The organism is Moraxella sp. CTOTU48717 (assembly GCF_032057165.1).
GTDB lineage: Bacteria > Pseudomonadota > Gammaproteobacteria > Pseudomonadales > Moraxellaceae > Faucicola > Faucicola tetraodonis.
Window position 1 is genome coordinate 57672 of record NZ_DAMBBC010000004.1, and the last position, 88377, is coordinate 146048.

Consider the following 88377-nt stretch of genomic DNA (forward strand, 5'->3'; position numbering starts at 1 on the left):
ATGCCAAAATTGCTTTTGCGTAATTCGTGTTCACCTAGTGCCTCCGCTCGTATCCTGTGTTCTACCCATGTGTGCGACGGTAAATTATGCCCAGTCAATGCACATACCGTAAAAAGTATCGCCCACAAAAAAGCGAGAAGACATTGATTTTAAAGAAAATAGCTAACTGGTTTTAATGCGTTACCAGTCTGTGCCATTAACTTTATCATGCCAACTCGCTAAGGTTTGATTTTGCCTATTTTAACAGAACCTCACAAAAAAAGGTAGCCAAAATTTTTGTCGAAGTCAGTCTAAAAAGTACGTAAACTTGGTTGAAACAAACCGACCACAAACCAAATCGTTTCAACAATCCAAATGATCAGTACATACAAGCGGATTTGCTCAGCGGTCCAATCTAGCGAAAACCAGCCAATTAGCCACCAAGATAGCCAGCCTTCTAGCCATTTTGCGCCATTTCCCAGCAGCACCCAACTATAAAATATACTGCTAAGCAAAAACAGCAATAACCACTGTAATAGCGACATTTTGCTTAGTCCTTTAACATTTGCTTTATGGATTTTACCCAATTGCCGCCACAAAGCGCGTAAGGATTTGTGCTAAACTGGTAAAAAATTCTGATAAGGTGCGCTTTAACCGCCCTTTAAAAAAGAGAACAATCATGAATATTCTTACCCCCCAAACTGTGGTGATTATCGGTGGCGGCAATGTTGGTTTATCCTTTGCTTTACTGCTTGCCGACAAAGGCATCTCAAGTACGTTACTAGAAAAAGCCAACTATCCGACCATCAGCCCTGATGATGACTTAGACCGCGCGCAATTTGACAGCCGTAACATCGCGCTGTCACGCCGTACGGTACAAATTTATCGTGGTATCACCTTTAATGGCAAAGCGCTATGGGATGATTTACAAAGCCATGCCTGCCGCATCGATGAAGTTAACATCAGTGAAGAAGGTAGTTTTGGTAAAGCCACCCTCAATAAACACGCTGAAGGGGTGGAAAGTTTTGGACAAGTGATGGAAAACGCATGGCTTGGCAAAAAATTACTGCTCGCCGTGCAAAACAATCCGCTGATAACCCTGCTAGACGGTGCCACCTTGACCGATATAGAGCAGACGGCAACCGATGTCACTATTCGCTTTGACCAAGCCCACCAAGCTCGCCAAACCTTAACGGCTGATTTATTGGTCGCGTGCGATGGTCAGCACTCGCCAAGCCGGCAACTACTGGGCATTGGCGCAACTGCACACGATTATCACCAAGTAGGTGTCGTGGGCGTGGTCATGACGGACAAACCGCACCAGCATCAAGCGATTGAACGCTTTAATAAAATGGGCGCAGTTGCTGTGTTGCCTTTGGTTGATGCGTTTGATATCAGTCAAGGGGATGGACGACAAGCCCAGCAAGGCTACCGCCGCTCTGTGGTGTGGGTGTGCCCAAAAGGCGAAGAACAGCGCTATCTGGACGACGACCAATACTTTCTTGACACCATTCAACAAGCCTTTGGCAGCCTAGCAGGCAAGTTTGTCAAAGCGGGTAAACGCGGTGCGTATCCACTGGTGAAAATATTGGCAGATAGTCAAGTCAAAGGACGCTGCGTCATCATGGGCAATGCTGCCCACACCTTGCACCCTGTGGCAGGACAAGGCTTTAACCTATGTATGCGCGATGCTGATACGCTCGCCAAGATGCTGGCACAGCAAGTGATGCGCGGCAAAGATATCGGCGATAGTCGCATGCTACAAACTTACGCCAAACGCCGTAAAGCTGACCAAAAACGGGTAGAAATTTTCTGCGATACGGTGGTGTATGGTTTTATGCACCAAAATCCCTTGCTCAAAATCGCGCGTAACGTCGGACTCATTGCTTTTGATAAAGTGCCATTTGTGAAACCAGCTGTGGCTACCTTTGCGATGGGGCTGAAATCATGAAAAACACTACATTAATCATCGGCGGTGGTGTTGTTGGCGCGACATTGGCGTTAAAGCTTGCCCAATCGCGCCATCCTGTCACCTTAATCGATGCTCGCCCACACCTCACTCAAGCCGACTGGGAGCAAAAACTCAACCAGCGTGATGCTCGTGTCTATGCGCTAAGCGTCGCCAGTATCAACCTACTCAAAGAGGTCGGTGCATGGCAGCGTATTGAACAAAGCAAACGCAAAGCCGACTATACCCAAATGCAGGTATGGCAGACCAATGGCGTGGGCGAGCTAAATTTTGGTGATGCTCAAACACCGCAATTATTGGGTAGTATGGTTGAGCCCTTTATCATCGAAAAAGCGCTGTATGACGGTTTTGACGATGAGCGTCTTGTCCATCAGGGTCAATCTTATTTGCGCCATATTGCAGGGCATAAGGTCACTGATATTGCGTGGCAAGGTGAAGATTTGGGGTATCAAGTTAGCTTAGATAATGGCACCACGCATCAAGGTAAGCTATTAATCGGTGCTGATGGACGCGGCTCTATGGTACGCCAAGCGGCAGGGATTGGGTTAGATACTTTGGTGTACCAGCAAACGGCAATCTGCTGCGCCATCAAAACCGAGCAGCCACACAAGGCGACAGCCAGACAAGTGTTTTTGCCGACAGGGCCTTTGGCACTTTTACCGTTGGCAGATGTGACGGCTGACGATCAGGCGAACCCGCAACATTGGCAATCGGTGGTATGGACATTGCCGACCAATGCTGCCCTTGATTTACTCACACTCACGCCAAAAGAGCTTGCCAAAGAACTCGCCTTTGCCAGTGGCTACGCATTAGGGGATATCACTGAGATTGAGTCAATCGCCAGTTTCCCACTGGGTGCCCAACATGCCAAAAATTATGTCAAAGCCAACTTGGCATTGCTTGGCGATGCTGCGCATGGGGTGCATCCTTTGGCGGGACAAGGTTTAAACTTGGGTATGCTCGATATCATTGCCTTGAGCGATATTTTGCAAAAAGATTACCAGCGTTCAGGCAACAAGCTATGGGCAAGTTTTGCCACCTTACAGCGGTATGAGCGTCAACGCTACGCTAATAACGCGATGATGATGCATAGTTTTTCAGGGATTAATTGGATTTTTGGTACACAGTTGCGTCCGATTCAGCAGCTACGCAGTGAAGGCGTGAGTATGGTTAGCAAAATCAAACCCTTAATGAAATTTTTTACCCAAAAAGCCAGTGGCATCTAAAAGTTTTTAACAGCAAAAAAAATCCTCGATAACTTATCGAGGATTTTTAACGATGAATCAACTGCGCAAGGTGGTTTAATTCGCTGGGCTTGCAACAGTTGTAACGGTTGTGGTACCGGTTGCAGGAATTGCATTGTCATCAACAATGTATGCATCGACACGGCGGCCTTCTTGGTCTTTACCTGCAGCACCTGTCGTGTCTTGTGGTTTGATCAATTCAAGTTGTGATTGTGGCACACCATTAGCTACTAAGAATGATCTAACCGCTTGGGCACGCTCTTTTGCTAACTTCTCATTGGCAGCGGCATTACCCGTGCTGTCGGTATAACCACTGATACCGATTTTTTTACCTTGTTTAGCGGCTTCAAGGATATCATTGGCTTTTTCTTTAGCATTACCAGCAACTTGTGCTTTACCTGTAGCAAAGTAGAAGCTTAGGCGACCATTTTCAAATACCACTGAAGGCTCAGTGCTAGAGATAGTTGTTGCCGTTGTCTCAGTGGTGGTCATCGTAGTGCCAGAAGCCATTGGCATACTAGCAACAGCGGTATCAGTAGCGGACGCCACAGCTAGGGCTGAGGTATCTGTTGCACTTGCCGCAGAGACTTCAGTCGTGGTAGTCGTTGTCGTTGTTGAAGCAGTGGTAGAAGCCACAACTGGCGTCGCGACTGGCTCAGTTTTGTTACATGATTTTAATAAAGCCCAAGCGAGTGCACCTAAAATCAACAGGCCAATAATTGGCAGTAACATTTTCATCAAGCCGCCTTCTTCAGCTTTCGGCGTAGCAACCAAATGCTCCTCTCTACGAGTGGTCGCTTGGACAGTAGGCGTGGTGGCTGCATGCGCAGGCGACAAATTCAACATAGTCAAAATGCCCGCTGGGATAAATGCATATGCCCAAGCAGGAATCACAGAAGCCACAGACGCAATATTGTTCGATAAGAAAGTATTAAGTGGTGTTGTACCCGCAAGTGAGCGTAGTTCACGCAGTACTAGGGGAGCGGCACGGCTTACCAACGAAGTAGTCTCTTGCTCTGGTACACTGTAATGACGTGAGAGCTGTTGCACTAGCTCTGTACGATGGTTCGTGTCTGGCAGTACACGGTCAAAAAAGCCGTGGTCATCATCAGCGATGGTTGCATTAGCAAAGCTGTTAGAGATGTTACCGTCAGCAAGACGGGCAACCATAATAGCGTATAATTTTTCTAATAAAGATGAGCGGTTTTCGTCATTTGCATTATTTAAAAGAACGGGTGTTACTGTACGGGTTAAATGTTCAATGATATTCATAATTCAATCCTCAAGAAAATGAAGGGTTATCAACCACCATAAAACCAATGTATTATTTTTATATCCAGCACACTAGCCAATAATTCTATTATATATTTTCAAAAATTATTATTTATGGTTGTTGGGTTTATTATTGCATTGCTATTTAATTTACGCTTAACAATACTGAGAAAAACTGCTGCAACTCAACAGATTTTGTTAAGTCTTTTGCAGTATTACTCAAATATAGCTAATAAATTAAAGCAAAATCGGCACGCCTTCAGTTATGTTAAGGTAACTATTGCGTAAATATTGTGTTAAAAATTCCAATCGTCCCCATTTTGGGTAAACTTGGGTAAAGGTGTGTTGCTAAAATTTGAAGGCTTTGTCATTAGTTTCATGCTACAAGGTGAAAGTAATACTACAAGGTAGCTTTAGGTATCACCTATATTAATAAATTCACATTTGGCTTATTGAGATAATACGCTATCTTTATCATAATCGTACTTACCATTATTTATTGCCATTTTGAGGTGCTATGTCACTTTTTTCTAACCATACTTTATTTATCATTATCATTACAGTGGTTGTCAGTTTATTAGCTTGGCAATCACCCCAACTGATGCAAAGGTTGATTTTTTATCCGCCTGCGGTGCAGCGTGGACAAGTTGATCGCTTTGTCACCCATGGTTTTATCCATGCCGATGGGATGCATTTGTTTTTTAATATGTTTACTTTGTATTCGTTTGGGCAAGCGGTACAGGGTTTGTTCATGTCCAAACTCGGCAGTCTAGGGTTTGTGCTGTTTTATTTTGCCGCTTTGGTGGTGGCAATTATGCCAACCTATCTAAAACAAAAAAACAATCCTCGTTATAGCAGTCTAGGCGCATCGGGCGCTGTTTCAGCAGTAATTTTTAGCTATATCTTGATGAATCCTTGGTCGACATTATTGCTGTTTGTGATTCCTGTACCTGCGATTGTGTTCGCGGTGGCGTATGTGGCGTATAGTGTGTGGGCGGATGGGCAAGGTCGCGGCAGTATCAATCATTCGGCACATTTGGTGGGTGGTATTTTTGGTATGTTAGCTACCATTGCCATTGAGCCCGGTATTGTGGCGCATTTTTTTAACCAATTAATGCACCCTAGATTTTTAGGCTTTGGTGGCTAACATTTGGGGGCAAAAAATTGCGTGGCGCCGCTTGCCTGATTACAGCTTGCCCATTCATAGGTTGTACAGCCACAGGTTGCCTAGTTAACAGTCGCTTGGCTGGTTAACGGTAAAGTCGTAAAAAGCAGTAAAAGGTAAAAAATATGATTTATGATGTGATTGGTGATGTGCATGGTCAGGCAGATAAACTCATTGGGTTACTGACGCAGTTGGGCTATCAACATGATGGTCAGTGTTTTCAAGCGCCTCCTAATCACCAAGCGATTTTTATAGGCGACTTGATTGATAGGGGCAGTCAACAGCTGCAAACCTTATCTATCGTATTTGCGATGATTGACCACGGGCAAGCGCTCGCGGTCATGGGTAATCACGAGTATAATGCGTTAGCTTACGCAACACCCGATGCCCGCGATGCAAGCCAATATTTACGACAACATAATGATAAAAATACCTCGCAGCATCAAGCGTTCCTTGATGAAGTAGGGTTTGGTAGTGAGTTGCACCAGTTTTGGCTCAAGCGGTTTTATGAATTACCGCTGTGGCTAGCGCTGGATGATGCGTGTTTTGTGCATGCTTGTTGGGACAGTGATGCGATGGCGATTTTAAAACCGCTGTTAACAACCGACAATCGCTTGACGCCCGTTGCGCTACAAAAAACCAGTGAGGAAGGCACGCCACCTTTTGAGGCACTGGAAAGAGTGCTTAAAGGTGTGGAAGCACCGCTACCTGAAGGCATTCATTTGGTCGATAAAGAAGGTCATCAACGTAAAAATGTACGGATACAGTGGTGGCAACCGAGTTTGTCGTTTCAGCCGATTCACCAGATTGCGCGCGCCAGTCAAGAAGATTTGATTCATATTCCTAAAGACACGTTGACCGCTGAGATTTTGTTTGGTCTTGACCATGACAAACCTATTTTTGTCGGGCATTATTGGCTCAATGGCACGCCTGAGCTACTTAGTCATCAAGTGGTCTGTGTGGATTATTCTGCTGCCAAAGATGGTTTTTTGACGGCTTATCAATTTGACACCGATCATCCGGCTTTGACCTCAGCGAATTTTATTCAATATCAGCATTAACCCAAAGCTAAACTGGGTGTAACATAAATTAAAATATTTATTTAAAGCTTACGGCTAAAAATGATAGCCAGTGAGCAAACGATTAAGATGAGTTAGGTATGATTCGACGTCCGATTGAGCCGCTAAAGATGCTGTTTGTGATGCAAGGCTCGTATTTTAAACGGCTGATTGTGCCACAAGTTTTGTTGTTTATTTTCTCCTTTTTCATCTATTTTTATCAAACCCATATCGCCACCGAGCCTGTACCGCTCAATCCTTCGGTGTTTGCGATACTCGGTATCTCTCTTGCGATTTTCCACGGGTTTTGTAATAACGCAGCGTATGACAGGTTTTGGGAAGGGCGTAAACTGTGGGGCACGCTGGTTTGGCTAAGTCGAAACATCGCCCGTCAAGTGATGACACTGCCCAATGTCAGTATGGCGGAAAAACAAGCCTTTATCCGCCATCAAATCGCTTTTGTCCACAGTCTACGCCAACAGCTGCGGAGTGAGGATAATACAGCAAACCTGCAGCGGCTATTAACAGTTGAAGAACAGCAAGCCGTGGTTGGGCAAAACTTTATTGCGTTACGCTTGACCCAAATCATGGGGCAGATGCTCGCCAACTGGCAAGCCGAGCAAAAAATCGATGTTTGGCAATGGCAAAGCTTGGATAACACCTTGGGTGAAATTGCCCATATCCAAGCGGGCTGTGAACGCATTAATAACACACCGATTCCGTATGCCTATTTTGTGCTGCTGCATCGCACTGTGTATCTGTATTGCTTTATGCTGCCATTTGGACTGGGCAATGCGATTGGCTGGGTAACGCCATTTGTAGTCAGTTTTGTCGGCTACACCTTTATGGCGCTCAATGAAATCGTCGATGAAATCAGCGAGCCGTTTGGTACGGGGGAAAACGAATTGCCCTTAGGGATGATGTGCGATACGATTGAGACGCAGCTGGCCATGCTTAGTCATCAAAAATTTGCCCCTGAACAAAAGCCGCGAGTACCCGCCAATGTGGTGATATAGTTGCCTCATAGATTTTGATTTTCAAGGGTAAAAAATCATGCTATATTAAGTTTTAACCGTGCATTTCATGCACGTTTTTTTATTTTTAGTCCGTCAATTTTTTGGCAAAAGGAATTTTCCATGTCAGCAAGCCAGCCAAACGCCCAGACACACCAGCTACCACCACCCATCCCATCGCCACAAGGTCAAGCCAAAGTCGGTATCATCATGGGTAGTCAATCTGACTGGGAAACCATGCAAAACGCCGCGCAAGTGCTAGCGGATTTTGGGGTACCATTTGAGTGTGAAGTAATATCGGCACATCGCACCCCTGATAGATTGTTTGACTATGCCAAAACTGCCAAAGCTCGCGGACTGTCTGTGATTATCGCAGGGGCAGGCGGCGCGGCGCATCTGCCCGGGATGTGTGCGTCTCAGACGGATTTGCCTGTGCTTGGTGTACCTGTCAAGTCCTCCATCCTAAGCGGTTGGGACAGTTTGCTATCCATCGTGCAAATGCCCAAAGGGGTGGCGGTGGGTACGCTTGCCATCGGGGCAGCGGGCGCGGCAAATGCAGGGCTACTGGCAGCGCAAATTTTGGCGATTGGTGATAGCACCCTCGCGCAAAAAATCAGTGATTTTCGCGCCAAACAAACCCAAACAATTTTGGATAATCCTGTGCCTGGTAAAATGGATTGATTTTAATAAAAACCGCCCTTTAAAATGGCGGTTTTTTGCTTTATCCAAATGTGGTAATAAGCCAGTTTTTAAAATTTTGGTAGGTAGCGGTGTTTGGGTCAGCTAGTGCCAAGGCTTTTGATAAATCTTGGGTGGGTTTTGATTGGGTGGCAAGCCATGTATAAATCCGTGCTTTATCCAGTGATGTGGTAGGATTTTTAAAATGGCTTGTTCCAAGGCTATGGATAAAGTTTTCGATTTGTCCAAAATGATTTTGTTCATTCGTTGGCATCGTCATTTTTATCCAAGTTTCGAGATAGCCTTCATCTTGATTATTTGGCATTAGCCAAACGCCAATTGGGTTATCGTAATCTAAATTTTCAAAATAAATACCTAATTCATCATTTTGTTGTGGGAATTGATAAAATCCTAATGGGTTTAATCGCTCGCTAATTTGCCGTAGATTTTGGGTTTTAATATCGGTTTTATCAGTAAAATCCATGTCAACCAAAATACCAATATGGCTTACTTGTCCTGTTTCTAAAAGTTTTACTAACCTTGGCAGCTGTTGCAATACTGCTTGTTTTGTCGTGTAGGCGGTTGGCTCAAGGTCTTGGGGTGTTGCTACGTCAATGTTTAATTGAAGGTTTAGATTTTCATGACGCAAAAAAGTTTGGATAAATAATTTATCTGATTCTGCTTCAACAATAAGGTGCTTTATCATTATCTAACCTCAATATTCATTTTGGTTAGATTGTATAAGTCATCTTCATCAAATACGGTGGCGATAAGTTTGCCTTTATCAGATTTGCGGACGCTGTGACCCATGCGAAATAGTACGCCTTCCATGTCGGTGCGGTCTTTGGCGACTTGGGAAAAACTTTCGATACAGTCCCAACTGTGGGTAGTGGCAAATACTTGGATGTTAAAGCGGTGGGCGAGTTCAAAGATAAGTTCCCAAACTTTGGGCTGAACGCTGTAATGTAGTCCGTTTTCAAATTCATCTATTAAAAGGATACTATTTTTTGACTTTGGAATTTCTAAAATAATCTGTAATAGTCTGAAAATTCCATCACCCATTTGATGTAATGGTATTCTTCTTTCAATATTTTTAAGTCTAACAAATGGTATTCTTGTTTCAGAATCCACCAAACTTAGAAAAGCCAAGTTAGTTATATCGCTATCAATCAACTTAAGCATTTCCAAAACTAAATTTTCATCATCTGTTAATGCAATTTTATCCCATGAAGAAGCAAACAAATTTAAGTCAATGTTATTAGTAGTGATATAACCAAAATTAAAAGCTTTCTTTTTCATATGATGTGAATTTTCGGACATATCCATAAATAAAGCTCTATTACTCATAGCTTTGACTTCAAAGTTCATAAAATTTCTATCATCAATAAAATAGGTAAATGAATATCCTTTTTCTCTATCTATGTCCAAATTATTATTTTTACCATTCTTAACATAACCAAAAGTTAAATAATGGCTTTGATTTCCAATATAAGTCCAATTCAAAAAAGGGTTCTCATTAGATTTACTTATGATATTTTCAATTGAAAATACCTTAGATTCTGTGTCTTTTGTATTTAGATGACGATATACATTTCTATTATTTGAAATAAATAGCATTACTTCAGGATTAAACCCACTTGCTAACAAAGCTAAGGCTTCAAGAACGGTACTTTTCCCCGAATTGTTTTTCCCCACAATCAAATTCACATGACCCAATTTCTCAATTGTCACATCTTCCAAAATCCGAAAGTTCTTAATCTTTAGAGATTCTAAGTGCATAACGCAAACCTTACGAGTTATTAACCCATTTATTATTTTATCAACCGCTATCTTACCCACAAAATACTCTACAATCTAGGCAATTTACGGTAAAATCCGTTAATTACCTTTTTGACATTCCTTTCTTTTTTATTGCAAAAGTTGACCATCTATGAGCACGCAACATCAAATCGCCCAAGCCTTAACGTCTTTAGAAAACGCTTACAACCCAAGCGACGTCGAAAACGGCATGTACCAAGTGTGGGAAGACAAAGGCTATTTTCAGCCAAGCTATGATAAACAACAATCGTTTTCTATTGCCCTGCCACCGCCGAATGTCACAGGCTCACTGCACATGGGGCACGGCTTTAACAATGCCATCATGGACACGCTCACCCGCTATCACCGAATGCTGGGCGAAAACACCCTCTGGCAACCAGGCACTGACCACGCAGGGATTGCCACGCAAATGGTCGTTGAGCGTCAATTGAACGCCCAAGGCATCAAACGCCATGATTTGGGGCGCGAAAAGTTCCTTGAAAAGATTTGGGAGTGGAAAGCCGAGAGCGGTGGCAACATCACCCGCCAAATCCGCCGTCTAGGTAGCTCGGTGGACTGGAGCCGTGAGCGTTTTACCATGGATGATGGGTTGTCCAATGCCGTCAAAGAAGTGTTCGTGCGTCTGTACGAAGATGGACTGATTTATCGCGGTAAACGTCTAGTCAACTGGGATACTAAGCTACAAACCGCCTTGTCGGATTTGGAAGTAGAAAATCATGACGAGAAAGGCTCACTCTGGCATTTTCGCTATTATTTGACCGACAAAAATGCCAAAACCCAAGATGGTAAAAATTACCTTGTCGTTGCCACCACCCGCCCAGAAACCTTGCTCGGTGATACTGCCGTTGCCGTGAACCCAGAAGACGCACGCTACCAGCACCTTATCGGGCAAACCGTGACGCTACCGATTACAGGTCGCATTGTGCCGATTGTGGGCGATGACAAAGCGGTGGACATGGAATTTGGCACAGGCTGTGTCAAAATCACCCCTGCCCATGACTTTAATGACTATGAAACAGGCAAACGCCACAATTTGCCGATGATTAATATCTTTGATAATTCAGCGAATATCTTGCCAGAGATGCAGATTTTTACTGATTTACAAACCAAAGAGCCACAGCTTGAGACCACGCCAAGCGAGTATGCAGGACTTGAGCGGTTTGCCGCGCGTAAAAAAATGGTTGAGCAAAGCGAGGCTGAAGGCTGGCTTGAAGAAATCAAACCGCATGATTTAAAAGTGCCCAAAGGCGACCGCAGTAACACCATCGTTGAGCCGTGGCTCACTGACCAATGGTATGTATCCATCGAAAAACTGGCAAAACCTGCCATCGAGGCGGTGGAAGACGGGCGCACCGAGTTTGTCCCTGCCCAGTACAAAAATATGTATATGGCGTGGATGCGCGATATCCAAGACTGGTGTATCAGCCGTCAGCTTTGGTGGGGACACCGTATCCCTGCGTGGTACGATGACGAGGGCAATATCTATGTCGGGCGTGATGAAGCGGAAGTCCGCCAAAAATACCACCTTGCTGATAGCCTAGCGCTGCGCCAAGATAGTGACGTACTAGACACTTGGTTTAGCTCGGCATTGTGGACGTTTAGCACCCTTGATTGGACAGGCGAGCTAAACTTTGACGACTATAGCCAAGCACTCAAAACCTTCCACCCAACCAGCGTATTGGTCACTGGTTTTGACATCATTTTCTTCTGGGTTGCCCGTATGATGATGATGACCCTATACTTTATCAAAGACAAAGACGGCAACCCGCAAGTGCCATTTAAGACGGTGTATGTGCATGGCTTGGTGCGTGATGGACAAGGGCAAAAAATGTCCAAATCCAAAGGCAACGTACTTGACCCGATTGACCTGATTGACGGCATTGATTTAGAAACCCTAGTCGCCAAACGCACCACAGGTCTTATGAACCCCAAAGACGCGCAAAAAATCGAAAAAGCCACGCGCAAAGAATTTGCCGACGGTATCCCTGCGTTTGGCACGGACGCACTGCGCTTCACTTTCACGTCGCTTGCCAGTACGGGACGTGATATCAATTTTGACCTCAAGCGCATTGAAGGCAATCGCAATTTTTGTAATAAGATTTGGAATGCCACCCGTTTTGTGCTGATGAACTGTGTCGATAAAGATGGCAATGCGCTAAACATCGACAAAACCGCCAATACTGAGTTGTGGGAATTGCCAGAGCAGTGGATTATGAGCCGTCTAAACTCCACGGTGAAAGCCATCCATGAGCACATGAGCCAGTACCGTTTTGACTTGGTGAGCCAAGATATCTATGAGTTTATCTGGAATGAATACTGCGACTGGTATGTCGAGCTTGCCAAATCGAGCTTAAACGATGAGTCGGTGAGTGCCGAGCGTAAAGCCCAAATCCGCTATGTGCTGCTCAACTGCCTTGAAGTCGCCATGCGCTTTACCCACCCGATTATGCCGTATATCACCGAGAGCATTTGGCAGACCATTGCCCCTATCATCGATAAAAAAGCGACTGACAGTATCATGACTGCTGCTTTCCCAACAGCGGATGATAGCCTAATCAGCCTACAGACTGAGCATGACATGACGTGGCTACAAGCGCTGATTGGGGCGATTCGTAACATCCGCGGTGAAATGAAGCTTGGCAATGCGGTGCGTCTGCCTGTGCTACTTGATAACATCAGCGATGAGGAAACCGCCCGTCTTAGCCGTATTGAAAATCAGTTCAAATCGCTTGCCAAAGTCGATACGCTGACTATTGTGAATGCGGGTGACGGCTCTGATAAAGAGTTACCGTTGTCGTCATCGAGTATGGTCGGGCAGTTAAAAGTGCTCGTGCCGATGAAAGGCTTGATTGACCCAACGGCGGAGCTTAATCGCCTTGCCAAAGCGCAAGAAAAGCTTACTAAACAAGCAGAAAGTCTGCGTAGTAAGCTTTCTAATGAAAGTTTTGTGAGCAAAGCGCCTGCCAATGTGGTGGAAAGCGAGAAAGCGAAACTAGCTGAGATGGATAGCCAACTTGCCGAAATGCATAAACAAATTGAGCAGTTAAGAAGTTTGTAATTTAAGTCTATTTGAAAAAATTAGGCATAATTGAGTCTTGTTATGCCTTTTTTTGCAATTAAGGTAAAGTTATGAATGTCTATCTACCACTATTTAATATTTTTGAAGAAAACCTTGTTTTACAAAAATATAGGAATGCCACACAAGATGAAATAAGGCAATCAAATTACGATTTAAACTTAGTTACTCGTGGTATTCCAATTTATCAAATTATTTTAGAAAACCATTTGCAATCTGCTATGTATATGGCGAATAAAGGTGAAGATAATCAATTGGAATTTGCCATTGATGACATAATTGAAAAAAGTAAAGTTTTCAAGGTATGGCGAAGTTATATGCCATCTAAAATACCCCAATTTTTATGGAATTATCAAAATCGGTATGCTCGTTGTAATGTTTTTAATGTTGATAAAGAAATTAATAACATTGGTATTAAATTAAGTGTAGGGCAGACTCTAATTCATGGTGGTTATTGGTATAATCATTCAACTGACACAATAATTACTGATAGACCTTTATCTACAACTTTTTGTCCGCAAGTAGCCTTACGTAATGCTGAGTGGTGTGGTAAAGCTTATGATAATGAAAGAATAGATATAATGGTTTTAAGAGTTTTAAGCCCAAGAACGAATGTTTATGTATTTAAACAGAAAGGAACTGATAAAGGACATGAAAAAGAAGTAGTTTTTGCTTCTGGTGCCAAATTGACCAAAGTAAAGGAGCATTACATTACCCATAGAACAGCTTACAAATCTGATAATAACAGCCAGCAACTGTTAGAAAAGTTAGTACCAATTTATGTTTTGGAAGTTAATATTTCTTAAAACGCAAAGTAGGATAAATAAATCTTTACCTTTGAAATTAGAAGCGAGAATTTAATTCGATTTATTTAAACATAGTATTTTATGAAAGAGATATAAAAATTGCTCATACTAAAAGGCATTCACGCTACAACCGCATACCATGCGAAAAATATCAATAAAAATGGATTTATTGTGCCACAAGAAAATTCTGGTAAAGCGGGCAGTGGATTATATTTTTGGAACTATGAAAGTAATCGAAAAAACGCTTTAGAATTATCAAAACAATGGTGGGATTTTGCTTTAAATAAAGCCAATATATACGACAGAAAGCAAGATTGTTCATTAGTACAATTTGATTGCGAAATACATATTCCTGAAGAAGAATTACTAGATTTTGTGGGAGATATCGCGTTATATGAAGCGTTTTTAGACGCTTATCCAATCGGTTTATATGATGAAGCCACTTATGGTGCAAAGTTGGACGATTTTATTAACATATTAGAACGAGTATCGAATCAACAATTCACTGTTTGTCGCATGAATTTATCAGTACCAAATTTAAGAAAAGTACCGTTTGCAAATGCCTTTCCTGCGTTCATTATCAAAAAGCCTATTGATATTTTTATCAAAGAATGTCTTAATAGTTAAATCAATTGGCATAAATTACAGGATATCATGATGATTAATCAAGAAATCTTAAATGCCGTTGTTCAAGAGATTAAATCGACACCAGCAGATGAGTTAGAAAGACGACTTCAACAGTCAGAACAATCTGCTTTTGCTCAATCAATTAATGAACTTTCGGCATTTTCAAGCTCAACTCCAACCGCCAAAAAGCCAAAACGTTTAGCTTTGCGTACCTTTTCGGTATATCGAGCAGAAGCGTTAAATCGTCGAAATAGAGTAAAGCACCGTTTAAGTTTTAGTAGATAATTTGTAACGTAATAAAAAACCCACAAAATCTGTGGGTTTTCATATGAACTTTAAAAAACTTATTTAAAAAGGCGAATGTCTTCCAAAGTTGGAAAATCCTGCCACGCTCCTGCTAGTTCTTGCACGTCAGACGACCAGTGAGAATTGACTTTATTAGGCTGATTAAACATACCAACACGTTGTTTGATTAGCTTATCAAGCCAACTAGTAGACGACAAGTTTTCCGCTTTGGCTTGGTGCAAAACTTGCTCAAGTACCTCATCATCAAGGGTTAAAACAATTTGCGCCATGTCTCTCTCCTTATTCGCTTTTCTCAAAGTATAACTGACAAATTCGGATTGAGCCAATCGGTTTACTCAACTACTAATAAAGCTTAATGCGCCTCATCCCAATTATCACCAATGCCCACTTCAACCACAAGCGGCACCGCAAAATCCACATCCCAGCCTTTATCTTTGGCTGTCTTAGATAGCACCTCTTGCATGGCGTTTTTTATCAACTCGGCAATCGCCTCGGCTTTATCCTCATCCGCTTCAAACACCAGCTCATCATGCACCTGTAATAGCATTTTGGCATGGTCTTGGGGCAATACCTCATTCACCGCAATCATGGCAAGTTTGATGATATCGGCAGCACTGCCCTGTAGTGGCGCATTAATCGCCGCGCGTTCTGCCGCTTGGCGCACGCCGCGGTTGGGGTGCTGCATATCGGGGGTAAATAGCTTACGCCCCAAAATCGTGGTGATATAGCCTTGATTTTGGGCAGCCGTGCGGGTGGCTTGCATATAGGCACGTACCGTAGGGTAGCGGGCAAAGTACAGCTTGATATAGTCTTGCGCTTGCTGGCGAGTAAAGCCCAACTGCTTGGCAAGCCCAAATTCACTCATGCCATAGAGTAGCCCAAAGTTGACCGCTTTGGCTTGGCGACGTTCTTCACTGGTGACATCATCAAACGCCTTGCCCAAAATCTCAGCGGCGGTGGCGCGGTGAATGTCATGCCCCTCCTGAAACGCGCGGATGAGCACAGGGTCATTGGCAAAGTGTGCCATCAGCCGAAGCTCGATTTGCGAATAGTCGGCTGATAGCACTTTGCGACCTTTGGGGGCAATGAACGCGCCACGAATGAGCCGCCCAGTATCAGTGCGAATAGGGATGTTTTGCAAATTTGGCTCAGTCGATGACAACCGTCCTGTGGTCGTCAACGCTTGATGATAACTGGTATGCACACGGTCGTTGCTGTCTGCCACATTTGCCAACGCGTCTGTGTAGGTGCTTTTAAGCTTAGACAGACTGCGATGCTCAAGCACGGTTTCAATTAGCGGATGGTCGATGGTGGCAAGCACCGCTTCACTGGTGGAGTATTGCCCGGTTTTGGTTTTTTTACCGCCTGTGATGCCTAAGCGGTCAAACAGCACTTCACCCAACTGCTTTGGACTGGCAAGGTTAAAGGTTTCGCCCGCTTGCGCAAAGGCGACTGTTTCAAGTGCTTGGATTTTTTCATCAAAGCGCGCGGATAGTTCCCCCAAAAACGCTTTATTGAGCAAAATCCCATCATGCTCCATTTGGCACAGGATTTGGGCAACGGGGATTTCTAGTTCATGCAGCAGCTTGGCGTTGTTCGGTTCGGCGTTGAGTTTTTCGCTAAACAGTTCAAATAGCTGATAGGTGATATCGGCGTCTTCACAGGCGTAGTCACTTGCCACGGTTAAAGGGACTTTGTCAAAGGTGATTTGCTTGGCGCCTTTACCTGCCACATCTTCAAAGGTGATGGTTTGGGTGTGTAGATAGTGGCGTGCCAAGTCGTCCATACCGTGGCGGGTAGCAACAGCGTTAATCACATAGCTGGCAAGCATGGTATCCATTGCCCAGTTGCTCGGCTCGTTGATTAAGTCGATATGGTAATTTGCCAAAATATGCGCGTCATATTTTAAGTGCTGACCGATTTTGCCGATTTGTGGATTTTGCAAAATCGGTTTTAACTGGGCTAAAACATCCTCACGGGCAAGTTGTTCAATCCGATTGCCCATCTCATCAACGTGGGCAACAGGTACATAATAGGCTTCATGAGACTGCAGCGCAAACGATAAGCCGACAAGCTCGGCATGTTGCCAATTTACATCGGTGGTTTCGGTATCAATGACAAAATGCTTTGATGCGCCAAGGCGTTGGATTAACGTATCAAAATCGGCTTGGCTGGTGACAGTATGCCACTGTTTGTTGGCAGTATTTTTGCTATCTTGGCTAGTTTTAATCGCTTCCACCACAGCATTTTGAGCAGGCTCAGCGGCTTTAAAATTGCCGTTATTGGACGGGTGAAACGGATGATTGAGCGACGCTATTTCACTTTTAAATTCCAGTTCGGTAAAAATTGCGCGTTTTTCTGCTATGTTAAAACTTGGGTCACTCGGTAGTCGCAACGTCTCCCAGTCAGGCACGATATCAAGGTCGGTGATGATGGTCGCCAAGCGTTTATCCAGCGCAATGCTGTCGGTGCTTTGCAAAAAGGTTTGTTGTTGCTTGCCTTTTAACTGGTCGACATTGGCAAGGATATTGTCAATGCTGTCGTATTGCTCAAGCAGTTTTTGCGCGGTTTTTGCGCCGATGCCTGCGACACCCTTGATACCATCCGACGCGTCGCCCATGAGGGTGAGATAGTCGATGATTTGACGGGGCTCAACGCCAAATTTTTCTTTGACCCCTGCGATGTCGTAACGCTTGTCATCAAAGCTGTTTTCCACGATGACGCAAGGATTGACCAGTTGGCACATATCTTTGTCGCCTGTGGAGATGATGACATGATGACCTTCTAGGCAAGCACGGTGGGCGAGTGTACCGATGATGTCGTCAGCCTCTACGCCTTCAATGGCGAGGAGGGGTATGCCCATCGCTTGTATCATCTTGTGAATGTAAGGGATTTGCTCGGCAAGTTCGGCGGGCATTTCTGGGCGGTCGCCTTTATAAATGGGGGAAAGCTTGTGGCGAAAGGTGGGCGCTTTGGTATCGAATGCCACCGCCATGTGTGTCGGGCGGTATTTTTCCATCAGTTTTTTGAGGGCGTTGAGCGTGCCGCGGATGGAGTTGGTGTGCAAGCCTTGGGTGGTTTGCATGGTGACAGGCAAGGCGTGAAAATTGCGGAACATATAATATGAGCCGTCCACCAAGATAAACGGCGGCTTTTCGGTGTTGATGTGATCGGTATCAAGTAGGGCAGTTGCAGTCATAGGATTACTTATCTTTATGTTGTTAAAATAGGGTGTCAAAATACAGGCGAATATCAAAATATAAGACAGTGTCAAAATATAGGAAAAAATTTTATATTATCCGCGTATTATACTGGCTTTTTGCGGCTAATCGTTAAGCATTTCAAACTCATTTATTGGCAGAAGGTGGATAGATGTTGGCGGATGCAAATCGGGTGTATGCTAAGCAAGTGCGAAGTTTGGCGGGTTGTCATGGCGGCAACTTTGCAAAAATTCCACCAATAGCCGATAGCCAATGTGCTACAATTTTTTAGCAATTTTAGGCACAACCAATTTTTAGGCACAACCAATTTCTATTTATAACCAATTTCTAGGCACAACCAATTTTTAAGCAAAAAAGGGAACTTTATGGGCAATACCTATTACACACTGCTTGACCGCACCATGACCGATGATATCACCACATCAAACTACCGCTGCAATATCCACTGCCAAGGCGCATGGAATGATAACGAACAACACATGGCGGCAGCGACAGGACTGTTAGCTTACGAGCTTGAACAATTCAAACCGCGCAGTGACATGCGTATCGGGCGCATCAGTCTAGATATTTTTGGGCTGATTCATTTTGGCGATGTTAGCGTGACCACCCACATCATCCGTCCGGGTCGCACTATCGAACTGATCGAAACCACCATGGCAGCCAATGGCAAAACCTGTATCGTTGCCCGCGCGTGGCGTATGCAAACCAGTGATACATCAGAGATTGCAGGGCTTGAAGATGAGCGAATCGGTCATCCAGAAAGCTACCCGAACTGGGACGGTATGAAGCATTGGGGTGGTGGCTATATTGACAGTATTTATCTTAAAGCTGACCCCGACAACCGCCAAGGCGACGGCATCGTGTGGATCAATACCGATATCGACATGGTCGAAGAAAACGGCGAAGTACAGCCCACATCCGACTTTGTGCATTTGATGGGGATGGTCGATACCGCCAATGGCGTGGTACCGCGTATTCACCAACCCAATACCATTGAATGGTTTTTCCCCAATTTAGATTTGCAAATCCATCTGCACCGTATGCCTGTTGGGCGTTGGCTGGGACTTGAGACTGTGCAACAATTTGGGAGCGATGGCGTGGGTCTGACCAGTAGCGTGCTACATGACGCACACGGCGCATTTGGTCGTAGCGAGCAAATTTTAACCATTCGAAAAGCCTAAAAAACTATCAGGAGCAGCAATCATAGAAGATAACAACACGCTAACTGAACACTCGGTCAACGACGCCGAATTTTGGCAAAAACGCTATGATAATGGCTATACTGGGTGGGACATCGGTAAAATTTCGCCACCCCTGCAAGCCTATATCGAGCATTTACTCGACAACGGCGTGAGTAAATCGGTGCAGATTTTAATCCCTGGGGCGGGCAACGCCTACGAAGCAGGCTATCTTCACGAACAAGGTTTTAGCCATGTTTATGTGGTGGATTTTGCCAATCTCCCTTTGGATAATTTTGCCAAGCGCTATCCCAGTTTTCCCAAAACGCACTTGCTACAAGCGGATTTTTTTGGCTTAGACCCTGCGCAGTATCAGTTTGATTATATTATTGAGCAGACGTTTTTTTGCGCGATTGACCCCAGTAGACGCAGCGATTATGCCAAGCAAATGCAAAAGCTCCTCAAACCCACGGGTAAATTGGTGGGCTTGTTGCTAGATAAGCATTTTGAAAGCAATCCACCGTTTGGTGGCGACAAGCAAGAATATGAAACATTGTTTCAGCAGTTTTTCACCATTGATACACTGGCGCCTTGCTATAATTCAATTAAGCCCAGACAGGGTAGCGAATTATTTTTTATCCTAAGCCAAAAGAAGGTAGAGAACGCACGTATTTTTTAAGGGTTATACTACTAATCGTTAAACCACTAATTTTTCAACTGCTAATCGTTACCCTAGCATTTTTTTGGCGATACATACTGATACACATTGAGGCAATCAAAATGATGTTTCTTGAACTTCATGAAGGCACGATTGGTTTGAAGGATATGAAGCGTATCGTCCACAAGTTACTTGAGAACAAGGCGGTGTTTAGACAGTTAAGCCCCGAGCTTTACAGCGATTTGGCTTATATCATCACCCCGACGCTTGCAAGCGACCACAATGAAGCCAATATCCGTGCCAAATTTCGCGAAGTTGTACAAAATTTTGTGATTCAAGGCGACAATGGTCAGCCCATGCGGTTTTATCGTGATGAACAATTTAATCGCTTGTACTTTGGTGATGAAGCAGGCTGGAGAGAAGCGCAGGGTTTTGAAGCGCGGGAAATGGATGCAAGCCTGCTTCAAAAACAATTACCTAAGCTTTAAAATCAGCTTTAAAAAAAGCTGTTAACAAGAGGTTAGCAAAAGGACGGGCAAAGTGCACAAACACTTAACATCCGTCCTTCTGTTTGCTACGGTCAACTAAGTACGCTCTCGCACAATGAAGGGACGAGTCAGCAAGTCTTCATACGTGCCTTTGATGAGAATATCTTTGCTCACCTGTTGGATATTGGTATAGCCACCAAATGCCATACTGATGTCCATCTCGTTGTAGATAATTTCAAGCGCGCGGCGCACACCGTCCTCGCCATACGCCCCCAAGCCATACAAAAATGCCCGACCAATCATGGCGGCTTTTGCGCCAAGGGCAATGGCTTTGAGCGCATCTTGACCTGAGCGTACGCCACTGTCTAAGAAAATCTCGCAGCTAGTGGCATGGGTGCCACTTTCTGCTTGTACGGCTTGTACGATATCTGACAGCATTGAAATACTCGATGCCGCGCCATCAAGCTGACGTCCGCCGTGATTTGACACTACTATCGCATCGGCGCCACTGCGTACCGCCATCACAGCATCATCAGGGTCAAGGATGCCTTTGATAATAAGCTTGCCACCCCATAAGTCTTTGATCCATGCCACATCATCCCAGCTTAACGTCGGGTCAAACTGCTGCGACGTCCAAGCACCCAGCGATGACATGTTTTCCACGCCTTTGACATGTCCGACGATGTTGCCAAAGGTATGACGTCTGGTGCCGAGCATATGCAAGCACCATTCAGGCTTGGTCATGAGGTTTAGTAGGTTAGTGATAGTAGGCTTGGGTGGGGCAGACAAGCCATTTTTAATGTCTTTGTGTCGTTGTCCTAGCACTTGTAAATCTGCGGTCAAAATCAATGCCGAGCAATGGGCTGCTTTGGCACGGGCGATGAGATTTTTCATAAATTCACGGTCGCGCATCACATACAACTGAAACCAAAAAGGCGCCGTGGTATGGGTGGCGACATCTTCAATCGAGCAGATACTCATGGTGGATAGCGAAAAGGGGATACCAAATTTTTCTGCTGCCCGCGCCGCATGCATCTCGCCATCTGCCCACATCATCCCAGTAAATCCCGTGGGTGCAATGGCCACCGGCATGGTGACAGGTTGACCAATCATAGTGGTGGCTAGGCTACGTCCATCCATGTTGCGGAGCACTTTTTGGCGTAATTTGATACGGTCAAAATCGGTTTCATTATTGTAATAGGTCGTCTGCGTCCACGACCCAGAGTCTACATAATCATAAAACATACGCGGCACTTTACGCTCGGCCACGCGGCGTAAGTCTTCGATATGCGTCATTTTGGATAAGTCTTTCATGGTGTGTCCTTTGCAAAGGGGCTAGCTATGCTTTTAAAATAATACGCATAAGGATTATTAGGTTGCGATTTATCAGATTGCGATGCGAACAATGGGCAATAAGCGTTAAGGAGTTGATTATAAAAAAAATCTGCCAAGACATAATGAATTAAATTTTTAATATTATGCCAATAATCTATATTGGCTTTTCAGCTTAACGCCATAATATCCATGATGGAAAAAGGATAATATAAGGTCTTGGTAGCGGTGACTAGCACAGGTATTTTATCAGCAAATTCCAGCATCTCTTGTTCTGGTAACTCGGCAATATCAATCGACTGCCAGCGTATATCGGCAACGGCTTGTGCTTGACGCAATAAGCTTTCAGCGATTTCACACAGATGACAGCCCACTGTGCCATATAATCGCCAAGTAGTCGGCTCACCCATCATGTGATTGTGCGGATTTGTCATGTTTTGGGCGTCGAAGTCGGACATATTCTGCCTTAGCATATAGCCAAAAATGCCATAATACGTTATATTTTTAGCTTAAGCCATCGCTGCTTTTTGCCCCCGCCGTTAGGAATACACCGTGACCAAACCCGCTACCAAAAAAACTGCTACCAAAATGTCGATAAAGCCCAAACCTGTCAACACAGCTTTACCACCCACCAACCGTGGTATTGGGTTTGGCGGCTGGGTCAAGCGTATTTTGCTCATAGTCATTGCCTGTTTTGTTGCGTTTCATGTAATAGTTGCAGCCTTATTGGTTGTCTGGAAAACCCAGCCTATCAACAACAGCATGTTCATGATACTGTATCGCTTGGGCAATTTTGCCCCTGTCAGTCAGACCTGGGTGGATGATAATCAAATTTCGGTGAATGTAAAACGGGCGGCGATTGCCAGCGAAGATGCCAACTTTGTCAATCACGCTGGCTTTGATGTGCAGGGCATTGAGAATGCGATTAAGAAAAATGAAAAAGCGGGGGCTATCAGCGCGGGCGGCTCAACCATTAGCCAACAGCTTGCCAAGAATTTATTTTTATACCCCAATCGCTCGTATTTTCGCAAAGGCGAAGAAGCGTTAATTACCTTGATGATTGAAAATATGTGGACCAAAGAGCGGATTTTGCTTGCTTATCTCAATGTCGCAGAGTTTGGCAAAGGCGTCTATGGCATTGAAGCAGCCGCTCAGCACTACTATCATAAGTCGGCAGCGCATTTGACAAAGCGACAAGCCGCATCTTTGATTGCTATGCTACCTAATCCCAAATATTTTGAAGACAACCGTAATGACCGACGTCTGCTTAACAAAACCCAAATTATTCTACGGCGCATGGGTGCGGCAGATTTGCCCGACACGGAATAGTGAAGAAACTCATGTATCATTACACGCTTATCATTACATTGTTAACTTTACACTGTTAAAAATGCTTGACCATAAAAGGACTGTGCTATGCCAAACACTGCCAAACAAGACCAAACTAGCGAAGAGCATGTATCAGAAATTAATCCGATACTAGGATTTAACAGCATTTGCTACCCAAACGTGTTTGAATATCAACAAGACGATAGCGAGCTGTATTTTAATCGTGAATTGTCACTGTTACAGTTCCATCAGCGGGTACTCGCCCAAGCTACCAATCCTCGCCACCCACTGCTTGAACGACTGTTTTTCTTGATCATTTTTTCATCCAATTTAGATGAATTCTTTGAAATCCGTGTCGCGGGCTTGATGCAAAAAGTACAAATGGGCGATGTGGTGAGCAGCATCGATGGTATGCGTCCCAGTAAGGTTTTGTCATATATTTCTGAAATCGCCCATCATGCCGTGGATAAGCAATACCGTATTTTAAATGATGAAATTCTGCCTGCACTGGCGGAGCAAGACATTCGCTACCTAAAACGTGATGAATTGACCCCAGAGCAAGCCGCCTGGGTAAAAAAATACTTTGCTGAGCAAGTCGCGCCCGTGCTGACGCCGATTAGTATTGACCCTGCACATCCTTTTCCTAGATTGGTGAATAAAAGCTTGAATTTTATGGTGGGCTTAGAGGGCAAAGATGGCTTTGGTCGCGATATTAACATGGCGATTGTCCCTGCACCCCGAAGCTTACCGCGGGTTATTCGCTTACCCAATGAACTGACAGGCGGTAAAGAACATCACATCATGCTCACCGCAGTGATTCACGGGCATATCGAAGACTTATTCCCTGGCATGACGGTCACAGGCTGCCACCAATTTCGTTTGACGCGTAACGCCGATTTAGATTTATCGGATGATGTCGAAGACTTGGCGAAAGCGTTGGAAGGTGAGTTAGAGAACCGTCGATTTGGTGCCAAAGTGCGCTTAGAAGTGACCACCTATTGCCCACAGCCGATGGTGGATTATCTACTTGATGAGTTTGGTTTAAGCCAAGAGCAACTATACCGTGTCAATGGTCCTGTCAATCTGACGCGTTTGTTGTTTGATTTTAAAATCCCAAATTTGCGTTATCAGTCGTTTAATCATGCCATTCCCAAAGCGTTTCGCCGTGATAGCTTGGATAAAAATGAAAACGTATTTCATGCCATTCGTAAGCAAGATGTATTGGTGCATCATCCGTTTCATTCGTTTTCACCTGTGGTCAACATTTTGCGCCAAGCCGCCAATGACCCCCATGTATTAGCCATCAAACAGACCCTTTATCGCTCAGGGACAAATTCTGAAATTGTCCAAGCGTTGGCTGAAGCTGCGCGTAAAGGCAAAGAAGTCACCGCGGTGATTGAGCTGCGTGCGCGCTTTGATGAAAAATCCAACATTGAAGTAGCAAACTTTCTGCAGCAGGCTGGGGCAGTGGTGGTGTATGGCATCGTAGGCTACAAGACCCACGCCAAGCTGATGATGATTGTGCGCCGTGAGGAAGATAAAATCCGCCGCTATGTGCATTTGGGCACAGGCAACTACCATGCGGGCAATGCCAAAGCTTATACCGACTATGGTTTATTCACCGCCAATGAAGCAATCACCGAAGATGTGCATAAAATCTTTAACGAACTCACAGGCATGGGCAAGCCAGCCAAAGTGCAAAAACTACTGCATGCCCCCTTCACCTTACATGACAGACTCATGGGCTTTATTGACAACGAAATTGCCCATGCCAAAGCAGGCAAAGAGGCGCACATTATCATCAAGGTCAATGCGATGACCGAAAAATTACTGATTGACAAGCTATATGAAGCATCGCAAGCAGGCGTTAAAATCAATCTGATTATACGGTCTATGTGTTGTATTCGTCCGCAATTACCCGGCGTATCCGACAATATCACCGTGCGCTCTATCGTCGGGCGTTTTTTGGAGCATACCCGCGTGTATTATTTTGCCAATGGGCATCAAAATCCCAATGCTAATGGCAAACGCACCCACCGTTTATATTGCGCCAGTGCAGACTGGATGGATCGCAATTTATTTAGCCGTGTTGAAGTGGCTTTCCCCATTGAAGACCCCATCGTCTTTAAACGCATTATGGAAGATTTGCACAATTATCTCAAAGACAATGTCAATGCATGGGAGCTTGATGCCAAAGGTACATGGCGAGCGATTACCCCTGGTGAAGGTGAAACAGCATTCTCGGCACAAGATTATTTATTAACCAAAATCACCAGAAAAAGCTAATTTTGCTAGTCACGAGTTTTGAGTTAATTGCACCGCTATCTATAGAAGATGGCGGTTTTTTTGTTGATGACCGCGTTGATTTACACCCAACGTCCAAAATTTACCGAATGGTAATAAATCTGCCAAAATTTCACACAGCTAAACACTTATCACATAGTGATAACAGCTTGTTACGCGAATACTTATCACTAACCGCCTTTATTTGCTACTATCAAATCATGAAATTATAAGTATAAAAGCGATTGAATTGGCTATTTTTTTTACATAAATTTAATCGCGTTCTATTTAAAAGTCTTTGATTAAAATCTTTGACTTGAATTGGTACTAATAAAAAACATAAGGAAAATTACCATGTCACAGAATCAAGCACAAAACCAATCACAGAATCAACCAAGCAACCAAACCGAGATTCAAAAAGCGACAGAAAATGTGGATCCCAGTCAATTATCAGAAAATTTGGACAAGCAAAATAGCGTGAAAGGTGAACCACAAGACTTAGATCAAAATGAAAACACCCCGTTTATTGACGACTCATTGCGTACTGACAACCACTAGGATTTTAATTGTTAAGCTTTTGAATACTAAGCTTTTAATCATTCAGTTTTGATTGACTAATTTATACAGCTCAACTTATAAAAATAATAACTTATTGAGCGATAACAATTAATTAAAGGAATAAAAAATGCAAAATAATCTAGAGAATAACGTAGAAATTGTAGATCCAAAAACAGGTGTCGCTGTGACCCCGCAAGCCGTCATAGTAGAAGACAGTGTCACCCACCAATCGGGTGATGGATTAACCACAGGCATGTCACCGTCAATGGAAACGCCCGATATTTTTGATAATACCCCACAAGCGGCGGTGAAAGTCCAATCCGCAGAAGACGTGGTGAAGGGCGAATTATCGGATGAAAATGTGGCACGTATTTCTGAGGAAGAGGCGCAGAAATTACAGCAAACTGCCCAAGCCAATCTCAATGCAGAAAATTCACTTCATACGTTATCAGATGGTAGTGTAGATATCGACCGAGATCACTAATTTTCGATATCATTAAGTTAGGTTTAAGCATTTTATTGCGTTGATACCCAAAAAGGAATGACCATGAATTCACCAGAAGCACAAACCAAACACGTTAACTTAGGCGATAAGTCTGCCGAGTTCGTCGATCGTCGTAACCAACCGGGACAAGCGTTTGACGATAATGTCAATGAACATACCCTTGGTAGGGACGCGGTTGGTAATGACCAGCTAAAAAGCGATACCATTAACGAGCGCAATCTTTATACTACCCCAGAAAATGCCCAAAAACGCACTATAAATCCTGATGGCTCTATTCCAAGCGTTGGTAGTGAGTGAGAGTAAGTGGCAGTGAGTCAGTTTAAGGATTAAATTGTAATAGCTAACCATCCACCCCATTTGATGGTTAGCTTTTTTTATCGTTACAGTCTACAAAAACCTCACGCAATCCAACCTCACGCAATCCAACTGGGTACCCCACTATGAAAGCGTAATTCATCATCGGTTTCATTGATAAGCTGCGCTTCTACTTGACGAAAAAACGCCACCCGCGCATCAATGGGCTCGTCACTGATACTTTGCGCCAATGCCAAATAATCTTCAAAATGACGACTTTCTGATTTTAGCAAATAGCGATAATATTTTGCCAAACGCTCATCCTCAATCACTTGTGACAGTGCCCAAAAACGTTCACACGATCGGGCTTCGATGAAAGCACCAATAATTAAAGTGTCTATCATCGCTTGCGGCTCGTAAGTGCGTTTATGTTTGAGCATACCTGCGGCGTAGCGACCTGCAGCAATATGTTGCCACGCTTGTCCACGCTCTGCCATCAATCCCATCACTTGCTCATAATGGAGCATTTCTTCTCGAATCAGCTGAGCAAGCTTTAACTGCAGCTCGGTATGCGACATATAGCGAAAAATCAAATTCATCGCGGTGCCTGCGGCTTTTTTTTCACAATTGGCATGATCTTGGATGATGGTCGGCAAATCTGCCATGGCGGCTTTGAGCCATTTATCCGACGTCGTACAACCCAAAAACGCCAAAACAGGGGTGATATCAATGGGTTTTGGCTGATAGACAGAGTTATCGTTATCCAAGTCAATGACGGCTAAGTCATCAAAACTGCCGTCCGTTTGTACTGGGTTGTTGATAAGAGCGGAATTTGACAAGGGGTTACTCACTTATTGGCACGTTAATAAAATGATATTTTACCAAAAATCAGCGATAAAACCCTTAGCACAAAAATTTATATATAACGATTATTTAAAAAATAAATAGTTTTTATTTCTTTATTTTTATAAATGATATTCGTATAATCAAATGTGAATTTTTTGCTATTTTAGGTCAAAACATAAGGAAAAATGCCATGTCAGAACGCGTTCAAAAGGGTAGTCTAGCGATTGATACACAGCTTTATAACTTCATTGCCAATGAAGTTACGCCAGTCGTGGGCATCGATAACGAAAAATATTGGCAAGAATTTGAAAAAATTGTCCAAACATTCCAACCCCGTAATAAAGCATTGTTGGCAAAACGTGACGAGATTCAAACCCAAATCGATGACTGGCATGACAAAAACCCCGCTAACAACGGTCAAATCGACAAAGCCGCTTATACCCAATTTTTAAAAGACATCAACTACATCGTGCCAGAAGGCGATGACTTTTTGGTTGAGACCCAAAACGTGGATGACGAAATCGCCCATATCGCAGGCCCACAGTTGGTGGTACCTGTACGCAATGCCCGTTATGCGCTAAACGCAGCAAATGCGCGTTGGGGCAGCTTGTATGATGCGCTATATGGTACCGATGTCATCGATGAAACCAATGGCGCAGAAAAAGGCAAAGGCTACAACCCTGTTCGTGGCGGCGAAGTTGTAAAATACGCCAAAAACTTCTTGGATAGCAATTTTGCCTTAGCTGAGGGTCAATATGCTGACGTCACTGGTTTTAAAGTTGAAGACGGTAAATTAGTGATACGCCAAGGCGATAAAACCACCTCACTAGCCCAGCCAGAAAAATTCGCAGGTTTCCTAGGCGACGCGGCCAATCCAACGGGTATTTTACTGAAAAATAACGGCTTACATGCCGAAATCCAAATCGACCCATCAAGCCATGTGGGTAAAGATGACCCTGCAGGCATCAAAGATGTCTTGATGGAAGCCGCGGTTACCACCATTCAAGACTGTGAAGACTCAGTCGCTGCCGTTGACGCTGAAGAGAAAGTAGAAGTATATCGCAACTGGTTTGGGTTGATGAAAGGCGACCTGAAAGACAGCTTTGAAAAAAATGGCAAACAAACCACTCGTACCATGAACCCCGACCGTGAATACACCGCGCCAGATGGTGGCAAAGTTACCCTGCACGGCCGTTCAGTGATGCTAATTCGCAACGTCGGTCACTTGATGACCAACCCCGCGATTTTAGTCGATTTTGAAGGTCAGCAAGAAGAAATTTATGAAGGTATTATGGATGCGCTAATCACACCACTGTGTAGCCTGCCAGATATCTTGGGTAAAAACAGCTTAAGCAATTCACGTACAGGTTCAATGTATATCGTAAAACCAAAAATGCATGGCCCTGAAGAAGTACAATTTACAGTTGACTTGTTTGCCGCGGTTGAAAAAGCGTTAGACCTACCCGAGAATACCTTAAAAGTCGGTATCATGGATGAAGAGCGCCGCACGACCGTTAACTTAAAAGAATGTATCCGCGTTGCCAAAGACCGCGTTATCTTTATTAACACAGGCTTTATGGATCGTACCGGTGATGAGATGCACACCAGTATGAAAGCCGGTCCCTTTGTCCGTAAAAACGACATGAAAAATACCGATTGGCTCAATGCTTATGAGCGTTGGAACGTAGACATAGGCGTCAAATTAGGTCTACCTGGTAAAGCGCAAATCGGTAAAGGTATGTGGGCAAAACCTGACAACATGAAAGAAATGGTTGCCACCAAATCCAACCATCCAAAATCAGGCGCGACTTGTGCGTGGGTACCATCACCCACAGGTGCTACGCTTCACGCCATGCACTACCATGAAACCAACGTCATGGACGTGTTAGATAATATCAAAGACCGCGAGCCTGCCAAGCTAGATGACATTTTGACCGTGCCACTTGCTACGGATACCAACTGGACAGATGAGCAAAAAACTGCCGAGCTTGAAAACAACATTCAAGGTATTTTAGGATATGTAGCGCGCTGGGTTGACCAAGGCGTTGGCTGTTCTAAAGTACTGGATATTGACGACGTTGCCTTGATGGAAGACCGCGCTACCTTGCGTATTTCTAGCCAGCACGTTGCCAACTGGTTAGCGCATGGGGTCGTGACACCACAACAAGTGGATGACGTGCTCAAACGTATGGCAAAAATGGTCGATGAACAAAGCAAAGACGATCCGGCTTATATCCCAATGGCAAATGACTATAACACTTGGGCATACAATGCAGCTCGCGATCTTATCTTTAAAGGTACAGTACAACCCAGCGGATATACTGAACCATTACTACATCAAGCACGACTAAACTTAAAAGCAAAATAAGTTTTTTATTTAGCAAAGATATTAACATCATAAAAACCATCAGATTTGTAACTGGTGGTTTTTTTATGGCATAAAAATATTGCAAAATGTTTCAGAATGAATTACTCTAATTTCACAATTAAATTTAGATTCTGTTAACTGTTTCATTGTTTTGTAACAAATTGTTGGCAAAATCTATCTATACAAAAGAATTGCTACGCATCTGTGTAGTTTTACCTAGGATATTGTGGAGAAATCCTTATGAAAAAAATCGCAATCGCTTCAGCCATCGCTTTAGCTTCAATCACTGCTGCCCATGCTGCGCCAACTGTATATGGTAAAGTCTTATTAACTGGCGAATATACAGATGTTGATGATAAAACTGCTAAAAATGATGATACTTCTAGTACAAAATTAGTCTCTAACTCTTCACGTATTGGTTTTAAAGGTGAAGATGATCTTACTGATACGACTAAATTAGTCTATCAATTGGAATACGGTATTGATGTTGATGCTGATACAAATGGTAAAAATCAATTTTACTCACGTAATACTTTTATTGGCTTAGCCCACAATACAATGGGTACTTTACTTGCCGGTCGTCATGACACACCATTTAAACTAACTAAAGGTAGTGTTGATGTATTCAATGATTATGACAATGTAGCGCTAGGCAAGCTAATGGCAGGTGAACAACGTGCTAACAATGTGATTGCTTATAAATCACCAACATTGGTAGGTACGCCAGTTACTTTTTTAGGCGCGGTGAGCCTCGATGAATGCTCTAAAAATGATGATGATAAATGTGTAGCTACGCCAGCTGTTGCAGCCGTTGCACCACAAGCGATTTATGATGTGACTGGTAAAGATATTATTGGTTACACTAAAGGTACACCAGCTAAAGCTGCCGTCTATCGTGACAAGAAAAATGCTTACTCTGCAATGGTAAACTATGACCAAAATGGTGTATATATCGGTTTAGGTTATGACAATTCAGTATATGGTAAAGATACAAGTGGATGGCGTTTAGCGGGCTCAGTAGACATGGGCAAAATGAACATGGTTGATGGTCTAACACTGGGTGCGCTATATCAAAATTATGACTTTAACACTGATGATAATGAGAAATCATGGCTGTTAAGCGGTAAATACAAAATTGGGGCAACGCCATGGGCGGTTAAAGCACAATATATTGACACTTCAAACCAAAGTGGCGTGAAAGACCGTGATGCTACTGAAGTTGCGTTAGGTGCTGAATATAGCTTTAACAAAGCTACCAAAGGTCACTTGTACGCTGCACAAATCGATACTGATAATGTTTCAGATAGAACAATCGTGGGTGGTGGCTTAGAATATAAGTTCTAATATATCTAACTTTTAGATTGCTGTAAAAGCTAACTAATTTTTTAGTTAGCTTTTTTATTTTCATTAACGCTAAAAAATTAATTAAAAAAAATATGATTTAATACTAGAAAGAATATTATGTCACTAAGATTAAAAATAAACTTACAATCACGTAAAAATTAAAAAAACTATTGCAAAATATTTCAAAATTGTTATCCTAGTAGTTAGAAGTATGTTTTTAGTAATTAGTACGAATAAAATGTAAATATATTCATACTTTATTGCTAGACTTATACAGTTAATAGTTGACGCTATTAATAATAATCAAAGTAAAGATTTTCTTGCTTTGGTCGTTCGGAGAGGTAGTGGTGCTGACAAGTCACCAGTTATCTAAAATTTGTTTTTCCTGATAGAGATGTCCTATGAAAAAATTACTTTTAGCCACAGCCGTCGCTGCACTTTCAGTTTCTGCTGCCCATGCTGCTCCAACTGTTTATGGTAAAGCGTTAGTTACAGTTGATTATTCTGATTTTGACGATGAATCAACCACTAAGTTGAATTCTACTGCCTCGCGTATTGGTTTTAAAGGTGCCGAAGCACTAACAGCTAATACTGACTTGGTATACCAATTAGAGTATGGTGTTGAAATTGATAGTGACAACGGTGGCACTGTGAAAGGCAAATCACAAAATCAATTTCATTCACGTGACACTTATTTAGGTCTATCTAACAAACAATATGGTACTTTGGTTGCTGGTCGTTTGTCTGCAATCGATGACAACATCAATTACGTTAGCCAAACTGTAGGTCAATACGACGGTTTCAATGCGGCCTCTTGGGATGGTGACCGTGTAAACAATGCGATGGCTTACTTTTCACCAGCCTACAACGGTCTTCAATTCATGGGTATGTATGCATTTAAAGAGGATAACGCATCTGATTTACCCACAGATGCAGAAGCGTTTGGTGTAGGTGTGAAGTATGAACCAGCAAATCAACCATTCCGTGCTGGTGCAACCTACATCAAATCAGGTGATTTCAATACTACTCGCTTAAGCGGTGCCTATGACTTAAATAACCAAATTGGTCTTGGCGCATTGTATCAAATCACTGATTTAGACACTAGTGACAAAGAAAACTTGGCTGCAATAAGTGCAACCTACAAAACTGCAACGCCTTGGACAGCCTACGCGCAAGCTGAAATGACCTCAAATGTTGGCGGTGTTGATGGTAAGGACGCACAGCGTTTAGTATTAGGTGGTAAGTATGCATTCAATGCCAATGCAACGGGTCATGTATACGCTGGCTACTCAAATCTAGAGCAAGAAGGTCAAGATGACCGAGACGGTTTTGGTATCGGTACTGGTATCGAATACAAATTCTAATCTTTACTAGAATTTGCTATCAAAAAATCCACTCAGCGATGAGTGGATTTTTTTATGCCAATCAATGAATTGATAAAAATAATTTTTTGCTAAACCTAGGCATTTTCGAGTAAAATTCTTTTTTACCAACGAGCGAAATAGATAACATGACAAAATTCATCTTTGTAACTGGCGGTGTCGTTTCTTCACTTGGCAAAGGTATCACCGCTGCATCGGTAGCTGCGATTCTTGAGGCGCGTGGTCTGAAAGTCACCATGACCAAAATGGACCCTTATATCAATATTGATCCAGGTACAATGAGCCCGTTTCAGCATGGTGAAGTGTTTGTTACCGAAGATGGCGCAGAGACTGACCTTGATTTGGGCTATTACGAGCGTTTTTTACGCCACTCAAAAATGACGCAGCGCAACAACTTTACCAGCGGGCGTATTTATTCGGCAGTGATTGAGAAAGAACGTCGCGGTGATTATTTGGGTGGCACGGTACAGGTCATTCCGCATATTACCGATGAAATCAAAGCGCGTATCCGTGCCAGTGGCGAAGGCTACGATATTGCGATGATTGAAATCGGTGGTACTGTCGGTGATATTGAAAGCTTGCCATTCATGGAAGCGGTGCGTCAAATGCAAGTTGAACTTGGCCGCAACAATGCGATGCTGATGCATTTAACCCTCGTGCCTTATATCGCGAGTGCAGGCGAGAGCAAAACCAAACCAACCCAGCACTCAGTCAAAGAATTACGCAGCATTGGCTTGCAGCCTGATGTGTTAATCTGTCGTAGTGAACACGCCATTAGCGATGATAATCGCCTAAAAATTGCATCGTTTACCAATGTTGAGCAACGTGCCGTTATTCTTTGCCCAGATGCCAAATCTATTTATCAAATTCCAAGTATCCTGCACGCGCAGCATTTAGATGATTTGATTTGTGAGCGCTTTGGGTTAGATACGCCAGAGGCGGACTTGAGTGATTGGCACCAGTTTACCCAAGCGTTGTTAAATACCCAAGAAACCGTCACTGTGGCGATGGTGGGTAAATACGTCGAACTGCCTGATGCCTATAAGTCAATCAATGAAGCCTTGCTACATGCGGGCGTGGCAAACAATGTCAAAGTCAATATTGACTATGTCGATGCCGAAAAACTTGAAAACGATGACAGCCTGTTTGAGCATATTAAATCCGCCGATGCTGTGCTTGTCCCTGGTGGATTCGGTGAGCGCGGCACCTTGGGTAAAATGAAAGCAATTCGCTATGCCCGCGAAAACAATGTGCCTTATTTGGGAATTTGTTTGGGAATGCAATTAGCCGTCATTGAGTTTGCGCGCAATGTATTAGGTCTTGACGCCAACTCAACAGAGTTTGATAAAAAAACCAAAGCGCCATTGATTGGTTTGATTACAGAATGGTTTGATGAAAAAGGTGAACTACAAGTACGTAGTGACGCCTCGGACTTAGGCGGTACCATGCGTTTGGGTGCCCAAAAAGCCGAGCTTGTGGAAGACAGCAAACTGCGCCAAATCTATGGCAGTCCTGTGATTACTGAGCGCCATCGTCACCGCTATGAAATGAATGGTCGCTATATCGAACAGCTGGAAAATGCCGGTATGAAAATTTCTGGTTATTCAGCCAAACAGCATTTGGTTGAGTCAGTAGAGATTGCCAATCACCCTTGGTATGTGGCGGTACAATTCCATCCAGAATTTACCAGCCAGCCACGCGGTGGTCATCCATTGTTCAATAGCTTTGTTGCGGCGGCGAAACAAACCAAAAAATAGTATTTATGACGCACAAAAAACCATCTGTTACAGGTGGTTTTTTGTTTTTAGCCAGCTTCGTATCTAGCCAATTATGCTATAGTGACAATCAATAACAACTTTAACAACATACTGAGAGCCCTATGACCACTAACTTACCGACACCGCAATCCCATATTCAGCTCAACGATATCACCATCGGCAATGATCAACCGTTTGTGCTGTTTGGCGGCATGAATGTACTAGAAAGCAAAGATTTGGCATTTGAAATTGCTGAAAGCTATATTGAAATCTGTAAACGCTTAAATATCGGCTATGTGTTTAAGGCAAGTTTTGATAAAGCCAATCGCTCAAGCTTGTACTCGTTTCGTGGTCCAGGTCTAGAAAAAGGCATTGAATGGCTAAGCGACATCAAAAAAGCGTTCAATGTGCCCATTATCACTGACGTACACGAGCCGTACCAAGCTGAGCCTGTGGCAGCGGTGGCGGATATTATCCAGTTGCCCGCGTTTTTGAGTCGCCAAACCGACTTGGTAGCAGCGATGGCAAAAACCGGTGCGATTATTAACGTCAAAAAAGCACAGTTTTTGGCACCCCATGAGATGAAACATATCATCAATAAATGCCTTGAAGCCGGTAATGATAAAATCATCTTGTGCGAGCGTGGCAGTGCGTTTGGTTATAACAATCTCGTTGTTGATATGCTTGGCTTTGACATTATGAAAAAAATGCAGGTTCCCGTGTTTTTTGATGTGACCCATAGCTTGCAGCAGCCGGGTGCGCGTGAAGATAGTGCAGGCGGTCGCCGAGAGCAAATTACCACGTTAGCACTCGCTGGCATGGCAACAGGATTGGCAGGGTTATTTTTGGAAGCGCATCCAAATCCTGATATCGCCAAATGCGATGGCCCTTGTGCGCTGCGGCTGAGTCAGCTTGAGCCGTTTTTAGCGCAGTTAAAACAGCTTGATACCTTAGTCAAAGGGTTTGAGGTGTTAGATACTCATTAATTTTTACGCAAGTTTTAACACAAATTTGCAACGCCTTGTTATTAAAATGTTATCAATCGATAACGAGGCTTTTTTTTGGCTATGTTATAGTGCTAGGTTATAGGACTAGAACAATATTTTATAACCCACAGCATAAATACAGGAATGACTATGGCAATTCAAACAGTCGCGTACGATTTAAAAGGCATTAATGACCCTGCAGGCTATGAGGAAGTCATGAAAGCTTTAACCACCATCGGCGGGGTTCAGGCAGTGCATCTTGAACCTGAAAATCATCGCGTGATTGTAAGCTTTGATGATACCGAGACGTCAGTTTTTGCCTTCAAAGCTGCGCTGACCAATGTTGACTATATCACCGAGCCGTTCCCGATTGAGGCACCTGCCAACCCTGCCAACAATCGTACTTTAGCGGGTGATTTGGCAAAAGATGGTAGACTTTTTTAAATTGTTTGTTCAGTGGCTACGCTCGGTGCGGCAAGGGTGGTTGGTCACTGAACCATTTTGTACGCCATCTTGCAAGCCCTCTAAAATGCTACAGGTAGGCGAGCCATCTCCCAAACAACTATCGTGCCATCCTTGCAGGGTGGCTTTCATTGATTGTAACCGCTGTATTTTATCGCTTAGTTCATCGATGTGATTGCGGGTTAACGCTTTGACTTGGGCATTGCTACGCTGCTTGTTATCTTGTAGAGCCAATAACGCTTCAATTTGCGCTAACGAAAATCCCACATCACGGGCATGTTTGATAAATTTTAGACGCTGTAATTGGGTATCGCTAAAAATACGGTAACCACTGTCCGTGCGCTGAATGGTCTGTAATAAACCGAGTTTCTCATACTCACGAATTTGCCTAGGTGATAATTCAGTCAATTTAGCGACTTCATTAATATTCATTTTTTGCTTGACCTTGACCTAATGTTAAGGTTTATAGTAATACCACAGTGTGATAAATCAATCTTTTTTTTCAAAGAACATAAAAAAAGCAACCTGAAGGATATGAATATGAATAACATCGTGGGTTTGCCATGGGTGGTGGCATTGGCGCTAGGTATGACAGCTTGTACAAAAAATGACACCACCCAAACTGCAACAACGGCATCAAGTACCGATTCAATGAGTATCGATGCGAGAAGTGCCGATGCGAGCATGACCCAAGCACAGTCAATGCATCATATGGCTTCGGCAGCGGATACACAGTCACAATCGCAGCCGCCGCATATCATGGCTTATATGGATATCATGAATAAAATGCACCAAGCCATGTCAGCAGGGGTGCAAGCTAAGAATGCCGATGTCGGGTTTGCCAAAGGCATGATACCGCATCATGAAGGCGCAATTGCGATGGCAAAAGTGGAGCTGCAATATGGCAAAGATGCCGAGATGAAAGCCCTTGCACAAAAAATCGTCGATGCCCAGCAAAGTGAAATCAGCGTGATGCAAAACTGGTTGGACAAAAACGAATCAAGTCAGGTAGCGGCGAGCAATGCCAAAGAAATAACGCAAGCCTATCAGCAAAAAGACATGAGCAACCACGATGCCATGATGCAAGGAACTATGGACGCCAATCCTGATATCGCCTTTGCTAAGGGTATGATACCGCATCATCAAGGCGCGATTGATATGTCAACGATAGAGCAAACCTATGGTAAAAATCCAGCGATGCTAACACTCGCCAAGCAGATTAAACAAGCGCAAACGCCAGAAATCAAACAAATGCAAGACTGGCTTAGCAAACAAGCTTATTAATTAAAAGAATAGCCACGTAAACGTAAAAAAGGAGCGTAGTATGACAACCCAAACCATCACCTTAAATATCCAAGGCATGACTTGTGGCGGCTGCGTCAAAAGCGTAACCAATGCCCTCAATCAAGTGGCAGGGGTGAAATCTGTCGATGTCAGCCTAGACCATAACAGCGCAACCATCAGCTTTGATGACAGCCAAGCACAACAAAACACGCTTAAAGAAGCGATTGAAGACGCTGGCTTTGACGTAGTATAACGACGCCATACAAAGACACCATACAAGGACTCCATACAAGACAGACACTATCATGACTACCCAATCGATCACCCACGCGTCAGACAACGCCCATACCGAGCAAGTCATTCTTGATATCGATGGCATGACTTGTCAAGCCTGTGCCAGCCGCATCGAAAAAGTGCTCAATAAAAAGCCTGCGATAGTGCAAGCCGATGTCAATTATGCCAATGAAGTGGCGCAGGTGCAGTTTGATGCATCACAAACCAACGCCGAGCAGATTGTAGAATGGGTGAAAAAGACAGGCTATGAGGCAAAATTGCAGCCGAAGAACGCGCTATTTGCGCATGAAGCCTATGAGCAAAAAGCGCCCTACACCTTGATTGCGGTTTGGATTTGCTTGCTGCCTTTTTTGATTGGCATGGCGGGCATGATGATAGGCAGTCACGCACTGATGCCGCCGCTGTGGCTACAATTTGTGTTGGCAACTATCGTACAGTTTGGCTTGGCGATACCGTTTTACAAAAGTGCGTGGGCGAGTATCAAAGGCGGTCTTGCCAATATGGACGTGTTGGTGGTGCTGGGCACACTGACAATTTGGGCGTATTCGACCTATAGTTGGTTGAGCTATCTGCAAACCACAGCCCAAATGGGGCATGATGGGATGGCGCATAGCATGGCCCATGTGTATTTTGAAGCCAGTGTGATGGTAATTGCCTTTGTCAAAATGGGGAAATACCTAGAAGCCCGTACCAAAAAACATAGCCTAAATAGCATCAATTTGCTATTAGCGCTCACCCCTGAGCAAGTGGAAGTTAAAAGCCCCAATCCACAAAGCCAAGATGCACAGTGGCAAACCCTGCCCCTTGATCAAGTCACGGCTGGTCAAATTTTACGTGCTAAAGCAGGTACTCGCATTGCCACTGATGGCATCGTCACCGCTGGCGAAGGCTGGTGTGATGAGAGCCATTTGACGGGTGAGTCGGTGCCCCTATCTAAACATATTGGCAGCACGGTGCTGGCAGGTGCCATGGTAGAAAACGGCAGCTTTGAATACCAAATCACCGCCAAAGGTAGCCAAACACGGCTTGGCGATATGATACAAGCGCTCAACGACGCGCAAGGCAGTAAAGCCCACATTGCCCGTATTGCAGATAAAGTTGCAGGTATCTTTGTGCCGGTGGTGGTTGCCATCGCTTTGTTGACTTTTTTTGCCAATTATTGGTTCTTAGGCGCGTTTGACACGGCACTCATGCGCGCGGTATCGGTGTTAGTGATTGCTTGCCCCTGTGCATTGGGACTTGCGACGCCGGCAGCCATCATGGCGGGCATGGGCGTGGCAGCACGCTCAGGGGTTTGGTTTAAAGATGCGCAAGCCTTAGAAGCGGCAGGCGCAATTGATACGGTAGTACTCGATAAGACAGGCACCATCACCCAAGGCAAACCCCAATTATCTGCAGCGTACCTGATAGATGACAATCTAAAGCTGTTTAACTTAGATAAAGCAGCGCTGCTGCAGCTCGTTGCCAGTGTCGAGCGTCATGCGAACCACCCGCTTGCGACCACGCTAGTGAACTATGCTGAATTTTACAATAAACAGACTGATACGCCTCAAAGTCCAGCGGCATTTACCATAAGCCATGTGGAGACAGTGCTCGGGCAGGGGATACAGGCACAGGTAGCAACTATTGGGCGGGTGAAAATCGGCACGCCAAGTTTTGCCAATCTTCAGTTGCCTGCAGCGACTACCCAAGCCAATCCCATTTGGCAAATTGCCAGTCAAGTGGCAGTAAGTATCGATGACACCCCTGTGGCAGCCTTTGCGCTAGCCGATGAGCTTAAACAAGACAGTGTTAAGGTGATTGCGTCGCTGCAAGCCCATCATCTAGATGTGGTAGTGATGAGTGGTGACAAGCAATCGGTGGTGGATTATATAGCCCAGCAGATTAACGCCAGCAAGGCGCTTGGCGAGCTGTCGCCACGTGACAAAGCACAGCGCATTGATGAATGGCAACAACAAGGCAAAAAAGTAGCAATGGTCGGGGATGGTGTGAATGATGCTCCGGCAATGGCAACGGCGACCGCAAGTTTTGCGGTAGAAGGCGCAACCGATATTGCCAAGCATAGCGCCACGGCCAGGCTGATGGGCGAGTCGCTCAAACATGTCGATTATGCGGTCACAATTGCCCGCGCAACCCTGCGTAATATTAAGCAAAACCTATTTTTTGCGTTTATCTATAATTGCCTTGGTATACCGTTAGCGGCGTTTGGGCTACTCAATCCGATGATTGCGGCCGCGGCGATGGCGCTGAGCTCGATTTCTGTACTACTCAATGCGCTGCGATTGACTCGATTTAAAGTGTCACATTAGCCATACTTTTTCGACTTTGCAATTGATTTTAGGTTGTGGCTGTAGAGCTGCATAAGAATATTCACCCCCACCAACGGACATAGTATCGCCTAAACGGTATTTGGTTTTTCTTATAGTTAGAATTTGGTTTTGCGCATCCCAGCTCGTGGTTTCAGCTGGAAAAACAACCGCTTGATCACCTATCATCAAGCAATTATCTTTTAGATTAAGTGGACCCGTCAGTTTTGCCATCGGTGCAATACGATAACCCTCTTTAGTAAGAACGCTAGGCATAACAACTAAAGGGCTAGAAAGATTAGGCTTATTTATATCAAGTGATTTTTTGACTTCAGGATGAGTAATGACCATTGGTGGTGGGTTTGATAAAATTTTTGATTGACAACCCAACAAAGTCAGCGTCAAAAAAGTGCATAGGGTTGTGATGGATAAAGAGGTTTTAATCATTACGATTTTCGCTTATATGAGTAGATATTTATTACGATGAGTCTAACAAAATATGGTTTTCTATCCTACTAAAAAAACTTACCAAAATATGCTATTATGGCGAAAATTTTACTTTTACTGAATAAAAACAGGAAACGCCATGTACGCTGAAGAAACCACCACCAATAACCAAATCAAAGATATCATTGCCCGCGAAATTTTGGACTCACGCGGCAACCCAACCATTGAAGCCGATGTGATTTTAGCGGATGGTACTATCGGTCGTGCAGCCGCGCCATCGGGTGCATCGACAGGCTCACGTGAAGCGCTTGAGCTGCGTGATGGTGACGCATCACGCTATCTAGGTAAAGGGGTCAAAAAAGCCGTTGCCAACGTCAATAGTGAAATTCGTTCATCACTGGTTGATATGGATGTATCAAAACAACAAGACATTGACAACAAATTATTAGCGCTTGATGGCACAGAAAACAAAGAAAAATTGGGCGCCAATGCGACCTTAGCAGTATCTTTAGCAGCAGCCCGTGCCGCCGCACAATCACAAAAACTGCCACTTCACCAGTACATTGCTAACCTACGTGGGCAAACATCACTATCGATGCCGGTGCCGATGATGAACATCCTAAATGGCGGTGCCCACGCGGACAACACTGTTGATATCCAAGAGTTTATGATTGAGCCTGTTAATTTCACCAGCTTCGGTGAAGCGTTGCGTGCGGGTACAGAAGTGTTTCATAGCCTAAAATCTGTGCTAAAAAAACAAGGCTTGAACACCGCCGTCGGTGATGAAGGTGGCTTTGCACCAAACTTACGCTCAAACGAAGAAGCGATTACTGTCATCATGCAAGCGATTGAGCAAGCAGGATATACCGCAGGTAAAGACATTTACTTAGCGCTTGATTGTGCCTCATCAGAGTTCTACCATAAAAATGAGCAAGGGAACGGTCAATACGTACTTGAAGGCGAAGGCAATAAAGCCTTTAGTTCAGAAGGTTTTGCGGATTATTTAGCAGGTCTTGTGAGCCAATACCCAATTATCTCGATTGAAGATGGTCTAGATGAAAGCGATTGGGATGGATGGGCGTACTTAACGCAAAAATTGGGCGACAAAGTACAGCTCGTGGGTGACGATTTGTTTGTCACCAACCCAAAAATTCTACAAGAAGGTATCGATAAACACATTGCCAATGCGATTTTGATTAAATTTAACCAAATCGGTACTTTATCAGAAACCTTAGACGCCATTTATCTAGCGAAGAAAAATGGCTATGCCACCGTCATCTCACACCGCTCAGGTGAGACTGAAGACAGCACCATCGCTGACTTAGCCGTGGGGACAGCTGCAGGTCAAATCAAAACAGGCTCACTGTGCCGTTCTGACCGTGTTGCCAAATATAACCAATTGCTTCGTATCGAGCAGATGGTCACTGCAAGCTACCACGGTGCTGACGAGTTTATCGGTTTACGCAACCCAAAAGCCTAACTTTAAAAGCTTAGCTACAAAAGCTTAAATTTTGCAGCTTGATAAAGCATTGAAGTGATAAAAACCTTAACCCATGACATTGAATTTGCTACAATGCGTGGGGTAAGGTTTTTTTATGCCAAAAGTTTTTATTATTGAGTGCTGTCATGACTTATTTGCGTCAACTGTTTATGATTATTTTTGCGGTGATTGTGTTGGTATGTCTACAATACCAGTATTGGTTTGGCACCAATGGTCGTGGCGATTTGGCAGCATTAAATAAACAAATCAGCGAACAGCAATCCATCAATACGGATCAGCAAAAAGCCAATGAGGTATTGCTTGCCGATGTTAAAGACTTAAAAAACGGACTTGAAGCAGTGGAAGAACATGCTCGCTCCGATTTAGGTTTAATCAAACAAGGTGAAACTTTTGTGCAAATGTCGACTGCTAGCAGTGTGTATAGTACCGATGTGGTCACACCGAATGCCCACAATACCGCCACGTCTCACCCATAAAAGCATAAGAACTGCCAAAGTTATATTTGTCTCAATTTTTACTGTCAACTGTTTACTTTATTGTTGAAAAGACGCCATGTCAGAACTTAACGCAATACCTGCCAATTTATCTAACAACTTTACGATTGACACCGTGGTCGTCGCTGCAGGCGTTGGCAAACGCTTTGGTAATCAGATGCCAAAACAGTACACCCATATTGGCAGTCAGACGGTGCTCCAACACAGCATAGCGGCGCTAAGCAAAGTCCACCAGCTAAGCAGTTGCTATTTGGTGATTTCTGAAGAAGATACGATTGCCAAAACACTTAACTTTAGCATGCCAATCGAGTGGGTGATAGGTGGCAAAGAGCGGATGAATTCGGTGTTTAACGCCGTGCAAACGATTTGGCGACAATATCAAAATCCGCTCAGTGACAAAGACTTCAGTGAAAAAGCTAGTCATCATGCGTATGATAATCATTGGGTGCTGATTCATGATGCTGCGCGTCCTTGTGTCAATCCGAGCGATATAGAAAAATTGATCACACAGACCACACAGCAATTTTCGCAACAGTCGGCGGGTGGCTTATTAGCAGTACCGGTGCGTGATACGGTCAAACAAATCATCCATTCACAAGACCAAGTGTTGGCACAAAAAACGCTTGATCGCAGTCAGTTGTGGCTAGCACAAACCCCGCAGATTTTTCCATTGCCAACACTGTATGATTATCTAATCCAAGCCATTGAGCAAACGATTGCGTTTACCGATGAAGCCAGTTTATTTGAGCATTTTGGCAAACAGCCGTTATTGGTGGAAGGCAGTCATAGCAATATCAAATTGACGTTTCCAGAGGATTTGCAGTTTGCGCAGGTGTATTTGGCAAAACCTTAGCAAAAATGGCTTTGCAACAAATTGAGGTTACCGCTAAAAACCGCATAAGAAAAGAAGCCCATAACAAAAAAAGCGCACGAGCAAAAAACGGCAATGAGAATTTATAAAGCCACAAAAACAAAAAAGCCATACTAAATTAGTATGGCTTTTTAACTGTATTTTCTAGTGGTAACACTAAAAAAATTGGCGTCCCCACGGGGATTCGAACCCCGGTTACCGCCGTGAAAGGGCGATGTCCTAGGCCTCTAGACGATGGGGACACTAGCACGCTTAGTTTATAGCGTGACCTCGACCGCTTTCACCGTTAATGTCGAAGTGGAGCGTATAATATATATTTTTATTTTTGCCGTCAACTGTTTTTTATGTATTTTTTTATATTTTTAACAATTAGCCCATCATACGTTGACCCATGATACTTGGTAAAGCGGCATGAAAAGCGCATTAGCCAACTAATGCGCTTAATTACAGTGTTTTCTAAAAAGTGTTGTCTAAAAATTTCACACCGTGCTTATGAGTGATTTTTCTGATGCGACTTAGGTGTTGTATGAGCACGCGTCGTATGAGATTGCGGCGGCAGCTTAGCGGCTTTATTTTTTAAGTGATAGCGAATCCAAAAATGGGTTACGATGCTAATCACAATCGATAAACTGATAAAACCTAAAATGGTCATCCAGATTTGACTATCTACTTGCATACTTGATCCTTGTGAGACAATCTAAGTTAACGCTGATTATCGATGCGCTGGCTATCAATACTTTGATTAGCTCCCATTGTTTGATTACGAATCGCATCATCGCGCTGTTTTTTCTTGAGTCGGAACGTTAGCCATAAATATGTTAATATGCCTAAGATTACGGCAGCAATCATATACATAATAATAGTAGTCCAAATACTGTTATCTACGCCCATGAAAGAGTCCTTTTTATTATTGTTAGCATTAGTGTAACAGGTTTTAACAGCTATTTTACGTCATTCACGTAATGATGTGTGGTAGCGATGTTACTGGCTATTTTCAAACACTGTAATAAGCGTCTACAAAAGTACTTTTTTTCACTTTTTCATATTTTTACGTTAAGATAATTGTCTAAAAAACGCTTTGGCAACTGACACGGTTGCAGCAAGGAAAATAATTATGAAAGTAGTCATCAGTGACGGCATCGAATACGCCCTAAATCTTAATTATCGTACCATCGATATTGAATCGACCGACTATACCAATATTGCAGCAATTGTGGTCACGATGACAGACTTGCCTCGTGTGTATCAAGATATTGAAGATTTGGGGTTTGCTATTCCGATATTTGTGGCGATTGAATATGGTGATGTAGTGCCTGATGAATGGCTACCCAATGTGTATGGTGTGCTAGAGCTGGCAGATGATCAAAAGTTTTATAACGGACAATTGGTCAATGCGGCGGCGGCGGATTACATCGCCACGCTCGATCCGCCTTTTTTCCAAGCCTTGATGGACTATACCGACTATGGCAATGCGGCGTTTGACTGTCCTGGGCACCAAGGCGGACAGTTTTTTCGTAAGCATCCTTCGGGCAGACGTTTTTATTTATACTTTGGGGAAACGCTGTTTCGTGCCGATTCCTGTAATGCCGATGTCCGTCTTGGCGATTTGCTAATTCATGAAGGCCCAGCGTTTGAGGCACAAGCGCATGCGGCGAAAGTTTTTAATGCGGATAAAACCTACTTTGTGCTCAACGGTACTTCCTCTTCCAATAAAATTGCGATTGGTGCCTTAGTGGCGCATGGTGATTTGGTGCTGTTTGACCGTAACAATCACAAATCTGTGTACCAAGGTGCCTTAACCATGGCAGGTGGTACGCCTGTGTATTTAGAGACCGACCGCAATGCTTATGGTTTGATTGGCGGCATTCCTGCCCATTGTTTTGAGGAAGCCGAAATCCGTGAGCGTATTCGTGAAGTTGCGCCCGATAAAGCCGATGATGCCCGCCCATTTCGCTTGGCGGTAATTCAGCTGGGCACGTATGATGGCACTATTTATAACGCCCGCCAAGTAGTAGATCGCATCGGGCATCTGTGTGACTATATTTTGTTTGACAGTGCCTGGGTGGGTTATGAGCAGTTTATCCCGATGATGCGTGATTGCTCGCCTCTGCTGCTTGAGCTCGGTGAAAATGATCCTGGAATTTTGGTCACCCAATCGGTACACAAGCAACAAGCAGGCTTTTCTCAAGCCTCACAAATCCATAAAAAAGATAACCATATCAGCGGGCAAGCCCGTTATGTCAATCATAAACGCTTTAACAACTCGTTTATGATGCACGTATCGACCTCGCCGTTTTACCCGTTGTTTGCCTCACTTGATGTCAATGCCAAAATGCATGAAGGTAAAGCCGGTCAGCGCATGTGGCATGAGTGTGTCATCGGCGGTATCGAAGCTCGTAAAATGCTGCTAGACACTTGTAGCATGATTTTGCCATTTGTCCCGCCTACAGTAGATGGGCAAGCTTGGCAAAACTACGATACCGAAACCATTGCCCATGATATTCGCTTTTTCCGCTTTGAGGCAGGGGCGCGTTGGCATGATTTTCAGCATTATGCCGATGACCAATACTTTATCGACCCCTGTAAATTGCTACTGACCACGCCAGGCATTGATATGCAAACCGGCGAGTATGAAGCGACAGGGATTCCTGCCGCGATTTTGGCGCATTATCTGCGTGAAAGCTCGGTCATTCCAGAAAAAGCCGATTTAAACTCGATTTTATTCTTACTGACGCCTGCCGAAACCTTGGCAAAATTCCAGCACTTGGTCGCCCGTATCGTCAGTTTTGAAAAGCACATTCGCGAAAACAGCCCCGTCACCCAAGTGTTGCCGACACTGGCTAAGGCATATCCGCAGTACCGCAAACTGACCATCAATGAACTATGCCAACTCATGCATAACTTCTATGCCAAACATCAGCTCAACAAACGACAAAAACAAATGTTTGAGCGCGAACATCGCCCCAAGGTTGCTATAAGCGCGTTTGATGCCCATAACGCCTTTATCCGTAATGATGTCGAGCTGGTATCGCTGCATGACATCAAAGGCAGAATCGCCATGGAAGGTGCACTACCGTATCCACCAGGGGTGTACTGTATTGTACCTGGGGAAGTGTGGGATGGGGCTGTGCTGGACTACTTCTTGGCATTGCAAGAAGGGGTTAATCGCTTGCCAGGCTTTGAACCAGAAGTGCAGGGCGTGTACTGGGAGTATGACGACCAAGGTAAAAAGATTGCCTACGCCTATGTGTTAAAACAGTCTCACTAAATTTGATTGACGGTTTTTGATTCATAGGCTTTCTCTTTGAGGTCTATATTTGGCGCGTTTGCAGCAGTAACCAATGGCGCAAAAATTGGTCTGTGTAGATGGGTGCGATGCTATCTAATTAAATGATAATCATTATTATTTACATTATCAATCTATTATTGGATAATGACGGCTCAATTTTTTAAGAGGCAGTCAAACAATGACAATGAAAGATTTGCGTATCTACATGAGGCTTGGGCACCGCTATGTTGGATTCTTTATGGTTGGCATTATGCTGGTCTATTCGCTAAGTGGCATGTTGCTGGTATTTCGCGACACTGATTTTTTAAAATCTTCAAAAACTGTCAAGCAAGTCGTGGCAACCAATCTTGATGAGAAAAATTTAGCCAAAACCCTAAAAATGAAAAACATCGATTTTAGGGAGCAGCAGGGTGATATACAGCTTTTTAAAGATGGACAGTACAATACTAAAACAGGTGAGGTGACTTATACCAGCAAAAAGCTGCCTGTGGTATTAGATAAAATGGTGAATTTTCATAAAGCCCCGTCAAAGGGCAGTATGGGCGGATTGAATACATTATTTGGGTTGTCGTTACTATTTTTTGTGCTATCGAGTTTGTTTTTATTCACCCCAAGTTCCAAAATCTTTAAACGTGGTTTGGCGTTTGTTGCCGTTGGGGTGGTGTTGTCGGTGATTTTGTTGATGTTGTAAATTATCCTAACAAAAAGTTTTTCAGCAGCGTTTTGGCGCCTTCGGTGGCGAAGGATTCTGGGTGATATTGCACCCCTTGAATCGGATAGTCACGGTGGCGAATACCCATGATTTCATCGCCTGCTAGGCTGGCATCTTTGAGGTTTTTATCACTATGTTGCTCACTAGATACCAGGCTGGTCACTACCAAACACTCGGGGAGTGAGGCGGCATCGACCATCAGTGAATGATAACGCATGATGTCAAGCTGCTGTGGCAAACCTTGATACACGCCTTGACCATCATGACGAATCGGTGACGTTTTGCCATGCATGGGCACATTGGCGCGCACCACTTGACCACCAAAAAAATGCGCAATGCCTTGCATGCCAAGACACACGCCTAGCAGCGGTGTGGTTTTGCCAAGCTCAGTAATGACGTCACCACACACACCAAAATAAGCAGGGTCATCGGGCGAACCTGGACCAGGCGAGATGATAATGCGGTCAGGATTCATGGCTTGGATATCCGCTAAGCTAATCTCATTATTGCGTTTGACAACCACGTTAAAAGGTTGATTGTCTGCGGCTAAAATCTCACCAATATATTGGTATAAGTTAAAGGTAAAAGAATCGTAGTTATCAATAATTAACACTTGCATAGTCAACTCTAAAAATAGGTTTGGCGGTAGTTCTAAATGTTTAAAATACTGCTATATATCTTGCTATCATGCCAATCTATCATCACTCTTGTCTGTCTTAAGCTATCGTTATGATTAAAAACTAGCTTACGACACTGGCGCAAAATTGGACAGTACAACTTTCATCGCAGACAGTTTTCGCACAATTTCTTCATACTCATCTTCAGGATTGGAGTCATACACATTGCCACCGCAAGTTTGCGCATACGCTTTTTCGCCATTGATAAACAGCGAGCGAATCGGAATAGCAAAAATACAATCCCCATTAAAACAAAACTGACCGAGTGCGCCACCGTAAGCGCCGCGGCCATCGGGCTCTAGTGTATTTATAATTTTCATTGCTTCAATTTTGGGTGCGCCTGATAGCGTACCTGCGGGAAAATTACTGGCAAGCGCGGTGAACATATCATGATTAGGGTCAAGAATACCGACGATTTCACTGGAGATGTGCTGGACATGTGAAAAGCGCTTGATATCCATTAAGTTACGCACTTTTACCGTCCCAAAGCGTGCCACCCGCCCGATATCATTACGATGTAAGTCCACCAACATATTATGTTCGGCGATTTCTTTGGGGTCATTGAGCAAGGCGCGCGCTAATTGGCGATCTTCGGTCTCATCCTTGCCGCGTTTGGTGGTGCCCGCCAGTGGGAAGGTTTCCATCTCACCATTGCGCAATCGGAACAACAACTCAGGCGATGCGCCGATGATTTTTTGGGCGCCAAATTTGACATAGTACATATGCGGTGACGGGTTGACTTCGCGCAGTTTACTATAAATTGGCATGCTATCGCCTTGGATGCGATAATGCGACTTGAAACCCACTTCACACTGGAAAATCAGCCCAGCTTTAATGTCTTCTTTGACTTTCATCACTGCTGCCGCATGTTGCTCGCGGTTCATGCCATCGCCCAAATGCTCAGCAGTGGGCTGGGTATAGTCAGGCGAAATAGCGTTCAATAATGACTTAATTTCGTCAATACGATTGCTTTGGTGGTCGGTATCGTAATAATAATAAAAAATTTCACCGGTCATCTTATCAAGGCTTAACCCATCTAAGTACATACCGAATTTGAACGGCTCGAAATCATCACTGGTTTGAATATTCAGGGTCGGCTCAAAAAAATTGACACTATCAAATCCCAAAAAACCGACCAATCCGCCGGTATGGCTACGTGAAATCACATGCTGTGGGGTGATTTCGCGCAGTAGTTGGTAAGGATTGTCACAGGTATAATCCGTGCTTTCCCCCGTGCGATTGTTGGTGATAGTCAAAGTATGGCGGTCTTTTGCCAACACTGTCATCGCAGGGTCAAAGCCGATGGCATGATGACGTGAAATATAGCTTTCTTCGCCCAACGATTCCAGTAAAAAACAAGTAGCGTATTTGGCTTCGATGCGTTTAAAGAGTTCAAAAAAATCAATGTCTTGTGCAAGTTTAATCAGGCTTGGTTTGCTGGCAAGGGCGATTTTGGGCGGTTTGGCGTGTGTAGTCATCATGGTGTCTTAAATTTATAGTGTCCTAAATTTACATTATCTTAAATTTATAGCGGCTTAAATTTACCCTATCTTAAATTTTAATCAATGTTTCAGTGTTCTAGTATGATGATACATTGTAATCAGATTAACCCCTGCTTGCAACTCTTTTATGGCATGCCAGTTATTTTCTCACGGATTTTCATCGCCCTTCTACTCACCCCAAAGTATGTCACCCCAAAGTATGCTACTGTGAGGGGCTTATTTACGCTTGAAGCCATTATCACAAATTTATAGGTTCAAATGACTCAGATTTGGCAATAATTGGTTGATATCGTGTTGACCATATGCTTTGGCGCCCCGTGATACGGTTGCAATGCCCACCCCCAAGCGCTCCGCAATTTCGCGTTGTGGTAGCGCTTGCTGAAACAAGGCAAAAATTTGAATACGATTGGCGATTTCTTTTTGTTCTTTTTCAGTCAGTAGCGCTGCCAAAATTTCGCGGATAAAGTCACTATCATCGGTTTGGCTCAGTAGCTCAACCAAATAATCATAGGCGGGTAGGAATGATGGCGAAGTGTGCGGCATAGTAGGTTTTGTTTGAGTAAAAGAGGACAAGTAAAGCATTTCAGTGTTCTAGTATAGTGATACATTTTACGGCGTTTAGCAACTGAACTCAATCGATTTTTATCCCTTTAGAAAACTCAATAGGTGCGATAACTGGTTACGTTTGATTACAAAAGCGCAAATAACTGAATATTTAATCAAAGGTTATTCGACACAAAGTCGCTTTAGCGAGGTTCTATAATGTGGTTATAATAAAATTGCTTAGTTAAAAATCTAAGTGAGTTTATTAATTATAAATAATGATTATCAATCATAATTATTATAACCGCGCCGTTGTCTTTGGTTATTGTGTAGCAGTCTTAATGGGCAATTAAGAATGGGCAGTTAAGGTCAATGTCAAAAGGTAGCAGCGCGGTTTAAAGAGTTAGCTAACGCTAATGTTATTCAATACTAATCTTATGCAAAATAGGGCACTTCATTATGACAACCAACGCTAAAAACAACAGTGAATTTTTGAAAAATATGGCTTTTAAAAAGGTCGATCACCAACCACAGCGGGCGGATTATCAATCTAATCAACCTGGCAGTTCGATGCCTTTTAGCGATGCCCGTGGTAACTATCAGCGTAATATCGGTTTTGATACCGGGCGTTTTAAAGACAGTAAAGTCTATATCGTCGGCGGCGGTATTGGCGGGTTGGCAGCGGCGTATTATTTTATCCGAGATGCCCATATCCCAGGCGAGAACATTACTTTTTTAGAAGAATTAGCGGTGCAAGGCGGCTCACTTGATGGCGCTGGTAATGCCAAAGACGGTTATATCATGCGCGGCGGTCGTGAGATGATTACCACCTACGAGAATTTTTGGGATATGTTCCAAGATATACCTGCGCTAGAGCTACCAGATCCTTATTCAGTGCTTGATGAATACCGCCTGATCAATGACAATGACCCCAACTATTCTAAAGCACGGTTGATTCATAACAAAGGCGACATCAAAGATTTTCACAAGTTTAATCTCAACAAAGCCGACCAACTTGCCATCGTCCGTTTATTACTAAAAAATCAAGATGAACTCGATAATCTCACCATTGAAGATTACTTTAGCCAGAGTTTTTTGGACAGTAATTTTTGGACGCTATGGCGTAGTATGTTTGCTTTTGAAAATTGGCACAGCTTACTTGAGTGCAAGCTTTATATGCACCGGTTTTTGGAAGCCTTAGATGGCATCAAAGATATGTCGACCCTGTTATTTGCCAAATACAACCAATACGACAGCTTTGTGGTACCTGCGCAAAAATTTTTAATCAATAAAGGCGTCAAACTACAAAGTGACACGTTAGTGACAGCGGTTGATTTTGAGCAGCAAGGCGACAAAAAAATCGTTAAAGGGCTGACAACCACCCAACAAGGTCAACAAGTCCATATCCCTGTACGAGACAATGATTTTGTGATTATTACCACAGGGTCAATGACGGAAGATACGCGCTATGGCACCAGTGACACTGCACCTGATATCCGTCTCACTGATGATGAAATGGGAAAAACGAAAGGCTGGGTACTATGGAATGACCTTGCCAAACAATCTGCTGTGTTTGGTCGTCCAGAAAAATTTAACCGTCGTGTACCCAAATCTGCCTGGATGTCAGCAACATTAACTTGCAAAGACTCGGCGCTTTTGCGCAAAATCAGCGAAAAATACTGTGTCAATCCGCCGCTATCAGGCAAAACAGTCACAGGCGGTATTGTTACCATCACCGATTCCAACTGGCTTATGAGCTTTACTATTAACCGCCAACCGCAATTTCTTGACCAACCTAAAGACGTGGTGGTGATATGGGTGTATGGGCTATTGATGGATAAAAAAGGCAACTATGTGCCAAAAACCATGCCAGAATGTACGGGGCATGAAATTGTGATGGAGCTGCTATACCACCTAGATTTGCTTGAGCAAAAAGATGATATTTTAGCCAATACCATCGCCAACACCGCCTATATGCCCTATATCACTTCGATGTTTATGCCACGTGCCAAAGGCGACCGTCCGCAAATTGTACCCGAAGGCTGCACCAATTTAGGTCTCATCGGTCAATTTGTTGAGACCAACAATGATGTGGTGTTCACCGTTGAAACTTCGGTACGCTCGGCGCGGGTCGCGGTGTACACGCTAACAGATTGTAATAAGCAAGTGCCTGATATCGTACCAACCCAATACGATATTCGCAACATACTCCGCTCTGCCAGTACACTCAACGATGACCAAGGCTTCATCGGGGAGGGCATACTGCGCCGAGTGCTCGCCAATACCTATTATGAGCACATCTTGCCACCCGTCGCCAAAAAAGCGCACAAAGACAGCTCCTTGATGCAGTCGCTTGCCGAGCAATTTGAAGTAGTCAAAGCCTTTTGGCATAAAGAAGGGCAAAAAGATGAGCAAAAAGCGCAGGATAAAAAATAAGCTTCGATAAACATTTGTCCTCAAACTGAAAATCCTCCTGCTGTCAGGGGGATTTTTTATCAGCAAAATTTCCTTTGCGCCTAAAAACCCTATTTCGTAAAACGGTGGTTTCAAGTATATTAAAGGTAAAATCACACATCATAAGGAACAAGTGATGAAACTATACACCATGAATGCCCCGCCAAACCCGCGCAAGGTCGACTTATTGTTAAAAGTCAAAGAACTTGATATCAATGATATTCATAATTTACAAGTCATCAACGTGGATATTGGCAAAAATGAGCAAAACTCACCGGAGTTTTTGGCGGTCAATCCACTCGGGCTGTTGCCTGTATTAGTGCTTGATGATGGCACTGTGCTCAATGATTCACATGCCATTTGTGAATATCTGGATATTCGACTTGCAGGCAATGGTAAGCAAGTGATGGGCTCAGACCCTATACAACGCGCCAAAATCACCGCAATGTCACGCAATGCGGAGTTTCACGTGCTGTATAACATGATGCTGGCTTTCCAGCATGGGCATCCATCTCGCGCATTGATGGGAAACCAAGTGCCTGGTATGGCAGAAGAGAGCATCAACCGTGTCAAAAAAGCATTGCCGTACTTTGACGAGCTATTATCGAGTCACAAATACTTGCTCGGTGATCGACTCACCTTCGCTGATATCGTGTTGTATGTTGGCTTGGATTTTGGGCGAGTAATGAAGTTTAATCCCAAAGATGCCAGTGTAGTGGGTGAACATGTGGCACGTTTTTATGCGCAAATGAGTGAGCGTTTTGGTAAAAAATAACGGTTGTTGATATAAAAAAGGGCAAGCTAGATGCCCTTTTTTATTTGTAGTGGTTATTCATTGCTTTTATCCACCGTTTCTATTTACTGCTTTTATGCCTAGTTTTTTTCAATAGCGCTAGGGTTGTCATCATGACTGATTGTTAGCCATTAATGCACTGATGCCATCATATAGGGTGTCGTTGACCGGGGTGTCAATGCCATGCTTATCCCCCAATTCGCGAATCGTCCCTGCAAACAAATCAAGCTCACAGCGTCGCCCTGCTTTTAAATCCTGTCGCATTGATGGCATGCCTTTGGGATCCAGCGCATCCATAATCGCCAACCATTTTTTGAAATCTTCCTCAGTTAAGGTTACGCCTTCAGCGTGTGCCACTGCCATCACTTCACGCATCGCGGCTTTGAACATGTCGCGCGCTTCACCCGCTTGTTGCACGGTATCAAAGGTACCTTGATACAATGCCACGGTTTGATTGACGCCGGTATTTAACATCAATTTGCCCCACAGCTGGCGCGGCATGTCATCGCTTACTGAGTGCGGGAAATTGACTTGATTAAAGAGGGCATCGACTTGTTGCACGCGTGCGCGTTCAGCGTTATCAGTTGTCATCGCGCCAATGACCAATTGTCCATGATCGCGATAAATCAGTTGGCTAGCATTTTCCCCATTTTTTTCATGCGGCTCATTTTTCATGGCGTCCATTTGCTGCGCCACACAATACACAATGCGCTCGTCACCAAAGGCGTTTGCCAATACTTTTTCGCTGGCGATACCGTTTAGGGCAGAAACAATCAGCGTATTGGCGCCAAGTTGACTTTTGATGAGCGGTAATACCTCATGTAACTGATAAAATTTGGTACACACCATCACCAAATCGGCAGGACTTAGGTTTGAATGAGGGCTTTCATTTGGTGTGACATAGTTGAGTGTTAATGGCTCGCCATTTACCAATAAACCTTGCTGTTGGTAGCGGTTGACACGGTCAGTATCGGCGACGATACGCAAGTTCTCAAAAGGCATGTTTGGGGCTAATATACTGGCAAATAACGCCCCTAATGAGCCAAATCCAACAATGGCAATAATCGGTGAATCGTTCATCTTTTTTCCTGTTATTTTGCGACATTGATTAGAGTTGTGATAAAGTTTAGCAGATTTTTGCACGTATTTTAAAAAAGGAATCACAATGAAATTATTAAAAATGGCTGTGTTCATGGGTTGTTTATAGACTGCTTATGAAAAATCAGCAACAAACTTTGCAAGAACTAATGCCAGCGTTTGAGCAAAAAATTGAAAAAATTACCCAATCAGCTCAAAAAACCACCCAAACCATTAACCATAAAGCAAGTAAGAAATAATGAATTTATCTAATGTTAACGATGCTGCATCTTCACTAAACGGCGCATATTTTGTCACAGGTACCGACACAGAAATCGGTAAAACCACCACCACCGCGCAACTGGTCAAGAATATAGCTGAAAAAGGCAAAAGTGTATATGCTATCAAGCCCGTTACGGCAGGCATGGAAACCGATGACAACGGTCAAACATATAGCGATGATGCAAGGCGCATCAATCAATTTGCCAATGTCAAACCACCGCTGTCTGTCATTGCGCCTATCCAGCTAGCGACGCCTTGCTCACCGCATATCGCCGCGCAGCTTGATAACGTGACACTCACCAAAACCCAATTAGTCGATACCATCCATAAGTCCATCGCAGCCTATCCTGCCGATGTGATTTTAGTTGAAGGGGCAGGCGGCTGGTTTACCCCTATTAATGAGCAAGAAACGCTTGCTGATGTGGCAGCCGCGCTCAAATGCCCTGTCATCCTGGTCGTCGGTATCAAGCTTGGCAGCCTTAATCACGCCATGCTAACCCTACAAGCAATTTGGCAAGCAGGGCTAAAAGTCGCTTTGGTTATTTTTAACCAATTACAGACCGACACGCCTTTTGTCGATGCGCAAATTGACTGGTTAAGTCAGCAAATTTTACGCAAGTATCCTGGGTATCAAAACCCGCCACCCTTGATGGTCAAACAAGGCGTTTTAACCCATTAAATTTTTATCCAATCACATTGCATTTTGGCATAAGTTATGGTATAAATAGCGGCTTTAAATTTACTAGCGATTTTTTGACGCTTGCTTAAAATGGTTTTGATTGACGCAAGTCAAGTGACTAGCCGTGAGTAGCTAATTTTAAGTGCGCCGCCAAAAGATTAATTATTGATTCAAACTGAGATACTCAACACTAGAATCGTTGAAACCCTAGCTTTTTTAGCTTCAATGATATGCGAGATGTGCGAGTATCAGTTGTGACAGGCATGAGCAGCCCTCATGCACACCGATTAGGAGTAAGCCATGTCTCGAGTATGCCAAGTGACTGGAAAACGCCCAGCGGTAGGTAACAATGTTTCTCACGCAAACAACAAAACCCGCCGTCGTTTTCTACCAAATCTACACACCCATCGTTTTTGGGTAGAGAGCGAAAACCGCTTTGTTAAGCTTCGCTTGACTACCAAAGGTATGCGTATCATTGATAAAGTTGGTATTGACCAAGTTTTAACTGATATGCGTGCTCGTGGCGAAAAAATCTAATTTTTGCCTTTTCATATTCTTAGGGAGCAATTGCGATGCGTGATAAAATCAAATTAGTTTCAACTGCAGGTACGGGTTATTTTTACACCACGACCAAAAATAAACGTACCATGCCAAACAAAATGGAAATCAAAAAATTTGATCCAGTGGTACGTCAACATGTTGTATTCAAAGAAGCTAAAATCAAATAATTGACTGACACAGTCTATTTGACGCGCTATTTGATAAAAAAGTGGGTAACTCAGGTTAACCCACTTTTTTATGTCCAAAAGTTTTATGTGCAAAAATTATAAAATCGCTAAAAAATTGGCAGAAAATATCAATTGTTCCTAATCGCTACCGCGATGGATGGTAAGACGAGTGGCAAGGCATCTTGGCAGCTAAAACAGCCGAAACGGTCTACGTTATTTGTGCAGTTGGTGGCTACTTAAGGTATGGGCATCGCTAGTAGCACTGGCGGCAGTCGATGGCGCTATCACAACCGCAGGTAAGGGTTTAAGACTGTTTTCAAATTCTGGCAATATCGCTTTAATAGCATCACCCATCACCAATTGTGGCTCAGACGGTTCAAACCCCATCATTTTTTCCCGTTCAGCAATGCGTTTACTGGCGGCTTCAAACGCAGGTTGAAAACGGCGAAGCTTGGGTAAGCTTTCAGCAAAAAATGCTTGTCCAAAGTATGTATATTCGGCTTCATTAGAACAGCCAAACGATGATTTGTTCGCAGCTGAGGCGGTAATCACGAGGGTATCTGGTGATTTTAACTCATTGATAAATGAGCCAGAATAACAGGCGGATACCACAATGACGCGCCATTTAATGCCAGATTTATCCAATGATTGGCGTAGCCATTTGGCATCGACATTATCGAGCGCTAGCGGTGGGTTGGACATCTCAATCACCTTGTCACCCCCATGCGAGGTCAAGGTCAAAAATAGCACATCTTCATTGACATCCATTTTTTTGGCGATACTTTGCAAAGCGCGTTCAATACTGGTTTTACTGGCAATCGGTAGCGCAGACAGGGTATTGGCATTGTTAATGAGTTCAACCGAGCGTCCTGCTGTGCCAAATTGATGGTCAAAGTATTCTTTGGTTAGCTCAATTTCTGACCGGAAAACATCTTGCTCGCCATGACCTGCGACACCCATAAAGTACCAATCATGTATAGTCGGGCGTTGCGGCTGCACGTTATTTAGCATATGAGCCAGAAGCTCAGGCTGCGCATAAAATGCCGCTTCAGTGACCACGGGTTCGACGGGGTCAGATTGAAAAATCGGCTCAGATTGCACGTTTTTTTGCCATACACTGAGTACGGCAAACGCACCTAGCATAATCAGGACACGCTCAATCCATGACCAGCGTAATTGATTGCCAAAAATCCACAGCAGCGATAATGACTGCCAGACAAACGCCAATACGAACACAATACCAATCGTATCAAACGTCCATTCAGGTAGCCAGCCCAAGTCTGAGATAAACTGAATCAGGCTTTGCACCAGCATCATAAAAGTGTCAGCACACAGCCACAAAATCGCCGGCACAAAAATCAGCATGGCATTAAAATGACGTTTGGCAAGAATCAATCCTGCCACCAACATCACCATCGGCCACACCAAATAACTAATCAGCCCTTGTGGATTAAAATGGGTGGCATCTTCAGCCACCAACCACGAAAACAGCAAATTACTCGCCAGTGCCGTCAATCCAAACAATAAAAACTGCCATACGGTGGGCTTGACCCAATAAAACGCACGTTTGGAACCTATTAGCATGTGACCCGTGGCACGGATATTGGCGATAACGTTATGAGAAAAACGTTTGAGCGGGGTTAAATCAAGATCGGTAAGAGAAGTTGGCAAAATATCCACACTATTGAAAGGCTGATTCTAAATCGGTAGGCAAGTAGCGATAAAATAATAATACAAAATAGGCATGGGGTGTTAACAACTTTATTAATCATTCATGTTTAGAATCTTAACTATCAACACCAAAAAATCATACGGCTAAAAAATTAATTTATCTAAAATAGTGAATAAATGAATAAAATTTTCTATTAATGTAGAATTATGAAATTATTTATCATAAAAATAGATTATATGATATAATAAAATATATGGTATGATGGTATTGTAGGCTATTTTGCTTGGTTTAAGTGTGGTATATTTCATAAATAAAAGATGGTATTAAAAAGAGTTTTAGACAGATGATAGTATTTAACCAATTTAAAAAATTTTTGGCACACGATATGGCTGCGGGTATCGTGTTGGCGTTTGCCGCTGTGTTGGCGATGGTGGTAGCAAACTCTCCGATGAGTGACATATACGAGCACTTTTTGCATCTGCCTATTTCGATAAAAATCGGCTCTTTTAGTATCGATCATCATTTACTACATTGGATTAACGATGGCTTGATGGTGGTGTTTTTCTTTTTAGTGGGACTTGAGCTTAAGCGGGAAATGCTAGTGGGTGAGCTATCAGAGGTCAAAAAAGTCGTCTTGCCTGCGATTGCTGCGGTCGGTGGTATGATGGTACCTGCGATTTTTTATGCCGCATTCAATTATCAGCACGCAGAGTTGATGAAAGGTTGGGCGATTCCGGCGGCGACAGATATCGCGTTTGCCTTAGGTGTGCTGACGTTACTGGGCAATCGCGTGCCCGCCGCGCTCAAAGTATTCTTGGCATCGATTGCTATTTTTGATGATATCGGTGCGATTATCATTATTGCGTTATTTTACTCATCGGGTTTGTCGATGGCGGCACTGGCTTGGGTCGGGGTATGTTTGGTGATATTGTGGCTCATGAATCGCTTTAACGTCACCCGCACCACCGCTTATATAATGATTGGCGTTTTGCTATGGGCAGCCATGTTAAAGTCGGGGCTACATGCGACGCTTGCCGGTGTGCTGCTTGCGCTATTCATCCCAATGACAGACAACAAGCACCCTGAGCATTCACCCCTCGAATCGGTTGAACATGACTTGCAGGACACAGTCAGTTTTATTATTTTACCGATTTTTGCGTTTGCTAATGCGGGCATTTATCTCGGAGGTACGGGGATATCCTCGCTATTGCATACGGTACCGCTCGGTATCGCACTAGGACTGCTGCTAGGCAAGCCGATTGGGGTGATGCTATTTAGTTGGCTTGGCGTCAAGCTTGGGTTAGCTAGCTTGCCTACCAATGTTGACTGGCGACAAGTATTTGGCGTGGGGATTTTATGTGGTATTGGCTTTACCATGAGTTTGTTTATTGGTGGGCTTGCCTTTGCGGGACTTGAGGTCAAACCGTTTGACGAACGACTTGGCATTATTTTAGGGTCATTATTGGCAGGTATGCTAGGGTATTTTTATCTTAAGAAAGTCTTACCAACCCAAGCGCTGACACAGCCGGTGACTAATCCTGAAGACCATACCTATATTCGCTAAGCTATTTACCCAAGGGTAGTGTAACGATAAATAAAACCTACAAATGATAGCAACGAATATTGCTATCATTTTTTTATACCAATGAGTTTGTGATCAATGATAAGGAAAACACCATGCTAACTAACAAGATAAAGGGTAAAAAAGCCGCATGGTTGGGCGGTGGTGTGGCAATAATTGGCTTATTGGCAAGTTGCGCCGGCGTGGCGTACCAATCGCTGCAAAATGGTAAATTAAGCGATATCAAAGAAAGCATTGATAGTGTACCCAAAAAAACGCTGACGCTAAACGGCACCTTTACCCAAAGCTTAGAGCAATCTGAATTTAATGACGGTACGACCAAATACCATGTATTTGACCCAAACAACCTGTTAGCCGAGTATGCCAAAGCGCAAGGTCAAACGGGCGTGTCGATTAGTTTACCTGTCTGCATTGAAGGGCGAGTGACTGAAAAAGGACGTTACGGACATTTAGGAAAATATCCGTATGAGCTGTGGGTGGATAAAATTTGCCAATCCTAGACCAGTCCTATAAGCAGCTTGTCTGACCCTCCCTCATTGACGGTCAGGATCAATTTCAACCAAATCAATGGGCTGGGTATGCAGCGAACCGTCTTGAATCGCAGTTTGGAGCGGATACTTGATGCGCTCTTCGGCGATGATTTGTCGCGACACATGTTGAATCAACTGACGTAACCAACGATGCGCAGGGTGATGCTGTAATAGTGGCGACCATGCCATCGTCAATTCAAACTCTGGAATAAAAAATGGCGGCTCTTTAATCACGATATCATCATTATTTGCCTGCATGCGCGCCACCCGAGTCGGCAGCGTAGCAATTAAATCTTTATTAGCGGTGAGCATCGCAGGCATCTGATAATGACGGGTAAAGACACTGATTTGACGTTTTTGACCGAGGCGTTGTAACGCCGCATCAATCGAGCCAAGTCCACCAGATTTTTCGGGATTGACCCCAAAACCTACACCCATGCCTGTTTTAGAGACCCAAACGTGCTGAGCTTTAAGATAATTTTTTAGGTTAAAGCGATTGACATATGGACTATCAGCCGACAACAAACAACTAAAAGTATCACGCCAAATCAGCACTTGGTGGAAGCTTTGCGGTACCTCGTTAAAACGATTAATCGCCAAATCAACACGCCCTTGCTCCATATCTCGATAGGAGACATCCGATGGCGTTAAGAAGTCTAAAATCACGTTTGGGGCTTCACTGCGCAGCGCTTTAACTAGCCTAGGCACCAGCGTCGCTTCAGCATAATCTGACGTCATAATCCGAAACACACGACTTGAGGTATAAGGACGAAACTCAGTACGCGGCTCTAATAGCTGGGTTAAATCCGCTAACAATTCGCGTACCCGCGGCTGTAATTCAAGCGCCCGCTCCGTCGGTGTCATGCCTTCAGATGAGCGAATCAACAACGGATCATTAAACAACTTACGCAAACGACGTAAAATATTACTCATGGCTGGTTGGGTAATGCCGAGTTGCTCAGAGGCTCTGGTGACATTTTTTTCTCGAAGTAACACATCAAGATGCACCAAAAGGTTCAAATCCACACGTTGTAAATCCATAAATTACTGTTTGTCTAGTTAAAAGTTAAGAAAAAAAGGCTAAAACCGCTAGTTTTAACAGGATTAAAACCTAGCAATAAAACTTAAGTTATTGATTATATTATACTATATTTTAAATAAATACTAAAGATACAAATCATTAAATAGCTAAATTATGAATTAAAGGGTATAGTGCATTCATTCCATTATTTAAGCCAACTTAAAGCTTTATTAGTGCCAAAATAGAATTCTTAATTTTAACAGACTATTTAATATCACTGTAAGAAATATCACGTATTTTGTTAAAAAAAATTGTTAGCCTATTTTGGATATTTAGTTTGTGTCTTAAACATTATTTATATTTTCGGTGTTTAACGCTCACTAAATATTGGCTTATTTAAGACTTTTACTTTTATTACAACACAACAATCATCCTAAGTTTTTTTATCCCACCGTCCTCAACAGGAGACTGCTATGTCAACTTACGTTTCAGCGATTGACCATATCCGCGAACTAAAAGCCAAATATGGTAACTGGAAAAACATCAGCGAAAATGATGCTGCGCGTTTGGTTATCCAAAACCGTTTCAAAACAGGTTTAGAAATCGCTCAATACACTGCCGACATCATGCGTCGTGATATGGCAGCTTATGATGCTGACAAATCAAAATACACCCAGTCTCTTGGTGCATGGCATGGCTTTATCGGTCAACAAACCATGTATGCGGTAAAAAAATACTTCGGTACTACTGAACGTAAATATATCTACCTTTCAGGTTGGATGGTTGCTGCGCTTCGCTCAGAATTTGGTCCACTACCTGACCAATCTATGCACGAAAAAACCGCTGTGCCAAAATTAATCGAAGAAATCTACACTTTCTTACGTCAAGCGGACGAAAAAGTATTAAACGATTACTTCCGTGAATTAAATGCGGCGCAAGAAGCAGGTCAAGACACTAAAGCTATCTTAGACAAAATTAACAACTTTGAATCACACATCGTGCCAATCATCGCTGACATCGATGCAGGTTTTGGTAACGAAGAAGCGACTTACTTGCTCACCAAACAAATGATCCAAGCCGGTGCTTGTGCTATCCAAGTTGAAAACCAAGTATCAGATGCTAAACAATGTGGTCACCAAGATGGTAAAGTCACCGTACCACACGAAGACTTCATCGCAAAACTTAACGCGATTCGTTATGCGTTTTTAGAGCTTGGCATTGACAATGGTGTAATCGTTGCTCGTACTGACTCTGAAGGTGCATCATTAACGCAAAAACTTCCTGTGTCACGTGAGCCAGGCGACCTTGCTTCACAATACTTAGACTTCTTAGAAGTTGAAGAAGTGACGTTAGAAAATGCAAGCGAGTACGATGTGCTATTAAAACGTGATGGCAAATTGGTTCGCCCAACTCGTATGCCAAACGGCTTGTACTCATTCCGCGAAGGCACCAACATTGACCGCGTGGTACTTGACTGTGTGACTGCCCTTGAAAACGGTGCTGATCTACTATGGATTGAAACGCCAACACCAGACGTCGCGCATATCAAATCAATGACTGACCGTATCGCTGCGCAAGTGCCAGATGCTAAGCTTGTTTACAACAACAGCCCATCATTCAACTGGACGCTTAACTTCCGTAAACAAGTCATCGCAAAATGGGAAAAAGAAGGCAAAGACATCTCAGCTTACGACAAAGCGAACTTAATGTCTGCTGACTACGACAACACTGAGTTGAATACCGCTGCAGATGAACTAGCGCGCACCTTCCAAGCTGATGCATCACGTGAAGCCTGTGTATTCCACCACTTGATCACCCTACCTACTTTCCACACTGCGGCATTAAGTACGCACCAGTTGGCAAAAGGTTACTTCGGTGATAAAGGTATGCTAGCTTACGTTGAAGAAGTACAACGTAAAGAACTTCGCGAAGGCGTTGCGGCAGTTAAACACCAAGCCATGGCAGGTTCTGACATCGGTGATGACCACAAAGAAATCTTCTCGGGTGAGAACGCCTTGAAAGCGGGCGGCGCCAAAAATACTGCCAACCAATTTGGTCACTAATTCTTCATTGACTGATTGAGTAAAAAAAACACCTCACGGTATGTGGGGTGTTTTTTTATGAGCCGATAAAATTAAATGGTCTGTATGATTTCTTGAAAGCTAGATAGTCTGCATAATTTCTTGATAGCGAAGTTGGAATTTTTTGATAAAATCAATGGTGGTCTGAATACCCATAAACAAAATAATATACGGGTTTAAACTATTTTCGTTCGACAGCTCAACCGCTTTATCACTTGGATATTCGCTGATAAGTAACATGTCTTGCTGGCGCTGGGCTTGGATATCCGCAAGCTGCTTTTCAAAATTCGGCTCTGCCAAAATATAGCTGCTAGAGTCATAGGATTTGATATCACTTAAATATTGAATACAAATCGACTCCAAATCTGCCCAGCGATAGGTTTCGGTTTCACGCACCAAATTCTCAATACTATTGACCAATTCATCCAAGGCTTGATAATAGTACCAAATCAACGGCTTGCGCGGGTCATCGGTCAAGCGTGCCGAGGCATTAAATAAGTGCTGTAAATTAGTAAATGCTAGCGTTTCGGGAATAGGCTCATGAATACCAATAAGCTGCTGAGGGACTTTGGCGTCAGGCGCCGCGGGCAAATCAGGCGAGCGGTTTAAATTAGCGCGACCCTCATGGTCAGATTGCGCCACTGGGGTTTGCTCTGATTCTATGCCCAGTAGTTGATTAACGCGGTTTAGATAAGTATTCATGTTAAGCGTAATCAAACTATCATGACTATGCAGACGCGCAAAGGCATAAGAGATTTCTTTTCTTGCTTCATAGGCGTCCATCAGATTGCTCATGTTTTCTTCACGCTGATAGGTAATCGCATTTAAAAACAAACCTGCAGACACCACACCAATGGTCGCTTCAATCATCACAAACGCCCGTGTAAAGGTATTGGTTGGGGTAATATCGCCAAACCCAGTGGTGGTCACCGTGATGGTACTAAAATACATGGCTTCCAAAAAGCCCACGTTTTCATGGTTAAACTGCATATTTGGCAAGGTACTGTACAAAAAGCCAAATAGCGGAATTAGCGTCAAATAGATAGTGCCATACACAGCAGGCGGCAACGAAAAAATATCATCGCGCACGATAGGTTTGGCAAGCTTATTGAGGGTAAAGGTTTGCGGCGTGTTACGGGTTGATAGGATTGGTTTAGTGGGCTTTTGCGCAAGTGGTTTCATAAGCTGCCTGATTTTTTTTGTTTTAGACTAGCATACCCATTCAAAAAGAAACATAGTATTGTAGTAACCCTTGATGGACGATAGGGTAAAAGAATCAAAGCAAAAAAATTGCCGCTATTGGGATAAAAAATTGGGATAAAAATGAAAAACACCAACTTACTTGTTATCGAATCAAAGAAAACTAGGCGGGTAAGGGATGAATACCCAGTTATCCTAGTGAATGACGCCAAACATATCAATAACGCCGCTATTCATCTTTAAAATAGGGTTGCAATAAATACAACCCTAGTAACACTAGTAAAAAAGTTACTGGCACTATCAATTAGCTAGATTCACTTCCGATGCTTGATGGGAAGTCTAAAACATGGGAAGTGTAAAAATAAGCAGTGTAACATTAGTGCTGACCTAGCAAATCCTTTTTCATCTCAAGTGATATAGGCTTATCGCCTAACCAAGCACGAAGAATAGCTTGGTCAAAGCCTTCTTCTTTGATATAAGGAAGATCGCCAACCTCATCATAATTTAAACGAACGCCATGCTCTGGCGAAAACTCAATCGTAAACATTGCCCCTTCTTTGATGGTGTTGGTTTTGAACAACTCACCGAACACGTCATCAATCACTGAGGCGATTTTCTGATATTCTTCTTCGCTACTATTCGCTCTAATGCCGTCTTTGAAGGCGTTTTCCAGTAACGAGCCTTTGATATTGCGGCGAGACACCATGCGCAATTGCTTGGCATAGCGTGCAGTAATGGCTGTTTCGGCATCTTCAGTCATTTCACCCAAGTATAGGGCAATATCATAGATACCAATCATAAATTTACTGCGAATGCTCATACCATTTCGCACGCAGATTTGACCATCTAGTTTTAGGGTAGGGGGAAATAGGGTTTCAAGATCGTTGGTTTTTCCTTTAAATAAAATCATCCTAGCATCCTTATCGTTCCTTGACGTTTTTTTGTCCCTGGATATGTCGCAATATCCTTATCTCGTTTCATTGTGTAAATATTAGGTCAACATGTAAAGTATTATCAATGAATATCAAGTCACAGAATGATGAGCAGTTAAAAAAAGGGTTAGACGACAACGTACTAACCCTTACCGCTAAACTTAAGCTTGTAACAAACCTACGCTGGTAACAAACTTAGGCTTGCAACATCGGCTTCAAAAACCGCCCCGTATGCGAGCGCGCGTTTTCCGCCACGTCCTCTGGCGTACCCTCAGCGATAATCTCACCACCGCCCGAACCGCCTTCAGGACCCAAATCTACAATCCAATCCGCCGTCTTAATCACATCGAGATTATGCTCAATCACCACCACGGTATTGCCTCGATCACGTAGCGTATGCAAGATGTCTAGGAGCTTGGCGATATCATGGAAATGCAAACCTGTCGTCGGCTCATCGAGCACATACAAGGTCTGACCGGTATCACGTTTGGATAGCTCTTTGGCAAGTTTCACCCGTTGCGCCTCACCACCCGACAAGGTTGGTGCAGACTGACCTAAACGAATATAACCTAAGCCGACTTCTTGTAGGGCTTGCAAACGGCGGTAAATTGCCGGAATCGCCTCAAAAAATTCTGCCGCATCCTCCACCGTCATATTGAGCACGTCATTGATATTTTTGCCCTTATAGGTGATTTCAAGGGTTTCACGGTTGTAGCGTTTGCCTTGACACGCATCGCAAGGCACATACATATCAGGCAAAAAGTGCATCTCAACCTTAATCAAACCATCGCCTTGGCAGGTTTCACAGCGCCCGCCTTTCACGTTGAAGCTAAAGCGTCCTGCTTGATAGCCACGAGCTTTGGACTCCGGCACTTGGGCGAATAGGTCACGAATCGGACTAAATACCCCCGTATAGGTGGCAGGATTGGAGCGTGGGGTGCGCCCAATCGGACTTTGGTCGATATCGACGACTTTATCCAGATGTTCTAGCCCAGTAATACTGTCAAACTCTTCGGCAACGTGCGTGGTAGCGTTATTGAGCTGTGTGGTCGCTAGTGGCAATAAGGTGCGGTTGATTAAGGTCGATTTACCCGAACCCGACACACCTGTGATGGCAGTAAATACACCAATCGGCAAGTTTAAGGTCACGTTTTTAAGGTTATTACCTTTTGCCCCTGTTAAAGTCAGCATCAAGGGTTTGGCTTCGACTTTACCTTTTTTGGCTTTTTCTTTTTTCTCGCTTTCCGCTTTTTTCGCTTGGTTTTTGGTTAAGGGAATGGCGGAGTCTTGCATTTTTTCATATTTATCGTCATTGGCGATTTTGGCTCGGTGACGCACGGTTGGCACGGCGATTTTCTTTTTGCCTGATAAATATTGACCCGTTAATGATTCGGGATTTTTGGCAATGTCTTCTGCCGTCCCTTCTGCAATAATACTGCCACCATGCACACCAGCACCCATGCCCACATCGATGATATGGTCGGCTAGGCGAATGGCATCTTCGTCATGCTCGACGACAATCACGGTATTGCCCAAATCTCTGAGCCGAGTCAACGTTTGCAGCAAGCGATCATTGTCACGTTGGTGCAAGCCAATTGATGGCTCATCGAGTACATACATCACGCCCATCAAGCCCGCCCCGATTTGGCTAGCAAGGCGTATCCGCTGAGCTTCACCGCCCGATAGGGTTTCGGCAGAGCGGGCAAGAGTAAGATAATCCAAGCCCACACTCACCAAAAATTCCAAGCGCTCACGGATTTCTTTGATAATTTTGGCGGCGATTTCGCCCTTTGCGCCCTCGAGTTTTAATTGCTCATAATATGCCATCGCTTCGCCAATCGATAGCTTGACCATTTCGGCAACGGTACGGTCGCTGACTTCGACATGGCGAGCGATTTCGTTTAAACGTGAGCCGTGACAGGCATCGCAGGTGGCATCGGCAAGGTATTTGGCAAGCTCGTCTCGCACGATGCTGCTTTGCGTGCTGCGGTAACGGCGCTCCATATACGGCAACACCCCTTCAAATGGCACGGTTTTGGTAGATTTGCGACCCCGTTCATCGACAAAGTTAAAAGTCATTTTGTCTTTACCAGAGCCGTGTAAAATGACATCTTTGTGCTTTTTATCCAGTTGTTGCCAAGGCGCTTCCATGTCAATGCCATAATGCTCGGCAACGGTGGTCAGCAAGCCAAAATAATAGGCATGGCGTTTATCCCAGCCTTGAATCGCCCCTTGGTTGAGCGATTTTTCAGGATGCCCGATGATTTTTTCGGCAGCAAAATATTGGCGTTTGCCCAAGCCATCACACACGGGACACGCGCCATAGGGGTTGTTAAAACTAAACAATTTTGGTTCAAGCTCAGCAACCGAGCGATCGCAGACAGGGCAGCTATGTTTGGCGGACAAAATTTTATCCTCAAACTCAGCGTCCATGTCATGCAAGATGGCAATGTCGCTACCGAGTCGTAATGCGGTCTCCAAACTTTCGGCAACCCGATTACCCAAGTCATCCCGTACTTTGAAGCGGTCAACCACCACATCAATGGTGTGTTTAAAGGTTTTGGCAAGCGGTGGCACATCGTCAATATCATAAATTTCGCCATCGACCCGTAGCCGCACAAAGCCTTGCCCTTTTAGCTGTTCCATCAACTGGATATGCTCGCCTTTGCGGTCATCGACGACGCGCGCGAGAATCATCAACTTGGTATCTTCGGGCAATGCCATGACGGTATCGACCATTTCGGTGACGGTTTGCGCGACCATCGGCAGGTGGTGTTCTGGGCACATGGGCGTACCGACACGGGCGTACAGCAGACGCAAATAGTCATAAATCTCGGTAATGGTACCTACCGTGGAGCGGGGATTATGGTTGGTGGATTTTTGCTCGATGGCGATGGCAGGTGACAGCCCTTCGATGCTATCGACTTCGGGCTTTTCCATTTGTGATAAAAACTGGCGAGCGTAAGCCGATAAGCTCTCGACGTAGCGGCGTTGTCCTTCGGCGTATAAGGTATCAAAGGCTAGGCTAGACTTGCCCGAGCCTGATAATCCTGTGATGACGACGAGTTTGTCGCGGGGGATGTCGATGTCGATGTTTTTGAGATTGTGGGTGCGTGCGCCACGAATTTTGATTGCGTCGTGCTGTGCCATATTGAGCTTCTTATTGTGTGTTTTTAAGTGGGAAATTTGGGTAAAAAGATGGGGTTTTAATGGGGGAAATGGGTGGGGGTTTCAAGTTTAATTTTGAAACCTATTTCAACAAATTTGACCAAATATTACGAGAAACTATCAACTGATTAAGTTATCAATTCTGTTAATCATAAATTGCTTTTGGCTCACTGTCATACTTTTTTCATACTCGTAAAATTAACATAACTAGATAAAACATAGCGTTTATTGCAAGCGGTTGTAAACGTGCGGACAATGAAGCTGATGACACTATTAACACAAGTGTTGGAAATATCTTAAATAAAATCATCACTCACATGAGCGATTTTTTATTTTTTATAAAACCCTCAAACCTTGCTATACTTTATTGAATCAAGGAACTAGAAAATTTGTGACTGCAAAATTTGAGACAATAACATGGCAACGTTAACCCAAGAACAAACCGACTTCTTAAAAAGCCACCATATCCCAATGGACAAAACCTTTGACGCCAGCGGACTATCGAGCAAAGAATACAAAGCCAAAATGAAAGAAAATGGCGCGCTCGTTGCTTACGGTGTACCGCCATGCCCAAAAGGTCACACACTCAAAAACAAACAAGCCAACTGCCTACAATGCAACCCCCAAGCCATTGCATCGCTCAAACGCCAAGCCACCCCAGGTGAGGTTTATATCGCCGTCTCACCCGGTCAGCTGCTTGCTAAAATCAGCCTTGTTGAAGACGCGAGCGATATCATCCAGCAATTAAATAGCGAAAATCATGCCGAAATCAATGATTGGGCATTAGCGATGACAGGTCGCACCGACTCCATCGGACAAATGGAAAACCACTTGCAGCAGCGCCTTGCCGATTACCAAGTACCCAGAAAACTCACTGCCGATGGCAAAACTACCAAAGCCTCGGGCGTGTACGACGTTGATGTGCATGATGCGCTTGAAGTAATAAATGAAATGCCTTTCACCTTAAGCGAAATTGATAACGCCGTGATGGATGATTTTCACGCCCGCTATAGCGATAAACAGCTCCGCGAGCAGCAGCAAGCTGAGCAGTTAGCCATCGAAGAAGCAGCACGTAAACAAGCAGAACTTGCCGAACAAGCGCGACAAAAACAGGCTAAGCTTGAAGAACAACGCCAACTACAACAACAAGCCAAACAGCAAAAATTGGCACAAAAACAACAACGCCAACAGCAACTTGACGCCAAAAAAGCGCAAAAACAGCAAAAAATCGCCACCCAAGTGAAGCATAGCCCGTTAGAGGGCGCGCTAGTGGCTACCCCAAAATCATCATCTATCAAGCAGTCACCGCGAGGATTTTTTGACAACCAAAAAAATGTGATGTGGCTGATGATTGCTATCGCAGTGATTTTAGCCATCATGGTAACCGCTTACGCAATGCTAAAATAATGGGGCTAAAACAATAAAGCCAAAATAATAAGGCTAAAATAATTTTTATTGCCAATAAATTCTCTGGGATAAAAATTAGGCATATAATAAGCCGTTTTTGGCAAAATTTTGTGAGCCACCATGTCAGTAAAATCAACGTCAGTAAAATCAACGTCGAGAAATATAAGTCATAACGCCTCCATGAATGCATCGGAAAAGAAAGCGATTGCAGGATTGGGCGGTATCTTTGCTTTGCGAATGCTCGGACTATTTATGATTGTGCCTGTGTTTGCAGTATATGGGACACAATATGCACACGCCACGCCGTTTTTGATTGGATTGGCGATCGGTATCTATGGTTTAGGGCAGGCGATTTTTCAGATTCCCATGAGTTTTTTGGCGGACAAATATCCGCGTAAACCGATTATCATTGCAGGGTTATTGGTGTTTGCGCTTGGGGGAGCGATTTGCGCCTTATCAACAGATATTTATATGGTGATATTGGGGCGTTTGATTGCAGGCAGTGGTGCGGTTTCAGCGGTAGTGATGGCACTGCTTGCGGATGTGACCCGTGAAGAGCATCGTACCAAAGCGATGGCAACCATGGGGCTGACCATTGCCATGTCGGTGATGGTCGCATTTGGGCTCGGTCCGATTTTGACGCATGTGCTCGATATCTCAGGCTTGTTTTGGGTGACAGTGGCGTCCGCGATTTTCGCCATTGGCTTACTGTGGATCGTGCCCACCCCAAATCGGGTGCTAAAGCACAATCTCAATAATCACTCAGTTAAAGCACAGTTTGCTGACGTATTAAAAATTGGCGATATTAACCGGTTGCATTTGGCGATTTTTGCGCTGCATCTGTCAATGACAGCGATGTTTACCTTATTGCCGCACCAGTTTCATGATGTGCTCGGTTTGACGGTGGCGCAGCAAGGTTTTGTGTATTTGCCGCTACTATTATTGGGTTTTATCATTGCGGTTCCACTGATTATCATCGCAGAAAAAAAACGGCAAATGCGCGCCGTGTTTTTGGCGTCTTTAGCGACCTTGGTGGCGGGATTGGTATTTTTGGCGGTGGCTAGTCAGACCATTGTGGGTTTAATTATTGGGCTTGCGGTTTATTACATTGGCTTTAATAGCCTTGAGGCGACCATTCCGTCTTGGATTTCCAAACGCGCGCCCGTTGCCAACAAAGCGACGGCAATGGGTATTAACTCATCTGCACAGTTTTTGGGTGCTTTTGTGGGCGGTGCCATGGGCGGTATTTTGCTCACCAAACCGATGTGGCTGTCATGGACAGTGCTCGCCATCGTGACGGTTATTGCGCTATTGTTTATTCTGCCGATTGCATCCCCCCCGTATTTGACCAGCCTAACGATTACCCTGCCAACAGGTATTGACACAACTGCATGGTCACAGAAAATTTTGGCGATTGACGGTGTGGATGAGATAGTGATGATGCCAAAAGAAAACATTGCTTATCTCAAACTGGATAAAGAAAAATTGACCGATGACACGCGACAGCATTTGTCACATCTTACCGGTCAGACGCTAGCAATTTGATGCAAAGTTTAGTAAAGTAATGGCATTGTAGTTGCGCTAAATCCGCAAAGATTTGGCTAAAAATACTAGAAAACTATTAAGAAAGGCATCAAGAAAGTTATCAAAAAATTCATCAAAAAAGTTATCAAGGAAATTCTATGCGCGGCGTAAATAAAGTAATTATTGTAGGCAACCTTGGTTCAGATCCTGAAGTCAAACAATTTGCCAATGGCGGTAGCGTGACGCGTATCGCCGTGGCGACAAGTGAGCAGTGGAACGACAAACAAACAGGTGAGCGCCGTGAGCAAACCGAATGGCACCGTATTTCATTGTTTAATAAACTCGGTGAAATTGCAGCGCAATACCTGCGTAAAGGTAGCCAAGTCTATATCGAAGGTAGCCTTCGCACCAGTAAATACACCGATCAAAATGGCGTAGAGCGTTACGCCACAGAGATTCGTGCCGACCAAATGCAAATGCTTGGCACAGCAGGCGGCGTTCAAGGCGGTATTGCTAATAACAACACTGCCGGCACAACCTACCAAAACCAGCCCCAAGGTGGTTATAATCAAGTTGGCTACAACCAAGGTGGCAACCAAGCACCCAATCATTTTGGTGGCTATCCAAACCAAAATAATGCCCAAACTAATAACCAAGTTGCGCCCCAAGCGGGTCAAAATGCAGGATTTGGCAATAACCCATTTATGAATGGCAACCAAGCGCCACAAGGGGCAAATACAGGCAATAATCAGCCTGCCCAAAATCCCCAACAAAACCCAGCCATGGCAATGCCAAAACCAGGCGCAGTTGATGATGATATCCCGTTCTAGACTTTAAATTTTACTAGCTTTAAAAAAAATCCTTGCACAGTCACACTGTTGCAAGGATTTTTTATGCCGTTTTTTCTGATAGTAGCCTGCTAGTAAGGTGCAGGGTCTAAGATGCAGATTTAAGTTACAGGGTTTAAGGGTTACAAGGTCTAAGGCGCAGGGTTCGGGTATAAGGTCTGCACCGCTTCGATATCAGCCAATACCTCTTGAGATAATACCAAGTCTACGGACGCGATATTGCTGGCTAGTTGCTGAGTGGTGGTTGCCCCAATGATGTTGGCAGTCACAAACGAGCGGCTATTGACAAACGCCAGTGCCATTTGTGCCATATCTAGATGATGTTTTTTGGCGACCTCGGCATAGGCTTGGGTGGCTTGTTGCGCTTGCGCATTCAAATAACGGGTAAAATGGTTATAAAGGCTCAAGCGACTGTTGGCAGGCTTGTTACCGCCCAAATATTTGCCTGATAACACACCAAATGCTAGCGGTGAGTAGGCAAGTAGCCCAATTTGCTCGCGGTGACTAATTTCTGCCAGTCCCACTTCATACAAGCGATTGAGTAAACTATACGGATTTTGTATGGTGATAGGTCTAGCAAGCCCATGTTTATCGGCTTCTGCTAAGTAGCGCATGACCCCCCAAGGGGTGTCATTGGATAACCCATAAGCGCGGATTCGACCTTTGGTGATTTCATCATTGAGGGCTTCGATGGTTTCCAAAAATGGCGTCAATTCTTTGGTGTCTTGCTGCGCCATACTTTCTGTATAGCCGCGTTGACCAAAAAAGTTGGTCTGACGCTCTGGCCAGTGTAGCTGATAAATATCGATATGGTCGGTTTGCAAACGCTGTAGATTGCTATCTAATGCCGCACGAATGGTTTTTTTATCAAACTTGGTATTGCCATCGCGCAAAAAGTAATTGCGAGAGATTTTACTCGCCAATACGACACCATTTCTTTTGCCTGTCTTGGCAAACCAGCTACCCATAAAGCGCTCGGTATCACCCTGTTTGTCTTTATCAGGGGGTGACGGATACATCTCAGCGGTATCCCAAAAGTTCACACCTTGGGCAAGGGCATAATCCATTTGTTCATGGGCATCCTGCTCGCTGTTTTGCTGTCCCCAGGTCATGGTGCCTAAGCAAATTTTGGAGACGCTATCGCCCAGTTGTGGCAATGTATCAAATTGCATGCTATTTTCCTTGTGTTTTGCATTATAGTTTTAACCGGCTTGGTGAGGTGATTGTAGCAAACTCATGGTGATAAAGTCGGTTGCAAATTGTAGTGAGTATGGCAGGTAGCCGCAATAAACAGTCTGCCCAAAACAAGCCTGACAAAATTTTGATTTTTTATGGATTGACATTACAACGCAATAAAAATCAGTTATGATAAAGCGTTTGATTTTAGTTAGAAAAATATTCGAGCGTTGGCGCAGAGTGGGTTCAAAATTTTGCGCTAATGGCAATTTTTATCCTGCATGAATTATTTGATTGTTGGTTAAGCTGCTTGTGGATTGTGTCACTTTATTGATGTCAAAAATATTGGTGTCAAAAATCATTGTAAAAGGTATTCAAGTTTGGCAAGTGTCAATTCATTACGTCCGACAAAACTATGGTGGCTGGTAGGTCTGGTTTTGCTTTGCTTAAGCTTGTTGATTCAGCTACCTGCAGCGTGGTTGCTGCAAAAATTTGCCCCAAACAACCCTTACTTGCAGCAAATATCCGGCAACCTTTGGCAAGGTCAAGCCAATTGGCAAATCAATGCGCGCCCCAATACGCCGCTGGCGGGTAGTGTCGATTGGCGCTGGCAACCGTGGCATTTATTGATGGGCAAACTGGGTATGGCAGTCGATATCCGCTCTGGCAAAACCGACTTGCAAGGGGTGGTCAAATTCAATAAAACCAGCTGGCAAGCCAATGATTTCAACGGCAAAATCAGCCCTGATACATTGGCGCAGTTGGTCAGTTGGCAATTACCCGACACACCGATTACCATCAAAGAAATGTCGATTGAAAAAAATAAGCAAGGCTATCAAACCGCCAAAGGCAACATGAACTGGGCAGGCGGTGATTTGGGGTATCCCACAGGCGGCAAAAACTACCTCATCAAACTCCCGACCATGCAAGGCAACTTAAGCGCAGATAAAGCCAGTGTGCAGCCAGCAGACAACAATGGTGCCAATAGTAGCAACAAGGCAGCGCAAGGTAAAAGCTTGCATTTAGCCCTTACTACACCGCAAGGTGAGCGATTGGGGGATTTTTATCTTGACCAAGATAATATGATAGATGTGTCATTGACCCAGCGGCTGCTCAAAAATATGCCAGCGTACCAAGGCAAAGGGGCTGATGACAGTGTGGTGGTGTCCATTCGCCAACCTTTGACCAGTATGGGTAATTAGAGACTCAGCGATGATAGCAGATATGATAAAAGCCACCCAGCGCCCCTCGTTGAGCCGTAAAACAACGACTGGTAAATTTGTGCCGATGGCGGTGGTGGAAAAACTGTATCCTTGGTTGCTACTGGCAGCTATTTTTTGGTTGGTGTGGCAATTAAGCCAAGCGATTTGGCTATTGGTTGCCCCGCCCAAACCCCCCGCACTCACCCCAATCCCCTTGCAGACGAACTTGGTCGCACAATCTGCCAATAGCAATGCATTAGATTTTTTTGCTCAGCCAACTGCCCCGCAAGCGCCGGCAGCGACACCCCCAGATATTAAAGTGGTGGGCGTGACCATTGCCACCCCAGAGAGTCAATCGTATGCAATTTTGACCGCCAATGGTAAAACCTTAAGCTATCGTATCAACGACATGATTGATGGCAGTGGTTATAAATTGGTCAAAGTCGCAGCCGATTTTGTAATAGTGGCAGATGCCAGTGGTCAAACCAGTAAAGTGCCATTTGGGCAACCGTTTTTTCTTGACCAAAGCGAGGCTATCAGAGCCAAAGCGCAAGCCAACGGTGCAGCAGGCGTGGGCAACGGCTCAAATATGGGACAAACCCCCACACCGAGCTTAGGCGGCGCTGCGCCACAAGCGATTGGCGGCGCGCCAGTGGCTACAGGCGACCCCCATGATCGAGAGGATTCTGCGCCCAGTATGGCGACGTCAAATGGTGCCAATACCTCGCCAAGCGGTGCATCGTCAGCCATTGGTGGGGCGATTCAAGGGCTTCAGCAAAATGCATCAGGGTATCTAAGCCAAATGGGTGTGGCAGCGACAGGGCAGGGCTATTTGGTGACCGACGCCATGTCCGCAGGACTAAAAAACCGATTGGGGCTACAAACAGGGGATAAAGTCCTCTCCGTCAATGGACAAAACGTGGGTCAAAACCCAACACAAGATGCCCAGCTACTACGTCAAGTACAACAAGCAGGACAAGCGCAAATCCAAGTTCAGCGCGGCGACCAAGTCGTGACAGTACGCCAGTCATTTTGATAAAAGATAGTAAAAAGTTACAGACGTCATCGCTACGTGAGACACAAGTCGGTGACATGCGTTAAAAATTGATAAGGTAAATTATGAAATACCCAACCATGCTAAAGCCACTATTTTTGAGCACGACACTGGCTATGAGTATCAGTTTGCTTAGCAGTGGTCTGTCAGCTGCGCATGCAGCCACTGGCTATAAAGTGCATTTGCAAGACGCTGATATCAAGGCGTTTATCGACCAAATTGCCACCATCACGCAAAAGAACTTTGTGCTAGACCCACGCATTAATGGCAATGTGACGGTGATTTCAAACAAACCCTTATCTCGTCAAGAAGTATATGACTTGTTTTTAGCCGTGATGAAAGTCAATGGCATTGTAGCGATTGATCGCGGGCTGACCACAGAGCTGGTCCCTGATACCGTTGCCAAGCAAGCAGGGGTGGATGTGGACTTGCGGGGTAATACCGCAGGTAGCCAAATGGCGACCCGCATCTATTATCTCACCAACACCAATGCCAATGATATCTTAAACGTCATCCGTCCGATGATGCCGCCGTATGCCAATGCCGCTGTGGTGCCAAATGTCAATGCGATTATCCTCTCTGACCGCGCCGACAGCCTCAATCAATACGCAAAATTGATTAGCGATCTTGATAGCAATATGAATGACAAGCTGACCATTATTCCGCTGCGTCATGTAGATGCCAAGCGCATGATGGATTTATTAAGCTCACTGACAGGGACGGGCAGTGGTACAGCGCCAGCTGCTACGGGTCAATCAGGGCAGGCTGCTGTGGCATCAACCGGTGGCAGCCTGATCAATATTATTGCTGACCCGATTTCTGATAGGCTGCTCGTCAAAGGTAGTGCCGAGATGACAGCCAAAGTACAGCGAATGGTAGAGCAGTTAGACACCGTGCCAACGCAACGTCTCAGTGGGCTTCGCGTGTTTCGTCTAAAATATGCCAGTGCCACCCATATTGCAGAAATGCTGCGCGGACTGCTTGCCTATCAATCCATCAATAGCTCAGGTGACCAAACCACCTTGCAAGCAAGCTCAATGTTTCAATCTGCTAGCAATACCAGTAATAACAGTGCATTGACCACCAGCAATACTGCAGCGTCACCGACAGGCTCACCGCTAAATACCTCCTCCACTAGCAACACAACGACTACGCAAAACAACGGCTATCAAGGTAGACCTTTTAGCATTATCGCTGACCAAACCCAAAATTCCGTCATTGTCAATGCCAACCCAGAGTTAATGGTAGAAATCGAAAATGCTATTAATGAGCTAGATACTCGCCGTGACCAAGTGTTGATTCAAGCAGCGATCATGGAAATCTCAGGCAATGATACCCAGCAACTTGGCGTACAATGGGCAATGGGCAATGCCAATAGCGGCGTAGGGGTAATTAACTTCAATAACATCGGTGCCTCTGCAGTAGGACTGGCATCTGAGATATTAAGCAAAACCCCAGGTACGGCGGCAGCCTCCGTGGCAGGCGCGCTGTTGGGGATTGGTACGAGTAAAACCGATAGTAACGGGAATCGTGAGTTTTATGGCGCGATTTTGCAAGCCATCAATAAAACCAACAACGCCAATCTGTTATCCATGCCCTCTATTTTGACATTGGATAACGAAAAAGCCAATATTTTGGTAGGGCAGAACGTGCCATTTGTGACCGGCTCTTATACCACGGCAAGTAACTCATCAACCACACCGTTTCAAACTGTGAGCCGTCAAGATGTCGGTATCAATCTTAATGTCATTCCGCATATTGGTGATAATGGCTCAGTGCGACTTGAGATTTCGCAGGAAGTGTCCTCCATTGTCGATGGCACCCTCAATAACGTGAGCGGTGTCGTCACCAACAAGAATTTAATCAAAACCACCATTTTAGCGGATAACCAACAAACCGTGGCATTGGGTGGTTTGATGCGTGATAATAGCACCTATGGTCAGCAAAAAGTCCCAGGATTGGGTGATGCGCCGATTCTTGGTAATTTATTTCGCTCAAAAAGCAAAAACTCGGACAAAACCAATTTGATTGTATTTTTACAGCCGACCATTTTGCGTAATGGTAGCGCGGTGGCAAGCGTGACCGAAAAAAGCTTAGACGGTATTCGTACCATGCAACTGGTCATTGATAAAAACGGTACGCTCAAACAAATCCCACTTAATATCAATGCCATGTTCCCCAATACCAATACGGTGCAAAATGGCGTCAAATTGCCAACAGACGACTTGGTTACCCCAGCCGAGCAAAGCTTATCAAACACCCCAAGAGTGTATGCCAATGATGTCGATATCGTCACGCCCGTGTCATCAAACGTGTCTCGCAAAGGCAGTTCATCGACCACAACTGTCACTCGCCCAGCGAGCAACACCATCACCCAAGCGCCCATTACCCAATCTACCGTTACCCAATCTACAGGGCAGACAGGGCAGGGCGCAAAAATGGCTCAAACGCCTGTGGTGATTGCGACCCCGCCTGCGGTGCAGACCATCACCGTGACAAATCCCTAAAAATGTCCCATAATGCCAAGCATAATGATAATATTGAATACCCCTTAGGAGTAGGAGACTTGCATGGACAATTATCAAACTAATGCAGTGAATACGATGAACCTTACCGACAACTCGCAAGGCACTTCATGGCAACTCATTGGGCTGTCACCAGCGTTGGCGGATTTAACTATAGATATTGATAAAAGCTTAAGCATCGGACGTAGCGATAGCAATAATTTGGTATTAGCAACCTCACAAATCTCTCGCCAACACGCCAAGATTAACTGTATTGGTGAGCAGTTGTATGTGCAAGACCTAGGCTCAAGCAATGGTACCTTTGTCAATGGTGAGCGTATCGGTACAGACGCGCATGCTTTGCAAGCCACTGATGAACTTGCCTTTGCTGACTTGGTATTTTTGGTGGTAAATGCCCCAGTCGACGCACTGGATGGTGATAGTTTTCTCAATAGTTTACAAGACATTGAAAGCTTTACACCCACCACTGACATTCATACCCAAACTGAATCGACTCCATCGGTTGAGCCCATATCAGCGAACGCTGCAGCCAACGCCGCGCCTGTGATAGATGTCGTTACCACGCAAGATTTTTTACCTAGCGAGCAGCTGAGCAACACTCACGTCGAACAATCCGTACCTTCTACACCGACAACAACAGTCGATGTAGCAAGCATTGATAATCCCACATCACCGCTACTTAATACACCGGCTCAGCCGCCTGTCATCACTGAGGCAGTAGCAGTATCATCACAGCCCGTTGTCTCACCCGTTCAGCCAGCGCAACCATCGCCAGTTAGCACAGTAGACACTGATGCAATGAAACCTACGCCAATGAAAAGTGAGCCAACAAAACCTACGGCAAAGAAAAACGCCACAGTCGCAATCATGATTGTGGTAATCATTGCGCTGATTATTGCATCCGTGTTGTTGATGTATTAGGGTTTAGGTAGCAAATAAGCGGCGCAAGGCGCCTAAAATGCGGATTTGAATCATTAAATTTTCGTTTTAGCAAAAAAAATGAAAAAAAACTAAAAAAACGCTTGCAAGATTAAAAATATTTGCTAAAATGCTCACCACTTTCAAGCGATACGCCGGCTTAGCTCAGTTGGTAGAGCAACTGACTTGTAATCAGTAGGTCGCCAGTTCGACTCCGGCAGCCGGCACCATCCTTTAACACATCGTGTTAAGCGTACCTTGAAAGACAACTATGGTGGGGTTCCCGAGCGGTCAAAGGGGACGGACTGTAAATCCGTTGCGAGAGCTTCGAAGGTTCGAATCCTTCCCCCACCACCATTTGCCTGCTATTGTTATCTGAATATTCCCTAATCACGTTAACAGTAAGTCCAGTATGCTTGGGCGGGTCGCATTGCGGGTGTAGTTTAGTGGTAGAACCTCAGCCTTCCAAGCTGATGGTGCGGGTTCGATTCCCGCCACCCGCTCCATTATTCTAAACCAAAGTTTTGCTCATATAGCTCAGAGGTAGAGCACTCCCTTGGTAAGGGAGAGGTCCCGAGTTCAACTCTCGGTATGAGCTCCAGTTTTATAGAAAATACATTGAGATAAACTAAAAAATAGTTAAGGCAGCACAGATGTGTTGCCTTTTGTTTTAGCAATAACAAAAAAGTTTACCCATAAAGATGAAGGCTATGGAAAAAACTTGAAATTTATGTTAAATTTGCTATTTTAGTGACCTAGCAACACTCAAATTGGCAACACCAGCACTGGCAATACAGATACACCAGTTGGTTTATAGCTTTGAGCTAGGGTATTGCTAACAGTTTAACAATGATCAGAGGATTAAATTATGGCAAAGGCCAAGTTTGAACGTACTAAACCACACGTTAACGTAGGCACCATTGGACACGTTGACCATGGTAAAACAACCCTAACAGCTGCGATTGCGACCGTAGCAGCAAAACACAACGGTGGTGAAGCCAAAGACTACGCGTCAATTGACTCAGCCCCTGAAGAAAAAGCCCGTGGTATCACCATCAACACCTCACACATTGAATATGACACCCAAGCACGTCACTACGCACACGTAGACTGTCCTGGCCATGCTGACTATGTTAAAAACATGATCACTGGTGCCGCACAGATGGACGGCGCCATCCTAGTCGTATCAGCCACTGACGGCCCAATGCCACAAACCCGTGAACACATCCTACTATCACGCCAAGTAGGTGTACCATACATCATGGTATTCATGAACAAATGTGACATGGTTGATGACGAAGAACTACTAGAACTTGTCGAAATGGAAGTACGTGAACTACTATCAAGCTACGACTTCCCTGGCGATGACACCCCAATCATCAAAGGTTCTGCCCTAGAAGCCCTAAACGGTGGCGAAGGCAAATACGGTGAACCAGCCGTACTAGAACTACTTGACACCCTAGACAGCTACATCCCAGAACCAGAACGTGCGATTGACAAACCATTCTTAATGCCAATCGAAGACGTATTCTCAATCTCTGGTCGTGGTACTGTAGTAACAGGCCGTGTAGAATCAGGCGTCATCAAAGTTGGTGAAGAAATTGAAATCGTTGGTATCAAACCAACCGCAAAAACCACCTGTACTGGCGTTGAAATGTTCCGTAAACTGCTAGACGAAGGTCGTGCAGGCGAGAACTGTGGTGTACTACTACGTGGTACCAAACGTGAAGACGTACAACGTGGTCAAGTATTGGCTAAACCAGGTTCAATCAAACCACACACCAAATTTGACGCAGAAGTATACGTACTATCAAAAGAAGAAGGTGGTCGTCACACCCCATTCTTAAATGGTTACCGTCCACAATTCTACTTCCGTACCACTGACGTAACTGGCGCAATCCAATTACCAGAAGGTACAGAGATGGTAATGCCTGGCGATAACGTTGAAATGAACGTAGAGCTAATCCACCCAATCGCAATGGACCAAGGCTTACGCTTTGCAATCCGTGAAGGTGGCCGTACTGTAGGTGCGGGTGTTGTTGCTAAAGTTAACGACTAATCGTTAGTAAGCACACAAAAGAGTCACTTCGGTGGCTCTTTTTTTATGGAAATAAATTATGACTGCAATACAGATATATAAGTTAGATAAAACGAGTCCACAAGATAATACTTCGCAGCAAGTACTGGCGCAGCTGGCACACATTGAATCCGAGCTGTTTGTCCACGATGCTTGGTCGGCTGCGCAAATCAATTCACTGCTCGCGCAGCCATTTAACCATATAATTTATGCGACAGACGAGCTGAATCAGCAATTGATTGGCTATTGCATTTACAGCCACATATTTGAAGATAGTGAAATTTTAAGAATCGGAACTTGTCTTGATTATCAACAGCAAGGTATTGCAAGCCAATTGTTAACGGCTATGGCGCAAATGAGCCAAGCAACGGGTGCCGAGCGGATGCTATTAGAGGTAAGAGAAGATAATCATGCTGCCATTGCATTTTATCAAAAACATGGGTTTGAACAGGTTGCCGTTCGCAAAAATTACTACGATAATCATGACATGACCAAAACCCATGCGTTAATTATGCAGCGCAAATTCAATGCTAAATTAAATGCTAAGTAGTATTCCACATGTTTAGGTAATGCGCTTTTATCGCCTGCTGAAGCAGTGGCTCAACTTGCGCGGCTGTGACAGCCTCATCGAAGCGATGCCACTGTTGATTGATTAATAATTCACTGGGATAAAAACGCGATTTATATGCCATCTTATCCGAATCTGGTACCCAAAAACCTAAATATAAATACGGTAATCCAAGACGTTTAACATAGTCAATTTGGGTAAGTATCGCAAGGGTGCCCAAACTATTTATGGTTGCATCGGGATCATAGAAAGTATAGACCGCGGATATGCCGTCATCTAATTGGTCGCAAACTGCCACCATGACTAATTCATCATGAAGCCAAAACTCCATAAAAAATGACTGGGTAAAGCTATATTGTAGAAACTGTTTAAACCCTTGTAAATTGGGTGGATACATATCGCCATCACTATGGCGAGCGCAGATATAGCGAGCATATAGCATAAAATGCGATTCATCGGCATCATCACAAGCCGTAATTACCACATCCATCTCGTGCGATTTTTGCCATAGTTTGCGCTGGGTACGATTGGGTTCAAACTCGTTAACTACTAAACGTGTAGAGATACAGCGTTGACAATGGAAGCATACAGGGCGGTATAGATGTTGTCCACTACGCCGATACCCGAGCCGTGAAAACTGAGAAAAAAGAGGTGTACTTAAACGTTCATCCTTTGCTAATTCAATCAGCTCTAAACGTGCTGCACGATCCGGCAAATAACTACATTGATGCAGCGGCGTCAATTGGCTGGCCAGTGCCAGACTGGTCGGGGGGTGGGGTGGTTTTAACGTCATTGGTGCTTTTAAATACCCTTAACTTACCTAAGCTTGCGTAGTTGGAGGTAGGTAATAAGTCATCAAATCCTCATTTAACAGTTGATTAAGTGGCAATTTTTGACCGCAAATCGATGACCAATCAATACTCGGTAGCGATAATTGTTGCGCAAGCCCAGCTAAAAATTCCGCTCTGGGTAGGATGGATGCCCCTAAACGCAGCAAATGTGGGTTAGGCAACTGACAGTCCACCCAAGCAAATTGGGAATGCGCACACAGCTGCATTAACACAAAAAAAGCCGCTTTAGACGCATCTGTGACTCGGTGAAACATACTTTCACCAAAAAATGCTTGTCCTAGCTTTAGCCCGTAGAGACCACCAATCAGCTCATCATCATCCCAAATCTCGACACTGTAAGCCACTTGCTCGGCATGTAGCGCCGTATACGCTTCAATCATAGCGGGACTGATCCAAGTGGCTGATGTAGAAGCTTGGGCATAGGCACGGGTGTCGGCACAGGCGGCAATAACCTTAGCAAAGGCAAGGTTGAGGGAAAACGTCCAACCTGCATTTTTGATTCGCCGTTTTAGGGTTTTACTGGCGCAAAAATCGCTAGGATAAATAATACAGCGCGGGTCAGGCGACCACCAAGCGATGGGCTCGCCTTCATTAAACCAAGGAAACATGCCTTGGCGATAAGCACACACTAAGGTATCAGCCGCCAAATCACCTCCCAGCGCAATTAACCCTTCACCGTCAGGGTCTGCCGCCATCGGGTCGGGAAATTGATAACGGCAAACGAAAGGGCGTTGTAAGGGGTGGTGATTTGGCAATGGCATCGTTCAAGACATTAGCTAAACAGCAGAGGTGTTGGCTGATACCGTGGTATCGGCATTCGCTAGATTAACGATATCTAAATATTTTTCTGCATCCAATGCCGCCATACAACCCGTGCCTGCCGAGGTAATCGCTTGGCGATAGATATGGTCTGCCACATCCCCACAGGCAAACACGCCTTCGACACTTGTCGCTGTCGCATTGCCATCTAGACCGCTTTTGACCACGATATAGCCATTATTCATTTCAAGCTGATCTTGGAAAATATCGGTGTTGGGTTTGTGTCCAATCGCCACGAACATACCAGGGGCGTTGATGGTTTTGGTAGACTGGTCTTGGAGGTTTTCAATCACCACACCGGTCACGCCTGCGTCATCACCCACCACTTCTTTGACTTGGCTGTTCCATTCGATGGTCACATTGCCATTTTTTTGTTTTTCAAATAATTGGTCTTGCAGAATTTTTTCTGATTTTAATTTATCACGTCGATGCACTAAGGTGACGTGGCTTGCAATGTTTGATAGATACAAGGCTTCTTCAACCGCTGTGTTGCCACCGCCAATCACCACCACAGGTTTGCCGCGATAGAAGAACCCATCACAAGTCGCACAGGCAGAAACGCCAAGCCCCATAAATTTTTGTTCAGAGGCGAGACCCAAGTATTGGGCTGATGCCCCTGTCGCTACAATGAGTGCGTCACACGTGTAAGTCGCGCTATTGCCGACTAAGGTGAAGGGTCGCTGAGTTAGGTTCACTTGGTTGATATGGTCATACACCAATTGGGTGCCAAAACGCTCGGCATGGGCTTGCATGCGTACCATCAAATCAGGTCCCGTCAAGCCTTGTGGGTCGCCAGGCCAGTTATCAACTTCCGTGGTGGTAGTCAACTGCCCGCCAGTCTGCATACCTGTGATAATGACCGGTTTTAAATTGGCGCGCGCTGCATACACGGCGGCAGAATAACCCGCTGGACCTGAACCCAAAATAATAAGCTGGTGATGGATAATTTCTGACATACGTCTTTCCTAACAATCGCTGAATAATAAACTAAATAATAAAATAGGCTAATTTTTGATTCATAAGTAAGATAGGGGCTAACATCGAAAATAGCAAGTAAATGTTATTTTTATAACAGATTCATCGCGAAATCAACGCTCAAGCAAAGCTCAATCAACGCTCAAAAATGGCGTCAGTTTGTTATCAAAAAAATACCCTACTATCCGGCTTTGTTGGCACAAACCGCATTTATCATAGGGCTTGAATTGGCTGATTTAACAAAGCAATTTTTCGCAAAAAAAGCTCAGCAACTCACCACTTAGATTTGATATGATAGTCGATTAAAAGGGTGATTGTAACCAACGTTTTCCCAAAATCATTGTTTTTTCACAATCATTATCAGTCAGTCATGGCTGAACAAAGCGTTGGCTACGGCTTATCCAAAGCAGGTTCAAATTCAAAGGTAAATTGCGTTGTCTTATTATATTCGTCAAAGTGTGCTTACGATTATCTGGCTAATCGTGGCATTGTTGTTAGTCATGTCCCTCATCAGTTATTCTGCCAATGATCCTAGTTGGTCGCATATCAGTAGTGCGGCAAATGAAGTCAGTAACTTGGCAGGCACAGGTGGTGCGTGGCTGGCTGATATTTTGTATGCGTTTTTGGGTGCGGCGAGCTGGTGGCTGATTGTCATTGCCTGTTATGAAGCTTGGAATGTATGGCGCCATGATGTAGAGCCTAATGGCTTGTTACGTTTTTTGGGTTATATCTTTTTAATCATTGCCACCGCAGGGCTGACAGGGGTGTTATCGTTTGGCTGGTTGGCGCAAGGCATGATCGGGCAAATCGTCGGCAATGGGCTTAGTAGTTTATTAACCTACTGGGGGACTTTGTTGTTTTTATTGGTGTTTATTGCGATCACCGTGACATTTACCTTTGATTTACATTGGCATGAGATTTTATCAGGTCAAGCTATTCGCAGCCGCCTACACGCTGAAGCTACAGATGAAGAAACCAATACTGAGCTGAAGGCGACTGCTCAAGAAGCAAGTCAAGCAAAACCAAACGACACCGCGCAACTGCCTTTGCCATTAGCCTCCCATGACACTGAACAAGCCGCTTATGACAGTAGTCATCTAGCGGATAATGAGGCGTTTGTCGGTAGTCCACTCGATGCGTTTTTGGATGAAACGGGTTTTAGTGAAATCAAAGATTATGAATGGCTCGAAGAAAACGATGCTACCAATCCATTTAAACCCGTCAGCTCCACCTATGTGGCAAATACCAAGCTGACCAAAAAACTCGATGAAAAACTGCAAAGTGAAATCATTAAAAAACCGTTTAAAATGCCTACCTTGAACAGACCGCATTCGATACAGGTAGAATCGCAAATCACTCAACCAACTCAGACAAAGCAGCCTAGTGTAGACACATCGTCAACTATGACAAACATGGATGAAGCCTCTATGATGTTTGCCGCAGGTACAGGGGAGCTAGCGGATAAACAAATTTCTGAGCCTATGACTAGTCGAGAGATGGCTGGACAGGAAAAGACTATTGACTTGTCAGATTTGGATCATTTAGCAGATAGCGTAGATGCTGGATATGACTTATCACAAAATCCTGTGCTAGAGCCACTGTTCGAGGGCATTAAAACAGAAGGCATTGAAGCAGAAGGTATTGAAACACCAACCCCCTCAGTCGCATCGTTATTGGGTATGCGACAAGTCCCAGCGCAAGCTAGGGCTAATCCATCAGATGAAAATGCCGCCGCATCTGTGGGAGCGGAATTTTCAACCCCTGCAGCAAGTCCGATGCCAACCCAAATAGCACGTCCAGCGCAAGCCGTCACCCAGATTACTGGTAACGAGATTGCTGCCACCGAGATTAATAGCAACGAGATAACCCCTTCAATACCGACTCACAGCCGTTCGGTGGAATCTGAGCTACTCGACCAAATCGAACAGCCCGCAGCGCCTCAGGTCAATCAGCCGCTTGATATCAATGACGATAGCCTATTTAGTCAGAAATCGCGTGCCATGCAAACCGCAGCTTATCGTGCCAATTTAAGCCCGTTACCTGAGTTATCGCTGCTTGATTTGCCAGACCCTGACCGCAAGCCAAGCTACAGCCGCGAACAGTTGCAGCAGTTGTCAGCGCTGTTAGAAATCAAGCTACAAGAGTTTAATATCAAAGCAGAAGTGGTCAATGCGCAAATGGGTCCAGTGGTGACGCGCTTTGAAGTCTCGCTGGCGCCAGGACTTAAAGCAAGCAAGGTGACGGGCATTGCCAAAGACTTGGCTCGGTCGCTATCCATGGCATCGGTGCGTGTGGTAGAAGTCATTCCAGGTAAACCTTATATCGGTATCGAAGTACCCAATCCGCAGCGCCAAATGGTACGACTCATCGAACTACTGAAAACAGAGGCTTATCAAGACCCTGATGGCTTAATCAGCATGGCAATGGGCAAAGATATTGCAGGTAGACCGATTATTGCGGATTTAGCCAAAGCCCCACACATGCTAGTAGCAGGTACCACAGGCTCGGGTAAATCAGTATTGGTGAATTCGCTGTTATTGTCAATGCTGCTCAAATACACACCAGAACAGCTGCGATTGATTTTGATTGACCCCAAACAGCTCGAGCTTGCCAACTATGGCGATATTCCGCATCTGCTCACTCCCGTAGTCACCGATATGACCGAAGCAGCCAGTGCCTTGGCGTGGAGTGTGGCTGAGATGGAGCGTCGTTATCAGCTGATGTCATTATTCAAAGTGCGTAAACTTGATGAATTCAACAAAAAAGTCATGGCAGCCGAACAAAGTGGTGAGCCGTTACTGGATCCACTTTGGCGACCCAATGACAGTGTCAGCCAAGATAGAGCGCCAAAATTAAAACCGTTACCACAAATTGTGATTGTGGCGGATGAGTTTGCCGACATGATTATGCAGGTGGGCAAACAAGCCGAGGAGTTGATTACCCGTTTGGCGCAAAAATCGCGTGCCGCAGGGATTCATTTGATTTTGGCGACCCAGCGCCCCTCAGTGGATGTGATTACTGGTTTGATTAAAGCCAATATTCCCGTCCGTGCCGCACTTCGCGTCAACTCAAAAGTCGACTCGCGTACCATTTTGGATGCCGGTGGCGCAGAGGATATGCTTGGGCATGGGGATATGCTGTTTTTAGGACCTGGTCAAATCGAGCCTAACCGTGTACATGGTGCTTTTATCAGCGATGCGGAAGTCAACCGTGTATGTGATGCATGGCGCGAGCGAGGCGCACCTAATTATATTGATAATATGTTTGATAACTTTGAGTTAAGCTCAGCGCCAAGCGGTGGTGATGCTAGTGGGTCTAGCAATGGCGAAGAAGACCCACTGTATGATGACGTGGTGGCGTTTTTGCTCGAAACCCGTAAAGTCTCTGCATCAAGTATTCAGCGCAAATTTAGTATCGGCTATAACCGCGCAGCACGAATCGTTGATGCCATGGAAGAGGCGGGCTTGGTGAGCGGCATGACCAAAAGTGGTAAACGTGAGCTATTAATGTAGAGGTTAGACAAATAAAAAAGGTGCGATTCATGCACCTTTTTTATTTAACCTTTTGAGCGGTTATGTGTTCATTTAGTCTATGGTATTTTGCGCTGCGACTACCACAATTTCTAATTTCCATAAAGGATTAACCAATTCAGCTTTGACTGTCGCACGGGTAGGCTTTGGGCAATCGGTTAACCAATCGCTCCACATGCTATTCACCACCGCAAAATCCGCCAAATCCTTGATAAAAATCTGAGCGGTTAGCAGACGTGATTTGTCGCTATTGGCTTTGGCGAGCATGGCGTCGATATTGTCTAGTACCTCTTGGGTTTGTGTGCGAATATCGGCAGTGTCGGTATTTGGCACTTGTCCTGCGAGGTACACCACTTGGTTAAAAATGGTAATTTCACTTAGATAGTCATTGCTATCAAATCGTTGAATGTGTGCGGTCATGGTGTTTTCCTTGTAAACGGATAAATGTTATTTATGCATAGTCTTTACAAATATTTCTGATAGAAAATAGATGCTAGGAATAACGCTGTAATGATAAGCCGTCAATGCGAATGTCAGGCGTTTTGCCGAGCACCAAATCGCTGATTAATTTGCCAGAGCCACACGCCATTGTCCAACCCAATGTGCCATGTCCTGTGTTCAAAAATAAATTGCGATACCGAGTCGCGCCAATGATAGGGGTGCTATCGGGGGTCATCGGACGTAGCCCTGTCCAAAAACTTGCGTTTGGCAAATCACCGCCCGCAAATAATACCAAACCCAATAATTAAAGCACTGCCCAATGACGAGCAGTGAGCGACTTA

General features: G+C 44.3%; 79 protein-coding genes, 5 tRNA genes and 1 pseudogene (1 of these 85 cut by a window edge). 55 read left to right on the forward strand and 30 right to left on the reverse strand.

What is annotated here, in order from left to right; translation table 11 throughout:
* Positions 1–34, reverse strand: partial view of a glutamine-hydrolyzing carbamoyl-phosphate synthase small subunit gene (gene carA / locus RT084_RS03820; protein WP_312383853.1) — the beginning only. 1160 nt of this gene lie to the left of the window's left edge; the window shows 34 of its 1194 coding nt (coding positions 1–34); its start codon is at positions 32–34; its stop codon lies off the left edge, out of view.
* 256 nt (positions 35–290) lie between these two features.
* Entirely contained in the window at positions 291–524 is a 234-nt protein-coding gene (locus RT084_RS03825) for a hypothetical protein (RefSeq protein ID WP_076774895.1), read from the reverse strand.
* A 134-nt stretch (positions 525–658) separates the two neighbouring features.
* Here RT084_RS03825 and RT084_RS03830 point away from each other — a divergent pair, with 134 nt between their 5' ends.
* Positions 659–1930, forward strand: coding sequence for an FAD-dependent monooxygenase (locus tag RT084_RS03830; protein ID WP_312383856.1), 1272 nt, complete (start codon positions 659–661; stop codon positions 1928–1930).
* Positions 1927–3174, forward strand: coding sequence for an FAD-dependent monooxygenase (locus tag RT084_RS03835; RefSeq protein ID WP_312383859.1), 1248 nt, complete (start codon positions 1927–1929; stop codon positions 3172–3174). The genes RT084_RS03830 and RT084_RS03835 overlap by 4 nt, the downstream gene beginning before the upstream one ends.
* Positions 3175–3249: 75 nt before the next feature.
* Here RT084_RS03835 and RT084_RS03840 read toward each other — a convergent pair whose 3' ends face one another.
* Positions 3250–4464, reverse strand: coding sequence for an OmpA family protein (locus tag RT084_RS03840; RefSeq protein WP_312383862.1), 1215 nt, complete (start codon positions 4462–4464; stop codon positions 3250–3252).
* A gap of 517 nt (positions 4465–4981) precedes the next feature.
* On the opposite strand from RT084_RS03840, the gene RT084_RS03845 reads away from it, so the two are divergent.
* The 4 genes from RT084_RS03845 (at position 4982) to purE (ending at position 8381) form a co-directional block, all read left to right on the forward strand.
* Positions 4982–5611 carry a rhomboid family intramembrane serine protease gene (locus RT084_RS03845; protein WP_065253622.1) on the forward strand — a complete coding sequence of 210 codons (630 nt, stop codon included), beginning with the start codon at positions 4982–4984 and terminating at the stop codon, positions 5609–5611.
* Positions 5612–5754: 143 nt separating this feature from the next.
* Positions 5755–6690 (forward strand): metallophosphoesterase, encoded by a 936-nt coding sequence (locus RT084_RS03850; protein ID WP_312383865.1) that lies wholly within the window; start codon positions 5755–5757, stop codon positions 6688–6690.
* A gap of 98 nt (positions 6691–6788) precedes the next feature.
* Entirely contained in the window at positions 6789–7703 is a 915-nt protein-coding gene (locus RT084_RS03855; RefSeq protein WP_065253624.1) for a bestrophin family protein, read from the forward strand.
* A 120-nt stretch (positions 7704–7823) separates the two neighbouring features.
* Entirely contained in the window at positions 7824–8381 is a 558-nt protein-coding gene (purE, locus tag RT084_RS03860; protein WP_312383867.1) for a 5-(carboxyamino)imidazole ribonucleotide mutase, read from the forward strand.
* A gap of 40 nt (positions 8382–8421) precedes the next feature.
* Here the strand turns inward: purE and RT084_RS03865 are convergent, their stop codons facing one another.
* The gene (locus RT084_RS03865) at positions 8422–9084 is read right to left on the reverse strand and encodes a DUF3226 domain-containing protein (protein WP_060995081.1); all 663 of its coding nucleotides are present in this window, start codon (positions 9082–9084) and stop codon (positions 8422–8424) included.
* Complete coding sequence (locus RT084_RS03870; RefSeq protein WP_312383870.1) at positions 9084–10157, reverse strand: AAA family ATPase; 1074 nt, start codon at positions 10155–10157, stop codon at positions 9084–9086. Before RT084_RS03870 ends, RT084_RS03865 begins: the two co-directional genes overlap by 1 nt.
* 151 nt (positions 10158–10308) lie before the next feature.
* Between RT084_RS03870 and RT084_RS03875 the strand changes: the two genes are divergently transcribed.
* The 4 genes from RT084_RS03875 to RT084_RS03890 all read left to right on the forward strand — a co-directional run bounded on the left by RT084_RS03875 (position 10309) and on the right by RT084_RS03890 (position 14990).
* Complete coding sequence (locus RT084_RS03875) at positions 10309–13254, forward strand: valine--tRNA ligase (RefSeq protein WP_312383872.1); 2946 nt, start codon at positions 10309–10311, stop codon at positions 13252–13254.
* Between the two features lie 71 nt (positions 13255–13325).
* Positions 13326–14078 carry a hypothetical protein gene (locus RT084_RS03880; protein WP_099807589.1) on the forward strand — a complete coding sequence of 251 codons (753 nt, stop codon included), beginning with the start codon at positions 13326–13328 and terminating at the stop codon, positions 14076–14078.
* Between the two features lie 171 nt (positions 14079–14249).
* Complete coding sequence (locus RT084_RS03885; RefSeq protein WP_157819353.1) at positions 14250–14705, forward strand: hypothetical protein; 456 nt, start codon at positions 14250–14252, stop codon at positions 14703–14705.
* Positions 14706–14735: 30 nt separating this feature from the next.
* Positions 14736–14990, forward strand: coding sequence for a hypothetical protein (locus RT084_RS03890; RefSeq protein ID WP_099807591.1), 255 nt, complete (start codon positions 14736–14738; stop codon positions 14988–14990).
* A gap of 59 nt (positions 14991–15049) precedes the next feature.
* Here RT084_RS03890 and RT084_RS03895 read toward each other — a convergent pair whose 3' ends face one another.
* Together RT084_RS03895 and polA are read right to left on the reverse strand one after the other, a co-directional pair.
* The gene (locus RT084_RS03895) at positions 15050–15280 is read right to left on the reverse strand and encodes a hypothetical protein (protein WP_099807592.1); all 231 of its coding nucleotides are present in this window, start codon (positions 15278–15280) and stop codon (positions 15050–15052) included.
* Positions 15281–15363: 83 nt separating this feature from the next.
* Positions 15364–18210, reverse strand: coding sequence for a DNA polymerase I (polA, locus tag RT084_RS03900; protein WP_312383876.1), 2847 nt, complete (start codon positions 18208–18210; stop codon positions 15364–15366).
* Between the two features lie 423 nt (positions 18211–18633).
* Between polA and RT084_RS03905 the strand changes: the two genes are divergently transcribed.
* From RT084_RS03905 to RT084_RS03915, 3 genes are all read left to right on the forward strand, one after another.
* Positions 18634–19413 (forward strand): thioesterase family protein, encoded by a 780-nt coding sequence (locus RT084_RS03905; RefSeq protein ID WP_409418401.1) that lies wholly within the window; start codon positions 18634–18636, stop codon positions 19411–19413.
* 22 nt (positions 19414–19435) lie between these two features.
* Positions 19436–20089, forward strand: coding sequence for a methyltransferase domain-containing protein (locus tag RT084_RS03910; RefSeq protein ID WP_312383981.1), 654 nt, complete (start codon positions 19436–19438; stop codon positions 20087–20089).
* Positions 20090–20190: 101 nt separating this feature from the next.
* Positions 20191–20556, forward strand: a complete 366-nt coding sequence (locus tag RT084_RS03915) for a hypothetical protein (RefSeq protein ID WP_309592967.1) — start codon at positions 20191–20193, stop codon at positions 20554–20556.
* Between the two features lie 96 nt (positions 20557–20652).
* On the opposite strand, the gene RT084_RS03920 is transcribed toward RT084_RS03915, so the two are convergent.
* The gene (locus tag RT084_RS03920) at positions 20653–21870 is read right to left on the reverse strand and encodes an alpha-hydroxy acid oxidase (RefSeq protein ID WP_309592966.1); all 1218 of its coding nucleotides are present in this window, start codon (positions 21868–21870) and stop codon (positions 20653–20655) included.
* Between the two features lie 188 nt (positions 21871–22058).
* Positions 22059–22346 (reverse strand): glutaredoxin family protein, encoded by a 288-nt coding sequence (locus tag RT084_RS03925; protein ID WP_312383881.1) that lies wholly within the window; start codon positions 22344–22346, stop codon positions 22059–22061.
* 130 nt (positions 22347–22476) lie between these two features.
* Between RT084_RS03925 and mtgA the strand changes: the two genes are divergently transcribed.
* From mtgA to RT084_RS03950, 5 genes are all read left to right on the forward strand, one after another.
* The gene (mtgA, locus tag RT084_RS03930; RefSeq protein WP_409418402.1) at positions 22477–23217 is read left to right on the forward strand and encodes a monofunctional biosynthetic peptidoglycan transglycosylase; all 741 of its coding nucleotides are present in this window, start codon (positions 22477–22479) and stop codon (positions 23215–23217) included.
* Between the two features lie 87 nt (positions 23218–23304).
* A complete protein-coding gene (gene ppk1, locus RT084_RS03935; protein ID WP_312383884.1) occupies positions 23305–25503 on the forward strand; it encodes a polyphosphate kinase 1 in 2199 nt (732 codons plus the stop codon).
* A 351-nt stretch (positions 25504–25854) separates the two neighbouring features.
* Positions 25855–26058: a hypothetical protein gene (locus tag RT084_RS03940; RefSeq protein WP_312383886.1), complete on the forward strand. Its 204-nt coding sequence runs from the start codon at positions 25855–25857 to the stop codon at positions 26056–26058.
* A gap of 127 nt (positions 26059–26185) precedes the next feature.
* The gene (locus tag RT084_RS03945) at positions 26186–26542 is read left to right on the forward strand and encodes a hypothetical protein (protein ID WP_312383887.1); all 357 of its coding nucleotides are present in this window, start codon (positions 26186–26188) and stop codon (positions 26540–26542) included.
* A gap of 63 nt (positions 26543–26605) precedes the next feature.
* Positions 26606–26860: a hypothetical protein gene (locus tag RT084_RS03950; RefSeq protein WP_312383889.1), complete on the forward strand. Its 255-nt coding sequence runs from the start codon at positions 26606–26608 to the stop codon at positions 26858–26860.
* Positions 26861–26976: 116 nt separating this feature from the next.
* Here RT084_RS03950 and RT084_RS03955 read toward each other — a convergent pair whose 3' ends face one another.
* Complete coding sequence (locus RT084_RS03955; protein ID WP_409418403.1) at positions 26977–27678, reverse strand: MiaE family protein; 702 nt, start codon at positions 27676–27678, stop codon at positions 26977–26979.
* Positions 27679–27893: 215 nt separating this feature from the next.
* Here RT084_RS03955 and RT084_RS03960 point away from each other — a divergent pair, with 215 nt between their 5' ends.
* The 6 genes from RT084_RS03960 (at position 27894) to RT084_RS03985 (ending at position 35984) form a co-directional block, all read left to right on the forward strand.
* Positions 27894–30071 carry a malate synthase G gene (locus RT084_RS03960; RefSeq protein ID WP_312383891.1) on the forward strand — a complete coding sequence of 726 codons (2178 nt, stop codon included), beginning with the start codon at positions 27894–27896 and terminating at the stop codon, positions 30069–30071.
* Between the two features lie 240 nt (positions 30072–30311).
* Positions 30312–31415, forward strand: a complete 1104-nt coding sequence (locus RT084_RS03965) for a porin (RefSeq protein WP_312383893.1) — start codon at positions 30312–30314, stop codon at positions 31413–31415.
* Positions 31416–31816: 401 nt separating this feature from the next.
* The gene (locus RT084_RS03970) at positions 31817–32779 is read left to right on the forward strand and encodes a porin (protein WP_312383894.1); all 963 of its coding nucleotides are present in this window, start codon (positions 31817–31819) and stop codon (positions 32777–32779) included.
* 146 nt (positions 32780–32925) lie between these two features.
* Positions 32926–34554 (forward strand): CTP synthase, encoded by a 1629-nt coding sequence (locus RT084_RS03975; protein ID WP_065262630.1) that lies wholly within the window; start codon positions 32926–32928, stop codon positions 34552–34554.
* 122 nt (positions 34555–34676) lie between these two features.
* Positions 34677–35540: a 3-deoxy-8-phosphooctulonate synthase gene (gene kdsA / locus RT084_RS03980; RefSeq protein ID WP_312383895.1), complete on the forward strand. Its 864-nt coding sequence runs from the start codon at positions 34677–34679 to the stop codon at positions 35538–35540.
* A gap of 150 nt (positions 35541–35690) precedes the next feature.
* A complete protein-coding gene (locus RT084_RS03985; RefSeq protein ID WP_188874669.1) occupies positions 35691–35984 on the forward strand; it encodes a heavy-metal-associated domain-containing protein in 294 nt (97 codons plus the stop codon).
* Between the two features lie 9 nt (positions 35985–35993).
* Here RT084_RS03985 and RT084_RS03990 read toward each other — a convergent pair whose 3' ends face one another.
* Positions 35994–36434 carry a MerR family DNA-binding protein gene (locus RT084_RS03990; RefSeq protein WP_312383897.1) on the reverse strand — a complete coding sequence of 147 codons (441 nt, stop codon included), beginning with the start codon at positions 36432–36434 and terminating at the stop codon, positions 35994–35996.
* 108 nt (positions 36435–36542) lie between these two features.
* Here RT084_RS03990 and copM point away from each other — a divergent pair, with 108 nt between their 5' ends.
* The 3 genes from copM to RT084_RS04005 are packed head-to-tail and all read left to right on the forward strand — an operon-like array spanning position 36543 to position 39889.
* The gene (gene copM, locus RT084_RS03995) at positions 36543–37286 is read left to right on the forward strand and encodes a CopM family metallochaperone (protein WP_312383899.1); all 744 of its coding nucleotides are present in this window, start codon (positions 36543–36545) and stop codon (positions 37284–37286) included.
* 40 nt (positions 37287–37326) lie between these two features.
* A complete protein-coding gene (locus RT084_RS04000) occupies positions 37327–37539 on the forward strand; it encodes a heavy-metal-associated domain-containing protein (RefSeq protein ID WP_312383900.1) in 213 nt (70 codons plus the stop codon).
* A 52-nt stretch (positions 37540–37591) separates the two neighbouring features.
* Complete coding sequence (locus RT084_RS04005) at positions 37592–39889, forward strand: heavy metal translocating P-type ATPase (RefSeq protein ID WP_312383901.1); 2298 nt, start codon at positions 37592–37594, stop codon at positions 39887–39889.
* Here RT084_RS04005 and RT084_RS04010 read toward each other — a convergent pair.
* Positions 39881–40333 carry a hypothetical protein gene (locus tag RT084_RS04010; protein ID WP_065253194.1) on the reverse strand — a complete coding sequence of 151 codons (453 nt, stop codon included), beginning with the start codon at positions 40331–40333 and terminating at the stop codon, positions 39881–39883. The two genes, RT084_RS04005 and RT084_RS04010, sit on opposite strands and share 9 nt — an antisense overlap.
* 139 nt (positions 40334–40472) lie before the next feature.
* On the opposite strand from RT084_RS04010, the gene eno reads away from it, so the two are divergent.
* The 3 genes from eno to ispD all read left to right on the forward strand — a co-directional run bounded on the left by eno (position 40473) and on the right by ispD (position 43181).
* Entirely contained in the window at positions 40473–41813 is a 1341-nt protein-coding gene (gene eno, locus RT084_RS04015) for a phosphopyruvate hydratase (protein WP_065262635.1), read from the forward strand.
* 146 nt (positions 41814–41959) lie between these two features.
* Positions 41960–42310, forward strand: a complete 351-nt coding sequence (locus tag RT084_RS04020) for a septum formation initiator family protein (RefSeq protein WP_076774942.1) — start codon at positions 41960–41962, stop codon at positions 42308–42310.
* Positions 42311–42386: 76 nt separating this feature from the next.
* Positions 42387–43181, forward strand: coding sequence for a 2-C-methyl-D-erythritol 4-phosphate cytidylyltransferase (ispD, locus tag RT084_RS04025; protein WP_312383903.1), 795 nt, complete (start codon positions 42387–42389; stop codon positions 43179–43181).
* Between the two features lie 184 nt (positions 43182–43365).
* Here ispD and RT084_RS04030 read toward each other — a convergent pair.
* From RT084_RS04030 to RT084_RS04040, 3 genes are all read right to left on the reverse strand, one after another.
* Positions 43366–43441, reverse strand: a tRNA-Glu gene (locus tag RT084_RS04030).
* Positions 43442–43689: 248 nt separating this feature from the next.
* Positions 43690–43875 (reverse strand): hypothetical protein, encoded by a 186-nt coding sequence (locus RT084_RS04035; RefSeq protein WP_062333798.1) that lies wholly within the window; start codon positions 43873–43875, stop codon positions 43690–43692.
* Positions 43876–43901: 26 nt separating this feature from the next.
* Positions 43902–44090 carry a hypothetical protein gene (locus RT084_RS04040; protein WP_007116099.1) on the reverse strand — a complete coding sequence of 63 codons (189 nt, stop codon included), beginning with the start codon at positions 44088–44090 and terminating at the stop codon, positions 43902–43904.
* 223 nt (positions 44091–44313) lie between these two features.
* Between RT084_RS04040 and speC the strand changes: the two genes are divergently transcribed.
* Both speC and RT084_RS04050 read left to right on the forward strand, forming a co-directional pair.
* Complete coding sequence (gene speC / locus RT084_RS04045; protein ID WP_312383906.1) at positions 44314–46467, forward strand: ornithine decarboxylase; 2154 nt, start codon at positions 44314–44316, stop codon at positions 46465–46467.
* Between the two features lie 199 nt (positions 46468–46666).
* Entirely contained in the window at positions 46667–47179 is a 513-nt protein-coding gene (locus tag RT084_RS04050; protein WP_060996244.1) for a hypothetical protein, read from the forward strand.
* A 1-nt stretch (position 47180) separates the two neighbouring features.
* Here the strand turns inward: RT084_RS04050 and RT084_RS04055 are convergent, their stop codons facing one another.
* From RT084_RS04055 to RT084_RS04065, 3 genes are all read right to left on the reverse strand, one after another.
* A complete protein-coding gene (locus RT084_RS04055) occupies positions 47181–47819 on the reverse strand; it encodes an anthranilate synthase component II (RefSeq protein WP_062333807.1) in 639 nt (212 codons plus the stop codon).
* Positions 47820–47945: 126 nt separating this feature from the next.
* Entirely contained in the window at positions 47946–49358 is a 1413-nt protein-coding gene (locus RT084_RS04060; RefSeq protein WP_409418400.1) for an anthranilate synthase component I family protein, read from the reverse strand.
* Positions 49359–49625: 267 nt separating this feature from the next.
* Positions 49626–49922, reverse strand: a complete 297-nt coding sequence (locus RT084_RS04065) for a Trp family transcriptional regulator (protein ID WP_007116094.1) — start codon at positions 49920–49922, stop codon at positions 49626–49628.
* A gap of 459 nt (positions 49923–50381) precedes the next feature.
* Between RT084_RS04065 and RT084_RS04070 the strand changes: the two genes are divergently transcribed.
* Entirely contained in the window at positions 50382–52358 is a 1977-nt protein-coding gene (locus tag RT084_RS04070) for an oleate hydratase (RefSeq protein ID WP_312383909.1), read from the forward strand.
* A gap of 154 nt (positions 52359–52512) precedes the next feature.
* Positions 52513–53151: a glutathione S-transferase family protein gene (locus tag RT084_RS04075; RefSeq protein ID WP_201664729.1), complete on the forward strand. Its 639-nt coding sequence runs from the start codon at positions 52513–52515 to the stop codon at positions 53149–53151.
* A 129-nt stretch (positions 53152–53280) separates the two neighbouring features.
* Here the strand turns inward: RT084_RS04075 and RT084_RS04080 are convergent, their stop codons facing one another.
* Positions 53281–54249 (reverse strand): ketopantoate reductase family protein, encoded by a 969-nt coding sequence (locus RT084_RS04080; RefSeq protein WP_312383911.1) that lies wholly within the window; start codon positions 54247–54249, stop codon positions 53281–53283.
* A 134-nt stretch (positions 54250–54383) separates the two neighbouring features.
* Here RT084_RS04080 and RT084_RS04085 point away from each other — a divergent pair, with 134 nt between their 5' ends.
* The 4 genes from RT084_RS04085 (at position 54384) to rpmG (ending at position 55935) form a co-directional block, all read left to right on the forward strand.
* On the forward strand, positions 54384–54506 hold the full coding sequence (locus RT084_RS04085; protein ID WP_257619932.1) for a hypothetical protein: 123 nt from the start codon (positions 54384–54386) through the stop codon (positions 54504–54506).
* Positions 54506–55207: a dethiobiotin synthase gene (bioD, locus tag RT084_RS04090; RefSeq protein ID WP_312383913.1), complete on the forward strand. Its 702-nt coding sequence runs from the start codon at positions 54506–54508 to the stop codon at positions 55205–55207. The genes RT084_RS04085 and bioD overlap by 1 nt, the downstream gene beginning before the upstream one ends.
* Before the next feature lie 300 nt (positions 55208–55507).
* A complete protein-coding gene (gene rpmB / locus RT084_RS04095) occupies positions 55508–55744 on the forward strand; it encodes a 50S ribosomal protein L28 (protein WP_007116088.1) in 237 nt (78 codons plus the stop codon).
* 35 nt (positions 55745–55779) lie between these two features.
* Positions 55780–55935, forward strand: a complete 156-nt coding sequence (gene rpmG / locus RT084_RS04100; RefSeq protein ID WP_007116087.1) for a 50S ribosomal protein L33 — start codon at positions 55780–55782, stop codon at positions 55933–55935.
* Between the two features lie 213 nt (positions 55936–56148).
* On the opposite strand, the gene RT084_RS04105 is transcribed toward rpmG, so the two are convergent.
* Positions 56149–57606: a C13 family peptidase gene (locus RT084_RS04105; RefSeq protein ID WP_312383916.1), complete on the reverse strand. Its 1458-nt coding sequence runs from the start codon at positions 57604–57606 to the stop codon at positions 56149–56151.
* A gap of 347 nt (positions 57607–57953) precedes the next feature.
* Between RT084_RS04105 and nhaA the strand changes: the two genes are divergently transcribed.
* Both nhaA and RT084_RS04115 read left to right on the forward strand, forming a co-directional pair.
* Positions 57954–59171, forward strand: a complete 1218-nt coding sequence (gene nhaA, locus RT084_RS04110; protein ID WP_409418404.1) for a Na+/H+ antiporter NhaA — start codon at positions 57954–57956, stop codon at positions 59169–59171.
* 113 nt (positions 59172–59284) lie between these two features.
* On the forward strand, positions 59285–59689 hold the full coding sequence (locus tag RT084_RS04115) for a hypothetical protein (RefSeq protein ID WP_313097707.1): 405 nt from the start codon (positions 59285–59287) through the stop codon (positions 59687–59689).
* A 33-nt stretch (positions 59690–59722) separates the two neighbouring features.
* On the opposite strand, the gene RT084_RS04120 is transcribed toward RT084_RS04115, so the two are convergent.
* Entirely contained in the window at positions 59723–60760 is a 1038-nt protein-coding gene (locus tag RT084_RS04120; protein ID WP_007116083.1) for a LysR family transcriptional regulator, read from the reverse strand.
* Positions 60761–61213: 453 nt separating this feature from the next.
* Between RT084_RS04120 and RT084_RS04125 the strand changes: the two genes are divergently transcribed.
* Complete coding sequence (locus RT084_RS04125; RefSeq protein ID WP_138018803.1) at positions 61214–62803, forward strand: isocitrate lyase; 1590 nt, start codon at positions 61214–61216, stop codon at positions 62801–62803.
* Positions 62804–62902: 99 nt separating this feature from the next.
* Here RT084_RS04125 and RT084_RS04130 read toward each other — a convergent pair whose 3' ends face one another.
* From RT084_RS04130 to uvrA, 3 genes are all read right to left on the reverse strand, one after another.
* Positions 62903–64003, reverse strand: a complete 1101-nt coding sequence (locus tag RT084_RS04130) for a potassium channel family protein (protein WP_313097708.1) — start codon at positions 64001–64003, stop codon at positions 62903–62905.
* Positions 64004–64397: 394 nt separating this feature from the next.
* The gene (locus RT084_RS04135) at positions 64398–64931 is read right to left on the reverse strand and encodes a chalcone isomerase family protein (protein WP_312383926.1); all 534 of its coding nucleotides are present in this window, start codon (positions 64929–64931) and stop codon (positions 64398–64400) included.
* Positions 64932–65148: 217 nt separating this feature from the next.
* The gene (gene uvrA / locus RT084_RS04140; RefSeq protein ID WP_312383928.1) at positions 65149–68103 is read right to left on the reverse strand and encodes an excinuclease ABC subunit UvrA; all 2955 of its coding nucleotides are present in this window, start codon (positions 68101–68103) and stop codon (positions 65149–65151) included.
* A gap of 435 nt (positions 68104–68538) precedes the next feature.
* Here uvrA and RT084_RS04145 point away from each other — a divergent pair, with 435 nt between their 5' ends.
* The 3 genes from RT084_RS04145 (at position 68539) to ssb (ending at position 71882) form a co-directional block, all read left to right on the forward strand.
* On the forward strand, positions 68539–69528 hold the full coding sequence (locus RT084_RS04145) for a hypothetical protein (protein ID WP_312383930.1): 990 nt from the start codon (positions 68539–68541) through the stop codon (positions 69526–69528).
* 180 nt (positions 69529–69708) lie between these two features.
* Positions 69709–71073 carry an MFS transporter gene (locus tag RT084_RS04150; RefSeq protein WP_050325778.1) on the forward strand — a complete coding sequence of 455 codons (1365 nt, stop codon included), beginning with the start codon at positions 69709–69711 and terminating at the stop codon, positions 71071–71073.
* A 137-nt stretch (positions 71074–71210) separates the two neighbouring features.
* The gene (gene ssb, locus RT084_RS04155) at positions 71211–71882 is read left to right on the forward strand and encodes a single-stranded DNA-binding protein (RefSeq protein WP_050325777.1); all 672 of its coding nucleotides are present in this window, start codon (positions 71211–71213) and stop codon (positions 71880–71882) included.
* Between the two features lie 149 nt (positions 71883–72031).
* Here the strand turns inward: ssb and RT084_RS04160 are convergent, their stop codons facing one another.
* Positions 72032–73072: an NADP(H)-dependent aldo-keto reductase gene (locus RT084_RS04160; protein ID WP_312383932.1), complete on the reverse strand. Its 1041-nt coding sequence runs from the start codon at positions 73070–73072 to the stop codon at positions 72032–72034.
* A 384-nt stretch (positions 73073–73456) separates the two neighbouring features.
* Between RT084_RS04160 and gspN the strand changes: the two genes are divergently transcribed.
* The 10 genes from gspN to rimI all read left to right on the forward strand — a co-directional run bounded on the left by gspN (position 73457) and on the right by rimI (position 81402).
* Positions 73457–74278, forward strand: a complete 822-nt coding sequence (gspN, locus tag RT084_RS04165; protein ID WP_312383934.1) for a type II secretion system protein N — start codon at positions 73457–73459, stop codon at positions 74276–74278.
* Between the two features lie 10 nt (positions 74279–74288).
* A complete protein-coding gene (locus RT084_RS04170) occupies positions 74289–75314 on the forward strand; it encodes a type II secretion system protein N (RefSeq protein WP_313097709.1) in 1026 nt (341 codons plus the stop codon).
* 134 nt (positions 75315–75448) lie between these two features.
* Positions 75449–77839 carry a type II secretion system secretin GspD gene (gene gspD / locus RT084_RS04175; protein WP_409519591.1) on the forward strand — a complete coding sequence of 797 codons (2391 nt, stop codon included), beginning with the start codon at positions 75449–75451 and terminating at the stop codon, positions 77837–77839.
* Between the two features lie 63 nt (positions 77840–77902).
* Positions 77903–78778 carry an FHA domain-containing protein gene (locus tag RT084_RS04180; protein WP_312536708.1) on the forward strand — a complete coding sequence of 292 codons (876 nt, stop codon included), beginning with the start codon at positions 77903–77905 and terminating at the stop codon, positions 78776–78778.
* A 151-nt stretch (positions 78779–78929) separates the two neighbouring features.
* Positions 78930–79005, forward strand: a tRNA-Thr gene (locus RT084_RS04185).
* 43 nt (positions 79006–79048) lie between these two features.
* Positions 79049–79132, forward strand: a tRNA-Tyr gene (locus tag RT084_RS04190).
* A gap of 75 nt (positions 79133–79207) precedes the next feature.
* Positions 79208–79281 (forward strand) — tRNA-Gly (locus RT084_RS04195).
* Positions 79282–79301: 20 nt separating this feature from the next.
* A tRNA-Thr gene (locus RT084_RS04200) sits at positions 79302–79376 on the forward strand.
* A 267-nt stretch (positions 79377–79643) separates the two neighbouring features.
* A complete protein-coding gene (gene tuf / locus RT084_RS04205; RefSeq protein ID WP_007117403.1) occupies positions 79644–80834 on the forward strand; it encodes an elongation factor Tu in 1191 nt (396 codons plus the stop codon).
* Between the two features lie 58 nt (positions 80835–80892).
* A complete protein-coding gene (gene rimI, locus RT084_RS04210) occupies positions 80893–81402 on the forward strand; it encodes a ribosomal protein S18-alanine N-acetyltransferase (RefSeq protein ID WP_076775268.1) in 510 nt (169 codons plus the stop codon).
* Here the strand turns inward: rimI and RT084_RS04215 are convergent.
* From RT084_RS04215 to trxB, 3 genes are read right to left on the reverse strand one after another with little or no spacing between them, the layout of a single operon-like run.
* Complete coding sequence (locus tag RT084_RS04215) at positions 81395–82213, reverse strand: arginyltransferase (protein ID WP_312383946.1); 819 nt, start codon at positions 82211–82213, stop codon at positions 81395–81397. The genes rimI and RT084_RS04215 overlap by 8 nt on opposite strands.
* 27 nt (positions 82214–82240) lie before the next feature.
* Complete coding sequence (gene aat / locus RT084_RS04220; RefSeq protein WP_282850297.1) at positions 82241–83032, reverse strand: leucyl/phenylalanyl-tRNA--protein transferase; 792 nt, start codon at positions 83030–83032, stop codon at positions 82241–82243.
* 15 nt (positions 83033–83047) lie between these two features.
* Positions 83048–84046 (reverse strand): thioredoxin-disulfide reductase, encoded by a 999-nt coding sequence (trxB, locus tag RT084_RS04225; RefSeq protein WP_060996059.1) that lies wholly within the window; start codon positions 84044–84046, stop codon positions 83048–83050.
* Positions 84047–84499: 453 nt separating this feature from the next.
* Here trxB and RT084_RS04230 point away from each other — a divergent pair, with 453 nt between their 5' ends.
* Positions 84500–87577, forward strand: coding sequence for a DNA translocase FtsK (locus RT084_RS04230; protein ID WP_312383952.1), 3078 nt, complete (start codon positions 84500–84502; stop codon positions 87575–87577).
* A gap of 72 nt (positions 87578–87649) precedes the next feature.
* Here RT084_RS04230 and RT084_RS04235 read toward each other — a convergent pair whose 3' ends face one another.
* Together RT084_RS04235 and RT084_RS04240 are read right to left on the reverse strand one after the other, a co-directional pair.
* Positions 87650–88015 carry a RidA family protein gene (locus RT084_RS04235; RefSeq protein WP_312383954.1) on the reverse strand — a complete coding sequence of 122 codons (366 nt, stop codon included), beginning with the start codon at positions 88013–88015 and terminating at the stop codon, positions 87650–87652.
* A 73-nt stretch (positions 88016–88088) separates the two neighbouring features.
* A pseudogene (locus tag RT084_RS04240) lies at positions 88089–88325 on the reverse strand (FAD-dependent oxidoreductase); the annotation flags it as partial.
* Positions 88326–88377 lie beyond the last annotated feature (52 nt).

What these genes read in the sequence shown, in the direction of transcription:
- RT084_RS03825 (WP_076774895.1), bottom strand. Translation starts at nt 524, where the DNA reads ATGTCGCTATTACAGTGGTTATTGCTGTTTTTGCTTAGCAGTATATTT.
- RT084_RS03830 (WP_312383856.1), top strand. Translation starts at nt 659, where the DNA reads ATGAATATTCTTACCCCCCAAACTGTGGTGATTATCGGTGGCGGCAAT.
- RT084_RS03835 (WP_312383859.1), top strand. Translation starts at nt 1,927, where the DNA reads ATGAAAAACACTACATTAATCATCGGCGGTGGTGTTGTTGGCGCGACA.
- RT084_RS03840 (WP_312383862.1), bottom strand. Translation starts at nt 4,464, where the DNA reads ATGAATATCATTGAACATTTAACCCGTACAGTAACACCCGTTCTTTTA.
- RT084_RS03845 (WP_065253622.1), top strand. Translation starts at nt 4,982, where the DNA reads ATGTCACTTTTTTCTAACCATACTTTATTTATCATTATCATTACAGTG.
- RT084_RS03850 (WP_312383865.1), top strand. Translation starts at nt 5,755, where the DNA reads ATGATTTATGATGTGATTGGTGATGTGCATGGTCAGGCAGATAAACTC.
- RT084_RS03855 (WP_065253624.1), top strand. Translation starts at nt 6,789, where the DNA reads ATGATTCGACGTCCGATTGAGCCGCTAAAGATGCTGTTTGTGATGCAA.
- purE (WP_312383867.1), top strand. Translation starts at nt 7,824, where the DNA reads ATGTCAGCAAGCCAGCCAAACGCCCAGACACACCAGCTACCACCACCC.
- RT084_RS03865 (WP_060995081.1), bottom strand. Translation starts at nt 9,084, where the DNA reads ATGATAAAGCACCTTATTGTTGAAGCAGAATCAGATAAATTATTTATC.
- RT084_RS03870 (WP_312383870.1), bottom strand. Translation starts at nt 10,157, where the DNA reads ATGCACTTAGAATCTCTAAAGATTAAGAACTTTCGGATTTTGGAAGAT.
- RT084_RS03875 (WP_312383872.1), top strand. Translation starts at nt 10,309, where the DNA reads ATGAGCACGCAACATCAAATCGCCCAAGCCTTAACGTCTTTAGAAAAC.
- RT084_RS03880 (WP_099807589.1), top strand. Translation starts at nt 13,326, where the DNA reads ATGAATGTCTATCTACCACTATTTAATATTTTTGAAGAAAACCTTGTT.
- RT084_RS03890 (WP_099807591.1), top strand. Translation starts at nt 14,736, where the DNA reads ATGATTAATCAAGAAATCTTAAATGCCGTTGTTCAAGAGATTAAATCG.
- RT084_RS03895 (WP_099807592.1), bottom strand. Translation starts at nt 15,280, where the DNA reads ATGGCGCAAATTGTTTTAACCCTTGATGATGAGGTACTTGAGCAAGTT.
- polA (WP_312383876.1), bottom strand. Translation starts at nt 18,210, where the DNA reads ATGACTGCAACTGCCCTACTTGATACCGATCACATCAACACCGAAAAG.
- RT084_RS03905 (WP_409418401.1), top strand. Translation starts at nt 18,634, where the DNA reads ATGACCGATGATATCACCACATCAAACTACCGCTGCAATATCCACTGC.
- RT084_RS03915 (WP_309592967.1), top strand. Translation starts at nt 20,191, where the DNA reads ATGATGTTTCTTGAACTTCATGAAGGCACGATTGGTTTGAAGGATATG.
- RT084_RS03920 (WP_309592966.1), bottom strand. Translation starts at nt 21,870, where the DNA reads ATGAAAGACTTATCCAAAATGACGCATATCGAAGACTTACGCCGCGTG.
- RT084_RS03925 (WP_312383881.1), bottom strand. Translation starts at nt 22,346, where the DNA reads ATGTCCGACTTCGACGCCCAAAACATGACAAATCCGCACAATCACATG.
- mtgA (WP_409418402.1), top strand. Translation starts at nt 22,477, where the DNA reads ATGTCGATAAAGCCCAAACCTGTCAACACAGCTTTACCACCCACCAAC.
- ppk1 (WP_312383884.1), top strand. Translation starts at nt 23,305, where the DNA reads ATGCCAAACACTGCCAAACAAGACCAAACTAGCGAAGAGCATGTATCA.
- RT084_RS03940 (WP_312383886.1), top strand. Translation starts at nt 25,855, where the DNA reads ATGTCACAGAATCAAGCACAAAACCAATCACAGAATCAACCAAGCAAC.
- RT084_RS03945 (WP_312383887.1), top strand. Translation starts at nt 26,186, where the DNA reads ATGCAAAATAATCTAGAGAATAACGTAGAAATTGTAGATCCAAAAACA.
- RT084_RS03950 (WP_312383889.1), top strand. Translation starts at nt 26,606, where the DNA reads ATGAATTCACCAGAAGCACAAACCAAACACGTTAACTTAGGCGATAAG.
- RT084_RS03960 (WP_312383891.1), top strand. Translation starts at nt 27,894, where the DNA reads ATGTCAGAACGCGTTCAAAAGGGTAGTCTAGCGATTGATACACAGCTT.
- RT084_RS03965 (WP_312383893.1), top strand. Translation starts at nt 30,312, where the DNA reads ATGAAAAAAATCGCAATCGCTTCAGCCATCGCTTTAGCTTCAATCACT.
- RT084_RS03970 (WP_312383894.1), top strand. Translation starts at nt 31,817, where the DNA reads ATGAAAAAATTACTTTTAGCCACAGCCGTCGCTGCACTTTCAGTTTCT.
- RT084_RS03975 (WP_065262630.1), top strand. Translation starts at nt 32,926, where the DNA reads ATGACAAAATTCATCTTTGTAACTGGCGGTGTCGTTTCTTCACTTGGC.
- kdsA (WP_312383895.1), top strand. Translation starts at nt 34,677, where the DNA reads ATGACCACTAACTTACCGACACCGCAATCCCATATTCAGCTCAACGAT.
- RT084_RS03985 (WP_188874669.1), top strand. Translation starts at nt 35,691, where the DNA reads ATGGCAATTCAAACAGTCGCGTACGATTTAAAAGGCATTAATGACCCT.
- RT084_RS03990 (WP_312383897.1), bottom strand. Translation starts at nt 36,434, where the DNA reads ATGAATATTAATGAAGTCGCTAAATTGACTGAATTATCACCTAGGCAA.
- copM (WP_312383899.1), top strand. Translation starts at nt 36,543, where the DNA reads ATGAATAACATCGTGGGTTTGCCATGGGTGGTGGCATTGGCGCTAGGT.
- RT084_RS04000 (WP_312383900.1), top strand. Translation starts at nt 37,327, where the DNA reads ATGACAACCCAAACCATCACCTTAAATATCCAAGGCATGACTTGTGGC.
- RT084_RS04005 (WP_312383901.1), top strand. Translation starts at nt 37,592, where the DNA reads ATGACTACCCAATCGATCACCCACGCGTCAGACAACGCCCATACCGAG.
- RT084_RS04010 (WP_065253194.1), bottom strand. Translation starts at nt 40,333, where the DNA reads ATGATTAAAACCTCTTTATCCATCACAACCCTATGCACTTTTTTGACG.
- eno (WP_065262635.1), top strand. Translation starts at nt 40,473, where the DNA reads ATGTACGCTGAAGAAACCACCACCAATAACCAAATCAAAGATATCATT.
- RT084_RS04020 (WP_076774942.1), top strand. Translation starts at nt 41,960, where the DNA reads ATGACTTATTTGCGTCAACTGTTTATGATTATTTTTGCGGTGATTGTG.
- ispD (WP_312383903.1), top strand. Translation starts at nt 42,387, where the DNA reads ATGTCAGAACTTAACGCAATACCTGCCAATTTATCTAACAACTTTACG.
- RT084_RS04035 (WP_062333798.1), bottom strand. Translation starts at nt 43,875, where the DNA reads ATGCAAGTAGATAGTCAAATCTGGATGACCATTTTAGGTTTTATCAGT.
- RT084_RS04040 (WP_007116099.1), bottom strand. Translation starts at nt 44,090, where the DNA reads ATGGGCGTAGATAACAGTATTTGGACTACTATTATTATGTATATGATT.
- speC (WP_312383906.1), top strand. Translation starts at nt 44,314, where the DNA reads ATGAAAGTAGTCATCAGTGACGGCATCGAATACGCCCTAAATCTTAAT.
- RT084_RS04050 (WP_060996244.1), top strand. Translation starts at nt 46,667, where the DNA reads ATGACAATGAAAGATTTGCGTATCTACATGAGGCTTGGGCACCGCTAT.
- RT084_RS04055 (WP_062333807.1), bottom strand. Translation starts at nt 47,819, where the DNA reads ATGCAAGTGTTAATTATTGATAACTACGATTCTTTTACCTTTAACTTA.
- RT084_RS04060 (WP_409418400.1), bottom strand. Translation starts at nt 49,358, where the DNA reads ATGATGACTACACACGCCAAACCGCCCAAAATCGCCCTTGCCAGCAAA.
- RT084_RS04065 (WP_007116094.1), bottom strand. Translation starts at nt 49,922, where the DNA reads ATGCCGCACACTTCGCCATCATTCCTACCCGCCTATGATTATTTGGTT.
- RT084_RS04070 (WP_312383909.1), top strand. Translation starts at nt 50,382, where the DNA reads ATGACAACCAACGCTAAAAACAACAGTGAATTTTTGAAAAATATGGCT.
- RT084_RS04075 (WP_201664729.1), top strand. Translation starts at nt 52,513, where the DNA reads ATGAAACTATACACCATGAATGCCCCGCCAAACCCGCGCAAGGTCGAC.
- RT084_RS04080 (WP_312383911.1), bottom strand. Translation starts at nt 54,249, where the DNA reads ATGAACGATTCACCGATTATTGCCATTGTTGGATTTGGCTCATTAGGG.
- RT084_RS04085 (WP_257619932.1), top strand. Translation starts at nt 54,384, where the DNA reads ATGAAAAATCAGCAACAAACTTTGCAAGAACTAATGCCAGCGTTTGAG.
- bioD (WP_312383913.1), top strand. Translation starts at nt 54,506, where the DNA reads ATGAATTTATCTAATGTTAACGATGCTGCATCTTCACTAAACGGCGCA.
- rpmB (WP_007116088.1), top strand. Translation starts at nt 55,508, where the DNA reads ATGTCTCGAGTATGCCAAGTGACTGGAAAACGCCCAGCGGTAGGTAAC.
- rpmG (WP_007116087.1), top strand. Translation starts at nt 55,780, where the DNA reads ATGCGTGATAAAATCAAATTAGTTTCAACTGCAGGTACGGGTTATTTT.
- RT084_RS04115 (WP_313097707.1), top strand. Translation starts at nt 59,285, where the DNA reads ATGCTAACTAACAAGATAAAGGGTAAAAAAGCCGCATGGTTGGGCGGT.
- RT084_RS04120 (WP_007116083.1), bottom strand. Translation starts at nt 60,760, where the DNA reads ATGGATTTACAACGTGTGGATTTGAACCTTTTGGTGCATCTTGATGTG.
- RT084_RS04125 (WP_138018803.1), top strand. Translation starts at nt 61,214, where the DNA reads ATGTCAACTTACGTTTCAGCGATTGACCATATCCGCGAACTAAAAGCC.
- RT084_RS04130 (WP_313097708.1), bottom strand. Translation starts at nt 64,003, where the DNA reads ATGAAACCACTTGCGCAAAAGCCCACTAAACCAATCCTATCAACCCGT.
- RT084_RS04135 (WP_312383926.1), bottom strand. Translation starts at nt 64,931, where the DNA reads ATGATTTTATTTAAAGGAAAAACCAACGATCTTGAAACCCTATTTCCC.
- uvrA (WP_312383928.1), bottom strand. Translation starts at nt 68,103, where the DNA reads ATGGCACAGCACGACGCAATCAAAATTCGTGGCGCACGCACCCACAAT.
- RT084_RS04145 (WP_312383930.1), top strand. Translation starts at nt 68,539, where the DNA reads ATGGCAACGTTAACCCAAGAACAAACCGACTTCTTAAAAAGCCACCAT.
- RT084_RS04150 (WP_050325778.1), top strand. Translation starts at nt 69,709, where the DNA reads ATGAATGCATCGGAAAAGAAAGCGATTGCAGGATTGGGCGGTATCTTT.
- ssb (WP_050325777.1), top strand. Translation starts at nt 71,211, where the DNA reads ATGCGCGGCGTAAATAAAGTAATTATTGTAGGCAACCTTGGTTCAGAT.
- RT084_RS04160 (WP_312383932.1), bottom strand. Translation starts at nt 73,072, where the DNA reads ATGCAATTTGATACATTGCCACAACTGGGCGATAGCGTCTCCAAAATT.
- RT084_RS04170 (WP_313097709.1), top strand. Translation starts at nt 74,289, where the DNA reads ATGATAGCAGATATGATAAAAGCCACCCAGCGCCCCTCGTTGAGCCGT.
- gspD (WP_409519591.1), top strand. Translation starts at nt 75,449, where the DNA reads ATGAGTATCAGTTTGCTTAGCAGTGGTCTGTCAGCTGCGCATGCAGCC.
- RT084_RS04180 (WP_312536708.1), top strand. Translation starts at nt 77,903, where the DNA reads ATGGACAATTATCAAACTAATGCAGTGAATACGATGAACCTTACCGAC.
- tuf (WP_007117403.1), top strand. Translation starts at nt 79,644, where the DNA reads ATGGCAAAGGCCAAGTTTGAACGTACTAAACCACACGTTAACGTAGGC.
- rimI (WP_076775268.1), top strand. Translation starts at nt 80,893, where the DNA reads ATGACTGCAATACAGATATATAAGTTAGATAAAACGAGTCCACAAGAT.
- RT084_RS04215 (WP_312383946.1), bottom strand. Translation starts at nt 82,213, where the DNA reads ATGACGTTAAAACCACCCCACCCCCCGACCAGTCTGGCACTGGCCAGC.
- aat (WP_282850297.1), bottom strand. Translation starts at nt 83,032, where the DNA reads ATGCCATTGCCAAATCACCACCCCTTACAACGCCCTTTCGTTTGCCGT.
- trxB (WP_060996059.1), bottom strand. Translation starts at nt 84,046, where the DNA reads ATGTCAGAAATTATCCATCACCAGCTTATTATTTTGGGTTCAGGTCCA.
- RT084_RS04235 (WP_312383954.1), bottom strand. Translation starts at nt 88,015, where the DNA reads ATGACCGCACACATTCAACGATTTGATAGCAATGACTATCTAAGTGAA.